The organism is Stenotrophomonas sp. TWI1183 (assembly GCF_039673115.1).
GTDB classification, from domain to species: domain Bacteria; phylum Pseudomonadota; class Gammaproteobacteria; order Xanthomonadales; family Xanthomonadaceae; genus Stenotrophomonas; species Stenotrophomonas maltophilia_AA.
In genome coordinates this window covers 109452-224794 of the sequence record NZ_JBDJKZ010000003.1, presented here as the reverse complement: position 1 = coordinate 224794, position 115343 = coordinate 109452, and the positions used below count along the sequence as shown (strand labels likewise).

At 66.6% G+C, this 115343-nt stretch carries 104 protein-coding genes and 1 tRNA gene (2 of these 105 cut by a window edge); 50 read left to right on the top strand and 55 right to left on the bottom strand.

Annotated features, from left to right (window positions below; genetic code table 11):
• Window positions 1-336, bottom strand: partial view of a histidine--tRNA ligase gene (gene hisS / locus ABE434_RS05070; RefSeq protein ID WP_346478058.1) — the 5' end (the start) only. 1062 nt of this gene lie to the left of the window's left edge; only the first 336 of its 1398 coding nucleotides appear in the window; the start codon lies at window positions 334-336; its stop codon lies beyond the left edge, outside the window.
• 142 nt (window positions 337-478) lie between these two features.
• Here hisS and ABE434_RS05065 point away from each other — a divergent pair, with 142 nt between their 5' ends.
• A complete protein-coding gene (locus ABE434_RS05065; RefSeq protein WP_179459088.1) occupies window positions 479-1240 on the top strand; it encodes a helix-turn-helix domain-containing protein in 762 nt (253 codons plus the stop codon).
• A 48-nt stretch (window positions 1241-1288) separates the two neighbouring features.
• On the opposite strand, the gene thrC is transcribed toward ABE434_RS05065, so the two are convergent.
• From thrC to ABE434_RS05045, 4 genes are all read right to left on the bottom strand, one after another.
• A complete protein-coding gene (gene thrC, locus ABE434_RS05060; RefSeq protein WP_346478057.1) occupies window positions 1289-2581 on the bottom strand; it encodes a threonine synthase in 1293 nt (430 codons plus the stop codon).
• 31 nt (window positions 2582-2612) lie between these two features.
• Complete coding sequence (locus ABE434_RS05055; RefSeq protein WP_346478056.1) at window positions 2613-3545, bottom strand: homoserine kinase; 933 nt, start codon at window positions 3543-3545, stop codon at window positions 2613-2615.
• A complete protein-coding gene (thrA, locus tag ABE434_RS05050) occupies window positions 3542-6064 on the bottom strand; it encodes a bifunctional aspartate kinase/homoserine dehydrogenase I (protein WP_346478054.1) in 2523 nt (840 codons plus the stop codon). Before thrA ends, ABE434_RS05055 begins: the two co-directional genes overlap by 4 nt.
• Window positions 6065-6153: 89 nt before the next feature.
• Window positions 6154-6282, bottom strand: a complete 129-nt coding sequence (locus tag ABE434_RS05045) for a hypothetical protein (protein WP_257018595.1) — start codon at window positions 6280-6282, stop codon at window positions 6154-6156.
• Between ABE434_RS05045 and ABE434_RS05040 the strand changes: the two genes are divergently transcribed.
• Window positions 6281-6415: a hypothetical protein gene (locus ABE434_RS05040; RefSeq protein ID WP_275135820.1), complete on the top strand. Its 135-nt coding sequence runs from the start codon at window positions 6281-6283 to the stop codon at window positions 6413-6415. The two genes, ABE434_RS05045 and ABE434_RS05040, sit on opposite strands and share 2 nt — an antisense overlap.
• On the opposite strand, the gene ABE434_RS05035 is transcribed toward ABE434_RS05040, so the two are convergent.
• Both ABE434_RS05035 and ABE434_RS05030 read right to left on the bottom strand, forming a co-directional pair.
• Window positions 6412-7359: a DMT family transporter gene (locus tag ABE434_RS05035; protein WP_346478053.1), complete on the bottom strand. Its 948-nt coding sequence runs from the start codon at window positions 7357-7359 to the stop codon at window positions 6412-6414. The genes ABE434_RS05040 and ABE434_RS05035 overlap by 4 nt on opposite strands.
• Before the next feature lie 66 nt (window positions 7360-7425).
• Window positions 7426-8115, bottom strand: coding sequence for an AraC family transcriptional regulator (locus tag ABE434_RS05030; protein ID WP_346478052.1), 690 nt, complete (start codon window positions 8113-8115; stop codon window positions 7426-7428).
• Window positions 8116-8300: 185 nt separating this feature from the next.
• On the opposite strand from ABE434_RS05030, the gene ABE434_RS05025 reads away from it, so the two are divergent.
• Window positions 8301-8693, top strand: coding sequence for a GNAT family N-acetyltransferase (locus ABE434_RS05025; protein ID WP_346478051.1), 393 nt, complete (start codon window positions 8301-8303; stop codon window positions 8691-8693).
• A 54-nt stretch (window positions 8694-8747) separates the two neighbouring features.
• Here the strand turns inward: ABE434_RS05025 and ABE434_RS05020 are convergent, their stop codons facing one another.
• The 10 genes from ABE434_RS05020 to ABE434_RS04975 all read right to left on the bottom strand — a co-directional run bounded on the left by ABE434_RS05020 (window position 8748) and on the right by ABE434_RS04975 (window position 15290).
• Window positions 8748-9035: a hypothetical protein gene (locus ABE434_RS05020; RefSeq protein ID WP_046272599.1), complete on the bottom strand. Its 288-nt coding sequence runs from the start codon at window positions 9033-9035 to the stop codon at window positions 8748-8750.
• Between the two features lie 159 nt (window positions 9036-9194).
• Complete coding sequence (locus tag ABE434_RS05015) at window positions 9195-9644, bottom strand: PA2169 family four-helix-bundle protein (protein ID WP_019183020.1); 450 nt, start codon at window positions 9642-9644, stop codon at window positions 9195-9197.
• A 169-nt stretch (window positions 9645-9813) separates the two neighbouring features.
• Entirely contained in the window at window positions 9814-10083 is a 270-nt protein-coding gene (locus tag ABE434_RS05010; RefSeq protein ID WP_179459095.1) for a PQ-loop domain-containing transporter, read from the bottom strand.
• Complete coding sequence (locus ABE434_RS05005; RefSeq protein WP_346478050.1) at window positions 10083-10796, bottom strand: glycosyltransferase; 714 nt, start codon at window positions 10794-10796, stop codon at window positions 10083-10085. Before ABE434_RS05005 ends, ABE434_RS05010 begins: the two co-directional genes overlap by 1 nt.
• A complete protein-coding gene (locus ABE434_RS05000) occupies window positions 10793-11380 on the bottom strand; it encodes a class I SAM-dependent methyltransferase (protein WP_346478049.1) in 588 nt (195 codons plus the stop codon). Before ABE434_RS05000 ends, ABE434_RS05005 begins: the two co-directional genes overlap by 4 nt.
• Window positions 11377-12135 carry a PIG-L family deacetylase gene (locus tag ABE434_RS04995; RefSeq protein ID WP_346478047.1) on the bottom strand — a complete coding sequence of 253 codons (759 nt, stop codon included), beginning with the start codon at window positions 12133-12135 and terminating at the stop codon, window positions 11377-11379. Before ABE434_RS04995 ends, ABE434_RS05000 begins: the two co-directional genes overlap by 4 nt.
• Complete coding sequence (locus ABE434_RS04990; RefSeq protein WP_346478046.1) at window positions 12123-13115, bottom strand: acyl-CoA dehydrogenase; 993 nt, start codon at window positions 13113-13115, stop codon at window positions 12123-12125. Before ABE434_RS04990 ends, ABE434_RS04995 begins: the two co-directional genes overlap by 13 nt.
• A gap of 1 nt (window position 13116) precedes the next feature.
• Window positions 13117-14280: a zinc-dependent alcohol dehydrogenase gene (locus ABE434_RS04985; protein WP_319207935.1), complete on the bottom strand. Its 1164-nt coding sequence runs from the start codon at window positions 14278-14280 to the stop codon at window positions 13117-13119.
• 188 nt (window positions 14281-14468) lie between these two features.
• Entirely contained in the window at window positions 14469-14681 is a 213-nt protein-coding gene (locus ABE434_RS04980) for a hypothetical protein (protein WP_346478045.1), read from the bottom strand.
• 120 nt (window positions 14682-14801) lie between these two features.
• Window positions 14802-15290, bottom strand: coding sequence for a YetF domain-containing protein (locus ABE434_RS04975; RefSeq protein WP_346478044.1), 489 nt, complete (start codon window positions 15288-15290; stop codon window positions 14802-14804).
• A 156-nt stretch (window positions 15291-15446) separates the two neighbouring features.
• On the opposite strand from ABE434_RS04975, the gene ABE434_RS04970 reads away from it, so the two are divergent.
• Window positions 15447-15818: a hypothetical protein gene (locus ABE434_RS04970; protein WP_346478083.1), complete on the top strand. Its 372-nt coding sequence runs from the start codon at window positions 15447-15449 to the stop codon at window positions 15816-15818.
• On the opposite strand, the gene ABE434_RS04965 is transcribed toward ABE434_RS04970, so the two are convergent.
• Entirely contained in the window at window positions 15812-16267 is a 456-nt protein-coding gene (locus ABE434_RS04965) for a hypothetical protein (RefSeq protein ID WP_346478082.1), read from the bottom strand. The genes ABE434_RS04970 and ABE434_RS04965 overlap by 7 nt on opposite strands.
• 69 nt (window positions 16268-16336) lie before the next feature.
• Between ABE434_RS04965 and ABE434_RS04960 the strand changes: the two genes are divergently transcribed.
• The 3 genes from ABE434_RS04960 (at window position 16337) to ABE434_RS04950 (ending at window position 18988) form a co-directional block, all read left to right on the top strand.
• Complete coding sequence (locus ABE434_RS04960) at window positions 16337-16897, top strand: hypothetical protein (protein ID WP_346478043.1); 561 nt, start codon at window positions 16337-16339, stop codon at window positions 16895-16897.
• A gap of 798 nt (window positions 16898-17695) precedes the next feature.
• Complete coding sequence (locus ABE434_RS04955) at window positions 17696-18001, top strand: hypothetical protein (RefSeq protein WP_346478042.1); 306 nt, start codon at window positions 17696-17698, stop codon at window positions 17999-18001.
• A 537-nt stretch (window positions 18002-18538) separates the two neighbouring features.
• Window positions 18539-18988, top strand: a complete 450-nt coding sequence (locus ABE434_RS04950; protein ID WP_346478041.1) for a hypothetical protein — start codon at window positions 18539-18541, stop codon at window positions 18986-18988.
• Window positions 18989-19011: 23 nt separating this feature from the next.
• Here the strand turns inward: ABE434_RS04950 and ABE434_RS04945 are convergent, their stop codons facing one another.
• A complete protein-coding gene (locus tag ABE434_RS04945; RefSeq protein ID WP_346478040.1) occupies window positions 19012-19842 on the bottom strand; it encodes a hypothetical protein in 831 nt (276 codons plus the stop codon).
• Window positions 19843-20384: 542 nt separating this feature from the next.
• Between ABE434_RS04945 and ABE434_RS04940 the strand changes: the two genes are divergently transcribed.
• Entirely contained in the window at window positions 20385-20720 is a 336-nt protein-coding gene (locus ABE434_RS04940; protein ID WP_346478039.1) for a hypothetical protein, read from the top strand.
• 17 nt (window positions 20721-20737) lie between these two features.
• Window positions 20738-21568 carry a site-specific integrase gene (locus tag ABE434_RS04935; RefSeq protein WP_346478038.1) on the top strand — a complete coding sequence of 277 codons (831 nt, stop codon included), beginning with the start codon at window positions 20738-20740 and terminating at the stop codon, window positions 21566-21568.
• A gap of 3 nt (window positions 21569-21571) precedes the next feature.
• On the opposite strand, the gene ABE434_RS04930 is transcribed toward ABE434_RS04935, so the two are convergent.
• Window positions 21572-22498 carry a DUF2971 domain-containing protein gene (locus ABE434_RS04930; protein WP_346478037.1) on the bottom strand — a complete coding sequence of 309 codons (927 nt, stop codon included), beginning with the start codon at window positions 22496-22498 and terminating at the stop codon, window positions 21572-21574.
• Between the two features lie 115 nt (window positions 22499-22613).
• Window positions 22614-22690 (bottom strand) — tRNA-Arg (locus tag ABE434_RS04925).
• Window positions 22691-22835: 145 nt separating this feature from the next.
• On the opposite strand from ABE434_RS04925, the gene ABE434_RS04920 reads away from it, so the two are divergent.
• From ABE434_RS04920 to ABE434_RS04875, 10 genes are all read left to right on the top strand, one after another.
• A complete protein-coding gene (locus ABE434_RS04920; RefSeq protein WP_346478036.1) occupies window positions 22836-23480 on the top strand; it encodes a phosphatase PAP2 family protein in 645 nt (214 codons plus the stop codon).
• A gap of 183 nt (window positions 23481-23663) precedes the next feature.
• A complete protein-coding gene (locus ABE434_RS04915) occupies window positions 23664-25196 on the top strand; it encodes an aldehyde dehydrogenase family protein (protein WP_179459102.1) in 1533 nt (510 codons plus the stop codon).
• Window positions 25196-25981 (top strand): SDR family oxidoreductase, encoded by a 786-nt coding sequence (locus ABE434_RS04910; RefSeq protein ID WP_346478035.1) that lies wholly within the window; start codon window positions 25196-25198, stop codon window positions 25979-25981. Before ABE434_RS04915 ends, ABE434_RS04910 begins: the two co-directional genes overlap by 1 nt.
• A 50-nt stretch (window positions 25982-26031) precedes the next feature.
• Window positions 26032-26316 (top strand): DUF4190 domain-containing protein, encoded by a 285-nt coding sequence (locus ABE434_RS04905; RefSeq protein WP_346478034.1) that lies wholly within the window; start codon window positions 26032-26034, stop codon window positions 26314-26316.
• 7 nt (window positions 26317-26323) lie between these two features.
• Window positions 26324-27094 (top strand): class I SAM-dependent methyltransferase, encoded by a 771-nt coding sequence (locus ABE434_RS04900; protein ID WP_346478033.1) that lies wholly within the window; start codon window positions 26324-26326, stop codon window positions 27092-27094.
• A gap of 9 nt (window positions 27095-27103) precedes the next feature.
• Complete coding sequence (locus ABE434_RS04895) at window positions 27104-28159, top strand: quinone-dependent dihydroorotate dehydrogenase (protein WP_346478032.1); 1056 nt, start codon at window positions 27104-27106, stop codon at window positions 28157-28159.
• Window positions 28156-29205, top strand: a complete 1050-nt coding sequence (murB, locus tag ABE434_RS04890) for a UDP-N-acetylmuramate dehydrogenase (protein ID WP_346478031.1) — start codon at window positions 28156-28158, stop codon at window positions 29203-29205. The genes ABE434_RS04895 and murB overlap by 4 nt, the downstream gene beginning before the upstream one ends.
• Window positions 29206-29237: 32 nt before the next feature.
• Window positions 29238-30125, top strand: coding sequence for a DMT family transporter (locus ABE434_RS04885; RefSeq protein ID WP_275135858.1), 888 nt, complete (start codon window positions 29238-29240; stop codon window positions 30123-30125).
• A 228-nt stretch (window positions 30126-30353) separates the two neighbouring features.
• The gene (locus ABE434_RS04880; protein WP_346478030.1) at window positions 30354-30704 is read left to right on the top strand and encodes a helix-turn-helix transcriptional regulator; all 351 of its coding nucleotides are present in this window, start codon (window positions 30354-30356) and stop codon (window positions 30702-30704) included.
• Complete coding sequence (locus ABE434_RS04875) at window positions 30701-32008, top strand: HipA domain-containing protein (protein ID WP_346478029.1); 1308 nt, start codon at window positions 30701-30703, stop codon at window positions 32006-32008. Before ABE434_RS04880 ends, ABE434_RS04875 begins: the two co-directional genes overlap by 4 nt.
• 9 nt (window positions 32009-32017) lie before the next feature.
• Here the strand turns inward: ABE434_RS04875 and ABE434_RS04870 are convergent, their stop codons facing one another.
• Both ABE434_RS04870 and ABE434_RS04865 read right to left on the bottom strand, forming a co-directional pair.
• Window positions 32018-33046, bottom strand: a complete 1029-nt coding sequence (locus ABE434_RS04870) for an aminoglycoside phosphotransferase family protein (RefSeq protein WP_346478028.1) — start codon at window positions 33044-33046, stop codon at window positions 32018-32020.
• A gap of 126 nt (window positions 33047-33172) precedes the next feature.
• On the bottom strand, window positions 33173-33952 hold the full coding sequence (locus ABE434_RS04865; RefSeq protein WP_346478027.1) for an NAD(P)H-dependent oxidoreductase: 780 nt from the start codon (window positions 33950-33952) through the stop codon (window positions 33173-33175).
• Between the two features lie 83 nt (window positions 33953-34035).
• Between ABE434_RS04865 and ABE434_RS04860 the strand changes: the two genes are divergently transcribed.
• From ABE434_RS04860 to ABE434_RS04845, 4 genes are all read left to right on the top strand, one after another.
• Window positions 34036-34938, top strand: a complete 903-nt coding sequence (locus tag ABE434_RS04860; RefSeq protein WP_346478026.1) for a LysR substrate-binding domain-containing protein — start codon at window positions 34036-34038, stop codon at window positions 34936-34938.
• Window positions 34939-35035: 97 nt separating this feature from the next.
• Window positions 35036-38155 (top strand): discoidin domain-containing protein, encoded by a 3120-nt coding sequence (locus ABE434_RS04855; protein ID WP_346478025.1) that lies wholly within the window; start codon window positions 35036-35038, stop codon window positions 38153-38155.
• A gap of 222 nt (window positions 38156-38377) precedes the next feature.
• Window positions 38378-38692: a metalloregulator ArsR/SmtB family transcription factor gene (locus tag ABE434_RS04850; protein ID WP_346478023.1), complete on the top strand. Its 315-nt coding sequence runs from the start codon at window positions 38378-38380 to the stop codon at window positions 38690-38692.
• Window positions 38693-38694: 2 nt separating this feature from the next.
• Window positions 38695-39156: an SRPBCC family protein gene (locus ABE434_RS04845; protein ID WP_346478022.1), complete on the top strand. Its 462-nt coding sequence runs from the start codon at window positions 38695-38697 to the stop codon at window positions 39154-39156.
• Window positions 39157-39243: 87 nt separating this feature from the next.
• Here the strand turns inward: ABE434_RS04845 and ABE434_RS04840 are convergent, their stop codons facing one another.
• Complete coding sequence (locus ABE434_RS04840; protein WP_346478021.1) at window positions 39244-39879, bottom strand: XRE family transcriptional regulator; 636 nt, start codon at window positions 39877-39879, stop codon at window positions 39244-39246.
• A gap of 324 nt (window positions 39880-40203) precedes the next feature.
• On the opposite strand from ABE434_RS04840, the gene ABE434_RS04835 reads away from it, so the two are divergent.
• The 8 genes from ABE434_RS04835 to ABE434_RS04800 all read left to right on the top strand — a co-directional run bounded on the left by ABE434_RS04835 (window position 40204) and on the right by ABE434_RS04800 (window position 52314).
• Complete coding sequence (locus ABE434_RS04835; RefSeq protein WP_346478020.1) at window positions 40204-42186, top strand: serine hydrolase domain-containing protein; 1983 nt, start codon at window positions 40204-40206, stop codon at window positions 42184-42186.
• Window positions 42187-42219: 33 nt separating this feature from the next.
• Complete coding sequence (locus ABE434_RS04830) at window positions 42220-43218, top strand: dipeptide epimerase (protein WP_346478019.1); 999 nt, start codon at window positions 42220-42222, stop codon at window positions 43216-43218.
• Window positions 43215-45215: a serine hydrolase domain-containing protein gene (locus ABE434_RS04825; protein ID WP_346478018.1), complete on the top strand. Its 2001-nt coding sequence runs from the start codon at window positions 43215-43217 to the stop codon at window positions 45213-45215. Before ABE434_RS04830 ends, ABE434_RS04825 begins: the two co-directional genes overlap by 4 nt.
• A 19-nt stretch (window positions 45216-45234) precedes the next feature.
• Window positions 45235-46566: a peptide MFS transporter gene (locus tag ABE434_RS04820; protein WP_346478017.1), complete on the top strand. Its 1332-nt coding sequence runs from the start codon at window positions 45235-45237 to the stop codon at window positions 46564-46566.
• Between the two features lie 155 nt (window positions 46567-46721).
• Window positions 46722-48917: a TonB-dependent receptor gene (locus ABE434_RS04815; protein ID WP_346478016.1), complete on the top strand. Its 2196-nt coding sequence runs from the start codon at window positions 46722-46724 to the stop codon at window positions 48915-48917.
• Window positions 48918-49076: 159 nt separating this feature from the next.
• Entirely contained in the window at window positions 49077-50120 is a 1044-nt protein-coding gene (locus ABE434_RS04810) for a DUF1611 domain-containing protein (RefSeq protein ID WP_346478015.1), read from the top strand.
• The gene (gene bla / locus ABE434_RS04805) at window positions 50117-51121 is read left to right on the top strand and encodes a class A beta-lactamase (RefSeq protein ID WP_346478014.1); all 1005 of its coding nucleotides are present in this window, start codon (window positions 50117-50119) and stop codon (window positions 51119-51121) included. Before ABE434_RS04810 ends, bla begins: the two co-directional genes overlap by 4 nt.
• Window positions 51118-52314 (top strand): hypothetical protein, encoded by a 1197-nt coding sequence (locus ABE434_RS04800; RefSeq protein WP_346478013.1) that lies wholly within the window; start codon window positions 51118-51120, stop codon window positions 52312-52314. The genes bla and ABE434_RS04800 overlap by 4 nt, the downstream gene beginning before the upstream one ends.
• Here ABE434_RS04800 and ABE434_RS04795 read toward each other — a convergent pair.
• A complete protein-coding gene (locus ABE434_RS04795; protein ID WP_346478012.1) occupies window positions 52284-53195 on the bottom strand; it encodes a LysR substrate-binding domain-containing protein in 912 nt (303 codons plus the stop codon). The genes ABE434_RS04800 and ABE434_RS04795 overlap by 31 nt on opposite strands.
• A gap of 262 nt (window positions 53196-53457) precedes the next feature.
• Here ABE434_RS04795 and ABE434_RS04790 point away from each other — a divergent pair, with 262 nt between their 5' ends.
• From ABE434_RS04790 to lpdA, 4 genes are read left to right on the top strand one after another with little or no spacing between them, the layout of a single operon-like run.
• A complete protein-coding gene (locus ABE434_RS04790; RefSeq protein ID WP_346478011.1) occupies window positions 53458-54708 on the top strand; it encodes a 3-methyl-2-oxobutanoate dehydrogenase (2-methylpropanoyl-transferring) subunit alpha in 1251 nt (416 codons plus the stop codon).
• 5 nt (window positions 54709-54713) lie between these two features.
• The gene (locus tag ABE434_RS04785; protein WP_176989814.1) at window positions 54714-55757 is read left to right on the top strand and encodes an alpha-ketoacid dehydrogenase subunit beta; all 1044 of its coding nucleotides are present in this window, start codon (window positions 54714-54716) and stop codon (window positions 55755-55757) included.
• 3 nt (window positions 55758-55760) lie between these two features.
• Complete coding sequence (locus ABE434_RS04780) at window positions 55761-57104, top strand: dihydrolipoamide acetyltransferase family protein (RefSeq protein ID WP_346478010.1); 1344 nt, start codon at window positions 55761-55763, stop codon at window positions 57102-57104.
• A 3-nt stretch (window positions 57105-57107) separates the two neighbouring features.
• Window positions 57108-58514 (top strand): dihydrolipoyl dehydrogenase, encoded by a 1407-nt coding sequence (lpdA, locus tag ABE434_RS04775; RefSeq protein ID WP_346478009.1) that lies wholly within the window; start codon window positions 57108-57110, stop codon window positions 58512-58514.
• 131 nt (window positions 58515-58645) lie between these two features.
• On the opposite strand, the gene ABE434_RS04770 is transcribed toward lpdA, so the two are convergent.
• On the bottom strand, window positions 58646-60016 hold the full coding sequence (locus ABE434_RS04770) for an MFS transporter (protein WP_346478008.1): 1371 nt from the start codon (window positions 60014-60016) through the stop codon (window positions 58646-58648).
• Window positions 60013-60465: a hypothetical protein gene (locus tag ABE434_RS04765; RefSeq protein WP_346478006.1), complete on the bottom strand. Its 453-nt coding sequence runs from the start codon at window positions 60463-60465 to the stop codon at window positions 60013-60015. Before ABE434_RS04765 ends, ABE434_RS04770 begins: the two co-directional genes overlap by 4 nt.
• 228 nt (window positions 60466-60693) lie before the next feature.
• On the opposite strand from ABE434_RS04765, the gene ABE434_RS04760 reads away from it, so the two are divergent.
• Window positions 60694-61143, top strand: coding sequence for a helix-turn-helix domain-containing protein (locus ABE434_RS04760; RefSeq protein WP_346478005.1), 450 nt, complete (start codon window positions 60694-60696; stop codon window positions 61141-61143).
• A 180-nt stretch (window positions 61144-61323) separates the two neighbouring features.
• On the opposite strand, the gene ABE434_RS04755 is transcribed toward ABE434_RS04760, so the two are convergent.
• The 14 genes from ABE434_RS04755 to ndk all read right to left on the bottom strand — a co-directional run bounded on the left by ABE434_RS04755 (window position 61324) and on the right by ndk (window position 79306).
• Entirely contained in the window at window positions 61324-63789 is a 2466-nt protein-coding gene (locus ABE434_RS04755; RefSeq protein WP_346478004.1) for a M20/M25/M40 family metallo-hydrolase, read from the bottom strand.
• Window positions 63790-64023: 234 nt separating this feature from the next.
• Complete coding sequence (locus tag ABE434_RS04750) at window positions 64024-64965, bottom strand: DUF5655 domain-containing protein (protein WP_346478003.1); 942 nt, start codon at window positions 64963-64965, stop codon at window positions 64024-64026.
• Between the two features lie 122 nt (window positions 64966-65087).
• A complete protein-coding gene (guaA, locus tag ABE434_RS04745) occupies window positions 65088-66653 on the bottom strand; it encodes a glutamine-hydrolyzing GMP synthase (RefSeq protein WP_346478002.1) in 1566 nt (521 codons plus the stop codon).
• Window positions 66654-66764: 111 nt separating this feature from the next.
• On the bottom strand, window positions 66765-68222 hold the full coding sequence (gene guaB / locus ABE434_RS04740) for an IMP dehydrogenase (protein ID WP_123729717.1): 1458 nt from the start codon (window positions 68220-68222) through the stop codon (window positions 66765-66767).
• A gap of 154 nt (window positions 68223-68376) precedes the next feature.
• Window positions 68377-69258: a bifunctional methylenetetrahydrofolate dehydrogenase/methenyltetrahydrofolate cyclohydrolase FolD gene (gene folD, locus ABE434_RS04735; protein ID WP_152150574.1), complete on the bottom strand. Its 882-nt coding sequence runs from the start codon at window positions 69256-69258 to the stop codon at window positions 68377-68379.
• A gap of 147 nt (window positions 69259-69405) precedes the next feature.
• Complete coding sequence (locus ABE434_RS04730; protein ID WP_346478001.1) at window positions 69406-71232, bottom strand: monovalent cation:proton antiporter-2 (CPA2) family protein; 1827 nt, start codon at window positions 71230-71232, stop codon at window positions 69406-69408.
• A gap of 251 nt (window positions 71233-71483) precedes the next feature.
• Window positions 71484-72623 (bottom strand): molybdopterin-synthase adenylyltransferase MoeB, encoded by a 1140-nt coding sequence (moeB, locus tag ABE434_RS04725; protein ID WP_346478000.1) that lies wholly within the window; start codon window positions 72621-72623, stop codon window positions 71484-71486.
• Between the two features lie 77 nt (window positions 72624-72700).
• Window positions 72701-74092 (bottom strand): ribosome biogenesis GTPase Der, encoded by a 1392-nt coding sequence (gene der / locus ABE434_RS04720; protein ID WP_121042160.1) that lies wholly within the window; start codon window positions 74090-74092, stop codon window positions 72701-72703.
• Window positions 74093-74104: 12 nt separating this feature from the next.
• Window positions 74105-75313, bottom strand: coding sequence for an outer membrane protein assembly factor BamB (bamB, locus tag ABE434_RS04715; protein WP_176989803.1), 1209 nt, complete (start codon window positions 75311-75313; stop codon window positions 74105-74107).
• Complete coding sequence (locus ABE434_RS04710) at window positions 75313-75951, bottom strand: tetratricopeptide repeat protein (protein ID WP_176989802.1); 639 nt, start codon at window positions 75949-75951, stop codon at window positions 75313-75315. The genes bamB and ABE434_RS04710 overlap by 1 nt, the downstream gene beginning before the upstream one ends.
• 59 nt (window positions 75952-76010) lie before the next feature.
• On the bottom strand, window positions 76011-76874 hold the full coding sequence (locus ABE434_RS04705; protein ID WP_346477999.1) for a RodZ domain-containing protein: 864 nt from the start codon (window positions 76872-76874) through the stop codon (window positions 76011-76013).
• Window positions 76875-76880: 6 nt separating this feature from the next.
• Entirely contained in the window at window positions 76881-77678 is a 798-nt protein-coding gene (gene pilW, locus ABE434_RS04700) for a type IV pilus biogenesis/stability protein PilW (protein WP_179459126.1), read from the bottom strand.
• Complete coding sequence (rlmN, locus tag ABE434_RS04695; protein ID WP_346477998.1) at window positions 77665-78870, bottom strand: 23S rRNA (adenine(2503)-C(2))-methyltransferase RlmN; 1206 nt, start codon at window positions 78868-78870, stop codon at window positions 77665-77667. The genes pilW and rlmN overlap by 14 nt, the downstream gene beginning before the upstream one ends.
• Window positions 78871-78880: 10 nt before the next feature.
• Window positions 78881-79306, bottom strand: a complete 426-nt coding sequence (gene ndk / locus ABE434_RS04690) for a nucleoside-diphosphate kinase (RefSeq protein ID WP_008265389.1) — start codon at window positions 79304-79306, stop codon at window positions 78881-78883.
• A 320-nt stretch (window positions 79307-79626) separates the two neighbouring features.
• Between ndk and ABE434_RS04685 the strand changes: the two genes are divergently transcribed.
• From ABE434_RS04685 to ABE434_RS04675, 3 genes are all read left to right on the top strand, one after another.
• A complete protein-coding gene (locus tag ABE434_RS04685) occupies window positions 79627-80289 on the top strand; it encodes a TetR family transcriptional regulator (protein ID WP_176989798.1) in 663 nt (220 codons plus the stop codon).
• Window positions 80290-80333: 44 nt separating this feature from the next.
• The gene (locus ABE434_RS04680; RefSeq protein ID WP_346477997.1) at window positions 80334-82706 is read left to right on the top strand and encodes a 3-hydroxyacyl-CoA dehydrogenase/enoyl-CoA hydratase family protein; all 2373 of its coding nucleotides are present in this window, start codon (window positions 80334-80336) and stop codon (window positions 82704-82706) included.
• 90 nt (window positions 82707-82796) lie between these two features.
• The gene (locus tag ABE434_RS04675; RefSeq protein ID WP_346477996.1) at window positions 82797-84005 is read left to right on the top strand and encodes an acetyl-CoA C-acyltransferase; all 1209 of its coding nucleotides are present in this window, start codon (window positions 82797-82799) and stop codon (window positions 84003-84005) included.
• Between the two features lie 260 nt (window positions 84006-84265).
• Here ABE434_RS04675 and galU read toward each other — a convergent pair whose 3' ends face one another.
• From galU to cmk, 8 genes are all read right to left on the bottom strand, one after another.
• A complete protein-coding gene (gene galU / locus ABE434_RS04670) occupies window positions 84266-85147 on the bottom strand; it encodes a UTP--glucose-1-phosphate uridylyltransferase GalU (RefSeq protein WP_346477995.1) in 882 nt (293 codons plus the stop codon).
• A complete protein-coding gene (locus ABE434_RS04665) occupies window positions 85147-87054 on the bottom strand; it encodes a nucleoside-diphosphate sugar epimerase/dehydratase (protein WP_176989794.1) in 1908 nt (635 codons plus the stop codon). The genes galU and ABE434_RS04665 overlap by 1 nt, the downstream gene beginning before the upstream one ends.
• Before the next feature lie 16 nt (window positions 87055-87070).
• On the bottom strand, window positions 87071-88045 hold the full coding sequence (locus tag ABE434_RS04660; protein WP_179459133.1) for a glycosyltransferase family 4 protein: 975 nt from the start codon (window positions 88043-88045) through the stop codon (window positions 87071-87073).
• Window positions 88046-88048: 3 nt separating this feature from the next.
• Window positions 88049-89227, bottom strand: coding sequence for a lipopolysaccharide assembly protein LapB (lapB, locus tag ABE434_RS04655; protein WP_176989792.1), 1179 nt, complete (start codon window positions 89225-89227; stop codon window positions 88049-88051).
• A gap of 6 nt (window positions 89228-89233) precedes the next feature.
• Window positions 89234-89518: a LapA family protein gene (locus tag ABE434_RS04650; RefSeq protein WP_121042138.1), complete on the bottom strand. Its 285-nt coding sequence runs from the start codon at window positions 89516-89518 to the stop codon at window positions 89234-89236.
• Between the two features lie 103 nt (window positions 89519-89621).
• The gene (locus ABE434_RS04645; RefSeq protein ID WP_019183098.1) at window positions 89622-89927 is read right to left on the bottom strand and encodes an integration host factor subunit beta; all 306 of its coding nucleotides are present in this window, start codon (window positions 89925-89927) and stop codon (window positions 89622-89624) included.
• A gap of 87 nt (window positions 89928-90014) precedes the next feature.
• Window positions 90015-91700, bottom strand: a complete 1686-nt coding sequence (gene rpsA, locus ABE434_RS04640; RefSeq protein ID WP_019183099.1) for a 30S ribosomal protein S1 — start codon at window positions 91698-91700, stop codon at window positions 90015-90017.
• A 194-nt stretch (window positions 91701-91894) separates the two neighbouring features.
• Window positions 91895-92575, bottom strand: a complete 681-nt coding sequence (gene cmk / locus ABE434_RS04635) for a (d)CMP kinase (RefSeq protein WP_176989790.1) — start codon at window positions 92573-92575, stop codon at window positions 91895-91897.
• 194 nt (window positions 92576-92769) lie between these two features.
• On the opposite strand from cmk, the gene ykgO reads away from it, so the two are divergent.
• The 6 genes from ykgO to ABE434_RS04605 all read left to right on the top strand — a co-directional run bounded on the left by ykgO (window position 92770) and on the right by ABE434_RS04605 (window position 97501).
• On the top strand, window positions 92770-92895 hold the full coding sequence (ykgO, locus tag ABE434_RS04630; protein WP_057628212.1) for a type B 50S ribosomal protein L36: 126 nt from the start codon (window positions 92770-92772) through the stop codon (window positions 92893-92895).
• A 181-nt stretch (window positions 92896-93076) separates the two neighbouring features.
• Window positions 93077-93412: a hypothetical protein gene (locus ABE434_RS04625; RefSeq protein ID WP_346477994.1), complete on the top strand. Its 336-nt coding sequence runs from the start codon at window positions 93077-93079 to the stop codon at window positions 93410-93412.
• Between the two features lie 46 nt (window positions 93413-93458).
• The gene (locus tag ABE434_RS04620; protein WP_346477993.1) at window positions 93459-94493 is read left to right on the top strand and encodes an agmatine deiminase family protein; all 1035 of its coding nucleotides are present in this window, start codon (window positions 93459-93461) and stop codon (window positions 94491-94493) included.
• Window positions 94494-94837: 344 nt separating this feature from the next.
• Entirely contained in the window at window positions 94838-95725 is an 888-nt protein-coding gene (locus ABE434_RS04615; RefSeq protein ID WP_346477992.1) for a carbon-nitrogen hydrolase, read from the top strand.
• Between the two features lie 20 nt (window positions 95726-95745).
• Window positions 95746-96276, top strand: coding sequence for a GNAT family N-acetyltransferase (locus ABE434_RS04610; RefSeq protein ID WP_123729052.1), 531 nt, complete (start codon window positions 95746-95748; stop codon window positions 96274-96276).
• A gap of 4 nt (window positions 96277-96280) precedes the next feature.
• On the top strand, window positions 96281-97501 hold the full coding sequence (locus ABE434_RS04605) for a TraB/GumN family protein (RefSeq protein ID WP_346477991.1): 1221 nt from the start codon (window positions 96281-96283) through the stop codon (window positions 97499-97501).
• 83 nt (window positions 97502-97584) lie between these two features.
• Here the strand turns inward: ABE434_RS04605 and ABE434_RS04600 are convergent, their stop codons facing one another.
• The 3 genes from ABE434_RS04600 to ABE434_RS04590 are packed head-to-tail and all read right to left on the bottom strand — an operon-like array spanning window position 97585 to window position 105331.
• Window positions 97585-100683 (bottom strand): efflux RND transporter permease subunit, encoded by a 3099-nt coding sequence (locus tag ABE434_RS04600; RefSeq protein ID WP_346477990.1) that lies wholly within the window; start codon window positions 100681-100683, stop codon window positions 97585-97587.
• Window positions 100680-104189 carry an efflux RND transporter permease subunit gene (locus ABE434_RS04595; protein WP_346477989.1) on the bottom strand — a complete coding sequence of 1170 codons (3510 nt, stop codon included), beginning with the start codon at window positions 104187-104189 and terminating at the stop codon, window positions 100680-100682. Before ABE434_RS04595 ends, ABE434_RS04600 begins: the two co-directional genes overlap by 4 nt.
• On the bottom strand, window positions 104186-105331 hold the full coding sequence (locus ABE434_RS04590; RefSeq protein ID WP_346477988.1) for an efflux RND transporter periplasmic adaptor subunit: 1146 nt from the start codon (window positions 105329-105331) through the stop codon (window positions 104186-104188). The genes ABE434_RS04595 and ABE434_RS04590 overlap by 4 nt, the downstream gene beginning before the upstream one ends.
• A 204-nt stretch (window positions 105332-105535) precedes the next feature.
• Between ABE434_RS04590 and ABE434_RS04585 the strand changes: the two genes are divergently transcribed.
• Window positions 105536-105928 (top strand): c-type cytochrome, encoded by a 393-nt coding sequence (locus ABE434_RS04585; RefSeq protein ID WP_019183109.1) that lies wholly within the window; start codon window positions 105536-105538, stop codon window positions 105926-105928.
• A gap of 8 nt (window positions 105929-105936) precedes the next feature.
• A complete protein-coding gene (locus tag ABE434_RS04580; RefSeq protein ID WP_019183110.1) occupies window positions 105937-106398 on the top strand; it encodes a cytochrome c in 462 nt (153 codons plus the stop codon).
• A gap of 175 nt (window positions 106399-106573) precedes the next feature.
• Here ABE434_RS04580 and ABE434_RS04575 read toward each other — a convergent pair whose 3' ends face one another.
• Window positions 106574-108457: an ATP-binding cassette domain-containing protein gene (locus ABE434_RS04575; protein WP_346477987.1), complete on the bottom strand. Its 1884-nt coding sequence runs from the start codon at window positions 108455-108457 to the stop codon at window positions 106574-106576.
• A gap of 35 nt (window positions 108458-108492) precedes the next feature.
• Complete coding sequence (locus ABE434_RS04570; protein ID WP_346477986.1) at window positions 108493-109389, bottom strand: LysR family transcriptional regulator; 897 nt, start codon at window positions 109387-109389, stop codon at window positions 108493-108495.
• A gap of 104 nt (window positions 109390-109493) precedes the next feature.
• Here ABE434_RS04570 and ABE434_RS04565 point away from each other — a divergent pair, with 104 nt between their 5' ends.
• Together ABE434_RS04565 and dbpA are read left to right on the top strand one after the other, a co-directional pair.
• Entirely contained in the window at window positions 109494-110570 is a 1077-nt protein-coding gene (locus ABE434_RS04565; protein ID WP_346477985.1) for a YeiH family protein, read from the top strand.
• 33 nt (window positions 110571-110603) lie between these two features.
• Complete coding sequence (gene dbpA, locus ABE434_RS04560; protein WP_346477984.1) at window positions 110604-111986, top strand: ATP-dependent RNA helicase DbpA; 1383 nt, start codon at window positions 110604-110606, stop codon at window positions 111984-111986.
• A gap of 184 nt (window positions 111987-112170) precedes the next feature.
• Here dbpA and ABE434_RS04555 read toward each other — a convergent pair whose 3' ends face one another.
• On the bottom strand, window positions 112171-112707 hold the full coding sequence (locus ABE434_RS04555; protein ID WP_176989778.1) for an adenine phosphoribosyltransferase: 537 nt from the start codon (window positions 112705-112707) through the stop codon (window positions 112171-112173).
• Between the two features lie 305 nt (window positions 112708-113012).
• On the opposite strand from ABE434_RS04555, the gene ABE434_RS04550 reads away from it, so the two are divergent.
• Window positions 113013-115343, top strand: the 5' portion of a protein-coding gene (locus tag ABE434_RS04550) for a membrane-bound PQQ-dependent dehydrogenase, glucose/quinate/shikimate family (RefSeq protein ID WP_346477983.1). It continues 129 nt past the right edge of the window; the window shows 2331 of its 2460 coding nt (coding positions 1-2331); its start codon is at window positions 113013-113015; its stop codon lies off the right edge, out of view.

Genomic DNA, 115343 nt, shown 5'->3' with positions numbered 1-115343 from the left:
GCGGAACGGGAAGGTCAGGTCGTGCTCGTGCTCGGCGACATAACGTGCCAGCGGCACGGTCAGGTCGAAGCGCAGGGCCAGTTCCGGCAGCGCTTTCTCTTCCGCTTCGGCGGCGTTGGCCAGCGCACCGGTGGACTGCACGAAATACACCTGGCGCTCGGTCTCGCCGCCGGACTTGGTCAGCAGCACATCGGACAGCTCGAACACCGGCGTCTCCACCGGCAGGAACCCGAACCGCTCGTAGTTGCGGCGGATGACGTCCAGCATGCGCTGGAACGCGATCTGCTCACGCGGCAGCAATTCCATGATGCCGGGCGGCGTACGGGGCTTGATCACTTGCGGGACTCCTGCGGAAACGGGGGGATGAGCGAGCGGCATATTCTAGCCGCAGCCGGCGCAACGAGCCGCATCCGGGCGCCGGGAGCCGGGCCAAGGGCGGCATGAAGTATCATGGGCAGGCCCCGCTTGCTGACCTGACATGACCCGGCCTCACCCCGGTACCGCGCTTTCCGCTGTTGAAGACCCCGCCGCCCCCGGCTGCTCGCCCCTGCGCGACTGCCTGCATTGCTCGGTCCGGCACCTGGCGGTCTGCTCGGCGTTGTCGCCGGATGAAGTGCAGGCACTCGAACGGGTCACCGTCTCCCTGGCACTGCCGCTGGGCTCCACGCTGGCCCGTGCCGGTGAGCCCCGCCAACATGTCTATACGATTACGGCCGGTGCGCTGCGGCTGGTCCGCACGCTGGCCGACGGTCGGCGCCAGATCAGCGGCTTCGTGCTGCCCGGCGATTTCCTCGGACTGAGCGGCAGCGATCATCACCGTTACGATATCGAAGCCATCGCCGACAGCCGCGTCTGCCGCGTGGCCCTGCCGCAGATGAAGGACCTGCGCTCGCGCTTCCCGCACCTGGAACGCAAGCTGCTGCAGCGCGCGTGCCAGGAGCTGGATGCCGCCCAGGACGCCGCGATGGCGCTGGGCCGACTGCAGCCGGCCGAGAAAGTCGCCGATTTCCTGCTGCGCCTGGCCGCGCGCGAAGCACTGCTCGGTGAACCCGGCCTGCGCGTGACCCTGCCGATGGGCCGTGGCGACATCGCCGACCATCTTGGCCTGACCATGGAAACGGTCAGCCGCACCTTCACCAAGCTGCGCCAGCAGGGCCTGATTGCCCTGCCCCATCTGAACACCGTCGAGATCCTGGACGAAGCCGGCCTGCAGAAGCTCTCGGCCGACGAATCCTACTAGGCGTGCCGGGCGCTGCCCGGCTGCTCCGGCTTCCGCGCGTCAACCGCCTCACCCGCGCAACAGCACCTCGCGCAGCGCGCCATACTCGGGGGCACATGCCTCGGCCGTCGCGGGCCGCTCCAGCAAGGCGGCCAGTGCCGGCGGCACCTCCAGCGGCTTCCCGATCAGCGGCTCCACCACCGACTCGAACTTGGCCGGATGCGCCGTCGCCGCGACCGCCCAATGTCCCTGCACGCCCGCAGCCCGCAGATGCTCCAGGCGCGCCACTGCGGTTGCCGTGTGTGGACAGAAGACTTCGCCATGCAGGTCATGGCGGCGGCGGATCAGTTCGCGGATCGCCGCATCATCCACCGCCTCGGCAGTGAACGCGGCCCGGAGCGCCACATCATCTTCGTTGTACAGCCAGCGCAGCCGCTCGAAGTTGCTCGGCGCGCCCACGTCCATCGCATTGGCGATCGTCGCCACGCTGGTCCGCGCCTGGTAGGCCTCGCCGTGGAAGTAGCGCGGCAGCACATCGTTGGCATTGGTGGCCAACGCGATCTGCCCCAGTGGCAAGCCCATCGCGCGCGCCAGGATCGCCGCCATCGCATTGCCGAGGTTGCCGGTGGGAATCACCAGGTTCAGCACGTGGCCGGTCTGGGCCTGGTGCACCAGCGCCGCATGCGCGTAGTAACTCATCTGCGGCAGCCAGCGGCCCAGGCTGATGCTGTTGGCCGAGCTCAACGGCACCTGCTCCTGCAGCCCGCGATCGCCCAGCGCCTGCTTCACCATCGCCTGGCAATCGTCGAAGGAACCGGCCACCCGCAGCGTCTGGATGTTGTCGCCGAAGCAGCCCAGCTGATGCGCCTGCCGCGGCGAGACCCGGCCCTCCGGGTACAGCACCACCACGCGGATCCCGGGCTGGCGGTGAAACGCAGCCGCGACGGCGGCCCCGGTGTCCCCCGAGGTGGCGACCACGATCGTCAGCGGTCGTTCTCGCCCCTGCTGCAAGCGGGCCAGGCATGCGGCCAGGAAGCGCGCACCGAAGTCCTTGAACGCTGCGGTCGGGCCATGGAAGAGCTCGAGGACATGATCATCGGCGGTCGCCAGCGGACGCAGCGGCGCATCGAAATCGAAGGCCTGCCCGCACAGCTCGGGCAGCGCTTTCTCCAGGGCATCGTCATGGAAATACGGGGCCAGCACCGCCGCGGCGGTCTGTGCGAAGGAACCCTGCGCTGACCAGCTCTGCAGCTGCGGGCGATGGTCGGGAACATACAGGCCGCCGTCCGGGGCGAGGCCGGCGGCAAGCGCCTGGCTGAGCGAAGCGGCGGGTGCAGCGTGACGCGTGGAAACAAACTTCATCGGATATCCCAACGTAGAAAGAGTGGAAGCGTCACAGCAGGCGCGCGGCGGGGGCATTCAGGGGCGACACCCAGCCCTGACTCGCGAAGCCTGCGTCCGCGAACGCCTGCTGGACCGCGCCCTGCGCAGCAAGCGCAGCATCACGCTGCTCGAACCAGGCAAACACGCTCGGCCCCGCGCCGGAGATGCTGGCGCCCATCGCTCCGGCATCCAGTGCCGCATCGCGCGCGGCGGCAAACCCGGTGATCAGACCGGCCCGACGCGGCTCCACCAGCACGTCACGCAGGCCGGCGCGGACCAGCGAGGCATCGCCGGTGTAGCAGCCACTGAGCACCAGCGCCAGGTTCGCGCTCTGCGCAACGAATTCGCCCAGAGCGTAATGCCCCTGCAGCGCGGCGCGTGCGCGACGCGTCTCCAGCACCGCATCCGGATGCACCAGCAGGCTGTGCCACGCCGCCGGGACCGGCACCGGCACCAGGCGATCGGCGGTGCTCAGGACCAAGCCACCCAGCAGCATCGGGCCGAGGTTGTCGCCATGGCGGCCACCACTGGCCACCGCCTCGCCGGTCAACGCGAACGGATACAGTGCCTCACGCGACAGCGGCTGCGGCAACAGCGCATTGGCCGCGACCAGCGCCGCCACGCATGAGGCGGCCGAGCCGCCCATCCCCGAGCCCAGCGCGATGCCCTTGTCGATCGCCAGCTCGAATCCAAACGGCAGATCCAGCGCGGCGCGCAGCGCGATCAACGCGGCGCCGGCGGTGTTGTCCTCGGCGACCCGCGGCAGATCCACCGTGGTGCCGCGGATCGCGTGGATGCGTACCACCGGCTCCGCGATACGCCGCACCGTCACGGTATCGCCGACGCCCTCGATGGCGTGGCCGAGGATGTCGAATCCCACCCCCACATTGCCGACCGAGGCCGGCGCGAACGCACGTGCTTCAACGATGCTGCCGTCACTCACAGGCGTGCTCCTTCGCCCACCGCCACGCGCAGCACATCGGCGAACACGCCGGCGGCGGTGACCTCCGGCCCGGCGCCCGGGCCCTGCACCACCAGCGGGTTGTCGCAGTAGCGGCGCGTGGTGAACTGCACCACGTTGTCGGTCAGTCGCAGGTTGGCGAAGGCATGCCCGGCCGGCAGTGCGACCAGGCCGACTTCAGCACCGTCCGGCGTCAGGCGCGCCACATAGCGCAGCACCGCGCCGTCCGCTTTGGCGACTGCCAGGCGCTCGGCGAACACCGCATCGATCTGCGGCAGGCCGGCCATGAAATCGTCCACGCTGGCCTGGCGCAGTGCTTCAGGCACCAGACTCTCCACGCGCACCTGCTCCAGGCTGAGCTCACGGCCCGCCTCACGCGCCAGGATCACCAGCTTGCGCGCCACATCCACGCCGGACAGATCATCACGCGGGTCCGGCTCGGTATACCCCATGCCCCGCGCCTGGCTGACCAGCGCGGAGAACGGCACCTGGCCATCGTATTTGTTGAACAGCCACGCCAGCGTGCCGGAGAAGATGCCGTCGATCGCCAGCACTTCATCGCCGGTATCGACCAGGTCGCGCAGCGTGGTGATCACCGGCAGGCCGGCACCCACCGTGGCCTCGTAACGGAAACGCGCGCCGCTGCCGGCGGCCGCCTCGCGGATCGCGTGATAGCGCTCCAGCGGACCGGCGCCGGCCTGCTTGTTCGGGGTGACCACGTGGATGCCCGCCGCCAGCCAGCCGGCATAGCGGTCGGCCACGTCGGCACTGCCGCTGCAGTCGATGATCAGCGCGTGCGGCAGGTGGGCGGAGAGCAGGTGTTCGGTGAATGCGTCCAGATCGCTCGGCTGCGCAGGACCGGACAGCGCCGCGCGCCAGTCGCCTTTCAGGCCGCGCTCGTCCAGCACCATCCGCGTGCGCGAGGCGACCGCGCGCAGGCGCAGATCCACATTGGCGCGGCCGAGCAACTGCCCCTGCGCCGCCTGCAGCTGATCCAGCAGCGCCGCACCCACGTTGCCCGGGCCGATCACACCGACCGAGAACGTCTGCGGCGACAGCCAGAAGCCGGCATGCGCCGCACGCAGGGCCTTGGTGGCGTGGCGGCTGTCCACGGCCACGGAGATGTTCCGCTCGGAGGAGCCCTGCGCGATCGCCAGGATGTTCACCTGTGCGCGGCCCAGCGATTCGAACAGGCGCGCGGCCACGCCGGGCTGCCCGGCCATGCCATCGCCGACTGCGGCCAGCACGCTGACGTTGTCGGTGAGCTGCACGCGCTGCACCTGGCCCAGGCTCAACTCGTGGGCGAAGGCCTGCAACAGCGACTCGCGCGCACGCACGGCCTCGGCCTGTTTCACCACGCAGCAGATCGAATGTTCGGAGGAGCCCTGCGAGATCATCACCACCGACACATGCGCATTGCGCAACGCCGCGAACACACGCTCGGCCGTGCCCGGCACGCCGATCAGGCCGGTGCCTTCCAGATTGAGCACGGCCAGGTCCGGGCTCAGGGTCAGCCCCTTGATCGGGCCGGAGGCGGTGCGCTCGGCGGTGATGCGCGTACCCGGATGATCCGGGTGGAACGTGTTGCGGATGATGATCGGCAGGCCACGCTCGATCGCCGGGGACATCGTCTGCGGGTGCACCACCTTCGCGCCGAAGTACGCCAGCTCGCAGGCCTCGTCGTAACTCAGCGCTTCCAGCTGGACCGCCTCCGGCACCACCCGCGGATCGGCTGATAGCACGCCGTCCACATCCGTCCAGATGTGCAGCTCATCGGCGTTGAACAGCGCGGCGAAGATCGCACCGGAATAGTCGCTGCCGTTGCGGCCGAGCGTGGTGATGCGGTCCTGGCGGTCGCGGGCGACGAAGCCGGTCGCCACGATGCGCACCTGCGGGTGCTGCAGGCGCCACTGGGCCAGGCGTTCGGCGCTGCGCACCCAGTCCACATCCACGCCCAGCTCACCGCGTTCGATCACCAGCACATCGCGCGCATCCAGCACCGCGCAGTCTTCGCCCAGCGTCTGCAGGTATTTCCCGAGCAGCTGGGCTGAATACACCTCGCCCATGCCCTGCACGCGGTCCAGCACCTCGGCGGGCAAGCCACCGATCACCGCCAGCGCGCCCAGCACCTCGGCCAATTCGTCGAAGCGCTGGTCCAGCCACTCCACGGTCGCGCCGGCGTGCTCACCGAGCAGGGCCACCGCCGCGCCGCGATGGCGCGCCCGCAGCGCATGCCACTGCTCGCGCCAGGCCGAGCCCTCTTCGGCCGCCAACGTCGCCACCGCGATCAGCGCATCGGTGACGCCCTTCATCGCCGAGACCACGGTGACCTGCATCGCCTCGTCACGCGCCAGCAGCAGCTGCGCCACGTGGCGATAGCGTTCGGCATCGGCGACCGAGGTGCCGCCGAACTTGTGGACCACGGTGGCCACGCCGGCCCGCGACGCGACGGAGACGGCAGGCAGGGCGGAAGGTGGAGCGGAAGCGGCGACAGAAGACATGCTGACCTCGATGGGAGGCCCCGCGTCATATCAGGTTCGAGAGTCTCCCCCGCCACCTGATCTGGGTGCGGGGCCGTGGTTTTCGGAAATTACGCGAAGACGACGGGCCGCACCGGGCGAGTGGTGGCGGTGGTAATGATGGTGGTACCGGTCGACACGGCCTGGCCGCCCGCGGAGGCGGGAACGAGCAGGTGGGCGTGGGCGACGGTGATGACCATGGGCCAAGAAAACTACGCCGCCGCCCTGCTTGTCAAGTGCTGCATCGCAAAAGATCGCCGCACGTCATCTGCACTGATCGTCGGCCAACAAGTTGCGAATGACACCATCCAGGCGGCACAACGGCTGCCCTAGCCAACGTGCTCGGCCACCGCCGCGGGCGGCCGATGCGCATGCGCGCACATCAGCACGCCGGACACCAGGCAGATGATCGCCACCGTCTCCATCAGCGTCGGCCAGCGCTGCTGCCAGGCAAACCCATAGAGCAGCGCGAACAGGGTTTCAAACACGATCATCTGCCCGGTCAGGGTCAACGGCAGGTTGCGGCTGGCGCGGTTCCAGCACGCGTTGCCGAGCACCGAGGCGACCACGGCGACGCCTGCGCTGATCAGCCAGAAGTTCAGCCACTCGCCGGGGGGATGCACGGTCGCGCTGGTCAGAAAGGCGCTGGGCACCAGCACCAGGGCGAGCCCGCCGGTGGTGATGCCGGTCAGCAGCGACCAGTCGTGCCCGGACAGGTCCGGCCGGCGCGCCAGCCAACGGCTGTTGCCGATCGAATACACCGCCCAGGACAACAAGGCACCGACCGCGCACAGCAGGCCCAGCAGCCTTCGCCCGGCCGAGCCCTCGGCGTGTTCGGCCATCAAGGCCTCATAGCCCACCAGCGCCACGCCGAGCAGGCACAGCAGCAGCGCAGGGGCCAGGCGTCGCAGCGGCACGGCGCCTTCCTCGCGCACGCCGGCCAGGGTCACCACCACCGGAATCAACCCGACGATCAGCGAAGCGGCGGCACCGCCGGCCCACTGCACCGCGTTGGCCAGCAGCAGGAAATAGACCAGGTTGCCGGCCAGGCTCAGCCACAACAGGCCCCGCCACTCGGGCCAGCCGAGCCGTTCCTTGAGCTGCCGCCAGCGCGGTGCCAGCAGTACCACGGCGATCAGGCCATAGACCAGGTAACGGCCGGCCGAGAGCTGCACGGCGTTGAAGCTGTGCAGCATCGCCGGGGCGAGGAACACCACGCCCCACAGCGCGCCGGCGGCGATGCCATTGGCGATGCCCACGCCCATCGATCGTTTCATTGTGGCTCGCGCTTGTGCATTGGCCGCGCAGTGTAGGAGCCGCGGGCGGCGGCGTCTTGACCGAGGCTACTGCCGCCGGAACGCCTGCGGGGTCAGCCCGGTTTCCCGGCGCAGGGCACGGGTCAGCGCACTGTGCTCGGAATACCCGGCATCCAGTGCGATCGTGGCGATGCTGTCGGTGCTGGTGAGCAGCCGATGCTTGGCCCAGCGCAGCCGGCAGGCGCTGAGCCAAGCCTGCGGCGGCACCCCGAACTCCTGCACGAAGGCCGCGTGCAGGCGGCTGCCGCTGATCCCGACCAGCGCCGCCATGCGGGCCACGTTCCAGTCCGCGCCAGGATGGGCCGTCAGCCGCGTGCACAGCGCATGCAGCCGCCCTGCGCTGCCGGCGGGCGCGTACTGCTGCAACAGCACGGCCAGCAGATCGTGGTTGGCGTGCTCTGCCGCACCCGTGAGGCGCTGCCGCAACCCCTGGGGCAGGGCCAGCCAGCGCTGGCGGCGCAGGTGGTCGAGCGTATCGTCATCGATCACCCCGGCCGGGCAGTCGACGATCAGCATCAGGTGGTCGCCATCGCCGGTTTGCGCATGTCCCTCGCCGGGCGCCACGAAGGCCCCCTGCAGCACATCCAGGCGGCCGCCAACCGCATCGACCTCAACATCCAGGTCTCCGCGCAGCGGCAGCACCCATTGCGCAAAGTCGTGCCGGTCCACGTCGCTGGACGTTCCGTAACACCGCAGGTGGCAGGCGCTGGCAGGCATGCCGATAGTCTGCGCGCAGGGCAAAGGGCACCGCAAGCCGCGCTTGCGCGTACCATGGCGGCCGACCCGTACAACATGGAGCGTTTACCGTGGCCTGCACCATCGTTCCCCTGAGTGATCGCCCCGACCTGCTGCCCCTCGTGGCCGGGTGGTACTTCCAGGAATGGGGACACCATGTTCCCGGAATGGCGCTGTTGGATGAGCAGCAACGGCTGGAGGTCTTCCTGCAGGACGATGAGCTGCCGCTGCTGCTGATCGCGCTGGACGGTGAGGTTCCCGTCGCTGCCGCGCAGCTCAAGTTCCATGAACGCACCGAACGGCCCGAACGCCTGCATTGGCTGGGCGGCGTGTATGTCGATCCGGCGCACCGCGGGCGCGGCTTGGCCGAGAAGGTCATCGCTGAACTGGTGGTGCGCGGCCGGGCGCTCGGCGTCCGCGATATCTACCTGCAGACCGAAGCCGATGATGGCGGCCTGTATCGCCGGTTGGGCTGGGCCCCGTTGGAGTCCGTGCCGCATGCCGCCGGGATGCCGGTGCGGATCATGGTCCGCAGCGTGGCCGCCGATCCGGCCGACTGAACGCGCGGTGGCGGCCGCGGGCCGCAGGGATGAATGCGACGCCGTTGAACGGCGTCAGCGGAAGCGCACCGGCTGGGGCGCCGGGCGGTCGGCCAGCGAGCCGAGGGTGAAGGTGTAACCGGCTTCTTCCAGCAGCTTGCGCATGCGCAGCTCGGCGCGCTTGGGATACGCCAGCGACGTCGGTGCATGCAGCGCGTACGAGGTTGATTTCCCGGGCAGCGTTTCGCGGGTCACCGAGGACTGATTGGTCTCGCACGCGTTGGCCCACAGGTCCATCAGCACCTTCGGGCCGATGGATTGATTGTTGCTGAGACGAAGCGTCAGCCAACGCATGTGTTCCATGACAAATCCAAGCGGCTCTTTGTCCCGAGTATGCACCAATTCCCGCACCACCGTTCAGCGCCGTGCGGGGCCTGGCCAACGCCAGGGTTGCCAGGCACAAACGAACAGCCCCGGGAGTGCCGGGGCTGTTCTGGTACCGCTTCAGGAAGCGACTGGAACTCAGTGCTTCATGGCGTGCTTGCGGTCGCGCATCACCGCGTGGCATTCCTGCACCTGCGGCAGCAGGCGCTGCACTTCCTGACGGGCGGCCGGCGAGGTGTCGGCGTCGGTCAAGGTGTCCTTGAACGCCTTCAGCAGGCGATCCTCGGATTCTTCCAGCTCGGCCACGTAGCCGTACTGCTTGTCGCCCAGGGTGGCGCGCACCTTGCCGTAGAACTGCTGCATGGAACCGACGAAGGTGCCATGGTCGGCCGGCTTGCCGCCTGCGGCGACAACGGTGGCGCTCAGCGAGCGGACGATCTCATTCTTGACACCGGCAATACGGGTGAAGAGCGCCGCCAACTCGGCATCTTCGACCTTGCCTGCGGCCTCGGTGTAGAACTCCTGGCCATCGCGGGCGATTTCGATCAGGTCGTTCAAGTTATGCGCGGTCTTCGATTCGGTATTCACTGCGATGTACTCCTGTTGGTCCGGTTTGGCCCGTGAGTTGTTGTCGGGGTGAGTCGACTTTTCCGCATCGGCCATGAAGTCGGCGTGACACTGAAATACAAGTGTTCAGCGAGCTCAACGCCCTGCGTGATCGATGTGCACGGCGCGTCGTCGGCGTGCGAAATGCGTGTTACTTCCCTGCCCTTTTCCGCTTGATCCATGACAGGCATTGCCCCGCAACCGCAGTGAGCAGGATCAGCGAATTGGTCACCACGAACACGATCGATCCGGTGGCCGCGCTGTACGCGATGAACAGCACGGAGGCGGTGATCTGGCCGACGAACAACCACGTCGATACCGCCTGCGCGTCGTCGGCCGTCCACTGCTTCCAGATCTGCCGCCACAGCGTGGCGATCAACACGGCGGTCGCGGCCCAACCGAGCAGGTCGATCGGCTCCATCAGCGCGCCAGCAACGACGCCGGCGCGACGTCGCCCATCACCTCATCCGTTGCCAACGCAACGCGCTGCTCCAGCCGACGCAGGAAGTCGCTGAAGCCATGCGGCGCACGCGCCTGCCGGCGGGCGCTGGTCATCACCCGCGGTCTGGCCAGGCGCGCGACCCGCATGCCCGCGCCCTGCATGGTCTGGATCAGCGCGACGTCTTCACCGGTCGCCAGTGGCGCGAAGCCGCCTGACTGCCGATACGCCGCCGCGCTGAAGCCCATGTTGGCGCCGTGCACGTGCGGATGCCCGTCCACCGCATGCTCACCCTGCAGGAACTGCTCGCGCACGGCCTGCGGATAGTCCAGCCAATCGCCTACCGCCACCACGCCGCAGAACGCACTCGCGCCGCAGTGAAGCTGCCGCGCCAGCCAATCCGGCGGCACCACGCTGTCCGCATCCGTGCAGCCGATCCAGCGGGCGCCAAGCGCCAACGCCCGCTCGCTGGCTGCCGCACGGGCGACGCCGACGCAGCCCGCCTCCACGGTGACCACCTCCACTCCCATGCGCTGGCAGATCCAGCCGGTCGCATCGGTACAGCAATCCAGCGCCACCACGATGACCACCGGCTCGCCGCGCAGGGCCGGATGCAGGGCGGCTACCTGCAGCGACTGCAGGCAGGCAGCGATCAGTTGTTCTTCGTTGTGCGCGGGAAGGGTCACGGCAATCATCGCAGGCCCTCGCGCTCGGCGACGGACGTGGTATCGGCAGACCACCCCTCCAGCAGCATGTCCTCGTCACGATAGGAAAACAGGCGAGGCAGACAGGCATCCAACTGCGCGTGCACGAACGCCGCGCTGCACCGCGCCTGCTCGAACGGCACGCGCCAATGGCAGGCGACCACCACACCCTGCGGCGCCAGCGAGGTGACCACCTGCGCGGCGGTCTGCTGCATGTCTTCCGGGGTCAGGTAGTAACCCATCTCGCCGAGCACGATCAGATCGAACCTGCCGGCCGGCCATGACTGCGGGTGTCGTGCCTGTTCAAGGGTGACGTGCGCATGGCCCCGCGTCATCACGCGCGCCGCGGCGACCGCGCCTTCGCTCAGGTCCGTGGCGAGCAGCTGGTCGCAGCGCTCTGCCAGGGCCGCCGTCAGGACCCCGTTGGAGCAGCCCAGCTCCCAGCCCCGGGAAAACCGCGCGCGCGGCAGGCTCGCCAACGTGAGCGCGCGCTTGCGGCGCTCGTACCAGCGGGTGCGGTACTGGAAGGGATCCTCTTCCTGGTACAGCGCGTTGAAATAGGCGACATCGCTCATCCGATCAGTACCTCGTAATTCCGTTCGAACCGCTGCAGCACCGCGGCAGGCAGGATGGGATCGCAGTCCAGCCCCTCCACCGCACCGGTCTGGGTCACGAACTGCAGGATGGCCTCGCGCTTGCGCGCCACGATGGCATCATCCAGCGCATAGCGCGTGGCCGGCACCCAGGCCGTCGGCGCCACCTGCGGGTCCAGCCAATGCCACCCCCAGACGGGATATTCCTTCAGTGCCGCACCTCGCGTGGCGCAGGCCTGCACACACGCGCGGGCGACCGCTTCGTGGTCCGGATGTCCGTCGAAGCGCCACGGCGCCAGCACCAGATCATCGGCCTGCAGCACGTTCGCCAGCTGCTCGGCAATCCACGTTTCGCTGGCCGTCACCGCGCCGTCGTCGATGTGCCAGGAGAGCCGCTCGGCACTCGCCAGACCCAGGAAACGAAGCGCCTCGTCCAGTTCGGCGGCGCGGGCCGCGCGCAGCCTTTCCGGCGTCCACGCGGGGTGATCGGGATAGCAGGCCTCGCCATCGGTCACCGACACCACCACGATTCGCAGGCCCTGCTGGTGGGCCAGCGCCATCAGCCCGCCGCAGGCCAGCACTTCATCGTCGGGATGCGGCGATACCACTACCAGCCGCCGCGCATCGCCGAAAAACGCCGCAGGCGACCCAACGGGCAGCGTCTGCAACCAAGGCGATGCCGACCATTGCGCTTCCGTCACGCCGCCGCCTGCGATCTGACGATTCACAGCGTCCACGCACGCCCCTCCCGGTGCATCAGGTTGCCGAGATGCTGCCAGTCGCGGTCAGCGTGGCTCTGGCGGATGAAGACGGTCAGGTCGGACCAGCGCCGCGCGTGGGCCGGATCCATGCACATCGGCCCGGGACCCAGTGCCCTCCCCACCCGGTCCAGGGTCAGGGTGGCAGCCCTTTCCACCGCGCTGCGGGCCCGCACGATTTCCTTCTGGTGAGGCAGCTCGGGCTGCGCATCGATCAGCGCGGCCAGCTCGCGCAGCAGTGAGGCGCACGGCGACAGCGCCAGATCGATCTCGCCCAGCAGGCCGGCCACCGTGCCCGGCTCATCGGCCCGCGCGGTGTGCAGCAGCGGCTCGGCCAAGGCACTGGCGCCACCGAACCAGCAGGCGGCGATGCCTGCGCCGCCGTGCCAGAACCCGGGGCGCTGCAGGTAGGCATCTGCTGCGCCGACCTCGATGGCCGGCACCTGATCGAAGCGCGCGGTTCCACTCGGCACCCGCCCCATCCCCGTCGCCTGCCAGGTCTGCGGCAGGAAACTCACACTGGCACGGCGCACCGGCGCCAGGAACAGGCGCGAGCGCCCGTCATCCCGCACCGTCACCAATGCGTGGTCGACCCAGCCGGCACCGGAGCACCAGGGTTTGTCACCGGAGAGGGTGCCGCTGGCCCGATCAAACCGCAGGGTTGCCGCTGGCCCTTCGGCCGCCCAAACCGCCCCGAGCCGATCCCGGTCGGGAGCGGTGGCGCCCAGTTCTTCCAGGATCGCCTGTGCGTCGTAATGCGCTTCGAGCACCTTGGCCAGGCACAGATCACGTGCCGCTATATGGGCCAGCGCCTGCCAGCGCAACAGCGTGTCCCCGCTGCCGGGGCGCGGCAACGAGGGTTGATGTTCCATCCACGCGCGGGCCTGGGCCTGCAGGTCATCGGTCTCGGTCACCGGCTGCGGAGCGGCCGGTACTGCAACGGGAGCCACGGCACTCATGTCAGGGCGTCAGGATCACCTTGCGGCAATCCTCCTCTTTGCGGTCGAAGATTTCATAGCCACGCACTGCGTCTTCGAGCGACAGGCGATGCGTCACGATCACGCCGGGGTCCAAGCGGCCTTCGCCGATGTGGTCGAGCAGCTCCGGCATCAGCTTCTGCACATGGGTCTGGCCCATCTTGAAGGTGAGGCCCTTGTCGAACGCATCGCCAAGCAGGAAGCCGTGGATGAAGCCGGCATACACGCCGGGAATGCTCACCGTGCCGCCGCGACGGGTGGCTGCGATGCACTGCCGGATCGCCACGCCACTGCTGCCTTCCACCTTGAGCGTGGTCAGCGCCGATTCCAGCGCGCTGCCCTCCGCTTCGAAACCTACCGCCTCGATCGTGGCGTCCACGCCGCGGCCGTTGGTCTGGGTGATGATGTATTCCGCCGGATCCTCCACCTGGGTGAAATCGATGGGGGTCACGCCGTAGGTCTGCTGCGCGAAGGCCAGGCGATACGGTAGATGGTCGACCATGAAGATCGTTTCCGCGCCCAGCAGGCGGCAGCACGCCGCGCTCATCAGCCCGACCGGACCCGCACCGAAAATGGCCACCGTGGAGCCGGGCTTCACGCCGGCATTGATCGCGGCCTGATAACCGGTCGGCAGGATGTCGGACAGGAACAGCACCTGCTCATCGGACAGCGCATCGGGAATGCGCAGCGGCCCGACGTTGGCCTTCGGCACGCGCACGAACTCCGCCTGCCCGCCCGACACGCCGCCGTAAAGATGGCTGTAACCGAACAGCGCCGCCGGCGGGCGGATGCCCTTCTGGTTCACCGCGGCGCCCTTGCCGGTATTGGTGGTCTCGCAGGCCGCGAACTCGGCCAGGCGGCAGTGGAAGCATTCGCCGCACGCGATCACGAAGGGAATCACCACGCGGTCGCCCGGGCGCAGGTCCATCACCCCCGCGCCGACCTCCTCCACCACGCCCATGAATTCATGGCCGAGCACGTCGCCGGTGTGCAGATCGGGAATCTTGCCGCGGTACAGATGCAGGTCGGAGCCGCAGATCGCCGTGGCGGTGACGCGCAGGATGATGTCGTCCGGGGCGGCCAGCGCAGGATCCGGCACGGTATCGACCCGTACATCCTTGCTGCCGTGGTAAGTCAGTGCGCGCATAGCAAACTCCGTGTCCAGGTACCTCTTTGGTACGTGGTACGGCGTGGCAGCGTCGTGACCGCACCGTGTGCGGGGTGTCTATCCGGGTGAATGCGTCGCGCGGTGGGACCGGAACGCATGGCGCTCCGCAGTGCATGAGGACTGAATCATTCATTCTGCAGGCGGCCAGTGCCGCGCGCGCCGCTCGCTTACTCCACCGAGGGCGCCGACGGCGTCTCTGGATCCGGCGGCAGTTCCTGCGGTGGCGACGCCGGCGCAGGATCACCCTCCGGCGGAATTTCCTGCGGGGGGTCCTGTGCCGGCGGGTCGCCACGGCCGGGTTCTTCCACCGGCGGCGCGGGCGGTACCGGCTCCGGGGTCGGGGCCGGCACCTGGGCGATCACATCATCGAATGTTCCCATCGCTTTACTGTCCAGTGTCATGTACATCGCGCGTGTTCCTGATTGTGGGGCTGCTCCCGACGCTACGCGGCGTACCGTCAACATCCAGCGACGGCGAAACTGGCGGGTGAACGCGCTCGCTCAGTCATCTCCCTCGGAGCGACTCTTGTTCACGGTGATTTCGCCGGAGGTTTCCAGCACCGCCAGCTCGACCTGCCCGAAGCCCTCGCAGCCATTGGCGCGCATCGCCACCTCCAGATCGGCCGGGCTGACATTGCAGCGCTTCACCTGGTCCCAGTAGATCGTGCCGTGCCGCGCCAGCACCACCGGCACGCCTTCCACGATCTGGTTGAGTCGCTTGCTGCGCGCCCCGACGAACCCGACGAACCAGTTCAGCCCGATCAGGGTCGCGGCCAGGATGAGCCCGCCGGGCAGCGAGGTGTCCTCCCCGATCAGCGAGTTCTGCACCGCCGTGCCCAGCAGCACGATCACCAGGATATCGAAGGGCGTGGACTGCCCCATCGAACGCTTGCCACTCATCCGCGTCAGCAGCAGGACCACGACATACACCGCGACCGCGCGGACCACGAACTCCCACCATTCCATCCCCAACTCGAACATCTCATGCATCGCGGCAGCCTCCATGTGGCGAGGTCTGGACGATAGGAAGTTCGAAGTGAAGCCGGTGGGAGCACCCGCCCTTCACGGCACCCCCGCTCCTTCGTAACAGCCGCAGGACTAGCGTCGCGCCATAACCGCCCTACCCGTTCGCGCAGGAGCTACACCATGCAGCACGACAAGACACCGCCCGCCTCCACCGAAGACGCCCACGCCACGCACAACCTGCCGCCGGCGGAAGGCAAGGTCGACAGGAAGCGCACCTCCGAGAACCACGACGAAGCGCTGGAAGAGACCTTCCCGGCAAGTGATCCCATCTCGCCGTTCGTCGCGGCCAAGCCGCCGAAGGATGACAAGGACGCGAAAGATCCGGATGCGGCGCACCTGAAGACCGAAAACGAGGGCTACAACCAGCACGGCCACGGCAAGGGCGGCAAAGCCGGCGAAGGTGAGCCGGACGGCGTGCGCGAGGACGACGGGATTACCCAGCCGAACTTCGGCCAGCACGGCACGGCCGGCAAACAGACGCTGGATCACTGATCAAACGAGGACATGTCATGACTACTGCACCGCGAGCGCCGGCTACGAAAGAAGACGACCAGCAGAAGAGCCACACGCCGGACAAGCTGAGGAACGATGACGCCCGGTGGAAGGACAAGGACATGCCGGAGGCGGAGCATGGGGCGACGCCTGAGGATTATGAGCGGCCGGGGAAGGTGTGAAGTTGATGGCCGAGAGGCGTTCGAGCTAGCGCCCGTCTCGCTGCCGCCGGCCTTCTCCCGCATCCACTCGGTGAGCAGTTCGGCGATCTCGATTGATACCGACTCACCCTCGAGGACGCGCAGCTTTGCGCGCAGCGTCTCCGGGTGCATGGTCTTGCCGCAGCGATCAGCCAGGAACGCGGCCGCGTCAGCCAGGCCGCCGGGCGTGCGGCTCACCGAGTTGTAGAGGACGTCGATCCAATTCAGGGCGGAGGTACGGCAGGTCATGGGTTCATCTTGGGTGGGCGGGTAGTTCAAGGTTTCGGGCCGGGGCCCCGGCGGCGCACGATGGGCGCCATGGGCAAGATCAACTCAGGGATCGAGGGCGCCGCCCTCCTTGCGCTACGCTGGATGCGCCAACAACACAGCCCGCAAGGAGGGCGCCCCATGATCGATAAGGCAAAGCTGCTGACAGTCTTGGAACGCCTGGACCAGAGCGCCACGTCGATAGTTACTGCAGAGGAGATGGCGACCATTGCCGAAGGCGCGGCACTCACTGAGCTGATTCAGTACCTCGTCGACCACAGGCTTGTGACCGCAGATATCCGTTCCTTCGATGGCGAAGTGACTTGGGCCAAGATCACATCGAAGGGACGGGACTACATCTCGGCCGACGGGGGGCTGACGCAGGAGCTCGGCGTCGTGACGGTGAAGCTGCACGAGGACACGCTGCGACAGATTTTCATCAATCGGGTTAAGGCCTCGGATGCCGACAGCAGCGTCAAGGGAAAGCTGATTGATCAAATCAAAGCCCTCCCTGCAGAAGGGCTATCGAAGCTCGCAGAGAAGGCTCTGGAGGAAGGGCTTCGCTACATGCCGCACGCACTTCAGTGGCTTCAAACAGCGCAGTGGAGTTAAACGCTATGCCGTGCTAGAACTTGACCCACCCCAGCGTGACTTTGTCGCCGACAGCGTCGAAGTGAGTGGTGCCCAAAACTCGGGCTTGGAGCAAGCCGGATTGCCGAACGCGACCTTTAAGACCAGACCTTCGCCAGCCCGCGACAGGCGGTAAACGACACCTCTTAGCCCTCCTTCTTCCGTCCAAACAAGCTCAACCAATCGACCTTTGCTGCATCGAGTTCGGCGCGGGACACAGCCACTGCGGGCTGGATGAGCGCACGCGACGCGGCCGCAATTCGATTCAGCGCGCGCATGTCAGGCAGCCTCCACATTGATGATTCGGTGAACGTCCAGGTTCTACGGCGCGCCCTCGGCGGCGGGCCCCGTCTCCTGTAGGCCCAGCAGCCTCAGAACCTGCGGCCCCGCCGGAACGCTCTGCTCTTCCGGCTAGGCCACTACGTGCTCAACAGGCAGCCTCAGCATCTTCGCCAAGGGAGCGTCGGTCCTGAAACCGAGCTTCGCCCGTAGCGCGCCCTTGCTCATGCGGCTGTCGACCAGTGAGCCGATCTTAGCGCGCGGCGCAGGCGCGGCACTGGCGCCGCCTACCCTCTTGGAATGCAGTTTCAGCAGTGCGAACGCCGCAGCAGCGCGAGGGGGCTGCGAACGACCGCGAGCCAAATCGCAAGCCGTCGATGCCGCGCAACCAATCGCCTCACCGATCCAACTGTCACCTCCACAGTCCGGGGGATGCGCCGCGCAGGCGCAGTTGGCGAACCAGCGCCGGCTGAGGTCGCCGCAGCTTGGGCAAAGGCCCTCATGGAGCAACTGTATGGCATGCAGAAGCCGGTCCGCCACGAATGCCGGCGCCGAGGCAGCAACGATCCATGGGGAGAGGCCGAGTCGGGCGAGGTGACGCACCCGCGCCGCCGCAGCCTGGTGATCCGCGCGCTTTATCTGCACCCGTCGGTCGCCAAACAGCAGCACCGCTGGCCGGTCGGCAGCGGCGGCCAGGGCCACTGCCTGGACTGCGGCGAAGTCGAATGGCTGGCAGGCCCGGACTGCCGGCCGCACGCTCCGCTCCGCGACCACCGCTCCGCCATGCCTTCCGCATCACTTGGCTGATCGAACCGCACGAAAAACTCCACTACCTCGCCAAGCACCTCAACCCGACCGACCGTGCCAAATGTCACAACGAAGCCACCTATCTCATCGACCGCATCAACGGCCACTTGAAGGGAAGCGACTCATGATCGGCGGACACATGTTGCTGGCAGCAGGCACCCGTCGAGGCGTCAATCCGCATCTCAATGCTCGAGATTTTCGCCACTTGGAGCTACTGATTCGTCGGCCAACTCGTCACGAGCCCTTCGCGCTCTTCTGAGCTGCAGCAAGAACTGCCTCGATCCGCGCGAGGTCTTCGTCCGACAGAGGCAAGTGTTTGGCTGTATCCAATGCAGCACAAGCCATTTGGTGGAGCTTGGATTGGAGACCATACAAGCGAGTTGGAAAAGGCCCATGCAGTTGGCCGGCATTGCGTCGCAAATCAATCTCCTTGTTCCAGTCTACAACGGCTCGCCTGAGCTTCCGGATCGCTCGGTCTACATGCCGCAAACGCCATGGAGCGTTTAGGACGGGAAATCCAATCGCGAAACGCAACATTTGCCAATCACCAAGATCCTGCATCTGAGCCGGAGGACGCTCATCCCTACGCTGTTGATCTACCAGATATCTGGCCAGCCAAGCGATGTGATCACTCGCCGCAGCGAATTCTGCAGCGAAATCCTCGAGAAGCTCCTCAGCGCGGCGCCTTTGGTAGATGGCGGAAACCGCAATCGGAACGATTACTGCAAGGAAGGTTACGAAAGCAGCTACCCACGCCCCCAATGCTCCAACGGCGTCCCACCAAACAACGCAATCGTCTACGCCGAGCTGATTGCATCGAAACACCCCCTTCAGCCAAACCATACCGTGCCCCCCTTGCGAACTGGACGGCATTTTGCCACGAGCCATGAACTCAGCGACGCACCTACCACGCTGTCCACCGTCAAGCCGCCGCGCGAACTGCGCACCTACCTGGCCATCGAAGAGGAGCAATGCCCGTCCGTCTGAACGAAATCAACTCCAGAACCGTGCTAAACGGCGATAGGGAATCCCTCCGGCAGAACTGCAACGTAGTTCATGTTAGACACATCCATCATGAAGGAGTCGTTCTGCGTTTGACGGGAGAGCCCGAGAAACAGAACTGTCCTTCCAAGAAGGTCCTCGATGTGGGAGAGCTGATACTTCTCCATTACCTTTCGTACAGTCTCAGCCCCAAACTCAAAGCCAAGGGACGGCCTGCCAGCACCGTTGAAGAAGCGAGTTCCGCTCCACACATTGGTCCGCGTCAACTCTCCCCAAAATCCATGGAAGTGACCCGCATGCTTCGCCTTGTTAGCCTGGGCGATTGCTACGAAAAAGTCATGAATTGGGATTTCCCCATGCGGTGTCGCCAAGATGAGGCTGCTTGTTCTAAATGTCGGTGCAGCTACGAGAAGGCGGAGAAGCTTATCCGCATTCCTCTGGACTTGCGTGCGACTTGGCTGTTCCCCTCCTGTAAAACTTCTTCCGCCGCTGCGGCGGACTGGAGTAGACCCGCCTGCAACTGCGGTGCGCTCGCCGCCACCGTCATCGCTCAATCCGAGGACGATCTTCGTATTGTCGGCCTCGAGACGTTGGACGACCTCGTCTCCATCATCGCCCCAGGGATCGTCTGACCTGACCGCCAGACGGCAGTCATCAAGATGGACCGCACCGAAACAAGGATTGCGCCCAGCCCTCGACCCCTTCCGATAGAAGGCAGGCTGCTTGCATTCAGGGCAGTAGAAATCGTAACGAAGGCGTTGAATCTCTTCGTCCGGAAGGAGACAAAATTCCAGCGCAACGTGGCGCTGACCCGTCAATACATTGTCGGCAATATCCATAGCTTCCCCCTTGTTTCTAGAGATAGATAATCGCTTTTCGCCCACCGGTGCAATCAGACTTTTCCTACACCCTACGTTCTCCCCACGTAGCGCAATGCCGGAGGCTTCGTTGCAATGGGCGCAATGCTCGAGCCGACGGGGCGTCCACCCGGGCGTTGTTTCCAGGCGGCCGGCACAAACCGAAGTAAGCTGCTTTCTGCGGGTGCAGCCGTTGGCTGGAGTATCTACCGTGACCCAGCGACACATCAGCTACCCCGAGCTGCTGCCGGACCGCGCCGCCGGTCACAGCGCGCGCCACATCCACGACCTGCGCGGCCTCGCAGCCGGCGGCGCCCACTTCGTCAAGTGCCGGTGCCGTGCGACCAGCAAGCGTGCAGAGTCCGGCCAGGCCTTGGCCGAATGGCGGCGCATCAATCGCCCTGCCCGCAGCGCGCGCAAGGTCATTCCCATGATCGCTGCACCCGCGGCAGACAACGTTGCGCAGCTGGACTTTGGCCTAGCCCCGCTCGCACCGCCCCGGCGAGCAGGAATAGGAGGTGTCCATGGGCGCCGCTGAAAAGCTCGACCTATCAGGCAAGGACTTGCTGATGGTCGAGGAAGCCGCGCACTACTGCGGCGTCTCCAATAGCCAGTTCCGCAAGAACGCCCTCAGCTACGGACTCAAACCCCGGCGCTTCATGGGAAAGCAGTTGTACGAAAAGGCGGCGCTCTACGCCGCGATCGAAGGTGCAGAGGAATGGCAAAGGTTCGACTCTACTGGCGTGGCACAAAGGCCTACCTCGACTGGGCGGAAGGCGGTGAGCGCTTTCGCCGGTCCATTGGGCAACCTGACGCCCGTGAGGCGGAGAGAATTCGTGCAGCGAAAGAAGCCGAGCTGACGCACGGGGTCCGGATCTTGGCGCGACTGCCCAAGGTCCGCGACTACTTGGAGTGGTATCTGGACTGGTACGAAGCGGAGCACCCGACCACCATCACGAAAGCCCGAAGCGAAGTGAAGCGCTTCATTGAACGCTTCGGCCACCGCCCGATCGACAGCATACGCGCGGTCGAGGTGGAGCAGTACAAGCGCTCCAGGCTGCTGGATGACAGAGCGGCAAAGGAAACTGTTGGGAAGGAGATTCGACGGCTGAAGGCGGCGTTCAACCGCGGCGTCGAATGGAAGGAACTTGACGTGAACCCACTGGCTTCGGTGAAGGCACCTCGCGGCGTGCGTAGCGTGGCAGTCAAGTTCTATGACCGAGAAGCAATGCGGCGACTGTACCGGGCCAACCCAGCGCGTGCGCCACTCTGGTTGTTCATGGCTCACACCGGGTTGCGCCGGGGCGAGGTCATCGGGCTTGAAAAGGTATCGGTGGTCGCCGGCCGTCTCCTAGTGGAAAGCGATCCGGACGAGACCGGCGCAGGACGGACCAAGTCAGGTAAGTGGCGGGAAGTTCCGCTCAACCGCTACGCCCGGTGGGCACTTCGGCACCTCCCGGACCCTGTGGTGTCAGTTCACAAAGATACGGTGTCGGACTGGTTCAAAAAAGACTCGGAGCGGGCCCGCGTGGGTGGACATCTCCATCGGTTGCGACACACCTTTTGTGCCCACCTGGTAATGGCTGGCGTGCCGCTGCGGCGCGTGCAACTGCTAGCGGGACATGCCGACTACGCAACTACCGAAAAGTACTACGCACACCTGACGCCTGAAGGAGATGATGAAGCCGTCGCAGTCTTAAAGTTCTAATGTCTAACGATATGACGCGGTCGATCTGCTGGTCTGCACGCCTGAGAAACCGAGAGTTGAAAGGAGGCGCTGTATGGCTGACTCATCAACCGCCGCCCGTGGGCCCAGCACAACTTCTTTCACAGCGCTCTTTGGTATCGGCAAGTCCGTGTAACAGATCGGCACCGACCCGCGCATGAGGAAGTTCAATTGTGGCTGCCGGCCATCGGGCAAGGCCTGTAAAAATCTGGTGGGGACGAGCTCGATCTTCCCAGTGGACGGGTCCAGTGAAACATGGTGAACCATCCGCACCTCTGCTTCCTCTCGAAATGCAGGACTCTTGAACGCAACCAGGTCATGTACTAGAAATCTAGCAGCACTGGTTACTTGGTCGATCTGCCATTTCACAAGTGGGGTCATGCCTCCTTCGGCAGGTCCAGATTGCTGGCTCAACTGCTGACCGATTGCAGACGTATCCGGCATGCCAATGCGATGGTACAGATCAATGATGTGATCGACCCCGTCCGCGATCCGACCTGCCTGCAACTGTCGGTCATAGCAGACCTCTAATAGTGACGCGGGCAGAGTTTGGAAAACACGCGGATCAAAGCCAATCGCGAAACCCGCTCCGTTGTCGGCATAGGCTCTCCACTGGCTCAAAACGTCGCCATCGGTCGAGAAGCAAGATGCAAGGCAAATTGAAGCAGAGGTCGCCCGATAGATGGCGCGCTCCATCACTTCCATCAATGGAGATTCAACAAGATCCTTCCGGCTTGCCAGTTCCTCCTCAAGCACGTCGAGGCCCCATTGCCTTTCCATGGAGTCGTTCATTGCGCCGATGTCGCTTAACCTGAGCGAACTTGACTGAAAAATGGCAAGCAGGGTGGACGGGGAGCAATAGTGGTAAAGCAGCGCCACTTCATCGGGCTCGTACCCGGCCTGATCCTTCATTTGCCTTCCCACTGATCCTGTATGGGCATGTGTGCCAACTGTGCCAAATGGGCTCCGATACACGGCAAAATAGCGCAATGCCGCAACTCAAGAAACCACTTAAGTCTTTGATTTTTGGTGACCCCGGCCCGATTCGAACGGGCGACCTTCCCCTTAGGAGGGGGACGCTCTATCCAGCTGAGCTACGGGGCCACGGAGGGCGTAAAGGATACAGGCAAACCGCGCCTTCCTTCCAATCACCCGCGACGCACGCACCACGCATGCCCCGTTACCCGCCACTCATCCCCGGCAGCGGCAACTGCCCTATGCTCCTGTGCCCCCGCGACGAGTGACGTAAATGCATTCCCTGTGGGTCCTGCTGTCCCAACTGGGCGACAGCCGCTGGTTGCTGCCATTGAGCGCGGTGCTGTTGCTCTTCGGCGCCCGGGCGAACCGTGCGCTGCGTATACGATGGGCGTTCGGCCTGGTCGTTGTCGGCGGGCTGTCCCTCGCCTCGAAACTGGCGTTCCTGGGGTGGGGCATCGGCTGGCCGCGCCTGGATTTCACCGGATTCAGCGGCCACGCGACGATGACGGCGGCGGTGTATCCGGTCGTCTTCTACCTGACGCTCCAGGGGCGGGTGCGGTGGCCGCTCGCCGGCGCGGTGCTCGGTGCACTGCTCGCCGCCGCAATCGCTTACTCACGGCTGCCATTGAACGCCCACTCGGTGTCGGAGGTCGTCAGCGGATCGCTGTTGGGCATCGCCGTCAGCGCCATGGCCCTGCGGGCCCGGGATGACACCGCCAGGACGCCACTGCCTGCCATCGCCGCCGCCGTGCTTGGCGCCGCGATGGCCCTGGTGCTCTTGTCGGGCGTGCGGACGCACGATCTGGTGATGCGCCTGGCGACCGGTTTGTCCGGACGCGGCGAGGTGTTTACCCGCGCCAGCGCCTGCAGCCACCCGGCCTCGCACGCGGCGCCTGCCTGCCAGCCGAAGCGCTGATCACCCTGGCGGGGCGAAGGGGGTCAGTGCGACGTCCGCCATACGCCGGGCAATGGAGGCGCCGAGGCCGCTGCACCGCCAGATGAGGCATTGCCCCCCTCTGTTACCATTCGGGGTTCAGCTTGCCGCCCCCCACCCTGCCAGCGGCCAGCGCCTTACAAACGCAACGCAACAGGAGTTTGCATGTCCTCTGACCTGCTCAAGGCCCTCGGCCTCGACGCGACCAACGCTGGCACCTACCTTGGCAACGGCGAGTGGTCCACGGCCACCGATGCCGGTGTGATCACCCCGGTGAACCCGACCACCGGCGAAGCCATCGCCCAGGTCTACGCGACCACCGACGCCGACTACGAAACCATCGTGGCCCGCGCCCAGGAGGCCTTCAAGGTCTGGCGCACCACCCCGGCCCCGCGCCGTGGCGAAGCCGTGCGCCTGTGCGGTAACGCCCTGCGCGCCAACAAGGATGCCCTGGGCTCGCTGGTCGCGCTGGAAATGGGCAAGAGCAAGCCCGAAGGCGATGGCGAAGTGCAGGAGATGATCGACATCGCCGACTTCGCCGTGGGCCAGAGCCGCATGCTCTATGGCTACACCATGCATTCCGAACGCCCGGGCCACCGGATGTACGAGCAGTACCAGCCGCTGGGCCTGGTCGGCATCATCAGTGCGTTCAACTTCCCGGTCGCGGTGTGGGCCTGGAACTCCTTCCTGGCCACGATCTGCGGCGATATCTGCCTGTGGAAGCCGTCCAACAAGACCCCGCTGACCGCGATCGCCTCGATGCGCATCTGCAATGAAGCGCTGCGCGAGGGCGGGTTCCCGGACCTGTTCTTCCTGATCAACGATGCCGGCACCGAGCTGTCGCAGAAGATGGTGGCCGACAAGCGCGTGCCGCTGATCAGCTTCACCGGCTCGACCCAGGTCGGCCGCCAGGTCGCCGAGAAGGTCGCGCATCGCCTCGGCCGCTGCCTGCTGGAGCTGGGTGGCAACAACGCGATCATCCTGGACGAAACCGCCGACCTGAAGCTGGCGGTCCCGGGCATCGTGTTCGGCGCCGTCGGTACCGCCGGCCAGCGCTGCACCACCACGCGCCGCCTGATCGTGCACGAATCCATCCATGACGACGTGCTGGCCACGCTGATCAAGGCGTACAAGCAGGTCGAAGGCAAGATCGGCGATCCGACCGACCCGGCCAACCTGATGGGCCCGCTCAACAGCGAAGGCGCGGTGGAGCAGTTCCTGGCCTCGATCGAGAAGGCCAAGGCCAGCGGCGGCACCGTGCAGACCGGCGGCACCCGCATCGACCGCGCGGGCAACTTCGTGTTGCCGGCCATCGTCACCGGCCTGAAGAACAGCGACGAGGTCGTCCAGCACGAGACCTTCGCCCCGATCCTGTACGTGATGAAGTACAGCACGCTGGACGAAGCGATCGACATGCAGAACGGCGTGCCGCAGGGTCTGTCGTCCTCGATCTTCACCACCAACCTGAAGACCGCCGAGCGCTTCCTCTCGGCAGCGGGGTCGGACTGCGGCATCGCCAACGTCAACATCGGCACCTCGGGTGCGGAGATCGGCGGTGCGTTCGGTGGCGAAAAGGACACCGGCGGTGGTCGTGAGTCCGGCTCGGACGCCTGGAAGGTCTACATGCGCCGCCAGACCAACACCATCAACTACTCCGACTCGCTGCCGCTGGCCCAGGGCATCAAGTTCGACCTGTGATGGATCCGGCGCCCCACCTGCCGGCCGGCCCGCGCCTGGAGTTCACCGGGCGCCGGGTGCTGATCGCCGGGGGCAGCAAGGGCATCGGGCGCGCGATGGCGCTGGCGTTCGCTTCGGCAGGCGCCCGCGTCTCGGTCTGCGCACGCGGTGAGGCCGGTCTGGCCGCGCTGCGTGCGGATGCCGGGGCCCTCGGCCTGGCCGTGCATACGGCCAGTGCCGACCTCTCCCGGATGGACGACATCGGCCGCTGGCTGGCCGATGCCGCGCAGGCCCTCGGCGGCATCGACGTGCTGGTCAACAACGCGACCGGCTACGGCATGACCGACGATGAGGCGGGCTGGGAAGCCAGCTTGAACGTCGATCTGATGTCGGCCGTGCGCGCCTCCCGACTCGCCCTGCCCTGGCTGCAGCAGTCCAGCGATGCCTGCATTCTCAACCTGGCCTCGATCGCCGCCCAGCAGCCGCGCCCGGGTGGCGCGCCGTATGCGGCGGCCAAGGCCGCGCTGATGCACTACACCACCTCGCAGGCCCTGGCCTTGGCGCCGCAGCGCATCCGCGTCAACGCCATCGCCCCGGGCTCGATCGAGTTCGAGGATGGCCTGTGGGCGCGCCGGCGCGAGCAGGACCCGGAGCTGTATCGAAACACCCTGGCGAAGATTCCGTTCGGCCGCTTCGGCGAGCCGGCGGCCATCGCCAACGCCGCGCTGTTCCTGTGCTCGCCGCTGGCGGGCTGGATCACCGGGCATACCTTGAATGTCGATGGTGGCCAGGTCCTGATGGGATAAACCCGCCGCTGGCCCTATCATCGAACCCTCCCACCGCGACCAGGACCTGCATGAGCCTTCCGCCCCGACAAACGAGTGCCATGGCCGTGGTCAGCCTGATCATGGGCATCCTCGGCTGGACCGCCCTGCCCTTCATCGGCAGCATCGCGGCGATCATCACCGGCCACCTGGCCCGTGCCGAGATCCGCCGCCGGCCGCTGGAACTGGAAGGCGACGGCATGGCGCTGGCCGGCCTGATTCTGGGCTGGATCGTGGTGATCGGCAGCCTGCTCGCCCTGGTGGTGGTGCTGTTGTTCTTCGGCGGACTGGCCTGGTTTGCCGCTACCCAATCGTGAGGTGCACATGAGCCGCTCGGATTCGACCGAACGCTTCAGCAGTCGGGTTGCCGACTACGTCCGCTACCGTCCCGACTATCCCCCGGCCTTGCTGGACTGGCTGCACCAGGACATCGGTGTGCCCACCGAAACCCTGGTCGCCGATATCGGCGCCGGCACCGGCATTTCCACCCGGCTGTTCCTGGCCGCCGGCCACCCGGTCATCGCGGTGGAACCGAACGCGGCCATGCGCGAGGCCGCCGAGCAGTTGCTCGCGCCTGACTATCTGCGCCTGAAGGTCGCCGACGGCACCGCCGAGGCCACCGGCCTGGCCGACAACAGCGTTGGCCTGGTTGCCGCAGCGCAGGCCTTCCACTGGTTCGACACCACCGCGGTGCGCCACGAATGGGCGCGCATCCTGCAGCCCGAGGGCATGGCCCTGGTGTTCTGGAACTCGCGCCTGCTCGATGCCTCGCCGTTCCTGATCGGCTACGAGCAGCTGCTGCTGGAGTTCGGCACCGATTACACCGAGGTCGCCGAGCGCTATCAGGACGATGACACCATGCGCGCGTGGTTTGGCGAGGGTCTGCGTGGCATGGCCCGGCTGCCGAATGTGCAGCGCATGGACTACGACGGCCTGCGCGGCCGCCTGCTGTCCTCCTCGTATGCACCGCAGACCGGTCACCCGCGCCACGCGGCAATGCTGGACGCACTGCAACAGCTGTTCGACGCCCACGCGGTGGACGGCCAGATCGCCTTTGAATACCAAACCCGTGCCTTTGTCGGCACGCTGGACTGATTGAACGCCATGTACTCGCTTGCCCGCCCCTTCCTGTTCGCCCTTGATGCAGAACGCGCCCACGGCCTTGGCCTGAGTGCGCTGGACCTGGCCTACCGCACCGGCACCACGCCGCTGATGGGCCGTCGCATCGATCCGCTGCCGACCAACGCGTTCGGAGTGAGTTTCCCGAATCCGGTGGGCCTGGCCGCCGGCCTGGACAAGAACGGCGAGCACATCGATGCGCTGCTGGCCCTGGGCTTCGGCTTCGTCGAGATCGGCACGATCACCCCGCGTCCGCAGGCGGGCAACCCGAAGCCGCGCCTGTTCCGGCTGCCGGAGCACCACGCCATCATCAACCGCATGGGCTTCAACAACCTGGGCGTGGATGCGCTGGTGCGCAATGTCGAACGTGCCAAGCGCCGCACCGGCCTGCTCGGCATCAACATCGGCAAGAACAAGGACACCCCCAACGAGCAGGCGTTCGACGATTACCAGCATTGCCTGCAGAAGGTGTATCCGCTGGCCGACTACATCACCGTCAACATCTCCTCGCCGAACACCGCCGGCCTGCGCGAACTGCAGGAAGAGACCGCGCTGCGCCAGCTGATTTCGCAGCTGCGCGAAAGCCAGGAAAGCCTCGCCGCCAAGCACGGCAAGCGGGTGCCGATGCTGGTCAAGGTCGCCCCGGACCTGAGCGATCGCGACATCGATGCGGCCGCGCGCGTGCTCGGCGAGCTCAAGGTGGACGGCGTGATCGCGACCAACACCACCATCGACCGCAGTGCCGTGGCCGGTGACCCGCGCGCGAACGAAGCCGGTGGCCTGTCCGGTGCACCGCTGCTGGGCCAATCGACCCTGGTGCTGCGCCGCCTGCGCGCGCGCCTGCCCGAGTCGATGCCGTTGATCGGCGTGGGTGGTATTCAATCCGGTGCGGATGCGGTGGCCAAGATGGCCGCCGGCGCCGCGCTGGTGCAGTGTTACAGCGGCCTGATCTTCCGTGGCCCGGAACTGGTGCATGACTGCGTGGAGGCGATCCGTCGCCGCAGAGAGGCGCCCAGCCGCGGCGCGGTGGCACCGCTGTGAACGACGCCATGACCGCCTGGGCCATCACTGAAAACGCCTCGCTGAAGGCGCTCAATACCTTCCATGTCGACGCCACCGCTGCGCAGCTGCTGGAGGTGTTCGATCCGTCCGTGCTGCCCGAGGTGCTGGCCCTGCCACGCGTCGCAGAGCAGCCGCTGCTCGTCCTGGGCAGCGGCAGCAACGTGCTGATCGCCGACAACGTGGCGGGCACCGTGCTGGTGTTCGCCAACCGCGGCATCGAGATCCTGGAGCACCGCGCCGACCACACCATCGTGCGTGCCGGTGCCGGCGTGAACTGGCATGGGCTGGTGATGTGGTCGCTGCAGAACGGGCTGTCCGGGCTGGAAAACCTGGCCCTGATCCCGGGCACCGCCGGCGCCTCCCCGATCCAGAACATCGGCGCCTATGGTGCGCAGGTCGGCGAGTTCATCCAGGCCGTGGATGCCTGGGACCGACACGAAAACGACTGGGTGCGCTTCGATGCGGAAGGCTGCCAGTTCGGCTACCGCGACAGCATCTTCAAGCACGACCCGGACCGTTACCTGATCACCGCGATCGAGCTGCGCCTGCCGCTGCTGCATGGCCTGCGCCTGGGCTATGCCGGGATCGCCGAGGAAATGGAGGCGATGGGCGTTGAACTGCCGGTGGCCGCCGATGTGGCCAACGCGGTGATCAACATCCGCCGCCGCAAGCTGCCGGATCCGGACGTGCTCGGCAATGCGGGCAGCTTCTTCAAGAACCCGATCCTGCCGCTGGAACAGGTGGAGGTGCTGCTGCAGCACTTCCCGGAGCTGCCCGTGTACCCGGCCGACGACGACAGCCGTCGCAAGATCTCCGCGGGCTGGATGATCGAAAGCTGCGGTTGGAAGGGCTATCGCGATGGCGATGCCGGCGTGGCGCCGAGCCATGCGCTGGTGCTGGTCAACCACGGCCAGGCCACCGGCGAAGAACTGCTCGCGCTGGCGCGGCGGATCTCCGCCTCGGTCCTGGAGAAATTCGGCGTGCCGATCGAACCGGAACCCAGGCTGATCGGCGCACAGTGGTGAACCCCGCCCCCGCATTACCGGTGGCCACGCCGTTGCGGGCCGCCCTGCTGATGCTTGGCAGTACGCTGGCCTTCGGCCTGATGGCGATCGCGATCCGCTACGCCACCCGCTACGTGCCGACCCAGGAAGTGGCGTTCTTCCGCAACGCCTTCGGCCTGCTGGCACTGCTGCCGATGCTGATCCGCCCCGGCAGCGCGCCGCTGAAGACACAGCAGCTGCCGCGTTACTTCCTGCGCAGCGCGATCGGGCTGGCCTCGATGCTGTGCGCGTTCTGGGCGATCGGGCACCTGCCGATCTCCCAGGCGATCTCGCTGTCCTATTCGACACCGCTGTTCGTGACCATCGCTGCCGTGCTGTGGCTGGGCGAAACCGTGCGCATGCGCCGCTGGGCGGCGGTGATCATCGGCTTCATCGGCGTGCTGATCATCGTGCGCCCGGGCTCGACCAGCTTCACGCCCGGCACCCTGGTCGCCGTGGGTGCCGCGGTGCTGAGCTCGCTGGTGGCGATCCAGATCAAGCAGCTCACCCGCATCGACAGCGCCGATACGGTGGTGTTCTACACCTATGTGTTCTGGGTGCCGCTGTCGCTGGTGCCGGCGCTGTTCGTCTGGGTCTGGCCGACCGGCCTGGCCTGGGTCTGGCTGGTCGCGACCGGTGTGCTCGGCACGCTGGGCCAGCTGCTGTGGACGCGCGCCCTGCGCCTGGGCGAGGTCTCTGCGTTGACCCCGATCAGCTTCATGCAGCTGCCGCTGGTCAGCCTGCTGGGCTGGCTGTTGTTCAATGAAGCCCTGGACCGCTGGACCGTGATCGGCGCCGGCATCATCCTCGGCGCGAACGCCTATATCGCCCACCGCGAAGCGGTGCTGGCACGGCGGGCGAAATCGCAGGCGGTCACAGCGGCGGCGAAGCCCGGGGAATGAACCGACGCGTCGCCTGGGTGCGCCCCGTCCAGCGTAAATCCACGCCATGCGTGGATGTACTCCGACGGTGATGGTTTCGTTAAGCGTCACATCGGGCGCCTTAAACCTCTAAATTGCCATAACACGCCATTTTCGTCACTTTGTTGAAATACATTTTATACATCGTAACTAGCCACACTTGACGCCTTATCGCCATAGTGCGATATAAAGCGTCAGGAGGGTCACTTTATGACGATCACACATCTGATGACGGACGAGGCTGTTCTGGCTGAGCTGGGGCAACGTCTAGCCCGCGTGCGGCTCTCGCAAGGCATCACCCAGGAGCAGCTGGCCGATGCTGCGGGCGTCTCCAAACGCACCGTGCAGCGGCTGGAAGACGGTACGCCCGCCCAGCTGGCCAACCTGATCCGATGCCTGCGCGCCCTCGGCAGGCTGGATGCGCTGGACGTGATGCTGCCCAGCGACGGCCCCAATCCGATCGATCTGCTGGAGCGCCGCGGCCACCCACGCCAGCGCGCGCGACCGGGGGTGGCAGAAGCCGCCCCGGCCAAGCCTTGGACCTGGGGCGATGAGCAATGAGCACCACGGCCGAGGTGCGCCTGTGGGGCAGCCGGATCGGCGCGGTGACGCTGGCCGACGGCGAGCGGATCGCACAATTTGCCTACGACCCGGCATTCGCACGTTCCAGCATTGAGGTCGCCCCGCTGACCATGCCGCTCGCGGCGGATCGGATCTACGGTTTCCCCTCCCTCAACCCGGCAGGCTTCCATGGCTTGCCCGGCCTGCTCGCCGACGCCCTGCCGGACAAGTACGGCAATACCCTGATCAATGCGTGGCTGGCCACCCAGGGCCGCACGCCGGACAGCTTCAATGCGGTGGAGCGGCTGTGCTATACCGGCACGCGCGGTATGGGGGCGCTGGAATTCTCCCCTGTGCATGGTCCGCGCGTCCGCACGGCACACAAAATTCAGATCGATGCCTTGGTTGCGCTGGCCACCGAGGTCCTGAGCAATCGCGACAACCTGCGTGCCTCGTTCGGCGATGAAGAACGCGCCGATGCGCTGCGCGACATTCTGCGCGTGGGCACCTCGGCCGGTGGCGCACGCGCCAAAGCCGTGATCGCCTGGAACGAAGCCACCGGCGAAGCCCGATCGGGCCAGGCCGCGGCGGCGCCAGGCTTCAGTTACTGGCTGCTAAAGTTCGATGGCGTCCAGAACAACCGCGACAAGGAACTGGCTGATCCCAAGGGCTACGGCGTGGTCGAGTACGCCTACGCGCTGATGGCGCGTGACGCGGGCATCCAGATCAGCGAGTGCCGACTGCTGGAGGAAGGCGGCCGCCGCCACTTCATGACCCAACGCTTCGACCGCACCGATGCAGGCGGCAAGCGCCATATGCAGTCGTTGGCGGCGATGGCCCACTTCGACTTCAATAACCCCACTGCCTACTCCTACGAGCAGGCCTTGCTGGTCATGCGCCAGTTGCGCCTGCCGATGGCGCAGCTGGAGGAACAGTTCCGGCGGATGGTGTTCAACGTGATCGCACGCAATCAGGACGACCACGTCAAGAACATCGCCTACCTGATGGACCGGCAAGGCCAGTGGTCGCTGTCACCTGCGTTCGACATCACCTGGGCGTACAACCCGGACGGCGACTGGACAGCGCGGCACCAGATGTCGATCAACGCCAAGCGCGAGGGTTTCGACGTGGCCGACCTGGCCGCCTGTGCCGCGACCGCCTCGATCAATGCCCGCCGCGCCCGGGACATCATCGAGCAGGTCCGGCACAGCGTGCTGCGCTGGCCCCGGTTTGCCGACGAGGCCGGCGTCGCCGAGCACTGGCGCGATCAGATCCGCGGCAGCCTGCGTACGGACATTCGCTGACGTGCAGCCTCAGCCCTGCGCAACCTGCCACGCACGGGTCGCGCAGTCGGCCACGTTGCCGGGCGCGAACTGCTCGGCCATGTAGCGCAGCGCCTGGCGCCGCTGTGCAGGCGGGCGTGCCGTAGCGCCGGGTTCCAGCAGGAGATCGTGGAACTCCTGCAGGTCCTGCAGAATCCGCCAGTGGCGGGAGTACGCCACCCACAGCGGATCCGCCTCGACCGGGCCGTAGCCCTCGGCGAACCCCGGCGGCTGCTCACGCCCCCAGCGCCCGCCGATGCCGGCGCCGATGAACATCAGGTCGCGCTCGCGCGGGGCCAGCACCATCTCGTCCCAATCGATCAGATGGATGCCCTCATCTGGCCCGACCAGCACATTGCCCGCGTGCAGATCGGCGTGGCAGAGCACGCGGCGGGGGCGACCGTCGCCGATGCGCGCGCGCAGCGCGCCGCAGCGCTGCCAGATCGCCTCGATGCGCTGACGGTGCCGGCACCACAGGGCCAGATACTCCTCGCCCAATGCATCGCGCACCGGTATCCGCGCGTCGGCGCGCTGCAGCCATGCGCCGACGCGCTCCACAGCGGTGTCGTCGTCGAATCCAGGGCAACGCAGACGCACGGACAGCGCCTCCGGCAACCGCACATCGTGAACCTGGCGCAGCACGCGCCCGAACCGTTCCCAGTGCCCACGCGACAGCGCCTCCTCGAACCCGGAGAACGCATCGACATAGGGAAACAGCGTCCACTGCAGGCCCGCCCAGGTTGCCGCCGCCGCACCGTCGCGGGCCGGCAGCGGCGCGATGATCTCGCGCAGTCCCAGATGATCACGCAGATGGTGCACCACGTCCCACACCACGGCATCCACCGCGTAACGCCGGCACTTCAGCCACCAGCGCATGCCATCAGGCCCACCCACCTGGTACACGGTCGCACCCGCGTCGGCGCCACAGGCGCGCTGCACTACCGCGGTGGCTCGTACGCCGTAGGCCTCCCCCAGCACCTGGGTGATCTGCGCCGAGGACAACTCTTGTGGATGGAGCATCAATCCAACGCATGTAATGGATACGCATCGACTATCGCAGATCGATACCCTGCAGCGCAGCGCAGTCCATCACGAAAGCGGCCACACACTGCTTGCGTGGTCGCGCGGGCCAACATCGCGGTGAATTCAGCCGATGATGTGGATGCCCGCTCCGGTTTCACCCGGCGCCAGCTCCGGCCGCAACTGCAACGCAGGAATCTCATAGTCGCCCCCATTCTGGCGGCGGTACGCGATCGGGGCATCCGTCGCCAGGCCATCCAGCCGCGTACCCAGGTCCTCCAGCAGCGTCGGGAACGATGCGTCGTCGACGCGGCCGGTGCGGTAGATCACATGCGGCGGCAGCACCTCGAAGCCGGGATAGAACAGGATGCCGTGCTGGATCGGAAACAGGACATCCTCGATCGAACCGTTGATGCCGCGCGGTGCGTAGTGCGACGCCCAGCCACCTGTGGTGACCACCAGCATCGCCCGCTTGCCGCTCATGGTGCCCTCGCCGTAGCGGTCGCCCCAGTGACGGTCCGAGTGCTCGCCCACCCCATACGCGAACCCATAGGCGTACACCCGGTCGACCCAGCCCTTGAGGATCGCCGGCATCGAGAACCACCACAGCGGAAACTGCAGGATGACCGTATCGGCCCAGCGCAGTTTGTCCTGCTCGGCCGCGATGTCCGCGCTCTGCGCGCCATTGGCGTACGCCTGCCGCGAGTCCAGCGAGGCATGGAACGGGGCCGACGGATCGCGGCCCGGATGGTCGGCCGCATCGACCTGTGATTTCCACTGCATGGCATACAGATCGGAGACCTGCACGGTGTGGCCGGCCTGTTGCAGGCGTTCGACGGTGAAGGTTTTCAGCGAGCCACTGAGCGAAGTCGGTTCGGGGTGGGCGTAGACGATCAGGACGTTCATGGCAGTTCCACGGAGGAGATACCGCTACGGTAGAGAGGGCGAGGCTATAGTAGAAATGCATTCCCGCAATCGCTGACATTGCCATGGACAATACCCTGCGTCGCATCGACCTCAACCTGCTGGTGACCCTGCAGGCCCTGCTGGACGAGCAGAACGTCACCCGCGCCGCCGCGCGCCTGCATCTGGCGCAGCCCACGGTGAGCGTGCAGCTGGGGCGGCTGCGTGATCTGTTCGAGGATCCGCTGCTGCTGCCCGGCCCGCGCGGCATGCGGACCACGGCGCGCGCCGAGGCCCTGCGCGCGCCATTGGCCGACGCGCTGGCCGCCGTGGAGCGCGCGGTGGCGCCGACCCGGGCGTTCGACCCGGCGCAGGCCCGCAACACCTGGCAGGTGATGGCCTCCGACTACGGCGAGTCCACCGTGCTGCTGCCGGCCCTGCCCGGCCTGCGTCGCGCCGCACCGGGCACGCGCCTGGCCGTGGTCGAACTCGCACCGCGGCGCATGGTGGAGCAGGCCGAGCGTGGCGATATCGACCTGGCGTTCCACATCGCGTCCGATGCGCCACCCGCCCTGCACCACCGCCCACTGTTCACCGAACGCTACGTACTGGCTGGCCGCGCCGGTCATCCAAAATTGAAGCGTCGCCCCACCCTGGCCCAGTTCTGCGCGCTCGAGCATGTCATCGTCTCGCCGATGGGCGGCGGCTTCCACGGCGTCACCGACGAGGCACTCGCCCGGGTGGGTGCACAGCGCAGGGTGGCCTTGTCAGTGCCGCACTTCCTGTACCTGCGCAGTGTGATCAGCCGGACCGACATGGTCGCGATGGTGCCCGCGCGGCTGGTCGCCGATGACCCGTCACTGCGTGTAGTGGACGCGCCGATCGACGTGCCCGGCTACCAGATGGTGATGCTGTGGCACGAGCGCGTGCACCGCGATCCGGCGCATCGCTGGCTGCGGGACCAGATCGCCCAAGCGGTCAAGGGATGATCCGGCGCATATTGCGACGCGTCATGTAAACGATTACATCCCCTGCTAGCGTGTCCCCACCCCGCCGTCGGGGTCGTTTCAGATCAGGAGCACGTTGATGGGGCTGCAGGCTGACCGTTCGACCGTCGTGCACCGACCGCGCCGCATCATGGCCGGCAGCGTGCTCTTCTCCGCCCTCGCGCTGAGCCTCACCGCGGCCGCCCAGGACCTGCCACCCCGCAGCCAGTGGCAGGCCAGCAGTTCCTCCCAGCAGGTGCCGGCGATGGCGGTCGGGCATCTGATCGACGGCGACCCGAAAACAGTCACCGGCGGCGCCTTCAGCCCGGGCCACTGGTTCCAGGTGGACCTGGGCAGGCCGAGCACGCTCAGCGGCGCGCAGATCACCTGGGACGTCTCCAATCCGGAGGGGTACACCCTTCAGACCTCGCTGGACGGCCAACAATGGCAGCCGGCCTACACCATGCGCGATTCGCTCGGCGGTATCGAGACGCTGTTCTTTGCGCCGCGCAACGCCCGCTATCTGCGCCTGGCCAGCCCGGCGCGCACCTCGGACTGGGGCGTGTCGATCTTCGAGCTGGCGCCCTTGGATTCCACGACGAGCGCGCGCGTGTCCGGCGTGGATGCGACCCAGGCCGCGGCGCTGTGGCAGGGTGGCAGTGCCATCGCCGTTCCGCGCGGCAAGGACGGTACGCATACGCTCGAGATCGCGTTGCCGCGTGCCGTCTCCACCACCGGCCTGTCCGTGGAGTGGAACGGTGAGCACGGTGCCGCACGGCTGCAGGCACGCGATGCGCAGGGCCGCTGGATGGACCTCGCACGCGATCCGCAGGCCGGTACACGGCAGCAGAGTTGGTTGGCGGGCACTGCTGCTGTGACCGCCACCGCGCTGCGGCTGACGGTGGACGGTGATGCCCCCCGGGTCGAGCGCCTGCGCCTGCTCGGCCCCAAGGCAGTGATGACGCCGATGAAGCGCTACCAGATCGCCGCCAGTGGCGCGCAGCGCGCGTTGTTCCCGGCCTCGCTGCACATGCAGCAGACCTACTGGACCGCGGTCGGCATCCATGCCGGCCGACAGAAATCGATCTTCGACGAGTACGGCAACATCGAAGCCTTCAAGGGCGCGCCGCTGGTGCAGCCGATCTGGCGCAACGCGGACGGTGTTGCCGCAGGTGCCGCCGACCAGCCGGTGCAGCACGCGCTGCGCGATGGCTGGAAGCCGATGCCCTCGGCGACGTGGTCGCCCCAACCCGGGCTGGAACTGCAGAGCGAGGCGTTCGCGGTCGAGCTGGGGGGACAGCCGGTCACCTTCGTGCGCCATCGACTGCGCAACACCGGCAGCGCCCCTCTCGAGGGCACCCTGACACTGGCGGTACGGCCGATGCAGATGAATCCACCGTGGCAGAATGGCGGCCTCTCGCCGATCCGCGAGGTGGCCGTGGAAGGTCGGCAGGTGCGCATCAACGGGCGTGCCCTGCTGCAGTCGCTGACCCCGATCGATGCCGCGGGTGCGGCGCCGTTCGGCACGGAGGGCAGTTCCGAGATCACCGCGGCCATCGCCAGCGGTACCTTGCCCGCGGCCACGCAGGCACGCGATGCCGAGGGTCTCGCGTCCGCGGCGCTGGCCTACCGCGTGCAGCTCGCGCCGGGTGCCAGCCGCTCGGTGGTGGTCGCCTTCCTGCTGGGCACCGCCGCTTCGGCCCAGGACGGTTCGCTGCCGGATGCACCGCCACTGGCGCTGTCTGGCATCCCGCGTGCACCCGATGCGGCGTACGACGCACTCGCCAAGCGGGCATCCGACGACTGGCAGGCACGCCTGGGCCAGGTCGGCCTGCGCCTGCCCGATCCCTCGCTGGTGGACATGCTGCGCGCGCAGGCGGCGTACATGCTGATCAACCAGACCGGCCCGGCCATGCAGCCCGGCCCGCGCAACTACAACCGCTCCTTCATCCGCGACGGCATGGCCACCTCCGCGGTGCTGCTGCGCATGGGCGAATCCAGGGTCGCGCGCGATTACCTGGCCTGGTACAGCGAGCACGGCGTGCATGCCAACGGCCTGGTCTCGCCGATCCTCAACGACGACGGCAGCGTCAACACCGGCTTCGGCTCGGACATCGAGTACGACAGCCAGGGGCAGTACATCAGCCTGGTTGCCGATGTCGCGCGCCTGGATGGCGGACCGGACTCGGTACGCGCCTATCTGCCCAAGGTGAAAGCCGCGATGCGCTTCCTGCAGGAACTGCGCGAGCGCACGCTGGTGCCCGGCTACATGGCCAGCCAGCCCTCCCCGGAACGCTTCGCCGGCATCCTGGCGCCATCGATCAGCCACGAGGGCTACCCTTCGCCCACGCACAGCTACTGGGACGACTACTGGGGCCTGAAGGGGTGGCATGACGGCGCGTGGCTGGCCGAGTCGCTGGGCGATCATGAAACCGCCGCGTGGGCGCGCGAACAGTACACCGCCCTGCACGATGCACTGGCCGCCTCGATCCGCGCCACGATGGCGTGGAAGGGCATCGACTTCATTCCTTCTTCGGCCGACCTTGGCGATGGTGATCCGACCGGCGTGTCGATCGCGCTCGATCCCACCGGCGCACAGGATGTGTTGCCGGCCGAGGCGCTGCGCACCACGTTCGCCCGCTATCTGGACGATGTCCGCAAGCGCGGCGAGCCGGGCGCGTTGTATGCCTATACCCCGTACGAAATCCGCAACGTGCTGAGCTATGTGCATCTGGACCAGCCCGAGGCCGCCGACGAACTGCTGCAGGGCCTGCTGCATGACCGCCGCCCGCTGGAGTGGCAGGTGCTCGCCGAGGTGGTCCATTCGCGGCTGCGCTTCCCGCGTTATCTCGGCGACATGCCACATACCTGGATCGGCGCCGAATACGGACGCACGCTGTTCGGGATGCTGATGCGCGAAGACGATGACGCGCTGTCGCTGCTGCCAGGCACCCCGCCCTCGTGGGTGGCCGGCGACGGGCTGGCGGTGGATCGCCTGCCGACCGCCTACGGCATCCTGGCCCTGCAGGCGCGGCAGCGCGACGGCACGCTGCAGGTAACGCTGGGCAAGGGGCTGCGCGCGGACACCGCGGTCCGTGTGTGGTGGCCGAGCCGTACGCGCCCGACCTCGGTCCGGGTGGATGGCCGCGTCGTGAGTGACTACGACGCGCGCGGGGTGCTGCTGAAGCAGCCGTTCCGCCGGCTGGAGGCGACGTGGTGAGACCGACTCCGCCGGCATGGCGATGCTCTGTCGGCCGATGAAGGGCTAGAACCCGGTCAGCCCTGCCGGTCGACGGGACGACGCAAGCCTTGGTCCGGTCGTGGCGGTGCCTGGCATGACCGGCATTGACATGCAGGTATTTACCTGCATATCATCGGATCGTCGACGGGCGCCATCACATGCACAGGGCGTTACCTGGATCACGAGCAGCGAGAAACGCGGATGGATGCAGACAAGGTATTCAAGGCGCTGGGCGATCCAACCCGCAGGGCGCTGCTGGATGCGCTCTGCCAGACCAACGGGCAGTCGCTGGGGCAGCTCTGCGCGCACCTGCAGATGACACGGCAATCGGTCACCCAGCACCTGGGACTGCTGGAAGACGCCAACCTGATCAGCACCGTCAGGCGCGGCCGCGAGAAGCTGCACTTCATCAACCCCGTGCCCCTGCACGAGGTTTACGAGCGGTGGGTACGCAAGTTCGAGCACCAACGGCTGAGCCTGCTGCATGACCTGAAAAAAGAACTCGAAGGAGAATGATGATGTCCACGGTGTCTACCTGCTTCATCCACGTGATCTATATCGCCTCCAGCGCCGAAAGCGTATTCGAGGCCATCACCCGGCCAGAGATCGCCCGCACCTATTGGGGCCATGAGAACGTATCGGACTGGCAGCCCGGTTCACCCTGGCAGCACGTCCGTGCCGACGCGGCAAGGAAGGTCGAGCTGGTCGGCGAGGTGGTCGAAAGCACCCCGCCCTCGCGCCTGGTCATCAGTTGGGCCGCCGCGTCGCAGGCCGATGACGCGCAGGCCTACAGCCGGGTGACGTTCGATATCGTGCCGTATGACGGCATGGTCCGGCTCACCGTGACCCATGACCAGCTCGAGCCGGGCAGCGGCATGGACACCGGCATCCGGCAGGGCTGGCCGCTTGTCCTGTCCAGCCTCAAATCCCTTCTGGAAACCGGCAAGGGCATGGACGTCTTCGCCAGGCCGCTGGGCTGAGCAGGGCGGGAAGATCACAGAAAAGGGCGCCTTGGGCGCCCTTTTCATTCAACACATCTCGCTCGACCGCTGTACGCGACAACGCGCTCAGACGCTCCCCTCATGCTCATGCAGGGTGATCAGCGATTCCATCAGGTCTTCGTCCGCACTCGCGCACACGGCCAGCAGCACCGCTTCCTCGCAGCCGGCATCGACGATGTAGGCGTGCCCCATCTGGCTGTCGATGTAGATGCCCTGCCCGGTCTCCAGCACCACCGGATCGTAGAACTCGGTGTGGACCTGGATGCGGCCTTCCATCACGTGCACGTACTCCTCGCCCGGGTGGCGGACCAGGTCGCCGAACTCGGCGGTGGTCTTGGCCCGCACCTTGGTCAGGATCGGGATCATGCGCTTGCGGCGCAGTTCGGTGCATAGATAGTAGTAATCGTAGTTGTCGGTCTGGACCCGCAGCGCCTTGTCGAGCGAGCCGAGGCTGCGCCGTGCGGTGACCGGCTTCGGCGCGCTGTCGGCGTCGGGCTCGGAGAACAGATCGGACATGCGCAGGTTCAGGCGCTGCGCCAGGTGCTGGAGCTTGTCGTAGGTCAAGGTCAGGCGGTCATGCTCGATCTTGGACAGCGTGGACAGGGGAATTTCGGTGTGCTCGCTCATTTCCTTGAGCGTCCAACCCTGGCGCGTGCGCAGACCGCGCAGCAGGGTTCCGAGCGTCGGGCTTTTGGGGCTCATCGACAGGACCTTTGGGCTATTGCTGGTGAAGTTGCCGATACGATACTACGTAGAGATGAATGCCATCCTGATCAGGATGGTTTCTTGTCGCGTTCGCCTCATATGGCGCCTCTCAACGCCGTGTAATCGTTCTCATCGGCCCCGGAATGGCGTATTCAGGGCATGTAACGGTCGCAATCACCCCTGCTCGGCGGCTGCCAGACGAGATCACGCGCAATTGACATTTCTCTGATCAGGAATATTGTTGTCTGATTGAGATGGTTTTGGGCCCTCCGCTCGTTTGTGCGGGGTGCCTCGTCTTCCAGTTCCAGAGGGGATCGTCACATGCGTGCGTTGTCAGGGCTTGTCGCGTTGTGTTGTGGGCTGTTGCTGTCCTTCCAGGCCGATGCACAGCGGCCGCCGTCCCCGCCTCCGGAGGCCGCGCCCACCCGCGTGGACACCGTTGCCCGATTGACCGCGGATGACGCGGCCACCTGGCTGGATGGGTTCATGCCGTATGCCATCGCGCGCGGTGACATCGCCGGCGCGGTGGTGACCGTGGTCAAGGACGGCCAGATCCTGGTCCGTCGCGGTTACGGCGTCTCGGATGTGGAAAAACAGACCCCGGTGGATCCGGACCGCACCCTGTTCCGGATGGCCTCGGTCTCCAAGCTGATGACCTGGACCGCGGTGATGCAGCTGGTGGAGGCCGGCAAGCTGGATCTGGACGCGGACATCAACCAGTACCTGGATTTCAAGGTGCCCGAACGCGGCCTGCCGATCACGCTGCGCCAGCTGATGACGCATACCGGTGGCTTCGAGGCCAACATCAAGTACATGTGGACCAGCGAGGCGGTGGCCGAAGCCGGTGACATCGCGCTGGGACCGTACCTCAAGCGACGGGTGCCGGCGCAGATCTTCGCGCCGGGCACCGTGCCCGCCTATTCGAACTACGGCACCAGCCTGGCCGGCTACATCGTAGAGCGCGTGTCCGGGCAACCGTTTGCCGAGTACGTCGAGCAGCACATCTTCGTGCCGCTGCAGATGCAGCACGCCAGCTTCCGGCAACCGCTGCCGCCGGCGTTGCGTGCCCTGGTCAGCAAGGGCTATGCACTGGGATCGGGCAAACCGCGCGACTTCGAAGTCACCCCGTCGGCTCCGGCCGGCGCACTGTCGGCCACCGGCAGCGACATGGCGCGTTTCATGATCGCGCACCTGAGCGCGGCGGGCGGCCACGACACGGCCATTCTGAAAGCCGCGACCAGCCAGCTGATGCTGACCCCGCAGACGCGCTTCGCGCCGCCGCTGAACACCATGGCGCTCGGCTTCTACGAGATCGATGTCAATGGCCAGCGCGTGGTATCGCACGCCGGTGACACCTACTCGTTCCACTCGCAGCTGTTCCTGTTCCGCGATCACGACGTCGGCCTGTTCGTCTCGCTCAACAGCGCGGGCGCCAACGGCATCACCGGCCCGATCCGGCGTGAACTGCTGGAGAACTTCGCCGACCGCTATTTCCCGGCCGCGGCACCCGCCCCGGCACCGCCCGTGGACGCGGCACTGGCCAAGCAGCAGGCACGCCTGCTGGCGGCGCCGAGCTACCTGGATTCGCGGCGTGCGGAGACCGGCATCGGCCGCACCGGCATCCTCACCCAGACCCGCCTGGAAGCCCTCGATGATGGCAGCCTGCGTCTGCCGCGCCTGAAGCAGCCCAACGGGCAGCCCACCACCTTCAAGCCGATCGCCCCGTGGCTGTGGCAGGCCAGCAACAGCGAGCTGCGCCTGGCCGCCATCGTCAAGGACGGCGCGCCGGTCGGCTTTGCAGTGGATTCGTCTTCGCCGTTCAACGTGTTCCTGCGTGCCGAAGGCTATCGCTCGGCGCTGTGGCTGAAGCCGGCACTGACCGGGGCAGTGGCCGTGCTGGCGCTGTCCGCGCTGGCGTGGCCGATCGCCGCGTTCGTGCGCCGCCGTCATGGGCGCGTGCTGGGCTGGCCGCGCAGGACGCTGCTGGCCTATCGCCTGAGCCGCTTCGCCTGCTGGTTCGTGCTGCTGGTGCCTGCCGCGGCCATGGCGGTGATGACCTGGGCATCGGCGGATTTCGCCCGCCTCGATGACCGCCTCGATCCGGCAGTGATCGGGCTCGGCATCGCCACGGTGATCGCGATCGTCGGCGGGATCGGTTCGACGGCCTGGAATCTGGTGGAGACGGTACGCATTCGTCGCGGCTGGCTCGCCCGCCTCTGGGCCGCGCTGCTGCTGATCGCGGCCTGCGTGCTCGCCTATTCGCTGGTCCTGATGGGCCTGGCCGACTTCGCTCTCAACTACTGACCCATGGCCCCGCCACGGGGCTGGAGACATCCTGTGAAACTGACCCTGCAGATCGATACGCTTGCCTTGCTGGCCCCGTTCCGGATCAGCGGCTACGTGTTCGAACACGCCCCGGTACTGCGCGTGGAACTGGAAGACGGCGGCCATCGCGGCCGTGGCGAAGCCAGCGGTGTGTACTACTTCGATGACACGCCCGAGCAGATGCTGGCGACGCTGGAACTGCTGCGTGCGCGCATCGAAGCCGGCATCACCCGCAACGAGCTGCAGCAACTGCTGCCCCGCGGCGGCGCGCGCAACGCACTCGACTGCGCGCTCTGGGATCTGGAAGCGAGCCGTAGCGGCACGCATGCCTGGGCGCTGGCCGGGCTGTCGCAGACGCGGCCGCTGCTGACCACCTGGACCCTGGGCGCCGATGACCCGGCGACGATGCAGTCGATCGCGACCGGACGCTATGCGCCGGCCAAGGCACTCAAGCTCAAGCTCAGCGGTGATCTGGATATCGACATCGAGCGCGTGCGTGCGGTGCGCAAGGTGCGCCCGGATGTGTGGATGGGCGTGGACGCCAACCAGGGCTACAGCGTGGACGTGCTCGATGCGCTGATTCCGGTGCTGCTGGAGAACGGCATCAAGCTGCTGGAACAACCCTTGCCGCGCGGCCGCGAAGCCGAGCTCAAGGGCTTCGCGCGGCCGTTGCCGTTCGCCGCCGACGAGAGCGTGCAGGATGCTTCGGAGATCGAGGCGCTGGCGGGTCTGTTCGACGTCATCAACATCAAGCTAGACAAGGCCGGCGGGCTCACCGAAAGCCTGGCGATGGTCGGCAAGGCCCGCTCGCTGGGCATGCAGGTGATGGTCGGCAACATGATCGGCAGCAGCTGGGCGATGGGCCCGGCCTTCATCGTGGGCCAGCATTGCGACGTGGTCGATCTCGATGGCCCGCTGTTCCTGCGCGATGACCGGACCCCGGGCCTGCGCTACGACGGCGGACTGGTGCATTGCGACGACGCCGTCTGGGGCAAGGGAGTGCACGCATGAGCATCTGGCGCCCGCTGATCTCCGGCCTGCTGCTGGCCTCGACTGTCGCGTTCTCGCCCGTGCATGCGCAGGCACCGGTCCCCGTCGCTGCACCGGCGGCCCCCGCGAGCACCGAAGCGGCTGACAGCATCGCGCCCGCGCAGACAGCCACCGGCACGCTGGATGCCGCACGCGTGGACACCTTCCTTGATGGCCTGGTGCCCTACCTGATGGCCCAGGGCGATCTCGCTGGCGCCGTGGTCACCGTGGTCGAGAACGGCAAGGTCGTCACCGAGCGCGGCTTTGGTTTCTCCGATGTCGAGAAGCGCACGCCGGTCGATCCCAAAACCACGTTGTTCCGCCCCGGCTCGATCTCCAAGCTGTTCGTGTGGACCGCGGTGATGCAGCTGGTCGAACAGGGCAAGCTGGACCTGGACACCGACATCAACACCTACCTGGACATCAAGGTCCCGGCCAAGGGTGAGCCGATCACGCTGCGCCAGATCATGACCCACACCAGCGGTCTGGAAGAGCGCATGCGCTACCTGATCGTGCTGGGTCCGGATCATCCGGCCAACCGCGACAACTACCTCAAGGAATGGGTGCCCAACCAGATCTCCACACCGGGCACGACACCGGCGTACTCCAACTACGCCACCGGCATCGCCTCGTACATCGTCGAGCGCGTCAGCGGGCAGCGCTTCGAAGACTACGCCAGGCAGCACATCCTGCAGCCGCTGGACATGCAGTACGCCAGCTTCGAACAGAAGCTGCCGGCCGAGCTGCTGCCACACGCCGCCAAGGGCTATCTGCTGGGCTCGGGCAAAAGCTACCCGGCCGAGAAGAACACCGCACCGGGCGTGGGCGGTCTGTATGCCTCCGGGTCGGCGATGGCCCGTTTCATGATGGCCACGCTCAATCATGGTGAGCTCGACGGCCAGCGCATCATGCGCGCCGAGACCAACGCACAGATGCTGACCCCGCAGCCGGCGATCCTGCCGCATCTGCCGCGCATGGCCCTGGGCTGGATGGCCTCGGACACCGGTGGCTACGACACCCGCTCGCACGGCGGCACGATGCTGTTCTTCTACTCGTGGCTGTGGATGATCCCGGAGCGCAACATCGGCGTGTTCGTCTCCACCAACAGCGTCGGGCGTGATGCGGCCGGCTCGGCGCTGCGTGCCCAGGTGTGGGAGCGCTTCGTCGAGAACTTCCTGCCGACCCTGCCGATCCAGGCCGCCGGCCCAGGCGTGGATGCGGCCACCGCGCGCGAACACGCCGCGGCGCTGGCGGGGGTGAGCTGGCAGAGCACGCGCCGCTCGGACAGTTCGTATCTGCGCATGCTGACCCTGTTCGCACCGATCCGCGTGCACCCGCAGGAAGACGGCACGATCACCGTCGATGGCCAGAAGGGACTCAACGGCCAGCTGCTGCGCTGGCGCGAGGTGTCGCCGTGGCTGTGGCAGCAGGAAAACGGCCGCGGCCTGTTGGAAGTGAAGGTCAAGGACGGCCGGCCGGTGTACTTCTCCGGCGGCCCGTTCGCCTCGGTGTTCGGCTTCGAACCGATCCCCGGCTGGCGTTCGCCGGCGTGGCTGCGCCCTGCGCTGATCGTCGCACTGGGGCTGCTGACGCTGTCGGCCGTGCTGCGCCTCGGTGGCGTGTTCGTGCGCCGTTACTACCGTGCCAGCGCGCCGCTCGAAGGCCGTGGCCTGCGCTGGCTGCAGACGCTGTCGATCACAACCCAGCTGGGCACTGTCGTCGCCTGGGGGCTGTACGTGAAATCGATCGCTGGCCCGGGCGCGATCTCGTCGTACAGCAACGGGCCGTTGATCCTGGTCCAGGCGGTGTCCTGGCTGAGCGTGATTGCCGCGGTCGCACTGGTCTGGGTGGCCGTCCGCGCGCCGGCCAGCTGGCCGCGCATGCGCCGCTATGGCGCCTGGGTGGTCGCACTGTCGGGCCTGGTGGTGGCGTTCGTCGCCATTACCCAGCGCCTGATCAGTACCGGCCTGCAGCTCTGACCCCCGGACGCGCCGCCCGATGACCCTCGACGCACCGCGCAAGGCCTGGTTCGGGCAACCGCCAGGCCTCACCATCCTGTTCCTCACCGAGATGTGGGAGAAATTCTCCTACTACGGCATGCGGGCGCTGCTGGTCTATTACATGACCAAGCAGCTGTTGTTCTCGCAGGAACAGGCCTCGATGGTCTATGGCCTGTACACCGCGCTGGCCTACCTCAGCCCGGTGTTCGGCGGGATGCTCGCCGACCGCTGGCTGGGCAAGCGACGTGCGGTGATCCTGGGCGGCGCGATCATGGCGTTCGGGCACTTCCTGATGGCCTTCGATGCGCTGCTGTATCCCGCACTGCTGGCGATCGTGCTCGGCAATGGCCTGTTCCTGCCCACCCTGCCCGGCCAGGTCGGCGACCTCTACCAGCGCGATGATCCGCGCCGTGGCTCGGCGTTCAATGTGTACTACGTGGGCATCAACCTCGGTGCGTTCCTCGCCCCGCTGGTCTGCGGCACGCTGGGTGAGGTGTATGGCTGGCATGTTGGCTTCTCCGCGGCCGGCATCGGCATGCTGCTGGGGCTGGTGATCTACATCACCGGCCGCCGCCACCTGCCGCCGGATCCGCCGCGCAGCGAGCGCGCCACGCTGCCCTTCTCCGCGCTGTGGCAACCGGCCTATCGCCCGCTGCTGCAACTGATGGCGATGATTGCCGGCCTGATCGTGGTGTTCCGTCTTGCCTACGAGCAGATCGGCAACACCATCGCGATCTGGCTCGACACCGGCGTGGACCGCGTGCTCACCGCGGATTTCACCCTTCCGATGACGTGGTTCTTCTCGCTCAATCCGCTGCTGGTCTTCCTGATCACCCCGCTGCTGGTGCGACGCTGGATGCGGCAGGCCCGCGACGGCCGCGAGCCGGCCGCACTGACCAAGATGGCGGTCGGTGCCGCCGTGGTCGGATTGTCGTTCGCGCTGGTGGCGATACTCGGTGGCGAACCAACGGCCAAGGTCGGCTGGCTGTGGGCCGCGCTGTTCTTTGCGATCTTCACCTTCGGCGAGCTCTTCATCCTGCCGGTCGGACTGGGTCTGTTCGCCCGCCTGGCCCCGGTCGGCTTCGGCGCCACGATCATCGCGTTCTGGTTCCTCGCGTCGTTCGGCGGCAACCTGCTGGCCGGCGCGGTCGGCACGCTGTGGTCGACGCTCTCCAGCGCGGTGTTCTTCTCGCTGATGGCTGGTACCTGCCTGATCGTCGCCGTGCTGTTGCTGCGCCTGGAGCGACGTGCCCGGCCCTTGCTCGCTGGCAATGGGTCACCTGCAGCGCAGGAGGCCGTCCCGACTGACGATGCAGCGACCGCGCGATGAGGTCACCGTTCCGGCACGGCACGGTGTCGACGGCACGCGTGCCCCCGCTCCCCCCGCCTCAGCCCGCCACACGGCCGCCCCGGCCGTGGATGACTGTTGTGCCTATTGCCCGACTTCGTTCCTGATTCCAGAGAGCCCGCCACATGCGCAAGCCGATGAAACGTTCGATCCTCGCCTCTACCGTCACGCTGTGCTGCATGAGCCTCGCCACTGCGGCGATGGCCCAGGACGCCGATGCCGAAGGCGGCCGCAGCACGCCCGATGTCGTCGAGCTCGATCGCGTGGTGGCCACCGCACAGAAGCGCAGCGAGAACGTCATGGAGGTGGCGGCCGGCGTCAGCGTGATCAGCGAAGAGCGGCTGGAAGCGTTCGGTGCAACGCGCCTGAACGACTTCGCCGCCTACGTGCCCGGCTTCCAGGTCGACAGTGGCGGCGCACCGGGCCAGACCACGATGGCGCTGCGCGGCGTGGCACCGCTTGGCGGCGGCTCGATCATCGGCACCTACATCGATGACACCCCGATCGGCCCTAGCAGCAACAAGCAGCGCGCGACCACCTACGCGCTGGATCTGCTGCCGTATGACATCCAGAGCGTGGAGGTACTGCGCGGCCCGCAGGGCACGCTGTACGGCGCCAGCTCGATGGGCGGCCTGTTCAAGTACATCACCAAGGCGGCCGATCCGGACGGCTTCGAGTTCCGCGCGGGGATGGACGTCAACGCCACCAAGGAAGCCGGTGACGTGGGCACCGGCGTGCGCACCTCCTTCAACGTGCCGCTGATCGAAGGCAAGCTGGGCATGCGCGCCAGTCTGTCGCGCCAGGGCACCCCCGGTTACGTCGACCAGCCCGACCTCAGCGGCGAGGATGCCAAGGACAGCAACGGCTATTACCAGCTGGCCTCGCGCCTGGCGCTGACCTGGCGCATCAGCGACACCGCCAACCTGCGCGTGCAGGCGCTGTCGCAGATCGTGGATGCGGACAACTCCAGCGCGGTGGGCCTGACCTATCCCACGCTGGAGCCGATCCGCGGGCCGCTGGAAGGCATCCTGCAGCGCGCGACGCCGTACCGGATGGAGACCGACTACTACTCTGCGATCCTGGACTGGGATCTGGGCAACGTCGATTTCGTGTCGGCCACCAGCTTCTCCGAAACCCGCATGGATGAAGTGCAGGATTCCACGCTGGTGTACGGCGCGGCATGGCCCCTGCTGACCCCGTACCCGGCCGGCCAGGCGCAGTTCGATGTGTTCCTCGGCACCCGCAAATGGACCCAGGAGTTCCGGCTCAGCTCCAAGGAGAGCGAGCGCTTCGAATGGCTGCTCGGCACCTTCTTCACCGGTGAGAAGAACACCAACCGCCAGCAGGTCAGCGCCTACGATGCGAATGGCATCCCGCTGCCCTTCAATCCCGGCACCGCGAGCCTGCCCGGCACCTATGACGAGCAGGCGATCTTCGCCGACGTCACCTACAAGCTCAGTCCCCGCTTCGATGTCTCCGCCGGTGTCCGGCACGCGCGCAACCAGCAGGATTTCGAGCAGCACAGCATCGGCCTGCTGTACGGCCCGCGGCCGATCGATCTGGCCGACTCCGCCGATGACAACGTGACGACGTGGAAGCTGGCCTCGCGCTGGCACCTCAACGACAGCTCGATGATCTACGCGCGTTACGCCACCGGCTACCGCCCGGGCGGGCCGAACGTATCGACCTCCGGCGTGGTGCCGATGACCAAGGCCGATACGCTGGACAACCTCGAGCTCGGCTTCAAATCGCACTTCTGGGACCGTCGCGCGATGATCGACATGGCGCTGTTCCGGATCGACTGGGACGACATCCAGGTGCGCGTTTCGGAAAACGGCCTGAGCTGGATGGGCAACGCCGGCAGCGCACGCAGCCAGGGCGCGGAACTGAGCTTCATGGTGCGGCCGGCCGAGCGCCTGACGCTCGGCCTCAATGCCGCCTACATCGATTCGAAGATCGGTGACGTGCCGCCGTCCAGCGGCCTGGTCTCCGGCAGCCGCATGCCGATGACGCCGCGGCTGAGCTGGTCGAGCACCATCGACTACGACATCGATGTGAGCGACCAGTGGCAGGGCCGGATCGGCGCCGGGTATCGCGTCACCGGCGAGCGGGTGGCTGGTGCGTACGACATCGACAGCTACAACGCGCTGGACCTGCATGCCGAGCTGACCAACATGACGTGGACCGTGCGTCTGTATGCGCGCAACGCCACCGACGAGCGCGCCTATGTCTCGACCGGCGCCGTGCGCGACGCACTCAACCGCTACGTCGCCGTGACCGGCGTTCCGCTGCAGCCGCGCACCATCGGCATGTCGATCGACTATCGCTACTGAGGGGCGTGGAGCACACCGACAGAAGAGAGTGGATAATTATCCTGATTAGGTTGCATATTCTCTGATTAGGACTTATACAGATCGAACCAGGTCAAACAACAGCGAGCCCTCGCCGTGAATGCCTCTCCTCTCTTCTCTCCCGCGACCACTGGAACCCTCATGAGCCCGACGCCCACCGCTGCCGTACAGGCCCTCGCCGCCCTCCCCCAGCCGTACCTGCTGTTCCTGGGCGACACCACCGAAGCCGGCTTCGCCAAGACCGCGATCGGGCTGCACGACTGGGCTCCGGAAGTGTGTGTCGCCGAATGGAGCCTGCCCGGCTGCCCGATCACCACCGGCCTGCCCACCATGACGCCGGCCCAGGCGCGCGCCGCCGGTGCGCGTGCGATGGTGATCGGCGTGGCCAACGGCGGCGGCGTGATTCCCCCGCAGTGGCTGCCGGCGCTGGTCGACGCCCTCGAGAACGGCCTGGACCTGGTCAGCGGCATGCACCAGAAGCTGGGTGACATCCCGGAACTGGCCGCCGCCGCCGAACGCCATGGGCGCGAGCTGATCAACGTCCGCGTGCCGCCGCGCGGCATTCCGGTCGGCAACGGGCGCAAGCGCACCGGCAAGCGCGTGCTGACCGTCGGCACGGACTGCGCGCTGGGCAAGAAGTACACCGCACTGGCCCTGGCCCGCGGCCTGCGCGGGCTCGGCGTGGATGCCGACTTCCGCGCCAGCGGCCAGACCGGCATCCTGATCGCCGGCAGCGGCATTCCGATGGACGCGGTGGTCGCCGATTTCTCGGCGGGCGCCGCCGAACTGCTCAGCCCGAATGCAGCCCACGACCATTGGGACGTCATCGAAGGCCAGGGCTCGCTGTTCCATCCCGCCTACGCCGGTGTCAGCCTCGGCCTGCTGCACGGCAGCCAGCCGGATGTGTTCGTGGTCTGCCACCAGCCGGGGCGCAAGCATGTGCTCGGCTATCCGGACTATCCGCTGCCCTCCATCGAGGAAGTGATCGCGTTGACCGTGCAGCTCGGGCGTCGTACCAACCCGGACATCCGCTGCGTCGGCGTCAGTCTCAACACCCATGGCATGACCGAAGCCGCGGCGTCGGCCGCCTGTGCGGAGGTCAGCGCGCGCCTGGGTCTGCCGGTGGCCGACCCGATGCGGCAAGATGGGGAATTCAACCGTTTGCTGGAGGCCTGCATCGCATGAAGATGACATCCCGTACCTTGAGCCTGTGCGTCGCGGCCATGCTGGGCCTGAGCCCGCTCGCCGCCTTCAGCGCCAGCCGGACCAGTCCGGTGGAAACCGAAGTCGCACGCCTGGCCACGTTGATCGACGGCAAGGTCGGTGTCTCGGCATGGCGCCTGGATGGCAAGGGCGAGCAGGTGCATCTGAATCCCGATGAAGGCTTCCCGATGGCCAGCACGTTCAAGGTCGCCGTCGCCGCCGTGATCCTGAGCAAGGTGGATGCCGGCGAACTGGCGCTGACCACGATGGTGCCGGTGCCGAAATCCTTCTATGTCGATTCGGAAGTGATCGCCGACCGTTTCATCCACGACGGCGTGAGCCTGTCGGTGCACAACCTGCTCGAAGTGATGTTGACCCAGAGCGACAACACCGCCACCGACGTGCTGGTGGCCCAGGCCGGTGGACCGGCCGCGGTCACCGCCTGGCTGCGCGCACACGGCATCGAAGGCCAGCGTCTGGACCGCAACACCCGGCAGTTGCTGAGCGACATCTTCGGCCTCGGCGATGAGCCGCTGACCAAGGAACGCGTCGCGGAACTGACCCTCGACCCCGAGGTCGTGAAGCGCACCAAGTCCGGCAGCGAGGCCTTCGACAAGGATCCGCGCGACACCTCCACGCCGCGTGCGATGTCGACCCTGCTGACCCAGCTGTTCACCGGCAAGGCACTCAGCCCGGCCAGCACCGAGGTGCTGGTGCAGATCATGGAGCGTTGCCGGACCTGCAGCGCACGCCTGCGCGGCAGCCTGCCGCCGGGCACCAAGGTGGCGGACAAGAGCGGCACCGTCGCCGGCACCGTCAACGACGTCGGCGTGGTCACCCTGCCCGACGGCAACCAGTTCGCCATCTCGGTCTTCGTCAAAGCGAGCAATGCCCCGCGCAGCGAACGTGAGCGGGTGATCGCGGAGATCGCGCGCACCGTGCGCGACTTCTACCTGCTGCAGCCCAAGGTCGCCCGCAAGTGACCGCCGCCGCCAGCCGGTTCCAGCGGTATCTGTTGCCCGGTCTGGCGTTCAAGTCGGCCGTGATCGGCGGCGGATACGCGACCGGCCGTGAGCTGGCGGAGTTTTTCCTGCCATCGGGCCCGTGGGGTGGCTTGGCCGCGATGGTGTTGTCGATGCTGATCTGGAGCGTGATCTGCATCCTGACGTTCCTGTTGGCACGGGCGATCCGTGCCAACGACTACCGTACGTTCTTCCGGCATCTGCTGGGCCGTGGCTGGTGGACCTTCGAAGTCGCCTACCTGGCATTGATCGTGGTGGTGCTGGCGGTCTTCGGCGCGGCCGCCGGCGAACTGGCGGCGACCATGTTCGGCTGGCCGCGGATCGTCGGCACGCTGGTGCTGGTGGCGATCATCACCGGCGTGGTGCAGGCCGGCACCAATGCCGTCGAACGCATGTTCAAGCTGATGTCGGCCTTCATGTACCTGGTGTACGCCATCGCGGCGTGCCTGATCCTGTACCGCTTCGGCGGCGGCGCGATGGCACAGCTCTCCAACACCCATGAACTGGGCAAGGACTGGGTGCTCAACGGCGTCACCTACGCCGGCTACAACATGTTCGCCGCCGTCTCGATCCTGCTGGTCGTGCGCCACCTGCTGTGCCGCCGCGATGCGGTGATCGCCGGTGCGCTGGCCGGCCCGCTGGCGATCCTGCCGGCGATCGTCTTCTACGTCTGCATGATCGCGTTCCTGCCGGACATCGCCGACGCGCCGCTGCCGTCGGACCTCATGCTCGGCCAGCTCGGCCTGCCGTGGTTCCAGTGGCTGTTCCGCCTGATGATCATGGTGGCGCTGGTGGAAACCGGGGTCACGCTGATGGCCTCCGTGGATGGCCGCATCAGCGTCAACTGGAAAGAACGCACCGGTGCCGCACCGAAGCGCGGGATCCGCGTGGCGATCATCGTGGCGATCCTGCTGATGGCCGTGTTCATGGCCGATGGCATCGGCCTGGTGGCGCTGATCGCGAAGGGATACCGGCTGCTGGCGTACGCGATCCTGGCCACCTACGTGGTGCCGTTGCTGGCCTACTCGGCGTGGCAGATCTGGTCACGCCGCGGGCAGGCCTTCACCGCGCCCGTGGGCGACCTGCCCGATCCTCGTCCCGCGTTGGCCGATGCCATCGGCGCTCATCCGCCACAGGCGAAGACCAGGAACTGATGCAGTGCGCGTGCCGGCGCGGACAGGTCTTCGTCCGGGCGCCAGACCAGGCCGACTTCCATCGGCGGCACCGCGTCGGTGAGGGTGCGTACGTCGATCCGGCGCCCCTCCAGCGACCACGGCCGATAGACCATGTCCGACAGGATGCTGACCCCGAACCCGTAGGCGACCATGCCGCGCAGCGCTTCCAGCGACGAGGTCCGGAACACGACGTTGGGTTCGCGCCCGACCGAGCGCCAGTAGCGCATCGCCGACTCCTGGCCCTCGTCGACCATCAGCATGATGTACGGATACGGCTCCACGTCGGCCGGGCTGATCACCGGCAGCTGCAGCAGCGGATGCGACTCGGCCAGCCACAGTTGGCGGCGGGAGCGGATCAGCACCTGGCGCCGCAGCACATAGGGCTCGGCCATGTTGGAAATGATGCACAGGCCGAAGTCGAGGTCGCCGCTGCTGACGCCCTGCTCGATCGCGGCGCGGTCCATGTCGACCAGGTCGACCTCCACCTGCGGGTAGGAGCGCTTGAAGCGCGCCAGCAGGCTCGGCAGGAAGTAGCCCAGCACCGTATAGGACGCGCCGATCCGCACCCGGCCCGGGAGGGTGTTGGCCAGGAACATTGGCTCGCTGAGCGCGTCCTGCAGCGTATCCAGGATGTGCCGCACATGCTGGTGGAAGCGGTGCCCCTCGGCGGTGAGGCCGACCCCGTGCGGCATGCGGTCGAACAGCTTCAGGCCCAGCGAGGCTTCCAGCTGGGCGACCGCCGCGGTGATCACGGATTGGGAGACGTGCAGCTTGCGCGCGGCCTGCGAGAACTGCCCCAATTCAGCCGCTTCGGCAAAGTAACGCAGCTGGCGCAGGGTCATGTTGGCGGGGATTTGCATGCACGGGCTCCCACGGAATGAAGATATCTGAATAAACAATACCTCATACGCAATTAAACAAATTTACGATAAGCCGCTGTGCCTCTAGACTTCACACTGGGTGCAATGCGCCATGGCCCCAGCCGCCTTGCAAGCGCTGGTCCTTACCCGCTTCGCGACGAGATCCCGCCCGGATGTCGGCGCGTCAACATCGCCATTACCGTTGCCCCCCGCCGGCGGTATGCCTGTAGCTCCATGACCCAAGCCCAGCGAGGCCCCTGACATGTCATCACCCCAGATTCCCGCCACGAGCGAGCCGTTGCATCTGCACGTGCCCGAGCCCAGCGCCCGTCCCGGCCAGGCCACCGACTTTTCCTATCTGAAGCTGAGCCCCGCCGGCGCGGTCGACAAGCCGCCCGTGGACGTGAGCGCCAGCCAGACCGCGCCGCTGACCGGCCAGCTGATCCGCGTGCTGGACGACAACGGCGACGCCGTGGGCCCCTGGGCTGCCGACATCGACGACGCCGTGCTGCTGCGTGCGATGCACGCCATGCTCAAGACGCGCGCCTACGACGCCCGCCTGCTGATCGCCCAGCGCCAGAAGAAGACCTCGTTCTACATCCAGTGCCTGGGTGAAGAAGCGATCGCCGTCGGCCAGACCCTGGCGCTGCGCGATGACGACATGCAGTTCCCGACCTACCGCCAGCAGGGCATCCTGATCACCAAGGACGTCTCGCTGGTCGACATGATCTGCCAGGTGCTGTCCAACGCGGCCGACCCGCTGAAGGGCCGCCAGCTGCCGATCATGTATTCGTACAAGGATTACGGCTTCTTCTCGATCTCCGGCAACCTGACCACCCAGTACATCCAGGCCGTGGGCTGGGCGATGGCCTCGGCGATCAAGGGCGACACCCGCATCGCCACCGCATGGGTGGGTGATGGCGCGACCGCCGAAGGCGACTTCCACGCCGCGCTGACCTTCGCGCACGTGTACCGCGCCCCGGTCGTACTCAACGTGGTCAACAACCAGTGGGCGATCTCCACCTTCCAGGCGATTGCCGGCGGTGAGAACACCACCTTCGCCGCGCGCGGCGTGGGCTACGGGATTCCGTCGCTGCGTGTGGACGGCAACGATCTGCTCGCCGTGTACGCGGCCTCGCGCTGGGCCGCCGAACGCGCCCGCAGCAATCTCGGCCCGACCCTGATCGAGTGGGTGACCTACCGCGCCGGCCCGCATTCGACCTCGGATGATCCGTCCAAGTACCGCCCCGCCGACGATGCCCAGCACTTCCCGCTCGGCGATCCGATCGACCGCCTGAAGCAGCACCTGATCAAGCGCGGCCTGTGGAGCGAGCAGCAGCACGACGAAGTGCGCACCGAACTCGATGCCGAGATCCTGCGTGCCCTCAAGGAAGCCGAAACCCACGGGTTGCTCGGCAGCGACAACCGTCCCGGCGCGGCCCTCATGTTCGAAGACGTCTACAAGGACATGCCCGAACACCTCCGTCGCCAGCGTCAGCAGTTGGGAGTCTGAACACCATGAGCGGGATTGAACAGAACAACACCGGCGGCACGCCGATGACCATGATCCAGGCGCTGCGCTCGGCGATGGACGTGATGCTGGAACGCGACGACAACGTGGTGGTCTTCGGCCAGGACGTGGGCTACTTCGGCGGCGTGTTCCGCTGCACCGACGGCCTGCAGACCAAGTACGGCAAGCAGCGCGTGTTCGATGCGCCGATTTCCGAAAACGGCATCGCCGGCGCGGCGATCGGCATGGCCGCCTACGGCCTGCGGCCGGTCGCCGAAATCCAGTTCGCCGATTACATCTACCCGGCCTACGACCAGATCGTGTCCGAAGCGGCGCGCATGCGCTATCGCTCCGGCGGCAGCTTCACCTCCTCACTGGTGTTCCGCACCCCGTGTGGCGGTGGCATCTACGGTGGCCAGACCCACAGCCAGAGCCCGGAAGCGATCTTCGCGCACGCCACCGGCCTGCGTACCGTCATGCCGTCCAACCCGTACGACGCCAAGGGCCTGCTGATCGCCTCGATCGAGAACGACGATCCGGTGATCTTCCTGGAGCCCAAGCGCTTGTACAACGGCCCGTTCGACGGTCACCACGACCGCCCGGTCACCGCGTGGTCCAAGTACCCGGACAACCTGGTGCCGGAGGGCTACTACAACGTGCCGCTGGACAAGGCCGCCATCGCCCGCGAAGGCAAGGCCCTGACGGTCATCACCTACGGCACCACCGTGTGGGTGGCCAAGGCCGCCGCCGAAGATGCCGGGATCGATGCCGAAGTGATCGACCTGCGCAGCCTGTGGCCGCTGGATCTGGACGCCATCGTCAACTCGGTCAAGAAGACCGGCCGCTGCATCGTGCTGCACGAAGCCACCCGCACCTGCGGCTTCGGCGCCGAACTGGTCGCCCTGGTGCAGGAGCATTGCTTCTACCACCTGCAGGCACCGGTGGAACGCGTTACCGGCTGGGACACCCCGTATCCGCACGCGCAGGAATGGGACTACTTCCCGGGTCCGTCCCGGGTCATCGATGCAATGCAGCGCGTGCTGGAGGACTGAACCATGGGACATCACGTCATCAAGATGCCGGACATCGGTGAAGGTATCGCCGAAGTCGAACTGATCACCTGGAAGGTCGAGGTCGGTGGCCCGGTCGCCGAAGACCAGGTCGTGGCCGAGGTCATGACCGACAAGGCCATGGTCGAGATCCCCTCGCCCGTGTCAGGCACCGTGGTCTCGCTGGGCGGCAAGCCTGGCCAGATGATGGCCGTCGGCAGCGAGCTGATCCGTCTGGAAGTGGACGGTGCCGGCAATGCCAGCGCCGCCAGTGCGCCGGCCGCCGCGGCGCCGGCCGAACCGGTTGCTGCGCCCAAGGCGGCCGCACCCGCAGCGGCACCTGCGGCCGCCGCAGAGCCTGCACCCGCTGCGACCCCGGCCAAGGCCGCCGCTGCCTCCGCACCCGCCTGCGCCGCCAAGCAGGACGCGCGTGGCGCGGTCACCAACGGCGTGCTCAACGCCGGTGAAGCCCCGCTGGCCTCGCCGGCCGTGCGCCGCCGCGCCTGGGACCTGGGGATCGAGCTGCGCTACGTGCCGGCCACCGGCCCGGGTGGTCGCATCCTGCAGGCCGATCTGGATGCCTACGCCGCCGCCGGTGGCAAGGCACAGCCGGTCGGTGGCAGTGCCGGCGGCAGCAGCTACGCACGCCGTACCGGCGAGCAGCAGGTGCCGATCATGGGCCTGCGCCGCAAGATCGCGCAGAAGATGCAGCAGTCCTGGTCGACCATTCCACACATCACCTATGTGGAAGAAATCGACGTCACGGAAGTGGAAGCCCTGCGCGCCAGGCTCAATGAGCGTTGGGCCAAGGAACGCGGCAAGCTGACCCTGCTGCCGTTGCTGGCACGCGCGGTCGTGCTGGCCGCACGCGACTTCCCGCAGATGAACGCCCGCTACGACGACCACGCCAACATCGTGACCCGCTATGAGGGCGTGCAGCTGGGCATCGCGACCCAGAGCGAGGTCGGCCTGTCGGTGCCGGTGGTCGCGCATGCCGAGTCGCTGGACCTGTGGCAGACCGCCGCGGAGATCGCGCGCCTGGCCAATGCCGTGCGTGTCGGCAAGGCGACCCGTGAGGAACTGTCCGGCTCGACCATCACCATCAGCAGCCTCGGCGCGATTGGTGGCCTGGTCTCGACCCCGATCATCAACCATCCGGAAGTGGCGATCGTCGGCGTCAACCGCATCATCGAACGCCCGATGTTCCGCGAGGGCCAGGTGGTGGCACGCAAGCTGATGAATCTGTCGTCCTCGTTCGACCATCGCATCGTCGATGGCATGGATGCGGCCGAGTTCGTGCAGGCGATCCGTACGCGCCTGGAAACCCCGGCCCTGCTGTTCGTGGAGTAAGCGATGTCCAATACCCTTCAAACCCAGTTGCTGATCATCGGCGGCGGTCCCGGCGGTTACATCGCCGGCATCCGCGCCGGCCAGCTCGGCGTCAAGACCATCGTGGTCGAGGGCGTCAATCCGGGTGGCACCTGCCTCAACATCGGCTGCATTCCGTCCAAGGCGCTGATCCATGCCGCCGAGGAGTTCGCCAAGGTCACCGCCTACGCGGCAGGCACCTCGCCGCTGGGCATCAGCGTGCAGGCCCCGTCGCTGGACCTGGCCAAGACCGTGGCGTGGAAGGCCGGCATCGTCAAGAAGCTGACCGGTGGCGTCAGTGCACTGCTGAAAAAGAACGGCGCGCAGCTGATCAAGGGCTGGGCCACGATCGTCGACGGCAAGACCGTCGAGATCGCCGGTGCCGCCGAAGATGGCGGCACGCTGCGCATCGCCTGCGAGCACCTGCTGCTGGCGACCGGCTCGGTGCCGGTGGAACTGCCGTTCCTGCCGTTCGGCGGCAAGGTCATCTCCTCGACCGAAGCCCTCTCGCCGACCTCGCTGCCGAAGCAGCTGATCGTCGTCGGTGGCGGTTACATCGGCCTGGAGCTGGGCACGGTGTACCGCAAGCTGGGCTGCGAAGTCACCGTGGTCGAAGCCCAGGAGCGCATCCTGCCGGCCTACGACGCCGAGCTGACCAAGCCGGTGGCCACGCACCTGGAGAAGTCCGGCGTGAAGCTGCTGACCGGCCACAGCGTGCTCGGCCTGGCCGACAACGGCCAGCTGCGCGTGCGTGACAAGGACGGTAACGAGATCGCGCTGGACGCCGATCAGATCCTGGTCGCGGTCGGCCGTCGCCCGAAGACCGACGGCTTCAATCTCGAATCGCTGCAGCTGGATCTGACCGGCAAGGCGATCAAGATCGACGACCAGTGCAAGACCTCGATGCGCAACGTGTGGGCCATCGGTGATGTCGCCGGTGAGCCGATGCTCGCGCACCGGGCGATGGCGCAGGGCGAACTGGTGGCCGAGATCGTCAGCGGCAGGAAGCGGCACTTCGTGCCGGCCGCGATTCCAGCGGTGTGCTTCACCGATCCGGAAATCGTGGTGGTCGGGCTGTCGCCGGACGAGGCCAAGGCACAGGGCATCGAGACCAAGGTCGCGCTGTTCCCGTTCGCGGCCAATGGCCGTGCGATGTCGCTGGAATCCGCCGATGGCTTCGTGCGCGTTGTCGCGCGCAGCAGCGACCACCGCATCCTCGGCTGGCAGGCCGTGGGCGTGCAGGTCTCGGAACTGTCGATCGCCTTCGTGCAGTCGATTGAGATGGGCGCCACGCTGGAAGACATCGCCGGCACGATCCACCCGCACCCGACGCTGGGTGAGGCGGTGCAGGAAGCGGCATTGCGTGCGTTGGGGCATGCGTTGCATATCTAGAAAAGCAAACGGCCCGCATTGCGGGCCGTTTGTTCTAGAGGGTAAGGGTAGATCCGGGCCATGCCCGGATAGTGCGCCTCCGCCCAGGAGGCCTACGGGAAGACCGTCGGCGTATCGCCACCAACACCTTCCTACGTGTCCACCCGAAGTGCACTCAGAACACCAGCTGCCAGCGTCAGCGTGGCACCGACCCCCAAAGCAAGCATCGGCGCCGTGTCGACGGGGAAACGGGCAAAGATCAGAGTCATGACGACCCCGCCGACGGTTTGCCCCGCCAGACGGGCCGTGGCCTGCATGCCCCCGGCAGCACCGCTTCTCGCGCGGGGCGCCGCCAGGAACAGGTTGCGATTGTTGGGCACTTGGAAAAGGCCAAAACCCAGCCCGCACAGCACCATGAAGATCACCAAGGGGCGTGCGCTCTGCTGTAAATCCCACATCGCGGTCGCAGACAGCCCCACCGCCAGGCATGCACCGCCTACGACGCACAGCCAAGCTGTTGAGACGCGATCAGCAAGACGGCCAACCAATGGCGCAGCGATCGCGACAGTCAGCGGCCAGGGCGCCATGTAGAACGCCGTCATCAAGGGGTCCAGCCCGAGATTGTGCTGCAGGTAGAACGGCAGCGCCAGCAAGCCGAGGGTTATGCCGGCGAAACAGCAGAACGATGCGACCACCGAAGTGCGAAACGAAGGCCTGCGCAGCAGGTCTAGAGGAATCAACGGCCTCTCCTTCGGCAGTTCCCGTCGGATCAAGGCCGCCAGGGTGATGGCTGCGGCACCGATCAGCAATCCCGCTGGCACGGAATGCGCAGTCAGTAGTTCCATGCCGACGACGAGCGATGCAAACGCGGCGGCGTTCAAGGCGACACTGATCTTGTCGAGGGGGCACGCCGTGCCTTTGACGTCAGGCAGTGCGCGCGTGGCAAGAAGAACCATTGCACCCAACGGCAGGTTCAGAGCAAATAGCCACGGCCAACTTGCGCCAGCGAGGATCGCTGCGCCGATGGTGGGGCCCGCCGCAGACGAGAGCGCCACGGCCAGCGCGTTCCAGCCGATCGCGGTTCCGAACCGGTCCTGGGGCACGATGGCGCGAAGCAAGGCGATGCCGAGCGCCATGATCGCGGCAGCACCTAGACCTTGAAGGAAACGTGACGCGACGAGCCAAGGAAGTGATGGCGACACTGCACACAACACGGACGCGGCCGTGAACAGCGCAACTCCGCCGGTAAAAACCCGGCGATGGCCAAGACTATCCCCCAGCGCAGCGCACGGCAGCAGGGCCATCACCAACGCGAGCTGGTAAGCGGTGATGATCCAGATCGATGTTCCCGGGGAGACCTGTAAAGAGCGGGCCATGCTCGGTAGTGCAACGTTGACCACGGCTGCGTCGAGGACGGCGAGAACCATGGCCATTAACACGGCAACAATCGCGGCAGCCCCCCGTCGCCCAGGCAGCTTGGGGCATTGTTCCATAGCGGCCACCGGTGCGAGCGGGGCAGTCACGAGCCTTCCGGCATCCATGTGCCATCGCGATCAACGTACCGGGTGACGCGATGCTCTTCTTTGTCCTCCTTCTTCAGGTCCCGCTCCGTGAAGCGGAACAGCAACGCGGGTCCATTCACGCAGCGTGTGTCGTGGATATCCCCCGGAAGATAGACCTGGACCTCGCCTGGACGCACCGTCGTCGACGCTCTCTGCACCAACTGAACGCTGCCGTCGGCGCTGACCAGGCGGGCGTAGGTACCCATTTCGATTTCACCCTGTTGAAGTGCATAGATGACCCACCCCCGGCCGTGGTCATGAGGCGGCCTATACAGCCCCATTGGTTCGGTATGTGCCAAGAGGACGAACCCATTGAGGGAGTCGCGGTGCAGTTCCTCGTTCGCGGGCGCATCCCGATGCAGTTCCTCCAGCCAACCCTCAGTGGCCGGCGCCTTGAGGAGATGCTCCAAGTGGCCTCGACACGCAGCGACAACCCTAGTGCTGAGTGGACCCCATTCCTTCGTTATGGCCTCCATCGCGACGTCCTACGAGCTACGAATGGAGTCTGTCTCCAGACTCTGCGTGGACCGGGAACGTTCAGTGCTGACCGGTATGTCGTTCAATTTGCTGTCCTTGACGTGATGAGATGTGAGTTGGACTATGCAACTTCAAGTCAACTTGAGGTCAAGGGGTTTCGCATGGACATCGCCGAGGTGGCAAAGCGGTCTGGTGTGCCCGCTTCAGCACTGCGCTACTACGAGGAGAAGGGTTTGATCGCCTCGACGGGACGCTCCGGGCTCCGGCGAATCTTTTCGCCTTCTGTCGTAGACCAGCTTGCGCTGATTGCACTGGGGCAATCTGCAGGCTTCTCCCTCGATGAAATCAAGGTCATGTTTTCCGCGGATGGGCGGACGAACATCAACCGCGGCGCTCTGACAGCGAAAGCCGACGAGGTGGACGCTACAGTCGCAAGGCTAAAAGCACTGAGCAAGGGTCTGCGGCACGCGGCCGTGTGCCCGGCCAAGAATCATGCTGACTGCCCTACTTTCCAGGGCCTGTTGCGCGCAGCAGGATCGGCCAAGCTGTCCTCGCCCAAACATCGGTCCGACCCAATGTCGCCGACTGCCGCTTTCCAGCGCAGCAGGTAAGTTCACTCGATACCGACCCGAAAGTCGTAGGGGTCCGGCTGTCGCCGGATGCCTTGCAGCACCAGAACAAACGGCCCGCACTGCGGGCCGTTTGTTTGCATCGGTTCCGGTAGATCGCAACGGGCAGCAGTGGAGGCTGGCCGTGACGGATGGACCACCCGCCCTCCATCCCGTCGCGCGTCAGCGCCCACCCTGGTGCGCGCCGCCCTCCGGGCTCACGCGCGTCGAGCCAAGAATCCAGGTCATGTCCGAGGTCGACCACGGCACGATGTGCGCAGACCGCGCAGGCAGTGGCGCCGCATCCTTCGGCCAGCCATCGATTCCCGCCGCGGCCTGCACCTCGACCGGACCGCTGTCCGCTGGCCAGCGCACTTCGATCCCGTCTGGGCCCGGCGCCTGCCAGCGCAGCCGTGACCAGCGGTCCGCCTCGTCCAGCAGGGGCACCGCTTCGCCCTGCAACTGCACATTGCGTACCACTGCCCCGCTCTTCAGCCGCACACGGAGTTCGCGCGTTCCTGCGGGCGCCAGCACGCGCAGCACCGATTGGCCGGTGGCGGCATCGAACGACGGCTCGAAGCGAACCCGCTCGGGCACCACGATGGCGTCGGCCTTCGTCGCCCAGACACCCGTCCAATCCAACGCCGGAATCGGCAGGCGGGCAGGCTCACCCTGCCCTACCCGCAATGCGCCGCGGCTCCAATCGGACTGCTGCGACAACGGACTGACGCGGTGGTACTGCTGGTTGTCCGGATCGGCGACGAACAGCACCTGGGACAGTTCGGGATAGCGCGTGCGGTCCGCCTGGGTGAGCGACGCGGCGGCCAGTACACCTGCGGCAGACAACAGCGTGACGAACGCGGCGATGGAAAGCCAGCGTCCGCCATCGGCCACGCGTACCCACGGCAACAGCAACATGGCGAGCCATGCGAACGGCAACGCCAGTACTTCCGGCGTACCGAAGCCGATCGCCTCGAACAGCTGCAGCGCGAAGTGGAAGACATGGGCCAAGGCGAATGCGGTGATCACTGCCGCGGCAAGGACACGCAATGCGGTCAGCGGCGCGTGCGCCGGCAGCAGCCAGACCACCGCGGCCACCGCCAGCAGCGGCCACAGCAGCAACGGTGCCAGTTCCGGTGCGAGCACCTGCACGACCGCGCCGATGATCCAGGCCGCCAGCAACGCCCCCAGCCGCATGCTTTCCCCGCGCACCGCGGCACCTGCACTGGTCCAGGCCAGCAGCGCCACCACCACGCCCAGCACCAACGCTATGGCATCGAACCCACCCCGCAGCGAGGCGCATGCGCCCGCCAGCACGGCGAGCACGGCCGCTGGCTTACGCGCCGCCCTGCAAAGCGTCAGTGCGCCCAGCGCCAGCACCACGCCGATCGCCAACAGCCCCTCGCCTGCCGCCAGTTTGGAGAACGCCGCCAGCAGGTCACGATTGTTCACCAGCGTGGCGTCGCCGCCGCCCAGCAACCGGTACGACACACGCACAGCCAGCGCCACCGACAGCAGCGCCAACGGCCACCACGCCACGCCACTGACCATGCCCCGCCAGCCGCCCTGATTGAACGTGGCCCGGCGCGCGACCACGACAAGGACCAGCAGTCCAAACGCCAGCACGCACCAGCCCGACCACGTCGGCACGCTGATCATCCAGCCGCCGGGAAGATCGCTGTAGATCGCCTCCTGGGTGGAGGTCGGCAGCGTCGCCGAGGTCGCCAGCTGGCGAACCATAGGCAGCACCTGCGCGCCCATGTGCTGCACGCTGCCCGGGTCGAGGTTCGCCACGCTCGCGGTCGCGGCGTGATAGTCGATCTGGCTGCCGATGATCGCGAAGTTGAGCCCCGGAATGCCCTTCTGCGCCGGCACGGTGAAGTCGGTGCCGTTGGGCATGTAGCGGTAGACGAAACCGGTCAGCGAGTTGCCCAGCGGCTGCGGCGCGAGTTTGGCGAACGTCCCCAGCAGCGCAGCGTTGCCCGGCCCGGTTTCGAACAGCACCGCACGGCCACTGCTGCCGCGTGCTTCCAGATTGATGACGGTGCCGATGCGCGACGCGAGCGGATGCGACGCGAAGAACGCACGTGCGCCGAGCAGTCCGGCCTCCTCCGCATCGGTGAACAGGAACACCACGTCACGCTGCCGCACGTCACGCTGCAGAGCACGGGAGATCTCCAGCATCACCGCCACGCCAAGGCCATCGTCGGCCGCGCCGGGCGAATGCGGAACGGTGTCGTAGTGCGCCATCAGCAGCACCGCCGGCAGGCTGCGATCGCGGCCCGGCAGTACCGCGACCACGTTCTCGACATTGGCCGCGCGCACACCGCGACCGTCGCCCTTGCCGTACTCGGCAGCCGCCTGGCCACGCTGCACGGCTACCTGCAATCCGGCCTGCTGCAGGTGGCTTACCAGTTGGTCGCGAGCCCTTGCCGCGGCCGCTGAGCCGGTGGGATGCGGTTCGGCAGCGATCCAGCTGAAGTGCTGCATCGCACGTGCGGCCGAGAACTCGGTGGTGGCGATGGTGGCTGGCTTTGGCGGCGGGGTTTTCTGCGCGCTCCAGGCGGACCAGGCGGCGATGACGATGCTGAGGAGCAGCAGTGGCAGCGTGTAGCGTGCGACGCCACTGGATGAACGCCGCGCGCTCATGCCTGCACCTTGCGGTAGACGTCGTTCGCCAAGCTGCAGAGGACCGGGATGACGAGCACGGCGGGGAATCCAGAAAGGATGACCTTCGCAGGATTACAAGGGCATTTCCGATCTGTCAAACAGTTTTCGGATCAGCGAAGACGGATGCTCCACACTCCGCGGTGCGTTCTATGGGTAGGGGCCGGCCTTGAGGCGACACGCCACTCGATACAGGGCCCCGTCATCGAAAACTGCTCAGGCCCGACCCTCGTAGGCTTGAACGATCAGCGGCTTTGCCTGCTCAAGGTCTTCAAAACCGGAAATGGCAATTTCCAGATCGCCGGTTCCCCAGTGACCAAACGTCCTCGCATCCCGCATGTTGGGTGGCAGTGGCATGAGCATATCTGGGTCGACATGCAGGAACAGAAGTAGCCGACTCTTCTGCGGTACGACAGTGGCGAAGTTCTTCAGGCGCTTGAATGCCATATACAACTTCAGCTCCTTCCGCTGGACGTCATCACCGAGCGATCCGATAAAGTCGTCCAATGAGCTGACCAACTCCTTCATATCCTGCCCAAACAACGACATCCACTCGGCATAGCTCCGGTCGCCAGTTGCTGCGGCAGGGCGAGACGCATTCGCCGGCTGCACCTCAGCCTCGCACACGCGAGACCGTGATCTGGAGCGACTGGTGCTGACAGCATTGACCTGCTCGAAGAGCAACAGATCGGCCCCGAAGCGGCGGTACCGAATCAGTTCCACACTCTGATTGATCTGCTGAACTGCATGCGCATCAAACTTGGTGAAATCAGCCGCGATGCACAGAACGCGCGGCGAGCTCCAATCGATTCTCGCAGCCGCGTCCATACCGAGTGCGTCCATCACCTGAAGCTTGAACTCGGCTTGGTGATCCATCAACCAATCCAAGTAGTAGAGCCCCTGGTTGATGACGTTCTCACCAACGGATCGCTTGTACTCGAGGATGACGGGGCTGTTGTTCTCATCCAAGCCCAGCGAGTCGATACGACCGCCATGGGTTCTGCCCGTGGCGTACTCCGTGGCAACGAAACGGATACCCAGCATTGGCAGTAGATTGGCCTCAATGAGCGATTGCAGAGGTTTTTCCAGGTCCGAGGCTTGCCCTTGGAGCTCTGTCGCTTTGCCATCCACCAATCTGAAAAGCTTGATGTCACTCATTCCATCGGATTCCGTTTGATTCCGTGCATAGCCTACCGGCACTCTGGCCTCCATGCTCTGCTGGATGTCAGACCGGCGCCAGAACCAACAAGGGCGCCTCTCGGCGCCCTCGTTCTTTCAACTCATTCCCACTCAATAGTAGCCGGCGGCTTCCCCGAGATGTCATAAACAACCCGCGACACCCCCCGCAGCTCATTGATGATCCGGTTGCTCACCGTGCCCAGGAACTCATACGGCAGATGCGCCCAATGCGCCGTCATGAAATCGATGGTCTCCACCGCGCGCAGCGCGATCACCCACTCATAAGCCCGCGCATCACCGACCACGCCCACCGACTTCACCGGCAGGAACACCGCGAACGCCTGGCTGGTCTTGTCGTAGAGGTCAGCCTTGCGCAGCTCATCAATGAAGATCGCATCGGCCTTGGCCAGCAGTTCGGCGTATTCGCGCTTCACTTCCCCGAGGATGCGCACACCCAGGCCCGGGCCCGGGAACGGATGGCGGTAGACCATGCTGCGCGGCAGGCCGAGTTCGACGCCGAGGCGACGCACTTCGTCCTTGAACAGCTCACGCAGCGGCTCGACCAGGCCCAGTTTCATGTGCTCGGGCAGGCCACCGACGTTGTGGTGGCTCTTGATCACGTGGGCCTTGCCGGTCTTGCTGCCGGCCGACTCGATCACGTCGGGGTAGATGGTGCCCTGCGCCAGCCACTTGGCGTTCTTCAGCTTGGTGGATTCTTCATCGAAGATGTCCACGAACAGGTTGCCAATGATCTTGCGCTTGGCTTCCGGATCGCTCACGCCTTCGAGCTTGCTGAAGTAGCGGTCCGCGGCATTCACGCGGATCACCTTGACGCCCATGTGCTCGGCGAACATCGCCATCACCTGGTCGCCTTCCTGCCAGCGCAGCAGGCCGGTATCGACAAACACGCAGGTCAGCTTGTCGCCGATCGCCTTGTGCAGCAGCGCGGCCACGACGGACGAATCGACGCCGCCGGACAGGCCCAGGATCACTTCGTCATCGCCGACCAGTTCGCGCACGCGGGCGATCTGGTCGTCGATGATGTTGGCGGCGGTCCACAGGGTCTCGCAGCCGCACACGTCCACCACGAAGCGGCGCAGCAGCGCCTGGCCCTGCAGGGTGTGGGTCACTTCCGGATGGAACTGCACGCCGTACCAGCGCTTCTCTTCGTTGGCCATCGCGGCCACCGGGATGCGATCGGTCACGGCGGTCACGGTGAAGCCCGGGGGCGCGACGGAGACGTGGTCGCCGTGGCTCATCCAGACGTTCAACTTCGGCTCGCCACCGTGGTCGCTCAGGCCCTTGAAAAGCGCATCCGGGGCGACGACGCTGACTTCGGCATGGCCGAACTCACGCTGGTCGGCCGCTTCGGTGGCACCACCGAGCTGGGCGGCCAGGGTCTGCATGCCGTAGCAGATGCCGAAGATCGGCAGGCCGCTGTCGAACACTTCCTGCGGCGCGGCGGGTGCGCCCGGCAGCGTGGTGGATTCCGGACCACCGGACAGGATGATGCCCTTGGCGCCGAACGCGGCGATGTCGGCCGGGTTGTGGTCCCATGCCCAGATCTCGCAGTACACGCCGAGCTCGCGGATGCGGCGAGCGATCAGCTGGGTGTACTGGGCGCCGAAATCGAGGATGAGGATCTTGTCGTTATGGATGTTGGTCATGGTGCCCGGGCAATGCTGGAGTGAATACGGGGAACACAGAAACGATTGCGGCGGCCGATAGAGAAAGAGGAACGGGAATCAGCTTCCTCGTTCCTCTTTGCTCATGCCGCATCAGGCGCGGTAGTTCGGCGGCTCTTTGGTGATCTGCACGTCGTGGACGTGGCTCTCACGTTGGCCGGCGCCGCTGATCTTGACGAACTTCGGCTTGCTGCGCATGTCTTCAACGGTGCCGCAGCCCACGTAACCCATGGTGGCGCGCAGGCCGCCCATCAGCTGGTGGATGATGCCGCCGACCGGGCCGCGATACGGCACGCGGCCTTCGATGCCTTCGGGCACCAGCTTGTCGGCGCTGGAGGCGTCCTGGAAGTAGCGATCCTTGGACCCCTTCTCCATCGCGGCCAGCGAGCCCATGCCGCGGTAGCTCTTGTAGGAGCGGCCCTGGAACAGCTCGGTCTCGCCGGGCGATTCCTCGGTACCGGCCAGCAGGCCACCGATCATGATGGTGGACGCACCGGCGGCCAGCGCCTTGCCGATGTCGCCGGAGTAACGGATGCCACCGTCGGCTATCAGCGGGATGCGGTCCTGCAGCGCCTCGGCGACCAGGTCGATCGCGGTGATCTGCGGCACGCCGACACCGGCGACAACGCGCGTGGTGCAGATCGAGCCCGGGCCGATGCCGACCTTGACCGCGTCCGCGCCGCTGTCCAGCAGCGCCAGTGCGGCTTCACCGGTGCAGATGTTGCCACCGACGACCTGCACCTGCGGGAAGTGCTTCTTGACCCAGCTGACGCGGTCCAGCACGCCCTGCGAGTGGCCGTGCGCGGTGTCGACCACCAGCACGTCCACCCCGGCGGCGACCAGCGCCTCGACCCGGCGGTCGGTATCGCCACCGACGCCGACGGCCGCGCCGACCAGCAGGCGGGTGGCGGTGTCCTTGGCGGCGTTCGGGTAGTCGGTGTTCTTCTGGATGTCCTTGACGGTGATCAAGCCGCGCAGGGCGAACTCATCGTTGACGACCAGGATCTTCTCGATGCGGTTGCGGTGCAGCAGCTGCAGCACTTCATCCGAGGCCGCGCCTTCCTTGACCGTGATCAGGCGATCCTTCTTGGTCATGATGTGGCGGACCGGATCGTCCAGCTCGGTCTCGAAGCGCATGTCACGGTGGGTGACGATGCCGACCAGCTGGCCGCCGCCGTCCACGACCGGCACGCCGGAGATGTTGCGCGCCTGGGTCAGGGCCAGCACGTCGCGGATGGTGGTTTCCGGGCCGACGGTGATCGGGTCGCGGATGACGCCGGCCTCGAACTTCTTGACCTTGGCGACTTCGGCAGCCTGCTGCTCGACGCTCAGATTCTTGTGGATGATGCCCATGCCGCCGAGCTGGGCCATGGCGATGGCCAGGCGGGCTTCGGTGACGGTATCCATGGCAGCCGAGAGGATCGGAAGCTTCAGCCGCAGGTCGCGCGTCAGGCGCGTTTCCAGACTGACATCCTTGGGCAGGATGATGGAATGAGCGGGGACGAGGGAGACGTCGTCGTAGGTGAGAGCTTCAGCCTGGATGCGCAGCATCGGCATACCCGAGATGTGGGGAAGCGCGACATTTTACCCTGATTCGGACGTCTTTGGCAGGGGGCGGATGCGACGCTGTGTCGCGCCGGCAAACGCCGGTTCAGGACGGTGGTGCCGGTAGGTGACAACCGTTGGTCGTCACGCCGTTCCCGGGTCAGAACGCCTCGGCCGCCTCAATGGTGTTCTGCATCAGGGTGGCCACGGTCATCGGCCCTACCCCGCCCGGGACCGGGGTGATCCAGCTGGCACGCTGGGCGGCGGCCTCGAAGCCGACATCGCCGACCAGGCGGCCGTCATCCAGGCGGTTGATGCCCACGTCGATCACCACGGCGCCCGGCTTGACCCATTCACCGGGGACGATGCCCGGGCGCCCGACGGCGACCACCAGGATGTCGGCGTTGCGCACCGACTGCTCCAGCACGTCCTTGGGGGTGAATTTGTGGCAGCTGGTCACGGTGCAGCCGGCGATCAGCAGCTCCAGACCCATCGGGCGGCCGACGTGGTTGCTGACGCCGACGATGGTGGCGTTGCGGCCGCGGACCGGCTGGTCGGTGTGACCCAGCAGGGTCACGATGCCGCGCGGCGTGCACGGGCGCAGGCCGAACTCGCGCAGGGCCAGGTGGCCGACGTTTTCCGGGTGGAAGCCGTCCACGTCCTTGCGCGGGTCGATGCGGTGGATCAAGCGGTTGGCGTCGGGAATGCCCGGCAGCGGCAGCTGGACCAGGATGCCGTGAATCTTGGGATCGGCGTTGAGCTGGTCGATCAGGGTCAGCAGCTCGGCCTCGGTGGTGCCGGCCGGCAGATCGTAATCAAAGGCTTCGATACCCACTTTCTCGGCCGCGCGGCGCTTGTTGCGCACGTACACGGTCGAGGCCGGGTCGCCGCCGACCAGCACCACGGCCAGGCCCGGACGGCTGCCACCGGCAGCCAGGCGGGCATCGACCCGGACCTTGAGGCTGTCCAGCAGGTCTTCGGCGATGCGGCGGCCGTCGAGAATGCGGGCGGAAGAAGCGGTGTCGGAAGTCGGTGAGCTCATCGAGGGCAGCAGGCGTGGGGGCGACGGTCGTCTATTGTCCCCGATTCGGCCCGCCCCGCCCACCGGTAGTGCTGGCCGCTGGCCGGCAGCCACGATCGCCCGGGCGGCGCCACCGGTTGCCGGCCACCGGCCGGCACTACCGGATCCTCATTCTTCCTCGGGCACCTCGTCCGCGTTGAGCGTGCGCGCCTTGCGCTTGGGCGCGGTGAACGGCGTGGGCGTGGGCACGCCGGGCAAGGCAGTGCCGAACACCATGTGCGCCCCGGCGCGCAGGTCTCCGCCCGCCATCTCCAGCTCGAAGCGTTCCGCATCCCGTTCGCGGATCTGCTCGGCGATCTCGCGCGCATCATCCGGATCGGCGCCCAGCTCCATCAGCGCGGCCTGGCCGAACTGCAGGGCCGACTCGAAGGTCTCGCGGATCTGGAAGTCCACGCCGGCATGGATCAGCCGCAGTGAATGTTCGCGATCGAACGAGCGCACCAGCAGCTTGGCCTGGGGGAACTCGTGGGTGACCAGCTCGACGATGCGATCGGCATCCTGGTCGCTGTTGACGCAGACCGCGATCGCACGCGCCGACCCCGCGCCAGACGCATGCAGTACATCCAGGCGGGTACCGTCGCCGTAGTAGATCTTGAACCCGAAGCGCTCGGCGTTGTGGATCATGTCCACGTCGTTGTCGATGATGGTCACATCCACATCGCGCGCCAGCAGCGACTGACTGGCGACCTGGCCGAAGCGACCAAAGCCGATCAGCAGCACGCTGCCGGACAAACCGTCGGCTTCTTCGACGCCATCGAGCGAGACTTCGCGGTCCGGCATCAGCTTGTCATGCAGCAGCACGAACAGCGGCGTCAGTGCCATCGAGAGCACGACGATCGCGGTCAGATTGGCGTTGACCTGCACATCGATCACACCGGCCACGGCGGCGGCGGAGAACAGCACGAAGGCGAACTCGCCGCCCTGTGCCATCACCACGCCGCGATCCAGCGCTTGGCGATGATCACTGCCGAGGATGCGCGCGACCACGTAGATGCAGATCGCCTTGGCAAACATCAGCGCGAACACGCCCGAGACGATCAGCGGCCAGTTGTTGGCCACGACGGTGAGGTCCAGCGCCATGCCGACGCTGAGGAAGAACAGGCCGAGCAGGATGCCGCGGAACGGCTCGATGTCCGCTTCGATCTGGTGGCGGAAGGTGGATTCGCTGAGCAGCACGCCGGCGAGGAACGCGCCCATCGCCATCGACAATCCGCCCAGCTGCATCAGCAGCGCGGCTCCGAGCACGACCAGCAATGCGGCAGCCGTCATCACTTCGCGCGCCTTGGCGGCGGCGAGGATGCGGAACAGCGGATTGAGCAGGAAGCGGCCGACCAGCACCAGCCCGACGATCGCACCCGCCGCGATGCCGACGGTGACCCAGCGCGAACTCTCGCCGGCATCGCTGTGCACGGGCGCCATGAACGCGACGACCGCCAGCAACGGCACGATCAGCAGATCCTCGAACAGCAGGATCGAGACGATCTTCTGGCCGGTCGGCAGCGCGATGTCGCCGCGTTCGGCGAGCAGTTGCATCACCACTGCGGTCGAGGTCAGCACGAAACCGGCGGCGCCGATGAAGGCCACCGGCAAGGGGAAGCCGAGCAGCATGCACACGCCGGTCAGCACGGTGCCGCAGACCACGATCTGCAGCGTGCCGAGGCCGAAGATCTCGTTGCGCAGGCTCCACAGATGCGAGGGCCGCATCTCCAGGCCGATCACGAACAGGAACATCACCACGCCGAGCTCGGCGGTATGCAGGATCGCCTGCGGATCGGAGAACCAGCCGAACCCGAACGGGCCGATCGCCAGGCCTGCGGCGAAATAGCCCAGCACCGAGCCCAAGCCGAGCCGGCGGAACAGCGGCACCATCACCACTGCGGCACCCAGCAGGGCGACCACTTTCACCAGTTCACTGGCACCTGCTTCCACCGCCATGCGGTTGTTTCCCCGGACTGCACAAGATGGGTCAACGATAGGGCAAAGCAGTGAATGGCAATAGCGCGGATGATGCGTTTTATCGTGCTGAATTCAGAACGATATTGAATCTGGATGCGGCATCGTCCCGAAATCGCTGCCGAACCCACCGGTAGAGCCACGCCACGCGTGGCTGCGTTCACCCCGCGGCCCCTCGCCAACGGCATCCACGCATAGCGTCCCGGCGAACGGCATCCACGCATGGCCTGGATCTACGCGCCGCTGCAGAAGGCCGCGTAATCGATGTAGCCCGGAAATGCCCTCCCGGGCGCGCACAGCGGGCAGGCCGGATCCGGGCGCAGGCGTGTCTCGCGGAAGCGCATGCCCAGCGCATCGAAGCTCAGCAGCCGACCGATCAGCGGCTCACCGATGCCGAGCAGCAGCTTGAGGACTTCGGTGGCCTGGAGCAGGCCGACCATGCCGGGCAGCACGCCGAGGACACCGGCCTCGGCACAGTTGGGCGCGAACGCCGGCGGCGGCGGCTCGGGAAACAGGCAGCGGTAACACGGCGCGGTGCCGCGCTGACGCCCGGCATCGAAGACGCTGACCTGGCCGGTGAAGCGCTCCACCGCCCCGTACACCAGGGGGATGCCGTGCTGGACGCAGGCATCGTTGAGCAGGTAGCGCAGCGGGAAGTTGTCCGAACCGTCCAGCACCACGTCGACACCTTCGAGCAGTGCATCGATGTTGTCCGAAGTGACCCGCGCCTGCACAGCCTCCACGTCCAGCGAGGGATTGAGGGCAAGCAGGCGTGTGCGCGCGGAGAGCACCTTGGGCTCGCCGACGCTGGCATCGGTATGGATGATCTGCCGATGCAGGTTGCTGCGCTCCACCACGTCGTCATCGGCGATGCGCAGGTGCCCTACCCCGGCCGCGGCCAGGTAGAAACTGGCCGGCGCGCCCAGCCCGCCGGCGCCGAGCACCAGTACGCGCGAGGCCAGCAGCGTCTTCTGGCCCTCGACACCCACCTGCGGCAACAGCAGATGCCGCGAGTAGCGCTCGTTGAAGTCGCGCTCGGCGTCGCTCTGGATCGGCTGCACCAAAGGCAACCCATCGGCACGCCATGCGGCGGTGCCGCCATCGACGGAGGCGATATGCGTGTAGCCCAGGTCCGACAGGAAAATCGCGGCGTCCATCGAACGCCTGCCGCTCTGGCAGATCAGGACCGCCTCGCGATCGAGTCCCGGCAGGTGTGCGCTCGGCTCGGCCTGGAGATTGCCCCTGGCAATGCCGAGCGCGCCTTCGGCCATGCCGGTTGCACGTTCATGTGCCTCGCGGATGTCGATCAGCAGTGCGCCGTGGGCCAGGCGCTCGCGGGCCTGCGCCGGGGTGAGTTCGGGGATCGTGCTCATGGGGGGATTATCGCGCACGGGCGCACCGGCCGACGCCACCAATGAAAAGAGCCGGCTTTCGCCGGCTCTTCTTTGAATCACTTGCCCTTGACGTGCTTGATCAAGCGGCGCTTGCGCTTGAGCTGACGTTCGGTGAGCACGTTCTTCTTGCCTTCGTACGGGTTCACACCCTCGCGGAAGATGAACTGCACGGGCGTGCCGACCAGCTTGAAGCGCTTGCGGAAGAAGTTCTCCAGGTAGCGCTTGTACGACTCCGGCAGGTCTTTCAGACGGGTGCCGTGGACGATGAAGGTCGGCGGATTGGAACCGCCCGGATGCACGTAACGCAGCTTGGACACGTGACCACGGATCGCCGGCGGCGGGTTGGTCTCGTAGGCCGTTTCCAGCGCCTTGTTGACTTCGCTGGTGCTGAACTCGTGCGTCGCGGAGGCGTGCGCGGCGTGGATGCAGCGGAACAGCTCACGCAGGCCCGAGCCATGCTTGGCCGAGATGCGCACCACTTCCGCCCAGGGCACGAAGCCGAGCTTGCGCGATACCAGCGCTTCAGCCTGCTCGCGCTGGTAATCGGTCAGGCCATCCCACTTGTTGATCGCCACCACCAACGCACGGCCGGCATCGAGCACCGCGCCGAGCACGCTGGCGTCCTGATCGGTCACGCCTTCGGAGGCATCCAGCATCAGCACCGCGACCTGGCACTGCTCGATGGCCTGCAGGGTCTTGATGACGCTGAACTTCTCGACCACTTCCTCGACACGCGCCTTGCGACGCAGGCCGGCGGTATCGATCAGGCGGTACTCACGCCCGTCGCGCTCCATGTCCACCGCGATCGAGTCGCGGGTGGTACCGGGCACTTCGGAGGCGATCATGCGCTCTTCGCCGAGCAGACGATTGACCAGCGTCGACTTGCCCACGTTGGGGCGGCCGACGAAGGCGATGCGAATGCGGTTCGGATCGGTGTCCAGGGTCTCGGTGGTGCCCTCTTCCGGCAACCGTTCCACGACCTCGTCCAGCAGATCATCCAGGCCCTGGCGGTGCGCGGCCGAGACGGTCAGCATTTCGCTGAAGCCGTAACGGGCGAACTCCGAACGCACGGTGTCTTCGTTCATGCCGTCGATCTTGTTGATCAACAGCAGGGTCGGACGGGCCAGCCTGCGCAGCCAGGACAGGATCTCGTCGTCCATCGGGCCCTCACGGGCATCGACCACGAACAGGATCAGGTCCGCCTCGGCAGCCGCGGCGCGGGCCTGACGGGCGGTAGCGCCGGCCAGACCTTCTTCTTCACCGGCGATACCGCCGGTATCGACCACCAGGAACGGGTGGTCCTCATCAAGACGACAAACACCGTAATTACGGTCCCGGGTCACGCCGGGCTGGTCATGGACCAGCGCGTCGCGCGTACGGGTAAACGCATTGAACAGCGTGGACTTGCCGACATTCGGCCGTCCAACCAGGGCGACCAAGGGCAGCATCGCGGTAACTCCTTATTGTGCCAACCGGAATGCGGTCAGCTTTCCATCAACGTTCTGCACCAGCAGAATCCCATCGGCGGCTACCGGCTGGGCCAGGAGGGCGTCGCCGCCACTCTTGGCGCGCGCCGCGAACTCACCGTTATCGGTCCGCAACCAGTGCAGATACCCCTTGTAATCACCGACCACAACGTAATCGCCGTGGATGACCGGACCGGTCAGCGAACGACGGGCCAGGCCCGTCTGCGACCACATGGCCGAACCGCTGGCCTTGTCCAGGCCGAACACGCCGCCCTTGTTGTCGGTGACGAACACAGTGCTCGAGGTCAGGGCCACGCCGCCGGCGCCACCATGATCACGGGCCCACAGCGGACGGCCGGTCGGGCCCTCGATCGCCATGGTCTGGCTCTTGAAACTGCTCACGAACAGCGTATTGCCTTCCAGCACCGGCGCGCCGTCGATATCGGCCATGCGGTCCAGCTCGGTACGGCCTTCGCCGGTGCCGACCATCTGGTCCCACAGCGTGCGGCCGTCCTGCATGGCCAGCGCGGCGACGGAGCCGTCGTCGTTGCCGATGAACAGCACGCCCGGGCCGGTGACGACCGGCGCGTTGCCGCGCACGGTCAGTGCCGGCAGCTCGCGCGGGTTGAACCAGCGCTGGGTGCCGTTTTCGGCATCCAGGCCGGTCACGCGACCGTCGTTGCTGCGCACGAACACCATGCCCTGGCCCACGGCCGGTGCGGAAATCACTTCACCCGGCACCTTGGCACGCCACTTTTCGGTGCCGTCGGCCGCGTTCAACGCGATGACTTCGCCGTCCAGGGTGCCGATGACGACCAGGCCGTCACCCACGCCCGGGCCACCGGACAGACGAAGCTTGGGCTTCTTCTTTTCCTTGGCCGGCTCGTAGGTCCAGACCTTCTTGCCGGTCTGCAGGTCGATGGCATGCACGCCACCGTAGATGGCGGCTGCGTAGACGCGGCCATCGGCGACCACCGGGCCCTGGCGGACGCCGATGCGCTTCTCGCCCTTGCCGACGTTGGCCGTCCAGATCTTGTCGACCTTGGCGGTGGCATCGAACTTGACCAGTTCAGCCGGTTCCAGCGCCTTCTTGGCCGCCGCGTCCTTGCCGGCGAACCAGCCCTTCATCGTGCTGCAGCCGGTCAGGGCCATGCCCAACAGGGCAACCGTGGCAACGCGCTTGATCATGACCATCTGATTCATTACACCGACTCCGCAGGATCGGTGACGGTGCCACCGGCATCCGTCAACTTGGTTTCCAGCAGGCGCCGCTGGGGCGCTGCCACGTCCAGCGTCTTGAGCGCCTTCTCATACTGCTCGCGGGCAGCATCACGCTTGCCCTGCGCCATCAGTGCATCGCCATGGATTTCCAGGCTGGCGCTGTCGGTAGCGGTGCCGAGCTGCTTGATCGCATCCTCGGTCTTGCCGGTGGCCACCAGCAGGCGCGCGACGCGCTGCTCGATCACCGGCTTGAATTCGGGGTCGGCCTTGATCGCGCGCAGGGTCGCCAGCGCGTCTTCGTTCTTGCCGGCATCGACCTGGGCCTTGGCCAGCTGCAGGGCAGCCAGATCGGCATAGATGTTGGCCTTGCCGCTTTCCAGGTCCTTCACACCCTTGGCGGCCTGCTCCAGATCCTTGTCTTCCAGGCTCTTGAGGACGATCTGGTACTGGACGTTGGCGCCGGCCAGGCTGTTGCTGTGCCGGGTCTGCCATTCTTTCCAGCCCCAGATGCCACCGATCGCGATGGCTACGCCAGCGAGGATGCTGACACCATTCTTCCGCAGCCAGCCGCGGACGCGTTCACTTTGTTCGTGCTCGTCGAGCAGGTCGTCGATCGCCATGCGTACTCTCGCCCCGCCCATGAGGAGGAGCTATTTGAATTGGATTGGGGAAACGCGGTTCAGTGCGAAACTGGGACCACGGAGCCGTCAGAGGATACCGTAAAGCGTGCCACGTTGGCTCGCTGGTACGGCGAAAGGTCGACGATAGTGCCGGCCTGCTGAACCTCGACCGCCGATGCATTGCCCAGCACCATGCGGGCCACCTGGCCCGGTGCGAAGCTGCGGGTCTCGCCCGACTTGATCAGGGCCTTCTCGACGGTGGCGCCGTCCGGCCCGGAGATGTCCACCCAGCTGTCGCCTTTGAACTGCAGGCTCAGCGCGCCGGCCGGCGGCATCGGCGCGGACGCCGGACGCGGGACCGGGGTCAGCGATGCCAGGTACGGTGCTGCCGGTGCCGTCGGCTTGGCCGCCTCGACCGCCGCGGGTGCGGCCGGATCCGGGGTCTCGCCACCGGCCACCGGCACCGCCGCCGGGATCACATCCAGCGAGGCGGTGTTCGGGGTGCTCGCCGTGCCATCGAAATGGCCGCGGGTGGCGAACCAGACCGGCACGGCCAGAACCGCGGTGATGCCGACATACAGGACGCGACGCCCCAGGCTCTCGGCAATGCGCCGCGCCCGCGGGGTATGGGTATGGCTGACCAGCTGCGGCGGCACGATCGGCCCGATATGGGCCTGCTCGAGGATATCGCCGATGTCCACCTTGAGCAGACGGGCGTAGCTGCGCAGCTGGCCGCGGACGAAGACCGGCGCGCCGAGGCGCTGCCACTGCTCGTCTTCGAGGGACTTCACGACCTGGACCGGCATGTGCAGCTGCTGCCCCACCGCCTCCAGGGTCAGTCCGGCCGCTTCCCGGGCCTGGCGAAGACGAGCTCCGCAACCGGCCGCAGTATCAAAAGCGTTCACAGTCTGGTCATCAATCACAATGCTTCAACCCCGGGGATTAGGTGCCGCATCCTGCGGAAATTCGTCATGAATTCGCTGCAGATAGCGACCGGATGCCACGCTGTCGCCAAGCCGCGCCTCGATTTGAGACGCAAGTTGTAACACGGAACGTGTGGCCGGTGCAGCCGTCAAACGCCGTTGCGAAAAGGCGCGGGCCTCGAAATAACGCCCTTGGGCGAACTCGTTGCGGGCCATCGACTCCAGCGCGTAGGCATTGACCGGATCGATCTCAAGCGCCCGGCGCAGGTCCGGAACCGCCCGTTCGGGCTGCCCGGCATCCAGCGCACAGCCACCGGCATTGGCCAGGGCAGAGGCCGGCGTCGTATAGCCCGGCGCCTGGAGGGCCCGATCAAACCAGACCAGCGACTCGGCCGGACGGCCATGAGCACATAGCCACGCGCCATAATTGTTGAGCACATCGCCGCGCTCCGGGCCCAGCTCGGCGGCCTTGGCGTACAACTGCCCCGCCTCGGCCTGGTTGCCGCGCTGGGCGGCGATGGCCGCCAGCAGCATGTAGGCCTCGGGACGCCGCGCATCGATCTTCATCGCCGCCCGCACCCGCTTCTCGGCCGCCTCCGGCGAGCCCGCACGCAGCGACTCGCCGGCCAGGACCATCTGGTCCTGGTAGTTCACGCGCTTGCGGATCTCGGGGTTGTCGCGGGCCTCATAGGTCGGCGCGACCTCGAGGGTACCGGACGGCGGTTTGATGCCCTGTTTGCCGCAGCCGGCCAATGCCAGCGCGATGAAAACAACGGCTGGCAATCGGCGATCAGGCAGCGGCATCCCGGTTTTTCCCGTCCTGCAGCGTTTTGTTGAACTCGGCCTGTCGGCGCGTGCGATCCATGACCTGGCCCTTGAGCTGGCCACAGGCGGCATCGATGTCGTCGCCACGGGTGCGCCGCACCATCGTCAGCACCTTCGCATCGAGCAGGATCTTCTGGAAGGCGCGGATGTCGGTTTCGCCGGAACGCTCATAGCGCGTGCCCGGGAATGGATTGAACGGAATCAGGTTGACCTTGCCCGCGTTCGAGGCCTGCACGGCGTTGTCGAACTGGCGCATCAGCCGCGCCAGCTGGCGGGCGTGCTCGGGCTGGTCGTTGATCCCCTTCATCAGGGTGTATTCGAAGGTGACCGATTCGCGGCGCTTGTTGGCGCGCAGGTAGCGTGCGCACGAGGCCATCAGCTCGACGATCGGGTACTTCTTGTTGAGCGGGACCAGGGTCTCGCGCAGCGCATCATTGGGCGCATGCAGCGACACCGCCAGCGACACGTCGCTCTCGGCGGACAGCCGGTCGATCTGCGGCACCAGGCCGGAGGTGGACAGCGTCACGCGCTTGTTGGCCAGGCCGTAGCCCAGATCGTCGCGCATCACGCTCATGGCGCGCACGACGTTGTCGAAATTCATCAACGGCTCGCCCATGCCCATCATCACCACGTTGGTGAGACGACGCTGCTTGTGCGGGATGTTGCCCAGATGGCGCGCCGCCACCCACACCTGGCCGATGATCTCGGCGGTGGAGAGGTTGCGGTTGAAGCCCTGGGTCGCGGTCGAACAGAACGTGCAGTTCAGCGCGCAGCCGACCTGCGAGGACACGCACAGCGTGCCGCGGTTCTTGTCCGGGATGTAGACCGCTTCGATCGCGTTCTTGCCGTCGGTGCCCATGGCCAGCAGCCACTTGTGGGTGCCATCGGCGGAGGGCTTATCGAACACGATGTTGGGGACCAGCACCTCGGCATGCTGCTTGAGCTTGGCGCGCAGCGCCTTGCCGAGGTCGGTCATGTCATCGAAATCGGTGACGTAGTGATGGTGGATCCACTTCATCACCTGATGGGCACGGTAGCGCGCTTCGCCGAGAGTCTCGGCGAAGAAGCGCTCCAGACCCTCGCGATCGAGGTCGAGCAGGTTCTGCTTGGCCACAGCCGGGCTCGACACGAGCACGGATGGGATGGCGGTGGGCTGTACGACCTCGTTCACGGCATCACTCTCAGCGCGAGACGACTTCAGTCGCGGCGAAGAAGTAGGCGATTTCGATCGCGGCATTCTCAACCGAGTCCGAGCCGTGGGCGGCATTGGCATCGATGGATTCAGCGAAGTCGGCGCGGATGGTACCGGCGGCGGCTTCCTTCGGATTGGTGGCGCCCAGCAGGTCGCGGTGGGCCAGCACGGCGTTCTCGCCTTCCAGCGCCTGGATCATCACCGGGCCGGAGATCATGAACTCGACCAGCGCGTTGAAGAACGGACGCTCGCGGTGCACGGCGTAGAAGCCTTCGGCTTCACGGCGCGACAGCTGCTTGTACTTGGCGGCGACGACCTTCAGGCCGGCCTTTTCAAAGCGGGCGTAGATTTCACCGATGACGTTCTTGGCGACGGCGTCCGGCTTGATGATGGAAAGGGTGCGCTCCAGCGCCATGGGAATACTCCGTTGGGCGGGCCACTTGATCGGCCCGAGGTTAACATGAAAAAAACCCGCGTCAAAACGCGGGCTTAGCCTGATATACGTGCGCCAATTCTAACGTGTAAGCCCACGGTACGGTAGTGCCGGCCGCGGGCCGGCAACGCCATGGCTGCAGTGGTTGTGCGCCCCGTTCAGGGAATGACGGGGTGCCGGCCAGCGGCCGGCACTACCTCGAGCGGGGATGAACAGATGGCCCGCTCTGCTGCGCCGCACAATGCGGACGCGCATCCACGGGTCTAATATCAAACAATCGTTTGATTGAACTTCCCTGCCCCATGGCCAAACCCGCCCACTTCTCCACCAAGGACCGCATCCTCGGCGCCGCCGAGGAACTGTTCGCCCTGCACGGGTTCGCGGGCACCTCGCTGCGCCAGGTCACCAGCCAGGCCGATGTGAACATCGCCGCGGTCAACTACCACTTCGGTTCCAAGGAAAACCTGGTCAACGAGGTCTTCCGCCGCCGGATGGATGAAATGACCTCGGCGCGCCTGGCCCAGCTGGACGCCGCCCGTCGCGAACACCCCGGTGAACTGCGCCCGGTGCTGGCCGCCTTCGTCGAACCGGCGCTGGCCATGGCCCAGGACCGCCAGACCGGCGGCGCGTTCGTGCGGGTCATCGCCCGCGCCTACGCCGAAAAGAACGACAACCTGCGCAAGTTCCTCTCCGACCATTACGGCCATGTCCTGCGCGACTTCGGCAAGGCGATCTCCGCCTGTGTGCCGGGGCTGAGCAAGGAAGAGCTGTACTGGCGCCTGGACTTCCTCGCCGGCTCGCTGACCTATGCCATGGCCGACTTCGGCCTGATCAAGCGACCCGCCGGTGTCACCGAAGCGGCGCATCGTGCCCATGCCGCCCAGGAACTGATTCATTTCGCCGACGCAGGATTCCGCGCCAGCGCGGCCTCGAGCGCTTCGACGACCTCCCTTTCCACCCCGTAGAGCCAGGCGCTGCCCGGCTGCCCGACCAACAAAGGCTTATCGACATGTCCAATTCCCTGCTAGTCCGCCGTGCCGCCGTGCTGGGTGCCGGCGTCATGGGTGCCCAGATCGCCGCCCACCTGACCAACGCCGGCGTCGACACGGTGCTGTTCGACCTCCCCGCGAAGGAAGGTCCGGCCGATGGCATCGTGCTCAAGGCCATCGCCAACCTGGGCAAGCTCAGCCCGGCCCCGCTCGCCAGCAAGTCCTACGCAGAGGCGATCACGCCGGCCAACTATGAGACCGGCCTGGAGCAGCTGAAAGACTGCGACCTGATCATCGAAGCCATCGCCGAACGCATGGACTGGAAGCAGGACCTGTACAAGAAGATCGCCCCGTTCGTGGCCGATCACGCGGTGCTCGCCTCCAACACCTCCGGCCTGGGCATCAACAAGCTCGCCGACGTGCTGCCCGAGCAGCTGCGCCACCGCTTCTGCGGCGTGCACTTCTTCAACCCGCCGCGCTACATGCACCTGGCCGAGCTGATCCCGGCCACCACCACCGATGCCGCCGTGCTGGAAGGCCTGGAAGCGTTCCTGGTCACCACCCTGGGCAAGGGCGTGGTGTACGCCAAGGACACCCCGAACTTCATCGGCAACCGCATCGGCGTGTTCTCGATCCTGTCCACCATCCACCACACGCAGGAATTCGGCCTGGGCTTCGATGAAGTCGACGGGCTGACCGGCCCGCTGGTCGGCCGCCCGAAGTCGGCCACCTACCGCACCTCCGACGTGGTCGGCCTGGACACGATGGCGCATGTGATCAAGACCATGGGCGATACCCTGCCGAACGATCCGTGGCATGAATTCTTCAAATCGCCGAAGTGGCTGGACGCATTGATCGCCAAGGGCGCGCTCGGCCAGAAGACCGGTGCCGGCATCTTCCGCAAGGTCGGCAAGGACATCGTCGTCCTCGACCTGGAAAAGCAGGACTACCGCCCGGCCGATCGCACCGCCGCCCCGGAAGTGGTCGAGATCCTGAAGATCAAGAACCCGGCCGAGAAGTTCGCCAAGCTGCGCGAGAGCCAGCATCCGCAGGCGCAGTTCCTGTGGGCGACCTTCCGCGACCTGTTCCATTACAGCGCCTACCACCTGGCCGACATCGCCGAGACCGCGCGCGACGTCGACCTGGCCATCCGCTGGGGCTACGGCTGGTCGCTGGGCCCGTTCGAAACCTGGCAGGCCGCCGGCTGGAAGCAGGTCGCGCAGTGGATCGCCGATGACATCGTCGCCGGCAAGAGCATGAGCAACGCCCCGCTGCCGGACTGGGTGTTCGATGGCCGCGACGGCGTGCACGCCGCCGAAGGCAGCTACAGCCCGTCGCGCAACGCCAAGCTGCCGCGCTCGGCGCTGCCGGTGTACCAGCGCCAGCGCTTCCCGGATCCGCTGCTGGGCGAGAGCTTCAGCCCGGGCGAAACCGTGTTCGAGAACGACGGCGTGCGCATGTGGCACGACGGCGACGGCATCGCGGTGGTCAGCTTCAAGACCAAGATGAACACCGTTTCCGACCATGTGCTCAACGGCCTGCAGGAAGCGATCAAGCGCGCCGAGCAGGACTACAAGGGCCTGGTGATCTGGCAGCAGAAGGAGCCCTTCTCCGCCGGTGCCGATCTGGCCGGCGCGCTCGGCCTGCTGCAGGCCGGCAAGGTCGACCAGTTCGAAGAGATGGTGCACAACTTCCAGCGCACCAGCCAGGCGATCAAGTATTCGCTGGTGCCGGTGGTGACCGCCGTGCGCGGCCTGGCCCTGGGCGGTGGCTGCGAGTTCCAGATGCACAGCGCCAAGAGCGTGGCTGCGCTGGAAAGCTACATCGGCCTGGTCGAGGCCGGCGTCGGCCTGCTGCCGGCCGGTGGTGGCCTGAAGGAACTGGCCGTGCGTGCCTCGCAGGCGGCCGGTCCGGGCGGCGACGTGTTCGCCGAGCTGAAGAAGACCTTCGAAACCGTCGCGATGGCCAAGGTCTCCAACTCGGCGGTCAACGCCAAGGAACTGGGCCTGATGCGCGCGACCGACAAGGTCGTGTTCAACAGCTTCGAAGCACTGCACATCGCCAAGGCCGAAGTGCTGGCGCTGGCCGAAGGCGGCTACCGTCCGCCGATGCCGGCCCGCCGCATCCAGGTCGCCGGTGACGTCGGCATCGCCACGTTCAAGATGATGCTGGTCAACATGCTGGAAGGCCGCTTCATCAGCCCGTACGACTACGAGATCGCCGTGCGCATCGCCACCGTGCTGTGCGGCGGCGAAGTGGATCGCGGCACGCTGGTGGACGAAGAGTGGCTGCTGACGCTGGAGCGCAAGCACTTCGTCGAACTGGCCCAGCAGGAAAAGACCCAGGCCCGCATCGCGCACATGCTCAAGACCGGCAAGCCGCTGCGTAATTGATGGCGCGCCGGGCGCGACGGACCCGTCCGCGCCCGGTAGGTGCCGACCATTGGTCGGCACACCTGTCCCCACATTCAAGAGATCACTGCAATGACCAAGCAAATCCAGGACGCCTACATCGTCGCCGCCACCCGCACCCCGGTGGGCAAGGCGCCCAAGGGCGTGTTCCGCAATACCCGTCCCGACGACATGCTGGCCCACGTGCTCCGCGCCGTGGTCGCGCAGGCGCCGGGCGTGGACGTCAACCGCATCGATGACGCGATCATCGGCTGCGCGATGCCCGAAGCCGAGCAGGGCATGAACGTGGCGCGCATCGGCGTGCTGCTGGCCGGCCTGCCGGACACCATCGCCGCGCAGACCGTCAACCGCTTCTGCTCTTCCGGCCTGCAGGCCGTGGCCATGGCCGCCGACCAGATCCGCCTGGGCAACTCGGACCTGATGCTGGCCGGCGGTACCGAATCGATGTCGATGGTGCCGATGATGGGCAACAAGATCGCGATGGCCCCGAGCGTGTTCGACAACGACCACGTCGCCATCGCCTACGGCATGGGCATCACCGCCGAGAAGGTCGCCGAAGAGTGGAAGGTCTCGCGCGAGGACCAGGATGCGTTCGCCCTCGCCTCGCACCAGAAGGCCATCGCCGCTATCCAGAACGGCGAGTTCAAGGACGAGATCAGCCCGTACGACGTGCGCACCCGCCAGCCCGACCTGGCTGACGGCCGCCGCATCATCACCCGCGACAGGATCGTGGACACCGACGAAGGCCCGCGCCTGGATTCGTCCGCTGAAGGCCTGGCCAAGCTGCGCCCGGTGTTCCGCAACGGCCAGTTCGGCGGCACCGTCACCGCGGGCAACTCCTCGCAGATGAGCGATGGCGCCGGTGCGGTGCTGCTGGCGTCCGAGCAGGCGATCAAGGATTACGGCCTGACCCCGCTGGCCCGCTTCGTCAGCTTCTCGGTCGCCGGCGTGCGCCCGGAAGTAATGGGCATCGGCCCGATCGCCGCGATCCCGAAGGCGCTCAAGCAGGCCGGCCTGACCCAGGACCAGCTCGACTGGATCGAACTCAACGAAGCCTTCGCAGCGCAGTCGCTGGCCGTCATCCGCGATTGCGGCCTGGACCCGTCAAAGGTCAACCCGCTGGGCGGCGCGATCGCCCTGGGCCACCCGCTGGGCGCGACCGGCGCGATCCGCACCGCCACCCTGCTGCACGGCCTGCGCCGTCGCCAGCAGAAGTACGGCATGGTGACCATGTGCATCGGCACCGGCATGGGCGCGGCGGGCATCTTCGAATCGCTGTGAGGCAATGATCGGTGCCGGCCAATGGGTCGGCACCGATGCAGCGGGTATCACTGATGCAACGGGCAACACCGATGCGACGGGCTTCACCCGATGCAACGGGCATCACCGATGCGACGGTCAACACCGATCGAACCGGTAGGCACCGACCGTTGGTCGGTGCGGCAACCGGACCAAACGCAGAAGGGCAGCCGCGAGGCTGCCCTTTTCGTTGGGGTGCGTACCGACCAACGGTCGGTACCTACCGGTTGATCGCCTTGCGATCAGCCTTCGGCCAGCATCTTCTGCAGCACTTCGCGCGCAGGACCGGCCAGCTTCTCGTTGTCGAGGGCAAAGCGGATCGTTGCCTCGACCAGACCCAGATGGGTACCGCAATCGAAGCGGCGGCCCTCGAAGCGGAACGCATCCACGCGCTCGGTCTTGAGCAGCTCGGCGATCGCATCGGTCAGCTGGATTTCCCCACCCGCACCGGTACCGGTCGCTTCAAGCAGCTCGAAAATCTTCGGGCTCAGCACATAACGGCCGACCACCGCCAGATCGCTCGGGGCATCTTCCGGCTTGGGCTTCTCGACGATGGCGCTGATCTTGCCCTGGCGGCCATCGAAGGCCTCGGTGGCCACGATGCCGTAGCTGCCGGTCTTGTCATGCGGCACGTCTTCCACCGCGATGATGCTGGCGCCGGTGGCTTCATTGGCATCGGCCATCTGCTTGAGCGCACCGTTGCCACGGTTCCAGATCAGATCGTCCGGCAGCAGCACCGCGAACGGTTCATCGCCGACGATCGCCTTCGCGCACAGCACCGCATGGCCCAGGCCCAGGGCTTCGGCCTGGGTCACGAACACGGCACGCACGCCGTTCGGCAGCACATGGCGGACCAGCTCGAGCTGTTCCTTCTTGCCGGCGCGCTCGAGTTTCTGCTCCAGCTCGTAGGCCTTGTCGAAATAATCGGCGACCGCGTGCTTGTAGCGGTTGGTGATGAAGATCAGGGTGTCACAGCCCGCCTCGATCGCCTCATCAACGGCGTACTGGATCAACGGCCGATCAATAATCGGCAGCATTTCCTTGGGAACGGTTTTGGTGGCCGGAAGGAATCGCGTTCCCAACCCCGCGACAGGAAATACCGCCTTACGAATACGCTTGCTCATCAGAACCTGTTGGCCTCACGCGCCGGAAAGGCCAGCACTTTAGCAGAGCTGACGTGATCGTCCTGTTGCAGCGGAGAAAACTCCGGCATGGTTGCAAACAGAATGCTGTTGATTGCATCGGTGTCATAACTGATGATCGCCTCGCGCAGTTTCGGCACGTTGGCCAATACCTGCTCGCGCGCAAACGTGCGCACACCGGCCTCGAGAATCTTCGGATGCGCGGTCGGGCGATAATCTTCGTCCGAATAGAACAGCGTCTCGTGCAGTTTCTCGCCCGGGCGCAGGCCCGTATAGACGATGGCGATGTCCTTGTACGGCTGCTTGCCGGCCAGGCGGATCATCTGCTCGGCCAGCACGCGGATCGGCACCGGCTCGCCCATGTCCAGGGTATAGATCGCCCCATGCGATGCCGAGGCGGCGGCCTGCAGGATCAACTGGCAGGCCTCGGGAATCGTCATGAAGTAACGGGTGACTTCGGGGTCGGTCACGGTGACCGGGCCGCCCTTGAGGATCTGCTCGCGGAACACCGGCACCACGCTGCCGGCCGAGGCCAGCACGTTGCCGAAGCGCACGGTCACGAAACGGGTGTGGCTGGTCTTCTGGTCCAGGCTCTGGCAGATCATCTCCGCATAGCGCTTGCTGGCGCCCAGCGCATTGACCGGGTCGACCGCCTTGTCGGTGGAAATGAAGACGAAGTGCTCGATGCGGGCTTCGACGCAGGCCCGGGCCACGGTCTCGGTGGACAGGATGTTGTTGCGCACCGCTTCGCGCAGCTGGCGCTCCAGCACCGGCACCTGCTTGTAGGCGGCGGCGTGGAAGACCGAGTCCACCCGCGACAGCGACAGCGCGTGGCGGATCACCGCGGGATCGCCGCAGTCACCCAGCACCGCCTCCACGACCAGGTCCGGGAAGCTGCGCTGCAGCTCGGCCTCGATGGTCAGCAGCAGCAGCTCGCTCATCTCGACCAGCACGATGCGCCCTGCCCCGTGGCGGGCACACTGGCGGCACAGTTCAGAACCGATCGAACCACCGGCGCCGGTCACCAGCACGGTGCGGCCCCCCAGCCAGCCGCGGATCAGCGCCCAGTCCGGCAGGATCGGCTTGCGACCGAGCAGGTCCTCGATCGCCACTTCCTTGAGCTCGCCCGGCAACGAGTGGCCGAGCAGGATGTCGTTGAGCTTGGGCACCATGCGGAACGGCACGCCGGTGCTTTCGCAGATGGCTACCACCCGCTGCATGCCCACGGCATCCAGCGACGGGATGGCGATCACCAGCAGCTTGGCGGCGGTCTCACGCACCACGGCGGGGGCGTCTTCCAGGGTGCCCAGGATCGGCAGGCCCTGCAGCTTGGCGCCCTGCAGATGCGGGGCATCGTCGAGCAGGCCGACCGGTTCGAAATCACCGGAACGACGCAGATCGCGGACCAGTGCCTCGGCCGCCTGGCCGGCACCGAGGATCAGCACACGGCGGGCGGTGACGTCGGACTGCAGCGCCTGGTAGTCCTTCCACGCGCGGTACAGCAGGCGCGGGGCGCCCAGCAGCGCCGACAGCGCGAACGGATAGATCACCAGCACCGACATCGGGACGCCATCGAAGCGCTTGTAGGCCAGCGCCACCACGATCGCGAGCAGGCCGATGAAGCTGGCTTTGAAGATGTTGAGCAGATCGGCGACGCTGGCGAAGCGCCACAGGCCGCGATACAGGCCCACCCGCCAGAACACCACCGCCTGGATGATCAGCACCAGCGAGGTATCGATGTTCCAGAGCGGCAACGCCGGCGCATCGGCCAGCATCGAGTACCGCCCTGCATGCAGCAGCTGCCAGCACGCCCAGACCATGAACAGGTCGTGGGCGACGATGGCCGCACGGGGCATCAAGCCGGTAAGTCGGTCCTGCCAAGGCGTCATAAACAGCGTAATCCTTCTAGTTGCGCATTCCCTTGCGCAGGAGCAGCCAAAGACCGGACGCGAGGATCAACCACGCGATGGCCACGGCAGCCTCCCACCTCGGCTGCAAATTCGTGCATGCATTAAACACTGCCGCACTGAATATTCCAAAAACAAGATACATCCCGGTGACGGAAGTGTGGCTTGCACCACCTTTCACCGCGCGCTGATAGAGATGCTGCGTGTGGGGTTCCATCCAGCGCTGTCCGGACAGGATGCGCGAAAGCAATGTGAAGCCCGCGTCCACAAGAAAGGCCGAAAGCGGCACCAGCAACAGCAGCCAGTGGATATCGGTGCGTACACTGACCAGGCAGACCAGGGCGGCGATGGCATAGCCCAGCGCCCCGCTGCCAACGTCGCCCATGAAGATGCGTGCCCGCGGGTAGTTGAACGGCAGGAAGCCAAGGCAGGCCAGTCCCAGTACCACGCCGGCCAGCCCATAGGGCGGGGGCAGCACCATCGCGAAGGCTAGCCCGGCCAGGATCGCCTGGGTGGTCGCGATGCCGTTGATCCCATCCATGAAATTCCAGATGTTGATCAACGAGGTGGCGAACAACAGCGCCAGCAGCGCCTGCCAGGGATTGCCGCTGGCGTGCCAGACCAGCCCGGCCAGCAGTGCCGCGGCGATCACATGGACCAGCAGGCGACGCACCGCCGGCAGCGGCCGATGGTCGTCCCACCAGCCGATCCCGGCGACGAGCACCAGGCCCAGCGCGAACACCGCGAGCGTGATCCAGGCCGTCGGCCAGATCACCGCCGCGACCACGCAGGCCAGCAGCAGGGTCAGGACGATCGCGATGCCGCCGCCGCGCGGCGTCGCCACGCCGTGGCTGCGCCGCTCGCCCGGCTCATCCAATAGATTGCGACGCAGCGCATACGCGCGTGCGCCCCAGGTCAAGCCCGCCGATACCGCCAGCACCGCCAGCAGCCCCGCCATCCAGGCGACCATCATGGTTCAGAGCACCGCGTAGTTGAGCAGTGGCTTGACGGTGCCCCATTCCTTGCAGCTCGGGCACTGCCAATGATGGGTGCGCGCACCGAAGCCACACCGGGTGCAGCGGTACGCCGGGTTGCGGACCAGCAGCTGGTCGGTGATGTGCTTGAGGTCGTGCAGGGTCGCGGTGGAATCGGCGCCCTCGGCGAGGGTCAGGTCGATCAGCGCCGATTCGCCACGGACCGACGGACGGTCCTTGAGCTGGCGCCCGAGGTAGGCGCGCGCCGGCGCGACGCCCTCCTGCTCTTCCATCAACTGGGTCAGCGCCAGCACCGGCGCGATGCCGCGATAGTGCTCGGTCATCTCCGACAGGAACGCGCGTGCGCCGCCGAGATCACCGACCTTGCGGTAGTTCTGCATGAGCGCCTGCAACACTTCGGGCAGGTACTCCGGATCGTTGCGTGCCGCACGTTCGAACGCACGGACCGCTGCTTCGGCGTTGCCGGCATCGTCTTCCAGGCGGCCTTCGATGATGCCGGCACGGACCGACATCGCATCGGCCTGGTACGCACGCGCGATCGCGGCGCGCGCTTCGTCGATCTTGCCCGCCCCGCGGTAGCGCTCGGCCAGCTCGCACTCGAACTGACCGATCAGCTTGCCCATCGGCTCGCCGGTGACTTCCTCGAAGCGGCTGGCGTTGTCGATCGCCTTTTCCCAATCGCGCTCGGCCTGGTAGATGCCGATCAGGTGCTTGAGCGCCTGCGGGGCACGCTGGTCGATCTGGGCCAGCTCGGTGAACACGGTTTCGGCGCGGTCGAGCAGGCCGGACTTCATGTAGTCCTCGCCCAGTGCCAGCAGCGCCTGGACGCGTTGCTGATCGCTCAGGTCCGCGCGGTTGACCAGGCCCTGGTGCAGGCGGATCGCACGATCCACCTCACCGCGGCGGCGGAACAGATGGCCCAGCGCGACCTGGGTCTCGAAGGTTTCCTTGTCCAGTTCGGCGATGTGCAGGAACAGCTCGATCGCCTTGTCCGGCTGCTCATTGAGCAGATAGTTCAGGCCGCGGAAATACGTGCTGGACAGATGGCTGACCTGGTTGTCGCCATGGCGCTGGCCACCGCGACGCCCGATCACCCAGCCCGACAGCGCGGCCAGGGGCAGGAACAGGAAGAACCAGAACCACTCGGAGACAAATTCCATCGGCGCTCAGCGTCCGTCGAATGTAGAAGAAGAAGGGGGTGCCACGACCACGGCGGGCGCGGCCTTCTGCGCACGGCGCAGCTTGGCGTACAGCGGGATCACCACGCTGGCGAGCACGAGGCCGCCGCCGATGAGGGCACCGGACAACAGGGCGATGATGATCGCCACGCCGGTGGTGGAATTGATCTGGGTAAAGCCCAGGCTGATGATGATCGGTTGCGAGTTGAGGGCGCCGATGATGAGGCCCACGACCAGAACCGCCAGCAGGATCAGCAGACGTACGATGTTCATGCAGCAGCTCCAGTTCCGTAGGGCTCAAGAGTAGCGGACTAACACTCCGCTCTACCAGCCGACTCCATGGAAATCATGCATCCGCCCCGTGGCGGATGGACACTCAGGCAGGATCGCTTTCCAGCGGCACCACGGCGCTGACGCGCTCACGCAGTTCCTTGCCCGGCTTGAAGTGCGGGACATGCTTGCCCGGCAACGCGACCGATTCCCCGGTCTTGGGATTGCGCCCCAGCCGTGCCGGCCGGTAGTGCAACGAAAAACTGCCGAACCCGCGGATCTCGATGCGATCCCCGCCGGCCAGCGCCCCGCCCATCATTTCCAGCAACGACTTCACGGCCAGATCGACATCGTCCGACTTCAAATGCGCCTGTCGGCGCGCCAGGATTTCGATCAGCTCGGATTTGGTCATTACGGGCTCTTGGGGAGGAACTCAGACCCTGAAACGGCCCGGACTGATGTCCGGGCCGCCCAGGAAACTACGACAGCGACAGACCGATTACTCGGACTTGTTGCCGTTCAGCTGTGCACGCAGCAGCGCGCCGAGCTGGGTGGTGCCGCTGGACGCCGAAGAGGACTGGTATTCCTCCAGCACTTCGCGCATTTCCGCGTCGTCCTTGGCCTTGATCGACAGCTGCAGGGTACGACCCTTGCGATCCATGCCCACGAACTTGGCTTCAACCTTGTCGCCGACCTTCAGGAACTGGGTCGCGTCGTCGACGCGCTCGTTCGCAACGTCGCGAGCAGCCACGTAGCCTTCGATGCCGTCAGCCAGTTCGATGGTAGCGCCCTTGGCGTCCACTTCCTTGACCACGCCTTCGACCTTCGAACCCTTCGGGTTGGCAGCCATGTACTGACCGAACGGATCCTGCTCCAGCTGCTTGACGCCCAGGCTGATGCGCTCGCGCTCCGGATCGACGGCCAGGACGACGGCGTCCAGGTTGTCGCCCTTCTTGAAGTTGCGGACCACATCTTCGCCGGTGGTGTTCCAGCTGATGTCGGACAGGTGCACCAGGCCATCGATACCGCCGTCCAGGCCGATGAAGATGCCGAAGTCGGTGATCGACTTGATCTGGCCCGACACCTTGTCGCCCTTCTTGTGGATCGCAGCGAAGGTTTCCCACGGATTGGCGGCAACCTGCTTCATGCCCAGCGAGATGCGGCGACGCTCCTCGTCGACGTCCAGGACCATGACTTCAACTTCGTCACCGACCTGCACAACCTTGGACGGGTTGACGTTCTTGTTGGTCCAATCCATTTCGGACACGTGCACCAAGCCTTCGACGCCCGGCTCGATCTCGACGAATGCGCCGTAATCGGTGACGTTGGAGACCTTGCCGAAGACGCGGCTGTTGGCCGGGTAACGACGGGCGATGTTGTCCCACGGATCCTCGCCCAGCTGCTTCAGACCCAGCGAAACGCGGTTGCGCTCACGGTCGAACTTCAGCACGCGGACGTCCAGCTCGTCGCCGACGTTCACGACTTCGGACGGATGGCGCACGCGCTTCCAGGCCATGTCGGTGATGTGCAGCAGGCCGTCGATACCGCCCAGGTCCACGAATGCGCCGTAATCGGTCAGGTTCTTGACGACACCCTTCAGGATCGCGCCTTCCTGCAGCTTGTCCATCAGCTGCTCGCGCTCTTCCGAATGCTCGCTCTCGACGACTGCACGACGGGACACAACGACGTTGTTACGCTTGCGGTCCAGCTTGATGAGCTTGAATTCCAGCTCCTTGCCTTCCAGGTAGGCCGGGTCGCGCACGGGGCGCACATCCACCAGCGAACCGGGCAGGAACGCGCGGACATCCTTGATGTCCACGGTGAAACCACCCTTGACCTTGCCGCTGATGCGGCCGGTGATGGTTTCGTTCTTTTCCAACGCTTCTTCCAGCTCGTCCCACACCATCGCGCGCTTGGCTTTCTCACGCGACAGAACGGTTTCACCGAAGCCGTTCTCGATGGAATCGAGGGCAACCTTGACGACGTCGCCTTCAGCGACATCGATCTCGCCAGCGTCGTTACGGAACTGTTCGATCGGCACGATGCCTTCGGACTTCAGGCCGGCGTTGATCACCACGACATCGCCGCGGACTTCAACAACGACACCGCTGACGATCGAGCCCGGCTTCAGCTTGGCCAGATTGGCCTGACTGGCTTCGAACAGCTCTGCAAATGATTCGGTCATTAGATTTACTCTGTTGGACACATGGGCATTGGCCCCCGAAGGGAACCGCTTACTGCCCGCCTGTTGGTCGACCCCGGAAACGCAGGTCGTGTGTTAAGTAGGAAAACCGCCACGCATCATTGCGGGACGGAGCTTTTGTTGCCTTGCGATGGTGCGACACCGTCGATGCCCTGACGGCCCTCCTTTACAACGGATCAGGCACCCGAAACCGGAAGCAGATCCAATACCTTGGCAACGACGGCGTCGATGCCAATACCACTGGTGTCGATGATGACGGCATCGTCTGCCGGCTTCAGGGGCGCCACTGTGCGCTGTGCATCACGGGCGTCGCGGGCCATGATCTCGCGCAGGAGGTCGTCAAAGTTAACCGAAACACCCTTGTCTTTCAACTGCTTATGCCGCCGCTCGGCCCGTTCCTCGGCGCTGGCGGTCAAAAACACCTTGAATGGGGCGTCCGGGAAGATGACCGTGCCCATGTCCCGACCGTCCGCGACCAGGCCCGGCTCCATCCTGAATGCGCGTTGGCGCTCTTTCAGCGCCGCCCGGACTTCCGGGATGGCCGCGATCGCCGAGGCCAGGGCGCCGGTGGTCTCCAGTCGCAGCTCGTCGGTGGCATCGGTCTCGTTGACCAGCACCCGCAGCCCGCCATCGGCCGATTCCACGAACCGCACGTGCGTATCGAAGGTGCAGCGGACCAGCGCCGAGGCGTCGGAGGTATCGATATCGGCCCAGCTGGCGGCCACGCCCACCGCCCGGTACAGGGCGCCCGAATCCAGGTAATGCCAGCCCAGCCGGCGTGCGACAATGCGGCTGACAGTGCCTTTGCCGGCCCCGGAAGGACCGTCGATGGTGAGCACGGATGGAAGCTGATTCATGGGTTTCCCGATAGATGTGACCGCCCATTCTAGCCCCTGCCCGGGGCGGCCTGAGACTTTTTTGGGCCAACCACTTGAAAGGATGGGGAAAAGCCCGGTAGAATGGCGGGCTTGAACGGGCGTCACCTGCCGATTGTCATCTGCATATCGCGGCCGCGCTCCAACCGAATCCAACGTTTACGCCGAGGTATGCAATGAAAGTCCTGTCTTCCCTGAAGTCGGCCAAGACCCGTCACCGCGACTGCAAGGTCGTCCGTCGCCGCGGCAAGATCTTCGTGATCTGCAAGTCGAACCCGCGCTTCAAGGCTCGCCAGCGCTGAGCCGGCTGGCCTCACGGCCGCCACCGATCCCTCACCGGACCGGGCGATGAACAAAAAGCCGCCTCCGGGCGGCTTTTTGCTGCCATTTTTGTTGTAATCGCCGGGTAGCTCACGACCGTTGGCCGTGAGACCTGCAGTCGTGAGACCTTCCGCATTCTTGACCACTGGGGAGTAGTTCGAGATGAAGCGTTACCTGACCACCTTGCCATTGCTGGCTGTCCTGGCCGTCCTGGCCGTTCCCAGTGCCCACGCCGACACCCTGCTGATCGACCGCAGCCGTGAGAAGCCCGCCATCGCCCTGCCCGTCCGCGGCCAGAGCATGCAGCAGGTCCAGGCCCAGTTCGGCGACCCGGGCGAACGCCTGGAACCGCGCGGCGGGCAGAAGCAGCAGTGGCCGACGATCAACCGCTGGGTCTACCCGCAGTTCACCGTCTACTTCGAAAAGCAGAAGGTGATCGACGTGGTTGCCAACCGTGCCGACGCCAACGAGATCGGGCCGAAACCGCCGATCCGCTGACCCCCTTCCCCTTGCCCGCCCGCCGGCGGGCCTTCGCACTGAGATCATGAACGACACGCTCCGCTTTCCGGCCGAATGGGAATCCCAGTCCGCCATCCTGATCGCCTGGCCCCACGCCGACACCGACTGGGCTGACCGCCTGGGTGACGTCGAGGACACCTACATCGCCCTCGTCGCTGCCATCACCCGCTTCCAGCCGGTGGTGATCATCGTCGCCGACGACGACCTGGAGGCGTACGCCGACGCGCGCCTGCGCTCGAACCGGATCGACACGGACCGCGTGCGGTTCGTGACGGCCCAGTACGACGACACCTGGCTGCGCGATTCCGGCCCGATCACGCTCAAGCGCGCCGATGGCGGCTTCCGCCTGCTGGACTTCCGCTTTACCGGCTGGGGCGGCAAGTTCGACGCCAGCCTGGATGACCAGCTGGTCGGCGTGCTGCACGCCGCCGGGTTGTTTGCCGATGCGGAGCTGCAGAGCATTCCGTTCGCGCTGGAGGGCGGCGGCATCGAGACCGATGGCGCCGGCACCCTGCTGACCACCTGGCAGTGCCTGCACGAGCGTCATCCGGATCGCAGCCGCGAATCGCTCAGCACCGACCTGGCCGCCTGGCTGGCCCAGGACCGCGTGCTGTGGCTGGACCATGGCTATCTGGAAGGCGACGACACCGACGCCCACATCGATACCCTGGCCCGCTTCGCCTCGACCGACAGCATCGTCTACCAGGCCTGCGATGACGCCAGCGATTCGCACTATGTCGAACTGCAGGCGATGGGTGCCGAACTGGCTGCGCTGCGCACCCGCGACGGCCAGCCGTACCGCCTGTTCCCGCTGCCGTGGGCGCAGCCGGTGATCGACGAAGGCCGCCGCCTTGCCGCTTCGTACGCGAACTACCTGATCCTCAATGGTGCGGTGCTGATGCCGGCCTACGGCGATGTCGCCGACGAGGCCGCGCGTGCGGTGCTGGCCCAGGCCTATCCGGACCGCGAGATCGTGCCGGTGCCGTGCCGCTCGCTGATCTGGCAGAACGGCAGCCTGCACTGCATCACGATGCAGCTGCCGGCGGGGTTGTTGGCCTGACAGCAAAGCACGCGGCCTGAAGGCTGCGGAGGCGGGGCTGGCGGGGGCGGAGGTGCGGGACGCGCCGTAAACCCATCCCTGGGGGCTCGTGGGCGCCATCCATGGCGCCCTGACGGTCCCGCACCTCCGCCCCCGCCATCCCTTCGACACTGCACTGGCAGCCAACGGAAGAGCGACAGGCCACGCCGATGCGCGTGACCTCACCTCTGGTGCCCTGATCATCCTGCAGAGCCGGCCAGCGGCCGGCACTACCGACGCGTGGGCGCTGCCCATTTAGCAGCCAGCACGCCGCGTGCACCCATCCGCGATAAACTGCGTTTTTCCCCTTGCAGGACCGTCTCCGGATGAGCTCACGCCACACCCTTTCCGTCGCCCTGATCCAGGAGCGCAACCACGGCGATGCCGAGGCCAATCTGGCCGTCATCGAAGCGCGCGTGGCTGAAGCGGCCGCACAGGGTGCCAAGCTGATCCTGCTGCAGGAACTGCACAACGGCGCGTACTTCTGCCAGCACGAGTCGGTCGATGAATTCGACCTGGCCGAGCCGATCCCGGGCCCGAGCACCGAGCGCCTGGGCGCGCTGGCGAAGAAGCACGGCGTGGTGATCGTCGGCTCGCTGTTCGAGCGCCGCGCTGCCGGGCTGTATCACAACACCGCGGTGGTCTTCGAGAAAGACGGCACCCTGCTCGGCAAGTACCGCAAGATGCACATCCCGGATGATCCGGGCTTCTACGAAAAGTTCTACTTCACCCCCGGCGATCTGGGCTTCACCCCGATCGATACCTCGGTGGGTCGCCTTGGCGTGCTCGTGTGCTGGGACCAGTGGTACCCGGAAGCCGCCCGCCTGATGGCGCTGGCCGGTGCCGAACTGCTGCTCTACCCCACCGCGATCGGCTGGGACCCGGATGACCAGCAGGACGAACAGGGCCGCCAGCGCGATGCGTGGGTGCTCAGCCATCGTGGCCATGCCGTGGCCAACGGCGTGCCGGTGCTGAGCTGCAACCGCGTCGGCCATGAGCCCTCGCCGCTGGGCGCCTCGGGCATCCAGTTCTGGGGCAACAGCCACGTGCTTGGCCCGCAGGGTGAGTTCATCGCCGAAGCCGGTGGCGAGCCGACCGTGCTGGTCTGCGATGTCGACCTGCAGCGCAGCGAACACGTCCGCCGGATCTGGCCGTTCCTGCGCGATCGCCGGATCGACGCGTACGGCGATCTGCTCAAGCGCTACATCGACTGACCGACCAGGACGCCCCCACCGTGACCGTGCACCTGCGCGACGCCACCGATGCCGATATCGCGGCCATCACCGCGATCTATGCGGTGGAAGTGACCGACTTCGTCAACACCTACGAGTACGAGATCCCGGAGGCGGCGGAAATGCGCCGCCGCATGCAGGACATCGTCGGCCGCGGCTTTCCGTACATCGTGGCCGAGGTCGATGGCCAGGTGGCCGGCTACGCCTACGCCAATACCTATCGCGGCCGGATCGCCTACCAGTGGACCGTGGAGAATTCGGTCTATGTGGATGCGGCGTTCCAGGGCCGCGGGGTCGGCACCGCGCTGATGCAGGGCCTGATCGATGCCTGCGTCGCCCGCGGTTACCGGCAGATGGTGGCGGTGATCGGCGAGCCGACCAATACCGCCTCCATCAAACTGCACGAGCGTTTCGGTTTCCAGACCGTCGGCGTTTTCCGCGGCCTCGGCCGCAAGCATGGCCGCTGGCTGGACACCGTCCAGATGCAGCGCGCGCTCGGCGATGGTGCCGACAGCGCCCCTTCGAATGAATGATGCAATGACCGATACCCTGATTGACGCCGGCGACACCCTGTTCGCCGGCCAGCCCGTTCGCATTGTCGAACGCGATGGCGTGCGCTACACCCTGCTGGGCACCGCGCACGTCTCGCAGGCCAGCGTGGAAGCGGTGGAACGTGCGATCGAGAGTGGCCGCTTCGATGCGGTCGCGGTCGAACTGGACGCGCAGCGCCTGCAGGCACTGACCGATCCGGATGCGCTGGCCAAGCTGGACCTGGTCGAGGTGATCCGCAAGGGCCGCGTCGCCCTGTTCGCGGCCAACCTGGCCCTGGCCGCCTACCAGCGCCGCCTGGCCGAACAGCTCGAGATCGAGCCGGGCGCGGAACTCAAGCGCGCGGTCACCCTGGCCAATGAACGCAATCTGCCCGTGCATCTGATCGACCGCGAGGTCGGGCTGACCTTCCGGCGTGCCTCGCAGCGCCTGGGCTTCTTCGGCAAGATCAAGCTGGTGATGGGCCTGGGCGCCGGCCTGTTCGCCTCCGAGGAAGTCGGCGAAGCCGAGATCGAGAAGCTCAAGCAGGGCGACATGCTCGAAGCCAGCTTCGGCGAGTTTGCCAGCGAGAGCCCTGCCCTGTACGAAACCATCATCGGCGAGCGCGACCGCTACATGGCCACCCGCCTGCGCGAAGTTCATGATCCTGCCCAGCGCGAAGTGCTGGCCGTGGTCGGTGCCGGTCATCTGGCCGGTCTGGCCAGGTACCTGGAAACCGACACCGACGCGCCGGGCCCGCTGCGCGAGTCCCTGGAAGACGTGCCGAAGAAGCGCAATATTCCGTGGATCACGCTGGCGATCCTGGCCATCGTGCTGACCGGTATCGGCGTGGGCTTCTACCGTGGCGGACTGGGTGTCGGCAGCGAGCTGCTGGCGGTCTGGGCGATGTATACCGGCGGTCTGGCCGGCCTGGGCTGCCTGTTGGCGGGCAGCCACCCGCTGAGCATCCTGACCGCGATCGTGGTCGCGCCGTTCAAGCCGTTCCGGCTGAGCATCCCGACCGGTGCGTTCTCCGCGCTGGTGGAAGCGCGCCTGCGCAAGCCAGCCTACGAGGACTTCCTGAAGCTGCGCGACGATGCGCAGAGCGTCAGGGGCTGGTACCGCAACCGGGTGACCCGCGTGGTGCTGACCTTCATGCTGACCAACCTGGGCAGCATGCTGGGGCTGTGGCTGACCGGTTTCCAGGTGTGGGGTAAGGTCGCGGGGTGATTCCCGCGCCGGCTGCATAGGAAAAGGCCACGCATTGCGTGGCCTTTTTTGTGCCCGAATGGGGGACGGGCCTCCCCTCACCCTCAAACCGATCCTGCGCCCGGCTCCACCACCGGGGCATCCACGCCGCGGCCGCGGGCGCGCTGGATGATCCGCGATACCGCCGTGCTCATGTCATCAAGCATGGCGTAGATGGTCGGCAGGAACAGCAGGCTGACCACGGTGGAGAACGCCAGGCCGCCGGCGATGGCGCGCGCCATCGGGTAGTACGGCGGGCCGTTGCCGAGCAGCTGGGTGTCGGTCATGGAGATCGGAATCATCGCCAGGATCGCGGTGCCCATCGTCATCATGATCGGGCGCAGGCGTTCGCGTGAGCCTTCCACCAGGGCCTGGGTCCGGCCCATGCCGCGGCGGCGCAGGTTGTTGATGTGCTCGATCATCACGATGCCGTTGTTCACCACCACGCCCATCAACACCAGGATGCCGATGAAGGACATGATTCCGAACGAGGTCCCGGTGATCCAGAACAGCCAGAACACGCCGAAGATCGAGAACAGCACGCCACTCATGATCGCCGCCGGGAACAGCAGGGACTCGAACACCGCGGCCATCACCACGTAGATCATCACCAGCGCGATCACCAGATTGAACATCATCTGCGCCATCGCCTCGTTGTCGTCGCCGTAGTCGCCACCATCGAAGCTGAAGGTATAGCCGGCCGGGAAGCTCATCGGCTTGAGCATCTCCTCCATCGCCTTGCGGCCTTCCGGCACGGTGACCTTCTCGGCCAGGTTGGCCTTGATGGTCAGCGTGGTCTGCCGGTTGGTGCGGCCGATCTGCGTGGCCGAGGGCTTGATCGCCACGTCGACCAGGCTCAGCAGCGGCACCGAGCGACCGTCGCCGGTGCGCACGGTGTAGCTGGCCAGGTCTTCCGGGCTGCTCTGCTCGGCACCGGCGAAGCGGACCCATACCGGCACTTCACTGTCACCACGGCGGAACTCGCGCAGCGGCGCACCGCGCAGGGCCAGGCCGACGAAGCTGGCGACCTGCTCGGCGTTGAAGCCGAACGCGGCGGCGCGCTCGCGGTCGACGTGGATGGACAGTTCGCTGCCCTTCTCGCCGTTGTCGATGCGCACGTCGCGCAGTTCCTTGCGCTGGGCCAGCAGCGGCACGACTTCCTCACCGATCTCCTGCAGCATCTGGGTCGAGTCGCCGACCAGCTGCACCTGCACCTGGTTGTTGCCGCTGCCACCATTGCCCTCGCCCGAATTGCCGACCACGTAGTCGGCACGCGCGGAGCGTGGCAGGCCTTTGCGCAGCGCTTCCTGCACGGCCGGCATGTTCTTGGCATGCTCGGTGTCGAAGGTCACGATGGTGCTGCTGCCTTCCTGCTCGCTGTACCAGGAATACACCTGGGTGATATGCAGCTGCGCGCGGTTGTCATCGAGATAACGTTCGACGCGCGCTACTTCCTCGGACATCTGGCCGAAGGTATAGGCGCCCTTCCAGTTGTAGCCGATGAACACCTCGTGGCCACCCTCGCCCCCGAACATGTCGATCTTGGTCAGCTTCATCGGCACCAGGCTGACCAGCACCACCATCAGGATGCCGAACACGCTCCAGCCGCGGTGCTCCAGCGTCCACTGCAGCAGCGTGGCGTAGCGGCGCTGCAGGCGTGCGATCACGCCCGTCTCCGAATGCACCAGCTTGGGCGTCTGCATGCGCGCGGACAGCATCGGGATCAGGCTCACCGCCACCAGCCAGGAGGCCAGCAGCGAGACCGAGATCGTGATCGCGATCTGCGACATGAAGATGCTGATGTTGTTGGTCTCGCCGAACAGGTTCGGCACGAACACGATGCAGTGGCACAGGGTGCCGGCACTGAGCGCGATGGCCACGTTGCGGGTGCCGATGATCGAGGCCAGCCGTGGCTGGTCGGGCATGCGCTCGCGTTCCTGGTAGATGCTCTCCACCACCACCACGGCGTTGTCCACCAGCATGCCGACCGCCAGCAGCAGGCCCATCATGGTCAGGATGTTGAGGGTGACGCCGGCGAAATACATGAAGCCCAGCGTGATCACGAAACAGATCGGGATCGCCAGGGTCACCATCAGCGTGGACGGCCAGTGGCGCAGGAAGAAGAACAGCACGGTGATCGACAACAGCAGGCCCACCGCGCCGGCCTCGGCCAGCTCCAGCAGCGAGGACGTCACCATCTTGCCCTGGTTGTCGATCACCTTGATCTGCACATCGCGCATCGAGGGCTGCTTGCGGATCGCCTCGACCTCGGCCAGTGCCGCGCGCGAAACCTCGACCAGGTTGGCGCTGCGCTCCTTGAAGATATCCAGGCCCACGGCCGGGTTGCCGTCCAGGCGGCGGCCGTAGTTCATCCGGGTGGGCTTGAGCCGGATCTCGGCGATATCGCCCAGGCGCAGGCCTTTGTTGTCGATCACCAGGTCGCGCAGTTCCTGCAGGTCGGTGATCTCGCCGACCGGCTGGATGCGCACGCGCTGGCCGTTGTCGTCGATCTGCCCGGCCGAGATCGAGAAGTTCAGCGTGCGCAGGCGGTCGCTGAGTTCGTTGATGCTCAGGTTGTGGGCAGTCAAGCGATCGGGGCTGATCGCGATCTCCACCTCGTTCGGCGGTGCGCCGGAGATGTTGACCCGGGCCACGCCGGGGATGCGCTCGATGCGCCGCTTGAACTCGCGGTCGAGCATGTCGTAGGCGCCGGTCAGGTCGGTGGCGCTGGCCAGGCGCACCTTCAGTACCGGGTCATCACTGCTGGACCACTTGAACACGTTGTAGCGTTGCAGGTCGTCCGGCAGGTCGCTGCGGATCGCATCGATGCGTTCCCGCGCATCCGAGGCCGCGATGGCGATGTCGCGGTCCCAGTCGGTGAACTCGATGAAGATGCTGGCGCCTTCGGAGGTGGCCGAGGAGCGCATGCGCTTGATCCCGGTCATCGTCGCCAGCGCTTCCTCGGTCGGCCGGATGATGTTGCGCTCGACCTCCTCCGGGGTGGAGCCGGTATACGGCACCTGCACGAACAGGAACGGGGCGGAGATGTCCGGCAGCGCTTCCAGCGGCAGCCGGAACGAGGCGATCAGGCCCACCACCGCCAACGACACAAAACACATGATCGTGGTGATGGGCCGGCGGATGGAGAACTCGGCAATGCTCATGCCGGCTCCCGGGCTGCGTCATGGCCGGTGCCGGCCAGCGGTGTCCTGAGGTGACGGCCGCGCTCGCGGTAGTAGGCATCACCACGACGGTCGAGCAGGTCGTACACCACCGGAATCACCACCAGGGTCAGCAGGGTGGAGACCAGCAGGCCGCCGATCACGGTGATCGCCATCGGCGCGCGCACTTCGGCGCCCTCGCCCATCGCCACCGCCAGCGGCAGGAAGCCGAACAGCGTGCACAGCGTGGTCATGATGATCGGCCGCAGGCGTGAGCGTGCCCCTTCCACCAGGGCCTCGCGCTTGGGCACACCGGCCTCGCGCAGCTGGTTGACCTTGTCGATCAGGATGATCGCGTTCTTGGTCACCAGCCCCACCAGCAGGATCAGGCCGATGAACACCACCACCGAGATCGGCTTGCCGGTCAGCATCAGCGCCAGGATCGCGCCGACCAGGGCCAGCGGAATGGTGAACAGGATGACGAACGGGTGCAGCAGCGATTCGAACTGCGAGGCCATCACCAGGTAGACCAGGAAGATCGCCAGCCCGAAGGCGAAGATCAGCGAGCGTGCCGAGTCGGCCAACTCTTCGCCCTGCCCGCCGATGTGCATGCCGACCCCGGCGCCCAGCGGCTGGCTGGCGACCATGTCCTGCACTTCGCGCACGGCGCCGCCCAGATCGATGTCGCGCAGGTTGGCCGAGACCACCGCCACGCGGGTCTGGTCGGCGCGGTGGATCTCGCTCGGGCCGTTGGTGGCGACCACTTCGGCGACCGCATCGAGCGTCACCGGCCGGGTGCTGCCCGGATTGACGATCAGCCGGCGGATGCTCTCCACGCTGGCCCGGTCACCTTCCTGGGCACGCACCAACACATCGATCTTGCGGTCGCGGAAGCTGTAGCGCGTAGCCACGTCGCCGCGCACCTTCTTGACCACCACATCGGCGATCTGCCGCGTGGTCAGGCCGAGCGCACCGGCGCGCTCCTGGTCGAAGCGGATCTGGATCTCCGGGAAGCCCTCTTCCACCGTGGACTTGACGTCGGCGTAGTGCGGGTTGTTGCGCAGCATCGCCGCGAGGGCTTTGCCAGCGGTTTCCAGCGTGGCCATGTCCTGGCCGCGCAGCTCCACTTCCAGCGGCGTGGAGAAGCTGAAGAGCGCCGGGCGGGCGAAGTCGACCTGCACCCCGGGGTGCTGCTGCATCGATTCGCGCAGCCGCTCGGTGATCGCCGCTTCGGTGCGCGCGTTGCCGCCCCCGGCCATCACCACGGTCAGCTTGCCGATGTTCTCGCCACTCTCGGTCGGGCTGGCATCCAGACGGGTGCCGCTGCCACTGACGCCGTACAGGGAGGCGATGCTGTCGTCCTTGGCATGGGCCAGCTGCATCTCGCGGACCAGCGCATCGGTCTGCTTCAGCGGCGTGCCGGCCGGCAGCTTGGCGGTCATTTCGAAGCGGTCCTGGGCCAGCTGCGGGATCAGATCCGCGCCCAGCATCGGCACCAGCGCCATCGTGCCGACGAACGCAAGCGCGGCCAGCCCGAGCACCTTGCCCGGATGATGCAGCGCGCCCGGCAGCAGCTTCAGGTAACCGCGCTCGGCACCGGCGTACGGCTTCATCGCCACATCGCTGGCCTTGCGCATCACCGGCCCGACCACGGCCACCAGGCCGCGCCAGACGCGGATCACCGACCAGGCAATCCCGAAGCAGATCCAGCGCACCACCGTGCCCACGCCGCGGCGGCTGCCGGCGACCGGCTTCAGCCAACGGCTGTCCGGCTGCCACGGCTGATGCGCGGGCTCTTCCGGGAACGCCAGCGGCGGGCGGCCCTTCAGCGAGCTCAGCATCGGGATCAGGGTCATCGAGACCAGCAGCGAGATCGCGATCGCGATCGCCACGGTCAGCGCCTGGTCGCGGAACAGCTGGCCTGCGATGCCGTCCACGAACACCAGCGGCAGGAACACCGCGATGGTGGTCAGGGTCGAGGCGACCACGGCCATGCTCACTTCGCGGGTACCGACAATGGCCGCCTGCAGGATGCTCAGGCCGCGCTCGCGCGCCTTGGCGATGCTCTCCAGCACCACGATGGAGTCATCCACCACCAGGCCGGTGGCCAGCGCCAGCCCACCCAGCGACATCACGTTCAAGCTCAGGCCGAGCTGACCCATGAAGAAGAACGTGGTGATGATCGAGACCGGCAACGACAGGCTGATCACGAACGTGCTCCAGCCATCGCGCAGGAACAGGAAGATGATCAGGATGGCGAGGATGCCGCCGATCACCGCGTCTTTCTTGACGTCGCTGATAGCGTGTTCGATGAAGCGCGACTGGTCTTCGATCGTGGTCAGTTCGGCATCGCCGGGGACCTGGCCCTTGATCTGCTCCAGGCGCGCCCGCAGCGCTTCGGCGGTCGACACCGTGTTGGCGTCGCCCTCCTTGTAGATCGCCAGCTCGACCGCTTCCTTGCCGCCAAGGCGGATGATCGCTTCGCGTTCCTTGTAGCCCTGGCGCACGGTGGCGATGTCCTTGAGCCGCACCGGCACGCCGTTGGCGATGTTGGTGGAGCTGCTGCTGGACGCACTCTGCGCGGCAGACGCAGCGGCCACGGCGGCATCCGAGCCGGTCGAGGCCGCGATCGCGAACATCTGCTGCATCGCTGCATCGGCGGCGTTGCCGTTGCTGCTCTGGGTGGTCACCAGCAGGTTGCGGATGTCCTCCAGGTCGGCGAACTGGTTGACGGTACGCACCAGGTAACGCTGCGAGCCCTCCTCCAGGCGACCGCCGGAGATGTTGATGTTCTCTTCCTTGAGCCGCTTGATGACGTTGTCGATCGGCAGGTTGAGCTGGGCCAGCTTCTGCTGGTCGATGTCGACCTGGATCTCATCCTCCAGGCCACCGCCGACCTTGACCGCGGCCACGCCGGCGACCGGCTCGAGCTTCTTCTTCAGGTCTTCATCGGCGTAGCGGCGCAGCTCGGTGAGCTGGCGCACGGCTTCGGCGTCGCTGGACGCGTCGGTCCTGGCCGAAATCACCAGGCGCATGATCGGCTCGGTGGACGGGTTGAAGCGCAGCAGCACGGGAGACTTCGCCTCCAGCGGCAGGTTCAGCGCTTCCATCTTGTCGCGCACCTCCAGGCTGGCCTGGTCCATGTTGGTGCCCCAGGCGAACTCGAGCACCACATCGCTCTGCCCGGTACGCGAGATCGACTTGAGCTTGCGCAGGTTCTTGACCACGCCGACGGCCTCTTCAACCGGCTCGGTGATCAGCGTTTCGATTTCCGCCGGGGCCGCACCGGTGTACTCGGTGCGCACGGTCAGGGTCGGGTAGCTCAGGTCGGGCAGCAGGTTGACCTTGAGGTTGCCCAGCGCGATGAAGCCGAACAGCATCAGCGTGACGGTGAACATCGCGATGGTGACGCGGCGGCGGGTGGCGAACTCCACCAGGCCGCCGCCGTGGGCACCCGGGCGCTCGCCCCGGTGCGGATCGTTGCCGTGGTCGTTGCCGGCCGCTGTCATTGACGGCTCTCCGCCTTGGCCGGTGCCGGTTTCGCAGCGGCGGTGGCGGCCGGCTTGGCGCCGATCACCTGCACCGCGGTGCCATCGCGCAGCGCGACCTTGCCGGCGGTGACGACCTGGTCACCCGCGGCCAGACCCTCGCGGATCTCCACCCAGGGGCCTTCGGCATACCCGAGCTTGACCGGCACCCGCGCGACCTTGCCATCGCGGACGCGGAACACCGCCGGCTCACCGTCGTCGAGCAGCGCCAGGCGCGGCACCACCAGGGCGTCGGCACGCTGGTCATAGTCGATCCGGATGCGGCCGAACATGCCCGGCTGCAGGCCCTCGGCGTCTTCGCCGAAGCCGCTGACCACGCGGAACGTGCCGCTGCCGGCATCGACCACCGGCGAGATGCGGTCCACCGTGCCCGGGAAGGTCCTGCCCGGCAGCGCGTCGGCGATCAGCGTGACCGGCTGGCCCGGGCGCAGCGTGGCCAGTTCGCGCTCGGGGACGTTGAGCGTGGCTTCCAGGCGCGAGTTGTCGACGATGCGGAAGATCGGCGTGTTGATCTGCACGAAGTTGCCGGTCTTGATCGAGCGCGAGGCGATCACGCCCGAGATAGGCGCGATCACGGTGGTGTAGGACAGCTCCAGCGTGGCCAGGCGGTACTGCGCACGGACGTTCTCCAGGTCGTACTTGATCTGGTCGACGTCGGCGGCACTGACCATCTGTTGACCGACCAGTTTCTGGGCGCGCTGGTAGTTGTTCTCCAGCTTGCGCAGCTGCGCTTCGCTCTGGGCGACCGCCAGGCGTGCGCGGTCCGGGTCCAGCCGCACCAGCGGTTGCCCGGCACGCACCTGCTGGCCTTCTTCCACCAGCACCGCCAGCGCGACGCCGGAGGTCTTGGCGACCACCTGCGACTCACCCCGCGGCTCCAGTGCGGCGGTGCCGGTGTAACTGGCGGCGACGGCGCGACGGCTGGCGGCGACGGCTTCGACCGGCACGGCGTCGGCGGCCTTCTCGGCCTTGCCGTCTTTTTCAGCGGCCTGGGCTTCGGCTGGCCCGGTCCCGCCGCAGCCGCTGAGCAGCAGCGTCGTGGTGATCAGCAGTGCAGCGGCACAGCGTCCGGTGCGGCCGGGCAGGAAAGATTGTCGCGACATCGTCGTGTCCCTAAGGATGCGTGGGCAGGTGTGGTAGCAAAGTAATGCACCACGTCACGACCACACCATATCCCAAAGGTCATGGTGACCTGCGGCGATGGCTTCCCGGCCCCGGTTTCAGCTAGATGAAATCGCAGGCTATACTCGGCCCAGTTCCGTACCCCACGCCGGAACGACCAGACCCGTTTATCGGAAAAGGACATCATGCGCCCGCAGCCGCTCGCCGCTTGTCTCGTTCTGGCCGTCCTCCTGCCCCTCGGGGCCGCCGCACAGGCCGCAACACCCGCTCCTGCCGTACCCGCCACACCTGCTCCGGCCGCCACCGCGCCGGCGCCTGCCGCCGTCACCGGCCGGTTCGACAATGGCCGGGTGCTGGCCTACACGTGCCAGGGGTGCCACGGCATCACCGGGTACAAGAACGCCTACCCCAGCTACAAAGTGCCCAAGATCGGCGGGCAGACCCGTGAGTACCTCAGCCAGGCGCTGACCGAGTACCGCCACGGCAAGCGCAAGCATCCAACGATGCAGGCGCAGTCGATGAGTTTCAGCGAACAGGAGATCGCCGATCTCGCTGTTTACCTGTCCACCGTCAAATAAGCGCGCTCATGTCGAAAGCCACGCCACTCCAGCGTTACGCCATCGCCCTGTCCGTTGCCCTGCTGATGACTGCGTGTTCGCAGTCACAGGTGGAGAACAGCGCAGATTCCGCCGCCGATCCGGGCCACGCCAGTGGTGAACACGGGTCCGGCTCCTCCGCCGGCCTGCCGGCCGGCCGCATCGCAGCCGGTGAGGCGCGTGCCCAGGTCAAGGGCAAAGCCACCGGCCAGAGCTGCATCGACTGCCACGGGGCGGACGGCAACAAGCCGATCGACCCGACCTACCCGAAACTGGGTGGGCAGTACGGGGATTACCTGGCGCACAGCCTGCAGGCCTACCGCGCGGGGGATCGCCAGCACGCGCTGATGACCCCGCAGGCGACCGACCTGAGCGATCAGGACATCGCCGATCTGGCCGCGTATTTCGGATCACGGCCGACCCAGCTTCGGGATCTGCACGGGTTGAAGTGACGGCGCGAGCCGTCACGTGTAGAGCCGACCGTTGGTCGGCTGTCATCAGCCACGCATGGCGTGGCTCTACCGGCGGGTGACGGTTTTTCAGCCACGCATGGCGTGGCTCTACCGGTTGCCGCGGTCTCCGGGGGTAGAGCCACGCCATGCGTGGCTGCCCTGCCCGGTTGCCGGATCAGGCGTCCAGCTCTTCCCAGCGCGCGTATGCGGCATCCAACTCGGCCTGCACCTTGGCCAGCTTCGCATTGTGCGCGGCCATGTCGGGCGCGCTGCGCTGATAGAACGCGGGGTCGTTCATCGCGGCGGTGAGGCCTTCGACGTCCTTCTCCAGCGTTTCGATCTTCAGCGGCAGCTGCTCCAGCTCACGCGCGTCCTTGTAGCTGAGCTTGCGCTTCGGCTCGGCCGGTGCCGCCGCGGCAGCGGTCGCGGCAACGGGCTTGGCCGCCACTACCGGTGCGGACGCCGCCGCGGCGGCCACGCGTGCGGCATGGCGCTGCCAGTCGGTATAGCCGCCGACGTATTCGCCGACCACGCCGTCGCCTTCCATCACCATCGTGGACGTCACCACGTTGTCCAGGAAGTCACGGTCATGGCTGACCAGCAGCAACGTGCCGGTGTAATCGCTCAGCAGCTCTTCGAGCAGCTCGAGGGTTTCCACGTCCAGATCGTTGGTCGGTTCATCCATCACCAGCAGGTTGGACGGCTGCGCGAACAGCTTGGCCAGCAGCAGGCGGTTGCGCTCACCACCGGACAAACGGGTGATCGGCGCGCGGGCGCGCTCGGGCGAGAACAGGAAGTCCTGCAGGTAGGCATGCACGTGCTTGCGCTTGCCATTGAACTCGATGAAATCGCGGCCCTCGGCCACGTTCTCGATCGCGGTCCAGTCTTCGCGCAGCACCGCACGGTACTGATCGAAGTACGCGATCTGCAGGTTGGTACCGGCACGCACCTCACCGCTCTGCGGCTGCAGGTCGCCCAGCAGCAGCTTGAGCAGCGTGGTCTTGCCGCTGCCGTTCGGCCCGATCAGGCCGATGCGGTCGCCGCGCAGGATCACGGTACTGAAATCCTTGACCATCACGCGCTCGCCGAAGGCGAACGAGATGTCCTTGACGTCGATGACCTTCTTGCCGGAGTTCTCCGCCTGTGCGGCTTCCATGCGCACGTTGCCACCGAGTTCGCGGCGCTGCGAGCGATCGTTGCGCATCGCCTTGAGGCGGCGCACACGGCCTTCGTCGCGGGTGCGGCGGGCCTTGATGCCCTGGCGGATCCAGATTTCTTCCTGCGCGAGCAGTTTGTCGAAGCGCGCGTTTTCCTGCGCCTGCGCGTTCATGCGCTCTTCGCGGCGACGCTCGTAGTTGGCCCAGTCGCCCGGCCAGCTGGTGACCTGGCCGCGGTCGATCTCGACGATGCGGGTGGCCAGTGCACGCAGGAAGCGACGGTCATGGGTGACGAACACCACGCTGCCGTTCCAGTTCTTGAGGAACATTTCGAGCCAGTCGATGGCTTCGATGTCCAGGTGGTTGGTCGGTTCGTCGAGCAGCAGCAGATCCGGCGAGGACACCAGCGCGCGGCCGAGCAGCACGCGGCGCTTCATGCCGCCGGACAGGCGCGCGAATTCGGCCTCGCCATCCAGGTCGAGCTTGGTCAGGGTTTCGCTGACGCGCTGGTCCAGGCCCCAGCCGTTGGCGGCGTCGATCTTGGCCTGCACGGCCGACAGCGCATCGCCGTCGAAATCGTCGGCCATGCTCAGGTGATGGAATTCGGCCAGCCACTGGCCCAGTTCGCCCAGGCCGTCGGCGACCACGTCGAAGACGCTGCCGGCGGCACCGTGCGGCACCTCCTGTTCCAGGCGGGTGATGCGCACCCCCTGCTGCACGCGGACTTCGCCATCATCGGGCTTGTGATCGCCGGACAGCAGTTTGAGCAGGGTCGATTTGCCGGCGCCATTGCGCCCGATCAGGGCGATACGCTCGCCCGGCTCGATCGACAGTTCGGCTTTTTCCAGCAACAGGGGGCCGCCGACGCTGAAGTCGACGTTTTGCAGAGTAATCAGAGGCATCCGACCATTGTACGGTCTGGCGGCAACCGCGTCGCTTACTCCCGACCGAACGCGTCCGCAGGCAGCCCCAACAGTGCCCGCAGCGGCGGGGGCACCCGTTTGCCCGGATGCCGCACCACCCAGAGCTGGCGCGACATCGGCGGCACCTGCGTCTCGACGATCGTCAGGCTGCCCAGCGCGATCAGATCGGCCACGGCATGTCGCGACAGGCAGGCCAGCCCGAGGCCAGCCGCGGCGGCCTGCTTGATCGCCTCGGTGCTGCCCAGCTGCATCGAACGGGCGAAGTGGTGCAGGTGCGGCAGCAGGGCCTGTTCGACCGCCTCGCGGGTGCCCGAACCCGGCTCGCGCAGCAACCAGCGCGCCTGCGCCAGCGCAGCGAGGTCCATGCGATCGGGCACGGATCCCGCAGCGGCCACGATGACCAGGTCGTCGCGCTGCCACGGCAGCACCTGCAGGCCACTTTCGTGGCAGGGGCCTTCGATCAGGCCCAGATCCACCTCCAGGCGCTGTACCGCGGTGACCACGTCGGCGCTGTTGCCGATCCGCAGGTCGACCTGGGCCTGCGGGGTGTGGCTCATCAGTGCCGAGACGCGGGCCGGCAGCAGGTAGTTGCCGATCGTGGTGCTGGCCCCGAGCCGCAGCAGCAGGGGCAGCGGGCCGGCGTTGGCCTGCCCCACTCCCGCCACCCGCTCCAGATCGGTGGCGGCCACCAACAGCGCACGGGCGGGATTGAGCAGCGCCCGCCCCTGTGCGTTCAACACCAGCCGACGCCCGATCCGGTCGAACAAGGGGCTGGCCAGCTGGTTCTCGAGTTCATTGAGCGCGGCGCTGGTGGCCGACTGCGACAACGCCAGCTGCGCCCCGGCGGCAGCCGTGGTGCCGGCGTCGGCGATGGAGACGAACACCTGCCATTGGCGGAGGGTGAGATGCATGTGACCTATTAACGCATCAAGCGGGTTGAAATAACACGAATAATGCGTTTTACAGGTTGATCAGTGTCGCGCAGGCTGGGCCTGTGAACCCACCGGAGACCACTGTGAACACCGCTGCCGCCGCCCTGCCCTCACCCACCATCGCCCAGCGCTGGCGCGGCCGTCTGCCCGGCCTGCTGCTGACCGCGGCCGTCGCTGCCGCCGCCACGGGCCTGGCGACGTTGCCGTGGCTGCAGGCGCACGGGATCAGCGCCCTGACCCTGGCCATCGTGCTCGGCATCGCCGTGGGCAACACCTTCTACCCCCGCCTGGCCGCCCAGGCCGGTGCCGGGGTCGGATTCGCCAAGCACTGGCTGCTGCGCGCGGGCATCGTGCTGTACGGGCTGCGCCTGACCTTCCAGGACATCGGCCAGGTCGGCGCCAGCGGCGTGCTGATCGATGCGCTGATACTGACCAGCACCTTCGCGCTGGCCTGGTGGGCCGGTACGCGGTGGTTCGGCATCGACAAGGAGAGCGCCCTGCTGATCGGCGCCGGCAGCGCGATCTGCGGTGCGGCGGCGGTGATGGCGGCCGAACCGGTGGTGCGCGGGCGCGCCGAGCAGGTGACCGTGGCCGTCTCGACGGTGGTGGTGTTCGGCACGCTGGCGATGTTCCTGTATCCGGCGCTGTACCAGCTCAACCTGGCGCACGGCTGGATTCCGATGAGCGCGCAGGCGTACGGCGTATTCACCGGCTCGACCGTGCATGAGGTGGCCCAGGTGGTCGCTGCCGGGCGCGCGGTGAGTGCGCCGGCGGCCGACACCGCGGTGATCGCCAAGATGGTGCGGGTGATGATGCTGGCGCCGTTCCTGATCGGGCTGTCGATGCTGCTGGCACGGGGCCGCACGGGCGCCGCTGACGGCCAGCGCGCGAAGATCGTGGTGCCCTGGTTCGCGTTCGGCTTCGTGGCCGTGGCCGGGCTCACTTCGCTGCAGCTGCTGCCGGCGGCCGTCGTCGGCGCCGCAGTCGATCTGGACACCGTGCTGCTGGCGATGGCGATGGCCGCGCTCGGCCTGACCACGCACGCCTCGGCACTGCGCAGGGCCGGGATGAAGCCGCTGCTGCTCGCGCTGCTGCTGTTCGGCTGGCTGCTGGCGGGCGGGCTGGGGATCAATCTCGGCGTGCACGCGCTGCTGGGCTGAGGCACGCGGGGCGGACTTCTGCGACACTACCGCATGTCTGAATTCTCCTCCCTGCCGCTGAAACCAGCGCTGCTGCCCGGCATCGATGCCATGGGCTATACCTCGCTCACCCCCGTGCAGGCCCAGAGCCTGCCGGCCATCCTCGAGCGCCGCGATGTCATCGCACAGGCCCCCACCGGCAGCGGCAAGACCGCGGCCTTCGGCCTGGGCCTGCTGCAGGCGCTGGATCCGTCCGTGACCCGCGCGCAGGCGCTGGTGCTGTGCCCGACCCGCGAGCTCGCCGACCAGGTCGGCAAGCAGATCCGCAAGCTGGCCACCGGCATCCCGAACCTGAAACTGCTGGTGCTGACCGGCGGCATGCCGCTGGGCCCGCAGCTGGCCTCGCTGGAAGCGCACGATCCGCAGGTGGTCGTCGGCACCCCCGGGCGCATCCAGGAACTGGGCCGCAAGCGCGTCCTGCACCTGGGCGGCGTGACCACCCTGGTGCTGGATGAAGCCGACCGCATGCTCGACATGGGCTTCGAGGAGCCGATCCGCGAGATCGCCGGCCGCACCAGCAAGGACCGCCAGACGCTGCTGTTCTCGGCGACCTTCCCGGATGAGATCCGCGAGATCGCCCGGGTGCTGCTGCGTGACCCGGTGGAAGTCACCGTGGAAGGCGCCGACCATGCGCCGGCGATCCGCCATCTGTTCTGCGAGACCGAGCTGGCGCTGAAGCAGAAGGCGTTGGCCGGCCTGCTGCTCAAGTACACGCCGGAATCGGCCGTGGTGTTCTGCAACACCCGCCGCGACGTGGACGATGTCGCCATTTCGCTGCAGCAGTTCGGGTTCTCCGCGCTGCCGCTGCACGGCGAAATGGAACAGCGCGACCGCGACGAAGTGCTGGTGCGTTTCGCCAACCGCAGCTGCAACGTGCTGGTCGCCAGCGACGTCGCCGCCCGCGGGCTGGATGTGCAGGACCTGGCCGCGGTGATCAATTACGAGCTGCCGACCGACATCGAGACCTATGAGCATCGCGTTGGCCGTACCGGCCGCGCCGGTGCGACGGGCCTGGCGATCAGCCTGGTGACCCATCGCGAGCGCAGCCGTGCCGATGCGCTGGAAATGGCACAGGGCAAGCCGCTGGACTGGCAGAAGACGCCGCTGGCGACCGCCCGCCCGCCGGTGCTGCCGCAGGCCGCCATGACCACGCTGCGCATCGACGGTGGCAAGACCGACAAGCTGCGCCCCGGCGACATTCTCGGTGCGCTGACCGGCGACGCCGGGCTGGCGGCCAAGTACATCGGCAAGATCGATATCTACGCGACGCGCTCGTACGTCGCCATTGCACGCGAGCAGGCCGGCCGGGCGATCGCCCAGCTGGAGGCCGGCAAGATCAAGGGCCGCCGGTTCCGCGTGCGGAAGATGGATGTCTGAGCGGTAGAGCCGACCGTGGGTCGGCTGATCGCTTAAACGTGTGGTAGAGCCGACCGCTGGTCGGCTGCGCCTTCGTCGGGGCGTTTGAGGTGCCAGCCAGCGGCCGGCACTACGAGATGATGCATGGGCTGCCGGCCAGCGGCCGGCACAACCGGACGCGGCCGGGTCGCCGCGGATTCCGCGATCAATAGACCAGGTTGGCCAGCAGTGGGACGTCACTCGTCCAGCGTTCGCGGCCGCCGAGGCCGGCCAGTTCCACCAGCACCGCTGCACCGACCACCTCGACCTGCAGCTGACGGGCCAGCGACAACGCGGCCAGCAGGGTGCCGCCCGTGGCCAGCACGTCATCGATCACCAGCACGCGCGCGCCGGCCGGCAGGGCATCGGCGTGCACTTCAATGCTGTCCGTGCGGTATTCCAGGGTGTAGTCCTGGCGCAGCACCTTGCCCGGCAGCTTGCCCGGCTTGCGTACCGGCACGAAGCCCACGCCCAGCACCCGCGCCATGGCCGCGCCCAGGATGAAGCCGCGCGATTCGATGCCCATCACCGCCTGCAGGTTGGCATCGCGCCAGGGCGCGACCATCGCATCGATGGCCGCCGCGAAATCCGGACCATCGGCGAGCAGCGGCATGATGTCCTTGAACAGGATGCCCGGCTTGGGGAAATCGGCGATGTCGCGCAGGCGGCCGGCCCAGGCGGGCGTGGCGGAAGACTCGGTCATGGGTCTGGAAACGAACAGGGTGGCATAGGGTAAACGCTTCGGCCGGGGGCTGCCGGGCCCCGGCATCACGGCACCGCTGCGTTCCAGCGATGGCGTCGTCCGCTCACCTCGAATTCGCACACTCGTGCGATAATCGCCCTAACTGGTTGTTCACCCCGCTTCCGCGATAAGCAGCGAAGCGTCCTGCGCGCCTGGCCATGGCCAGGGACACCGGATGACACGACCAACGGTCCCCGCCACGCACGGCGCGCGCGGGCCTGACCGGTGCCGGCCGGCATCGGATTTCCTGTAGAGGTTCATGCGACGTGGACGAGAACACGAAACGGTCGGCCTTCGGCCGCACTCTGGTGGTCCTTCTTGGCATCGTGGTGATGCTGTTCGGCCTGGCGCTGCTGGTAGGCGGCATCCGTCTGGTGCAGCTCGGTGGCAGCTGGTATTTCCTGCTGATGGGCGGCGCATCGCTGCTGGCCGGCCTGCTGCTGGTCCTGCAGCGACCGCTTGGCGCGGGACTGTACGGCGTGGCGTTCATCGGCACGGTGGTGTGGGCGCTGGCCGATGCCGGGCTGGCATTCTGGCCGCTGGTCTCGCGACTGGTGATGCCTGCCGTGCTGGCGATGCTGGTGGCGCTGGCCTGGCCGACGCTCAAGCGCAGCCGCGGCGAACCCGCCGGGCGCTCCGCATACGCCGTCGCGGCACTGCTGCTGGTCGGCCTGCTCGGCACGGCGGTCTCCGCCTTCCAGCCGCGCCCGGTCGTCACCGCGCAGGGCGCGCGACCGGCCGTGGTACCGGTCGCCAAGGGGAGCGAACAACGCGACTGGATGCATTGGGGCAATACCACTGCGGGCACCCGCTTCGCCGCGCTGGACCAGATCACCCCGGCCAATGTGGCGCAGCTGCAGGTCGCCTGGACCGCACACACCGGCGATGTGCCGCAGAGTGATGGCTTCGGTGCCGAAGACCAGCTCACGCCGTTGCAGATCGGGCAGACCCTGTATCTGTGCACGCCCCACAACCGGGTGATCGCGATGGACGTGGACAGCGGCCAGCAGCGCTGGGCCTTCGATCCCAAGGCGACCGCACCGAACTGGCAGCGCTGCCGGGGCCTGGGTTACTTCGACGCCAGGCTGCCGTTGAACGGCGTGCCCACTGTAGCGCCTGCCGCAGCGATGGCTCCTGCCGCATCATCGGCTCCTGCCGCACCGGAAGCACCGGCCGCCGCCTTGGCGGGCACCGCGCCGGCGATCTGCGAAAAACGCATCCTGATGACCTCCATCGATGCCCGCCTGTTCGCGCTCGATGCCGCGACCGGCGCGCCGTGCGCAGACTTCGGCGACAACGGCGTGGTCGACCTCAAGCGCGGCATGGGCGAGATCAAGCCCGGGTTCTACACCCTCACTGCTGCGCCGCTGGTGGCCGGTGAACTGGTGATCGTCGGCGGCCGCGTGGCCGACAACATCGAGGTCGGTGAGCCCTCCGGCGTGGTGCGCGCCTACAACGTGCGCACCGGTGCACTCGCATGGGTCTGGGATCTTTCCAAGGAAACCCCGGACGTGCCGCTGGATCCCTCGATCCATTACACCCGGGCCACCCCGAACGTATGGACCTCGATGGCCTATGACCCGCAGCTGGGCCTGGTCTATCTGCCGACCGGCAACACCACGCCGGACCAGTGGGCCGGCGAACGCACCCCGCAGGATGACAAGTACAGCTCGGCGGTGGTGGCCCTGGATGTGGCCACCGGCAAAGAGCGCTGGGTGTACCAGACCGTGCATCACGATCTGTGGGATTACGACCTGCCCGCACAGCCGACCCTGACCGATGTGCCCGATGGCAAGGGCAGCACCCTGCCCGCCCTGCTGCAGGTCACCAAGGCCGGCCAGGTGTTCATGCTCAACCGCGCCACCGGCCAGCCGATCACCGAGGTGCGCGACATCAAGGCGCCGCAGGGCAAGGCCGATGGTGAGCGTTATTCGCCGACGCAGCGCCTGTCGGTCGGCCTGCCGCAGATCGGTGCGCAGACCCTGACCGAATCGGACATGTGGGGCGCCACGCCGATCGATCAGATGCTGTGCCGCATCCAGTTCAAGGGCTTCCGTTACGAGGGCATGTTCACGCCGCCGGGCGAAGACCTCGCCCTGCAGTGGCCCGGTTCGCTGGGCGGCATGAACTGGGGCAGCGCCTCGGTGGATCCGACCACCGGCTACCTGTTCGTCAACGACATGCGCCTGGGCCTGTGGACCAAGCTCATTCCGCGCGCGGAAATGACCGAAGGCGCGGGCGGGGTGGAAATGGGCGCGGCCTCGCAGACCGGCACGCCATACGGCTCGCTGCGTGATCGCTTCCTGTCCAAGCTGGGCATCCCGTGCCAGCAACCGCCGTTCGGTACGATGTCGGCGATCAACCTGGCCACCCACGAACTGGTGTGGCAGGTGCCGGTCGGTACGGTGAAAGACACCGGCCCGATGGGCATCAAGATGGGCCTGCCGATTCCGATCGGCATGCCGACCCTGGGCGGCTCACTGGCCACGCAATCGGGCCTGCTGTTCTTCGCCGGTACGCAGGACTACTACCTGCGCGCCTTCGACAGCCGCACCGGCGAAGAAGTCTGGAAAGCACGCATGCCGGTGGGCAGCCAG

Coding starts and splice junctions, on each gene's coding strand:
- ABE434_RS05065 (WP_179459088.1), top strand. CDS start 479: ATGACCCGGCCTCACCCCGGTACCGCGCTTTCCGCTGTTGAAGACCCC.
- thrC (WP_346478057.1), bottom strand. CDS start 2,581: ATGAAGTTTGTTTCCACGCGTCACGCTGCACCCGCCGCTTCGCTCAGC.
- thrA (WP_346478054.1), bottom strand. CDS start 6,064: ATGTCTTCTGTCGCCGCTTCCGCTCCACCTTCCGCCCTGCCTGCCGTC.
- ABE434_RS05040 (WP_275135820.1), top strand. CDS start 6,281: ATGGGCCAAGAAAACTACGCCGCCGCCCTGCTTGTCAAGTGCTGCATC.
- ABE434_RS05045 (WP_257018595.1), bottom strand. CDS start 6,282: ATGGTCATCACCGTCGCCCACGCCCACCTGCTCGTTCCCGCCTCCGCG.
- ABE434_RS05035 (WP_346478053.1), bottom strand. CDS start 7,359: ATGAAACGATCGATGGGCGTGGGCATCGCCAATGGCATCGCCGCCGGC.
- ABE434_RS05030 (WP_346478052.1), bottom strand. CDS start 8,115: ATGCCTGCCAGCGCCTGCCACCTGCGGTGTTACGGAACGTCCAGCGAC.
- ABE434_RS05025 (WP_346478051.1), top strand. CDS start 8,301: ATGGCGCTGTTGGATGAGCAGCAACGGCTGGAGGTCTTCCTGCAGGAC.
- ABE434_RS05020 (WP_046272599.1), bottom strand. CDS start 9,035: ATGGAACACATGCGTTGGCTGACGCTTCGTCTCAGCAACAATCAATCC.
- ABE434_RS05010 (WP_179459095.1), bottom strand. CDS start 10,083: ATGGAGCCGATCGACCTGCTCGGTTGGGCCGCGACCGCCGTGTTGATC.
- ABE434_RS05005 (WP_346478050.1), bottom strand. CDS start 10,796: ATGATTGCCGTGACCCTTCCCGCGCACAACGAAGAACAACTGATCGCT.
- ABE434_RS05000 (WP_346478049.1), bottom strand. CDS start 11,380: ATGAGCGATGTCGCCTATTTCAACGCGCTGTACCAGGAAGAGGATCCC.
- ABE434_RS04990 (WP_346478046.1), bottom strand. CDS start 13,115: ATGAGTGCCGTGGCTCCCGTTGCAGTACCGGCCGCTCCGCAGCCGGTG.
- ABE434_RS04985 (WP_319207935.1), bottom strand. CDS start 14,280: ATGCGCGCACTGACTTACCACGGCAGCAAGGATGTACGGGTCGATACC.
- ABE434_RS04980 (WP_346478045.1), bottom strand. CDS start 14,681: ATGGGAACATTCGATGATGTGATCGCCCAGGTGCCGGCCCCGACCCCG.
- ABE434_RS04975 (WP_346478044.1), bottom strand. CDS start 15,290: ATGCATGAGATGTTCGAGTTGGGGATGGAATGGTGGGAGTTCGTGGTC.
- ABE434_RS04970 (WP_346478083.1), top strand. CDS start 15,447: ATGCAGCACGACAAGACACCGCCCGCCTCCACCGAAGACGCCCACGCC.
- ABE434_RS04965 (WP_346478082.1), bottom strand. CDS start 16,267: ATGACCTGCCGTACCTCCGCCCTGAATTGGATCGACGTCCTCTACAAC.
- ABE434_RS04960 (WP_346478043.1), top strand. CDS start 16,337: ATGGGCAAGATCAACTCAGGGATCGAGGGCGCCGCCCTCCTTGCGCTA.
- ABE434_RS04955 (WP_346478042.1), top strand. CDS start 17,696: ATGGAGCAACTGTATGGCATGCAGAAGCCGGTCCGCCACGAATGCCGG.
- ABE434_RS04945 (WP_346478040.1), bottom strand. CDS start 19,842: ATGGATATTGCCGACAATGTATTGACGGGTCAGCGCCACGTTGCGCTG.
- ABE434_RS04940 (WP_346478039.1), top strand. CDS start 20,385: ATGGGCGCCGCTGAAAAGCTCGACCTATCAGGCAAGGACTTGCTGATG.
- ABE434_RS04930 (WP_346478037.1), bottom strand. CDS start 22,498: ATGAAGGATCAGGCCGGGTACGAGCCCGATGAAGTGGCGCTGCTTTAC.
- ABE434_RS04920 (WP_346478036.1), top strand. CDS start 22,836: ATGCATTCCCTGTGGGTCCTGCTGTCCCAACTGGGCGACAGCCGCTGG.
- ABE434_RS04915 (WP_179459102.1), top strand. CDS start 23,664: ATGTCCTCTGACCTGCTCAAGGCCCTCGGCCTCGACGCGACCAACGCT.
- ABE434_RS04910 (WP_346478035.1), top strand. CDS start 25,196: ATGGATCCGGCGCCCCACCTGCCGGCCGGCCCGCGCCTGGAGTTCACC.
- ABE434_RS04905 (WP_346478034.1), top strand. CDS start 26,032: ATGAGCCTTCCGCCCCGACAAACGAGTGCCATGGCCGTGGTCAGCCTG.
- ABE434_RS04900 (WP_346478033.1), top strand. CDS start 26,324: ATGAGCCGCTCGGATTCGACCGAACGCTTCAGCAGTCGGGTTGCCGAC.
- ABE434_RS04895 (WP_346478032.1), top strand. CDS start 27,104: ATGTACTCGCTTGCCCGCCCCTTCCTGTTCGCCCTTGATGCAGAACGC.
- ABE434_RS04880 (WP_346478030.1), top strand. CDS start 30,354: ATGACGATCACACATCTGATGACGGACGAGGCTGTTCTGGCTGAGCTG.
- ABE434_RS04875 (WP_346478029.1), top strand. CDS start 30,701: ATGAGCACCACGGCCGAGGTGCGCCTGTGGGGCAGCCGGATCGGCGCG.
- ABE434_RS04870 (WP_346478028.1), bottom strand. CDS start 33,046: ATGCTCCATCCACAAGAGTTGTCCTCGGCGCAGATCACCCAGGTGCTG.
- ABE434_RS04865 (WP_346478027.1), bottom strand. CDS start 33,952: ATGAACGTCCTGATCGTCTACGCCCACCCCGAACCGACTTCGCTCAGT.
- ABE434_RS04860 (WP_346478026.1), top strand. CDS start 34,036: ATGGACAATACCCTGCGTCGCATCGACCTCAACCTGCTGGTGACCCTG.
- ABE434_RS04855 (WP_346478025.1), top strand. CDS start 35,036: ATGGGGCTGCAGGCTGACCGTTCGACCGTCGTGCACCGACCGCGCCGC.
- ABE434_RS04850 (WP_346478023.1), top strand. CDS start 38,378: ATGGATGCAGACAAGGTATTCAAGGCGCTGGGCGATCCAACCCGCAGG.
- ABE434_RS04845 (WP_346478022.1), top strand. CDS start 38,695: ATGTCCACGGTGTCTACCTGCTTCATCCACGTGATCTATATCGCCTCC.
- ABE434_RS04840 (WP_346478021.1), bottom strand. CDS start 39,879: ATGAGCCCCAAAAGCCCGACGCTCGGAACCCTGCTGCGCGGTCTGCGC.
- ABE434_RS04835 (WP_346478020.1), top strand. CDS start 40,204: ATGCGTGCGTTGTCAGGGCTTGTCGCGTTGTGTTGTGGGCTGTTGCTG.
- ABE434_RS04825 (WP_346478018.1), top strand. CDS start 43,215: ATGAGCATCTGGCGCCCGCTGATCTCCGGCCTGCTGCTGGCCTCGACT.
- ABE434_RS04820 (WP_346478017.1), top strand. CDS start 45,235: ATGACCCTCGACGCACCGCGCAAGGCCTGGTTCGGGCAACCGCCAGGC.
- ABE434_RS04815 (WP_346478016.1), top strand. CDS start 46,722: ATGAAACGTTCGATCCTCGCCTCTACCGTCACGCTGTGCTGCATGAGC.
- ABE434_RS04810 (WP_346478015.1), top strand. CDS start 49,077: ATGAGCCCGACGCCCACCGCTGCCGTACAGGCCCTCGCCGCCCTCCCC.
- bla (WP_346478014.1), top strand. CDS start 50,117: ATGAAGATGACATCCCGTACCTTGAGCCTGTGCGTCGCGGCCATGCTG.
- ABE434_RS04795 (WP_346478012.1), bottom strand. CDS start 53,195: ATGCAAATCCCCGCCAACATGACCCTGCGCCAGCTGCGTTACTTTGCC.
- ABE434_RS04790 (WP_346478011.1), top strand. CDS start 53,458: ATGTCATCACCCCAGATTCCCGCCACGAGCGAGCCGTTGCATCTGCAC.
- ABE434_RS04785 (WP_176989814.1), top strand. CDS start 54,714: ATGAGCGGGATTGAACAGAACAACACCGGCGGCACGCCGATGACCATG.
- ABE434_RS04780 (WP_346478010.1), top strand. CDS start 55,761: ATGGGACATCACGTCATCAAGATGCCGGACATCGGTGAAGGTATCGCC.
- lpdA (WP_346478009.1), top strand. CDS start 57,108: ATGTCCAATACCCTTCAAACCCAGTTGCTGATCATCGGCGGCGGTCCC.
- ABE434_RS04760 (WP_346478005.1), top strand. CDS start 60,694: ATGGACATCGCCGAGGTGGCAAAGCGGTCTGGTGTGCCCGCTTCAGCA.
- ABE434_RS04755 (WP_346478004.1), bottom strand. CDS start 63,789: ATGAGCGCGCGGCGTTCATCCAGTGGCGTCGCACGCTACACGCTGCCA.
- ABE434_RS04750 (WP_346478003.1), bottom strand. CDS start 64,965: ATGAGTGACATCAAGCTTTTCAGATTGGTGGATGGCAAAGCGACAGAG.
- guaA (WP_346478002.1), bottom strand. CDS start 66,653: ATGACCAACATCCATAACGACAAGATCCTCATCCTCGATTTCGGCGCC.
- guaB (WP_123729717.1), bottom strand. CDS start 68,222: ATGCTGCGCATCCAGGCTGAAGCTCTCACCTACGACGACGTCTCCCTC.
- folD (WP_152150574.1), bottom strand. CDS start 69,258: ATGAGCTCACCGACTTCCGACACCGCTTCTTCCGCCCGCATTCTCGAC.
- ABE434_RS04730 (WP_346478001.1), bottom strand. CDS start 71,232: ATGGCGGTGGAAGCAGGTGCCAGTGAACTGGTGAAAGTGGTCGCCCTG.
- moeB (WP_346478000.1), bottom strand. CDS start 72,623: ATGAGCACGATCCCCGAACTCACCCCGGCGCAGGCCCGCGAGCGCCTG.
- der (WP_121042160.1), bottom strand. CDS start 74,092: ATGCTGCCCTTGGTCGCCCTGGTTGGACGGCCGAATGTCGGCAAGTCC.
- bamB (WP_176989803.1), bottom strand. CDS start 75,313: ATGAATCAGATGGTCATGATCAAGCGCGTTGCCACGGTTGCCCTGTTG.
- ABE434_RS04710 (WP_176989802.1), bottom strand. CDS start 75,951: ATGGCGATCGACGACCTGCTCGACGAGCACGAACAAAGTGAACGCGTC.
- pilW (WP_179459126.1), bottom strand. CDS start 77,678: ATGCCGCTGCCTGATCGCCGATTGCCAGCCGTTGTTTTCATCGCGCTG.
- ndk (WP_008265389.1), bottom strand. CDS start 79,306: ATGGCGCTGGAGCGCACCCTTTCCATCATCAAGCCGGACGCCGTCGCC.
- ABE434_RS04685 (WP_176989798.1), top strand. CDS start 79,627: ATGGCCAAACCCGCCCACTTCTCCACCAAGGACCGCATCCTCGGCGCC.
- ABE434_RS04680 (WP_346477997.1), top strand. CDS start 80,334: ATGTCCAATTCCCTGCTAGTCCGCCGTGCCGCCGTGCTGGGTGCCGGC.
- ABE434_RS04675 (WP_346477996.1), top strand. CDS start 82,797: ATGACCAAGCAAATCCAGGACGCCTACATCGTCGCCGCCACCCGCACC.
- galU (WP_346477995.1), bottom strand. CDS start 85,147: ATGAGCAAGCGTATTCGTAAGGCGGTATTTCCTGTCGCGGGGTTGGGA.
- ABE434_RS04665 (WP_176989794.1), bottom strand. CDS start 87,054: ATGACGCCTTGGCAGGACCGACTTACCGGCTTGATGCCCCGTGCGGCC.
- ABE434_RS04660 (WP_179459133.1), bottom strand. CDS start 88,045: ATGATGGTCGCCTGGATGGCGGGGCTGCTGGCGGTGCTGGCGGTATCG.
- lapB (WP_176989792.1), bottom strand. CDS start 89,227: ATGGAATTTGTCTCCGAGTGGTTCTGGTTCTTCCTGTTCCTGCCCCTG.
- ABE434_RS04650 (WP_121042138.1), bottom strand. CDS start 89,518: ATGAACATCGTACGTCTGCTGATCCTGCTGGCGGTTCTGGTCGTGGGC.
- ABE434_RS04645 (WP_019183098.1), bottom strand. CDS start 89,927: ATGACCAAATCCGAGCTGATCGAAATCCTGGCGCGCCGACAGGCGCAT.
- rpsA (WP_019183099.1), bottom strand. CDS start 91,700: ATGACCGAATCATTTGCAGAGCTGTTCGAAGCCAGTCAGGCCAATCTG.
- cmk (WP_176989790.1), bottom strand. CDS start 92,575: ATGAATCAGCTTCCATCCGTGCTCACCATCGACGGTCCTTCCGGGGCC.
- ykgO (WP_057628212.1), top strand. CDS start 92,770: ATGAAAGTCCTGTCTTCCCTGAAGTCGGCCAAGACCCGTCACCGCGAC.
- ABE434_RS04625 (WP_346477994.1), top strand. CDS start 93,077: ATGAAGCGTTACCTGACCACCTTGCCATTGCTGGCTGTCCTGGCCGTC.
- ABE434_RS04620 (WP_346477993.1), top strand. CDS start 93,459: ATGAACGACACGCTCCGCTTTCCGGCCGAATGGGAATCCCAGTCCGCC.
- ABE434_RS04615 (WP_346477992.1), top strand. CDS start 94,838: ATGAGCTCACGCCACACCCTTTCCGTCGCCCTGATCCAGGAGCGCAAC.
- ABE434_RS04605 (WP_346477991.1), top strand. CDS start 96,281: ATGACCGATACCCTGATTGACGCCGGCGACACCCTGTTCGCCGGCCAG.
- ABE434_RS04600 (WP_346477990.1), bottom strand. CDS start 100,683: ATGAGCATTGCCGAGTTCTCCATCCGCCGGCCCATCACCACGATCATG.
- ABE434_RS04595 (WP_346477989.1), bottom strand. CDS start 104,189: ATGACAGCGGCCGGCAACGACCACGGCAACGATCCGCACCGGGGCGAG.
- ABE434_RS04590 (WP_346477988.1), bottom strand. CDS start 105,331: ATGTCGCGACAATCTTTCCTGCCCGGCCGCACCGGACGCTGTGCCGCT.
- ABE434_RS04585 (WP_019183109.1), top strand. CDS start 105,536: ATGCGCCCGCAGCCGCTCGCCGCTTGTCTCGTTCTGGCCGTCCTCCTG.
- ABE434_RS04580 (WP_019183110.1), top strand. CDS start 105,937: ATGTCGAAAGCCACGCCACTCCAGCGTTACGCCATCGCCCTGTCCGTT.
- ABE434_RS04575 (WP_346477987.1), bottom strand. CDS start 108,457: ATGCCTCTGATTACTCTGCAAAACGTCGACTTCAGCGTCGGCGGCCCC.
- ABE434_RS04570 (WP_346477986.1), bottom strand. CDS start 109,389: ATGCATCTCACCCTCCGCCAATGGCAGGTGTTCGTCTCCATCGCCGAC.
- dbpA (WP_346477984.1), top strand. CDS start 110,604: ATGTCTGAATTCTCCTCCCTGCCGCTGAAACCAGCGCTGCTGCCCGGC.
- ABE434_RS04555 (WP_176989778.1), bottom strand. CDS start 112,707: ATGACCGAGTCTTCCGCCACGCCCGCCTGGGCCGGCCGCCTGCGCGAC.